The organism is Flavobacterium degerlachei (assembly GCF_900106645.1).
Lineage (GTDB): Bacteria > Bacteroidota > Bacteroidia > Flavobacteriales > Flavobacteriaceae > Flavobacterium > Flavobacterium degerlachei.
The window spans coordinates 57,672-140,466 of sequence record NZ_FNMV01000013.1 but is presented as its reverse complement, the minus strand read 5'-3'; the positions used below and the strand labels follow the sequence as shown (position 1 = coordinate 140,466).

Below are 82,795 nucleotides of genomic sequence, written 5' to 3'. Positions count from 1 at the left end.
CTTGGAAGATTGGCTAGATGGCATGAAAAAGTAAATCGATCAGGATTTAAGTCTTTCAATACAATCTCAAGATCGATAATGAATCATTATCAAACTATATTAAACTATTTTGACAATAGGAGTACAAACGCTTCAGCTGAATCTTTCAATGCTAAAATAAAAGCATTTAGATCTCAGTTTAGAGGTGTTAGAAATGTGGAATTCTTTCTTTTTAGACTAACTAATATTTATGCGTGATTTTTATCGCTCCACAGGTTTTGGACATGATCCCTTTTGAACTTGATCCATTTTTATCGCTCCACAGCATTTGGACTTGATCCCATGATCCGATATAAGCTTCAGAACAATTCAAGTCTCTATCCAAATTTTAACCCACAACAAAACATAAAAAAAGCTCCTTAAAAAGGAGCTTTTTTTATAGAATCAATAAAATGTAAATATTACAATTTAGAAACAAATTTCGTTAATTTAGATTTTAAATTAGATGCTTTGTTATCATGAATGATATTCTTTTTAGCTAACTTATCAATCATAGATATTACATTTGATAATTTAGATGTAGCATCTACTTTATCAGTTGCTATTCTTAACGCTTTAATTGCATTACGAGTAGTTTTATGTTGGTATCTATTTAATACTCTTCTCTTTTCGTTACTTCTAATTCTTTTTAGAGCTGATTTATGATTTGCCATTTTATTATATTTTTATCTTTTACTATTTTTTTTGTAGTCCGTAAGGGAATCGAACCCCTGTTACCAAGACGAAATCTTGGCGTCCTAACCCCTAGACGAACGGACCATTATCCCTCTAAGTTAGTTATCAATCTAAATCTTAGATTAATTTTGTAGCCCGTAGCGGAATCGAACCGCTCTTACATGGATGAAAACCATGCGTCCTAACCGATAGACGAACGGGCCATTTATCCCTCTGAGTTCAGGATGACTTTAACATGCAAAAAAAATAGTAGCCCGTAGCGGAATCGAACCGCTCTTACATGGATGAAAACCATGCGTCCTAACCGATAGACGAACGGGCCCTGCTTCTCTAATGCGGATGCAAAAATACAACTATTTTTGAAACGTACAATAGTAGATGCGAAAAAATTTATTTTTTTTTAATATGCCTTAGCAAACAACACCCTACCTTTAGACTCAGCCCCAGTAAACACACAGCTTCCAGCCTCTTCTAGCCTATCTAACGGAATACATCTAATAGTAGCTTTAGTCAAATCTTTTATCTTCTCTTCAGTTGCAGCTGTTCCGTCCCAATGTGCTGATACAAAACCTCCTTTGTCGTTTAAAACTTCTTTAAACTCTTCAAAACTGTTAACTTCAGTAATATGACTGTCTCTATAATTCAATGCCTTATTGAATAAATCTTCTTGAATTTGAACTAATAAATCGTTGATATAGGTTGAGATTCCTTCTTTAGACTGTACTTCTTTTGTTAAAGTATCCCTTCTAGCTACTTCAAAAGTTCCATTTTCCAAATCCTTCGGTCCAATAGCAATTCGGACAGGAACCCCTTTTAATTCCCATTCTGCAAATTTAAACCCTGGCTTTTGCGTTGTTCTATTATCATACTTAACAGAAACATTCAATTTTTTCAACTCAGCAATTAATACGTTTACTTCAACTGAAATTTCGTCTAATTGTTCATCCGTTTTGTAAATTGGCACAATCACCACTTGTATAGGAGCCAAATTTGGAGGTAAAACTAATCCTTTATCATCTGAATGAGTCATTACTAAAGCACCCATTAATCGTGTGGAAACACCCCAAGAGGTTCCCCAAACATATTCTTGTTTTCCTTCCTTATTAGCAAATTTCACATCGAATGCCTTTGCAAAATTCTGACCTAAAAAGTGCGAAGTACCTGCTTGAAGTGCCTTACCGTCTTGCATTAATGCCTCAATACAATAGGTTTCCTCAGCTCCTGCAAATCTTTCAGTTTCTGTTTTTAACCCTTTAACAACCGGAATTGCCATGAAATTCTCCGCAAATTCAGCATATACGTTCATCATTTTCTCTGATTCCTCGATAGCCTCATCCTTAGTCGCGTGCGCAGTATGCCCTTCTTGCCATAAAAACTCTGCTGTTCTCAAGAACAAACGCGTTCTCATTTCCCATCGAACCACATTAGCCCATTGATTAATCAATAAAGGCAAATCACGATAAGACTGAACCCAGCCTTTATAGGTAGACCATATAATTGCTTCACTTGTAGGACGAACAATAAGCTCTTCTTCAAGCTTTGCATTTGGATCAACCATTAACTTCCCCGGTTTGTCTGGATCATTTTTCAGTCTGTAATGCGTCACGATGGCACATTCTTTCGCAAATCCTTCCGCGTTCTTTTCTTCGGCTTCAAACATACTTTTAGGCACGAATAAAGGAAAATAGGCATTTTCATGTCCTGTTTCTTTAAACTTTCGGTCTAACTCCGCTTGCATTTTCTCCCAAATGGCATAACCGTATGGCTTAATAACCATACAGCCTCTAACTCCTGAATTTTCAGCTAAATCAGCTTTAACAACCAGTTCATTATACCATTTTGAATAATCTTCTGATCTTGTAGTAAGGTTCTTACTCATATTGAATAGTTTGGCACAAATTTTGCATTATTTTATTTACCTAAATAGTTCGACAAAACTAACTATTTTTGTAGTGTGCAACAATAAAAAACCTTACAGATATGAAAACTTATACTTTTTTATCCCAAAAAACCTCATTTATCCCTCTAATTGGATTTCTAAGCTTTTTGATGGTGTCCTGTGGATCCTATCAAAACAGTTCCTATTATGATAATGACGGGATCTACGGAAACTCAGACTCAAGAAAAGTAGAAAGTCAATCACAACCCAACCAAAACAACCACTACAAAGATTATTTTGGCTCATTACAAGACGATAACCAATCAACAGAAATTTTTACTAATGTTGATGAATACAGTGATTACGACGCTATAAATGATAGTTTGCAACAAACAAACTCCAGTTATGCTGATTGGGGTAATAATTATACTACAACTGACATTACTGTATATCCTCAAAATTGGGGACTTAATTTTGGATATGGCCTAGGTTACTCTTCTTTAGGATGGGGTTATTCTAGTTTTGGATGGGGCTTTCCTAACTATGGTTATGGCTATTCAAACTTTGGATGGGGCTACCCATATTACGGATACGGTTATTCAACCTTTGGATGGGGCTACCCTGCTTATGGCTGGAATTATCCATATTATGGCTATTCTAATTATGGTTACAATTATTACAACCGCAATTATTCTTACAATCCAAGCAGAAGAGGTTCTTCTTCCTCTTATTCAAATTCTGTAAATACAAACAGAAACTACAGCTCAAGAAACTATTCTCAAAATAGAACGAGTACTAATAGAAGCACGAACACCTTTAACAATAGAAGAAGCTCAACTAACAATAATACCTCAAGAACAAGCCCTACTTTTTCTCGAAGAAGCGGGTCACAAAATCAATCGTATAGTACTCCTACACGAAGAGCAAATACAAACACTAGTAGACAATCAAATTCAAATAGTAGTCGAAACGACAACTACACACCCTCAAGAACAAATAATAACAGTTATTCCCCTTCAAGATCGAGCAATTCTTCTGAAAGCGGTAGATCTTCATCAGGAGGTAATAGTAGATCATCATCAGGGGGAGGTAGAAGATAATTAAATCCTCGTTTATCACAACAAACATAAATTGTATTAAAATGAAAAAATATCTATTTTTATTACTAACGGGACTTACAGTTAGTGTTGCACAAGCACAAGAAATCAAGGATGCATTGCGTTATTCTCAGGACAACTTGAACGGTACTGCACGCTTCAAGGCTATGAGCGGTGCTTTTGGAGCACTTGGTGGTGACTTTTCCTCAATTGGGATAAATCCCGCGGGATCAGCTGTTTTTTCCAATAATCAATTTGGAATAACAATAACCAATAGCGACATAAAAAACAATTCCAATTATTTTGGTACAACTGCAAGCGAAAAAGATAATTCCTTTGATATAAATCAAGCAGGAGGAGTTTTTGTATTTCACAACAAAAATTTAAATAGTGATTGGAAAAAGTTTTCACTAGCAATAAACTATGAAAACACAAACAATTTCAATAACTCGACATTTTCAGCAGGGACTAATCCAAATAATTCGGTTGCCAATTATTTTTTAAGCTATGCAAATGGTGTTCCTTTAAATGTCCTTGAAGATTCCTATTATGAAAATCTAGATCACGGAACACAACAAGCTTTTTTAGGCTATCAAGGTTACGTTATAAATCCAGTAACTGCAGATTCTAATAACACGCAATACAACTCAAATGTTGCCGAAGGTGGAAACTACTATCAGGAAAACACTACTTATTCAGAGGGTTATAACGGAAAACTATCTTTTAATGCCGCAACCTCTTTTAAAGATAGATTATACATTGGAATAAATCTAAACTCTCATTTTACGGATTTCAGACAATCAACTGTATTTTACGAAGACAACAACAATGCATTAGACTCTGATTATAAAGTAACCAAATTGCAATTTAACAATGAATTATATACCTACGGAACTGGATTTTCATTTCAATTAGGAGCCATTGCAAAGGTGACTAATCAAGTTCGACTGGGCTTAGCATATGAATCTTCGACCTGGTATAATTTAAGCGATGAGTTTTCCCAAAAACTAATTGCAGTAAGCAGTAATGTTAATGGTGATTTACCACAGGATGTCGTTGATCCCAGAATCACTAATGTTTACGCAGCTTACAAACTACAAACACCTAGCAAAGCGACGGCAAGTTTTGCTTATGTTTTTGGAAGCTCAGGTTTAATCAGTATCGATTATGCCATAAAAAACTACAGCAAAACTAAATTCAAGCCTGAAAATGATTACTATTTTAATAGTCTGAATACCGATATGAGCAATACTTTAGACAGCTCGGGAGAACTAAGGATAGGTGGCGAGTATAAAATCAACAAACTAAGTTTAAGAGCAGGGTATCGTTACGAACAAAGTCCTTATAAAAACGGAATTACAATAGGAGACTTAACTGGATATTCAGCTGGTTTAGGTTACAACTTTGGCTCTACAAAGATTGACTTAGGTTATGCTTATGCAGAAAGAGATTCGCAACAAGGATTTTTTAGCCAAGGATTGACTGAAGGTGCTACAATAAATTCCATCAACAATAATGTTTCATTGACTTTGTTGTTTGAATTGTAAGAATCTTTGATTTGACAAAAGAATAAATAAAAAACAGCTTATTAACCGTCTTGCTTTTTTACAACAAGACGGTTTTTTTTAGCCCTGATGGAAGTGAAAATCCTCCCGATTTTTTTTCGGGAGATTGCAACGTACAGCAGGAATAGCTTCATAAAAAATAGGGAAAAGACAGGGAAAAAACTTCTGTTTGAATAAAAAAACGTAATTTTGCACTCCAATTTACAAATCTATGAGAACCAAGTCTTTAAAAAAGAATAAAATCAACGTAATCACTCTTGGATGTTCTAAAAACATCTACGATAGCGAAGTATTAATGGGGCAACTCCGTGCGAGCGGAAAAGATGTGGCACATGAAGCTCCTGCTGCAGAAGAGGGAAACATTATTGTCATCAACACCTGCGGATTTATTGATAATGCTAAAGCAGAATCAGTAAATATGATTTTAGAATATGCCGATAAGAAAGAAAAAGGATTGGTTGACAAAGTTTTTGTTACAGGATGTTTATCAGAACGTTACAGACCCGATTTAGAAAAAGAAATCCCTAATGTAGACCAATTTTTTGGAACAACAGAGTTGCCACAATTATTGAAAGCTCTGGGTGCCGATTATAAACATGAGTTATTAGGAGAACGTTTAACTACGACTCCAAAAAATTATGCTTACTTAAAAATTGCCGAAGGTTGCGATAGACCTTGCAGTTTTTGCGCTATTCCGTTAATGAGAGGAAAACACGTTTCTCAACCTATCGAGAAATTAGTAAAAGAAGCGGAAGGTTTAGCTAGAGACGGTGTAAAAGAATTAATTTTAATTGCACAGGATTTAACTTATTACGGACTTGATATATACAAAAAACGTAATCTTGCTGAATTATTAGAAGGATTAGCAAAAGTAGAAGGAATTGAATGGATTCGTTTACATTACGCCTTCCCTACTGGTTTTCCTATGGATGTCTTAGACCTAATGAAACGTGAGCCTAAGATTTGCAACTATATTGATATTCCGTTACAACATATTTCAGACTCGGTACTAAAATCGATGCGTCGCGGAACTACACAAGAGAAAACAACAAAATTATTGAAGGATTTCCGTGAAAGAGTTCCTGGAATGGCAATTCGTACTACTTTAATTGTAGGATATCCTGGAGAAACTCAGGAAGATTTCAACATTCTTAAAGACTGGGTTCAAGAAATGAAATTTGACAGAATGGGTTGTTTTGCTTACTCTCACGAGGAAAACACACATGCCTATTTATTAGAAGATGATGTTCCAGATGAAGTAAAACAAGACCGTGCTAACGAAATCATGGAATTACAATCACAAATTTCTTGGGATTTAAACCAAGAAAAAGTTGGACAAACTTTCAAATGTATCATAGACAGAAAAGAAGGTGGTCATTTCGTAGGAAGAACCGAATTTGATAGTCCAGATGTGGATAACGAAGTCCTTATTGATGCCTCAAAACATTATGTGAAAACAGGAGACTTTGCTATGATAAAAATCATCGAAGCAACTGAATTTGACTTATACGGAGAACCAGCTTAGTTTTAAGGAATTCGTCAATTGACAAACCATTTATAATAGCAAACATGAAAACAATTCACATTCTTTTAGTTTTTACAGTTACATTATTATGCAGTACAACCGTTTCTGCTCAATACGGAAACAATGGATACGGGAACAACGGCTACGGTAATAACAATGGTTATGGTAGAAATCAGATGAGCCAAATGGGGCAAAACAGAGAACCAGATAAACCAAAAGAAATTCCTGTTGAAGTAACCGTTGGTAAAATAATGGAAAAACTAAAAGAGGAACTTGTTTTAGATCAGCTACAGGAAATTGCCATTTCAAATGTTTTAATAGAGAGCATCAGGTCACAGGGAATTTTATTAAAAGCAGAGACCAGCCAAGAACAGAAAATAAAAGAGATTAAGGCACTATCTGAAGTTACAGACAGAAAGGTGAATGAATTTTTGAATGAAGATCAAAAGGCGAAATACAAAGCCCTTAACGAGCAAAGCAATAACCCTAAAAAGTCAAGAAAAAAAAGATAACTTTTTTGCACCATAAGAATACATCCTAATATATGAAAAAATATTTTTATTACTTGATTTTTGCTGTCGCCATCACTTCGTGCGCAACTAATCCTTATAAAGCCAGCGAGAAAGAATATGATACAAAACTCAAAACTTTTAAGGAAGTAATTTCAAGCAAAGAACCTGAACCATTGCCTGTTGTAACTAAAACCATAATTAGTATTGACAACGCCTACACTAGACAGTTATATACTTTCAAGGATACCATTTCAAAAATGGGATCAACGGCTTTGGACAATGGAATTCAAACAAAATGGATCAGTACAGTAAATTTTAATTTGAGAAAACCAAATTTCATTATTATTCACCATACCGCGCAAGATTCACTGCAACAAACCATAAAAACATTTACACTGACTAGAACTCAAGTAAGTGCACATTATGTGATTGCTGATGATGGAACTGTTGTTCAAATGCTTAATGATTATATGCGCGCTTGGCATGCAGGCAGAGGTTCTTGGGGAAAAGATACTGATCTTAACTCCTCGTCTATAGGAATCGAGTTAGATAATAACGGAACAGAACCATTCTCAGAAGCACAGGTTACTAGTTTAATGGCATTATTGAGCAAATTGAAAAAGGAGTACAATATACCAACACAAAATATCATAGGCCATTCAGATATTGCCCCGAGTCGCAAGAATGACCCAAGTGTATTATTCCCATGGAAAACATTGGCCGAAAATGGATTTGGCGTATGGGCAGATGAAACACTAGAACCTGCTCCTATCGCTTTTAATATCGAACAGGGGTTGAGGATTATTGGCTATGATACTAAAAACCTATCGTCTGCGATAATGGCTTTCAAAATACATTTTATCCAAACTGAGATAAATGACGTTTTAGATGAAAGGACAATCAATACTATTTATTCTATTTACAAGAAGCAATAAAAACAAATCAATAAATATCAAAAACCGTTCTTTAGCAAAACTAAAGAACGGTTTTTTTATGGGATATTTTCAAAATCCACACGCTCCTATCACATGGAGAACTATTTTATGTTACCCCAAAATATGCTCTATCTTCGCTAATTCATCTGCTGAAAAATCAAGATTCTGCAAACTATCAATGTTATTATTCAGTTGTCTTACAGAACTAGCTCCAATCAAAACTGAGGTGATACGATTATCCTTTAATAACCAAGCCAAAGCCATTTGAGCTAATGACTGTTTTCTTTGTTGCGCTATTTCATTCAAGCCGTTTATCTTTACGATTTTAGCTTCAGAGACTTCTTCTAATTGCAAATGACCATTTGGATTCGAAGCTCTCGAATTTTCTGGAATCCCTTTTAAATATTTATCAGTAAGAAGTCCTTGTGCCAAAGGTGAAAAAGCAATACAACCTATTCCTTTTTCTTCCAGAACATCTAGCAATCCGCTTTCAGGTTCCCTAACAAACATTGAATATTTTGCTTGGTGAATCAAACAAGGCGTTCCTAATCGTTTTAGAATTTCAGCAGCCTCTTTAGTTTGTTCCGCATTATAATTAGAAATTCCTGCATACAATGCTTTCCCGCTACGTACAGCATAATCTAAAGCCATCATTGTTTCTTCCAACGGAGTTTCTGGATCAAAACGATGCGAATAAAAAACATCAACATAATCCACATTCATACGCTTTAAACTCTGATCTAAACTCGACAAAAGATATTTACGAGATCCCCAATCTCCATAAGGACCTTCCCACATTGTATATCCAGCTTTGGTTGTAATCACAATTTCATCACGTAGGTTTCCCTGAAAATTTTTTTTCAAGATCTTACCGAAATTTGTCTCTGCAGAACCTGGAACTGGACCATAATTATTAGCTAAATCAAAATGAGTAATTCCTTTATTAAAAGCTTCTTTGACAATGTTTTCTCCATTTTCAAAATTATCTACTGACCCAAAATTATGCCATAATCCTAAGGAAATTTGAGGCAATAACAAACCACTTTTTCCGCATCTATTGTATTTCATGTATTTATTTATTTAAAAAAAAATCTATTTTAAGTAGGTTAAACAATAGCGAAAGGTAGTAAAATGTAAAATACTGTCAAATTTATTTACTGCAAAGCCTCTTAAGTTGCAATCAGTAAGTTACTAATCAAATAGTTACTTAAAGCCGGCTTTTTTCAGTAAACCTTCAATTGAACTAAAACTATATGTCAATTCTGAAATAATAATAATAATAATAATAATAAGGTTACGAATTGCAACAGCTATTTACTGTCTCAATTGTAGTAGATATTATTCATAAAAGTAGTGCTTGTTCAAAATTAAATTTATAATTTTAATAGTATTTCAAATCAAAGCATTGCTAATCAATGTTTTAATACACAATATTTATTATTAATCTACTAAAAATAAAAATCATGAAGCTACTTATCATTTACGGCACTACCGAGGGGCAAACACGCAAAATTGCTCATTATATGGAAGCCATTTTACAGAATGCGGGGCATCAAGTAACAATTGCTGACACTACTGCCGATCCACCAGAACCCAAAGGCTATGATGCAATTATCCTTGGTTCCTCAATACATATGCACAAATACCATTCGGCTATAAAGCATTATATCAAAAAACATCTTGAGCAGTTAAACAATATACCTGGAGCTTTTTTCTCAGTCTCACTTGCCGTAGCATCAGGTCTTGATGAGGAAAATCTTGAAGTACAAAAAATAACAAACGATTTCCTAGAACAAACTGGATGGAAACCTATGATGACTACTCAAATTGCAGGAGCATTAAAATACACCGACTATGATTATTTCAAACGCCTAATCATGAAAATGATTTCTAAAAAACAAGGTGGAGCAACAGATACGTCTCAAGATTATGAATACACAAATTGGGATGAAGTGACAAAATTCACAAACGACTTTGCTAAGACAGCCTCTCAAAAGCAATGATTTGCGTACCTTAGCTATTAAACTTTGATTGCGTACTAATAAATCACATTATGAGAAACAGTAGACTTCCTTATTTTTTAATTTTATTATTTACAATTACAGCAACTATTTGTTCTGCACAAAAAAATACAGCTAAAGAACCCGCTTACATATATATTCCTGACGATCTAGAATTATATAAAACCATCGTTGCTATGGACAGTACTTTTTTCCAAGCTTATAATACTTGTGATCTATACAAACAAGCTGCCATTTATTCTGACAACATAGAGTTTTACCATGATCAAGGCGGTTTAATGACTATAAAGCAAGAAATTTTAGATGGTACTGAAAAGTACATCTGTGGTAAAGTAACGAGAGAATTAGTAAAAGGAAGTATTGAGGTTTATCCTATCAAAGATTTTGGAGCTGTCGAAATAGGTCGTCATAAATTTCATAATAACACAGAAAAAGAAGGTACTGCCTCTCATGCCAGCAAGTTTATCATTTTTTGGAAAAACGACAATAATATCTGGACTATTACAAAAGTGGTTAGTTTGCATTAGTTTTCTATGAACCATGAAAAAAGACCATTCGCTGTGGCGAATGGTCTTTCCTATTCTTATAGAATATTTACAAAGGAATATTCCCGTGCTTTCTATTGGGAGTGACACACTCTTTATTTTCGAGCATACTGAATGCCTTTATCAATTTACGTCTAGTATCTTGCGGTAGAATAACTTCATCTATAAAACCACGTTGGGCTGCTGTATAAGGATTGGCAAATAAATCAGCATATTCAGCTTCTTTCTCCAATAGTTTGGCAGCTGGATCAGCTGCCTCATTAATTTCCTTTTTGAAAATTATTTCTGAAGCTCCTTTAGCTCCCATTACCGCAATTTCGGCAGTTGGCCAAGCAAAATTCATGTCGGCACCTATGTGTTTCGAGTTCATCACATCATACGCACCACCGTATGCTTTACGAGTAATAACCGTAATTCTTGGTACAGTTGCCTCGCTTAATGCATACAATAATTTTGCACCGTGCACGATAATTCCATGCCATTCTTGATCTGTTCCTGGTAAAAAACCTGGAACATCTACAAGTACCAATAAAGGAATATTAAAACAATCACAAAAGCGAGTAAAACGTGCCGCCTTCTTTGAACTGTTTACATCTAAAACTCCCGCCAGATATAATGGCTGGTTGGCAACAATTCCTATACTTCGACCGCCCAATCTTGCAAAACCAACGATGATATTTTCCGCATAGTTTTTATGCACCTCAAAAAAAGAATCTTCATCAATAATCCCAGCAATGACATTATGCATATCGTAGGGTTTATTTGGATTATCAGGAATAATAGTTGTTAATTGTTCCCTAATTTCATCATTGAATTCATAAGGCAATTTTGGTGTTGTTTCTTTATTGCTTTGTGGCATATAGCTTAACATTCGTTTTAGGTCTTCCAGACATTCCACATCATTTGTAGAAGTTATATGTGCCACACCTGATTTAGTAGAATGGGTACTTGCTCCACCTAATTCTTCTGAAGTTACGGTTTCATTAGTAACCGTTTTTACTACATTAGGTCCGGTAACAAACATATAACTGGTATCTTCGACCATCATGGTAAAGTCAGTCATTGCGGGAGAATATACCGCTCCACCGGCGCAGGGCCCCATAATCGCAGAGATTTGCGGAATTACACCACTTGCCTGTACATTTCTATAAAAGATATCAGCATAACCACCCAGTGAACGAACACCTTCTTGAATACGTGCACCACCAGAATCATTTAGGCCAATCATAGGCGCTCCCATTTTGACAGCCATATCCATCACTTTACAGATTTTTTCTGCATGTGTTTCAGATAATGCCCCACCAAAAACGGTAAAATCTTGGGCGAAAACATACGTTAATCTTCCGTTTATGGTTCCATATCCAGTTATAACTCCATCACCATAATACAGTTCGTTTTGCATTCCAAAATCAGTTGTGCGGTGCGTTACCAATACTCCAATTTCTTCAAAAGAACCTTCATCCATCAAATAATTCACACGCTCTCTGGCTGTCAATTTCTTCTTCTGATGTTGTTTTGCAATTCTATTTTTACCTCCACCCAAATGAGCAAGAGCAATCTTATCGTTTAATTCTTGTATTTTAGACTCCATAATTTATTGATTTGGTAATCGTACGATTTTTTGATCTTCAAAATACTGTTTCAAAGCTATTAATCCAGCAATTTTAGCTTCTTCAGCTAATTGGTCTTTCAATTCGGTCGCATTGTAATACTTCTTTACAAAGTGTGTATCGAAATTTCCAGAACGGAAGGCTTCATGTTCGCATACAAACGTCCCAAAAGGTAATGTTGTACTCACTCCTTCGACATGGTAATTAGCAATTGCTTTTATCATAATTTGAATGGCTTCCTCACGCGTTTCACCGTAAGTGATCAGCTTGGCTAACATCGGATCATAATAAATAGGAATATCCATACCTTGCTCAAAGCCATTATCTACACGAATTCCTTCTCCAACCGGCAATTGATAAACGTCTAAATGACCAACACTTGGTAGAAAATCATTCATTGGATCTTCGGCATAGACACGTAATTCTAAAGCATGTCCCTTTATTTCTAAGTCTTCCTGCTTGATCGTTAAAGCTTCTCCTCGAGCTACTTTAATTTGCATTTCAACTAAATCCGTACCTGTAATTAATTCCGTAACAGGATGCTCGACTTGCAAACGTGTATTCATTTCGAGGAAAAAGAAATTATTGTTTTCATCCAATAAAAATTCTACAGTCCCCGCTCCTAGATAATCGCAGGATTTAGCCACCAAAACGGCTGCTTCACCCATTTTTTTACGCAATTCCGGAGTTAATACCGAAGAAGGCGCTTCCTCAATCACTTTTTGATGGCGACGTTGAATACTACACTCTCTTTCGAATAAATATAAAATATTTCCATGACTGTCTGCCATGATTTGGATTTCGATATGTCTTGGCGATCCCACATATTTTTCAATAAAAACAGCGCCGTCACCAAAAGCATTTAGTGCTTCGCTAATTGCTCTGTTCATTTGGGATTCAAATTCTTCCGCATTTTCAACAACACGCATTCCTTTTCCACCACCACCAGCAGAAGCTTTAATCAATATAGGAAAACCTATTTCGCTAGCCACAACTTTAGCTTTTTCGATATCTGTAATGGCTTCATCTACTCCAGGAACCATAGGAATATTATAGGCCTTTACAGCTTCTTTTGCGGCCAATTTACTTCCCATAATATGTATGGCTTTCGATTTAGGTCCAATAAAGATGATATTGTTTTTCTCTGCTTTTTCAGCAAATTCAGCATTTTCACTTAAAAATCCGTAACCGGGATGTATGGCATCCACACCTAGAGATTTCGCTACTTCAATGATTTTATCGCCCAATAAATAGGATTGATTGGAAGGTGATTCCCCAATCCAAACCGCTTCATCAGCAAATTTTACATGAGGAGCATTTCTATCGACGGTTGAATAAACCGCCACCGTTTTTATGCCCATTTTCTGAGCCGTTTTCATAACCCTAATTGCGATTTCACCCCTATTGGCAACTAATATTTTTTTCATATTTAATAAGACTAAAAGAATAATGACCGTTTCAATGTTAGAACAAAGAGGCAAAAAATCCTTATTTATTTATCTATTTTCTATACACTATTATCTTCCTCTCTATTCGAATTCGATTAACAGCTGTCCTTTATCTACCGCGTCACCTAACAATACCGAAATTGACTTGATAGTACCATCACGCGGTGACAGAAAACTATTTTCCATTTTCATGGCTTCTAAAATTAATAGACTGTCGTTCTCTTTAACAACTTGACCAACAATCACGCTTATCTCAAGAATTAATCCTGGCATAGGCGCTTTAATGGCATTAACTTGTTTAGTTAAACCGACTTCAAAGCCCATTTCTTTTATCAGCAAGTCCAAGTCATTTGCAATAGCAACAGTATAACTGTTATTATTGACCTTGACAACATACTCTTTTTGATGAAAATTAGCAGAAAGAACCTCTGCTTTATAAGGCTTATTTTCGTGTAAAATATGGAAAGAATTCGAATCCAAATTCACAGCATCGAGTTGCGAAACTTGTTCCTTATCAAAGTCAAATTGAAAGGAATCATTTATATTTACTTTATAGCTATCACTCATTAGTGTAATTTTTATAGCCGTAAAAATAGGTAAAAGAAAACGTTTTCGTAAATGAAAAACAGAAGTTTTATGCTAAGTTAGTATAGTTCTATATGAAAAAGGCAGTTACAACACTAGCAAACCATATTCACGTAGGCTATTCACCGGTTTTGAATACCAAAACAATTCAAAATCTTCCAGTTGCTTTTCAAAATCATTCTTTATTTCCTGTAATGTATAGACTTTAGCATTGGCAACAGACACTTTTTGAAGAATCTCTGTCAACCATTCGCCTTCCGCTTTATTGGTTTGAATGGTGAAACTTTCTTTTTTGTCATGAAAAGTCAAACTCATCATTTGCCAAGAATTTCCTTTTTTTGATTTGGTAAACTCCTCAACAAAAGGCTTCCCTCCTAACCAAACGATTTTGGCTGTCGGTTTTATTTTAAAATCTTCGGGTTCTTGAAGTGCATTAAAAATAAAATCCTCTGTAATTTTTGTCTTTGGTATTTTAAAATCAAACCATTCCTGCAGGGTGTAATCAAAACAGATTCCGTGCATAAAGTTGAATAGAGATTTCTTTAATCCAAAGCTGAATTTTTCATGGTCAATTCCAGTCGAATCGGTATAATTAATATCGTTATTAGCAAAAGTCCCAATAACTTCGGTTTCTTTAACAACGCCAAACTTCTCCGGATACATTCCCACAGGACTGTGCGCTGTCATGGCAAATTGATGCCAAAACCCCGATTGCAATACGCCTACTTCAAACAATTGACGCACCATTTCAAGACTGTCCACTGTTTCCTGAACTGTTTGTGTTGGATAGCCATACATCAGATACGAGTGCACCATTATCCCCGCTTCTGTGAAGTTTCGGGTGACTTTGGCTACTTGTTCAACCGTTACCCCTTTGTCAATCAATTTCAATAATCGATCTGAAGCCACTTCGAGTCCACCAGAAACGGCAATACAACCCGACGCTTTCAGCAACAGACACAAATCTCTGGAGAAGCTTTTTTCGAATCGAATATTTGTCCACCAAGTGATAGACAATTTTCTTCGAAGAATTTCGAGAGCCAAGGCGCGCATTAAAGCTGGTGGTGCGGCTTCATCTACATAATGAAAACCATTTTCTCCTGTTTGCTCCATCATTTCTTCCATTCGATCGCAGAGTAAACTAGCAGCAACGGGTTCGTAGATTTTGATGTAATCCAATGAAATATCACAAAAAGTACATTTACCCCAATAACATCCATGCGCCATGGTCAATTTATTCCAACGACCATCAGACCACATTCGGTGCATAGGATTTACAATCTCGATAACCGAAATGTATTTGTCCAAAAGCAAATCAGAATAATCTGGCGTGCCCACTTGAGATTGCTTGTAATCTTGTTTTACCGAATTATTCTTGTAAACCACTTTCCCGTCATCAAGAAGAAAGGTTCTTTTGAAAGAGTTGTGATTTGGGTTTTCAATATTGGCAATTAATTCCTCAATAGGCAGTTCGCCATCATCCAAAGTAATGTAATCGAAAAACTCAAAAACACGAGCATCTGAAAGCGAACGCAATTCTGTATTAGGAAAACCACCTCCCGCTGAAATTTTAATTTCGGGATGGTATTTTTTAACCCATTGCGCTGATCGAAAAGAGCTATATAAATTCCCCGGAAAGGGAATAGAAATCAGGAATAATGTAGGCTGAATAGTTTCTATTCGTTCTTTTAGAATCGAAAGTAATACCTCATCAATATAAGTAGGTTCTTCTTGCAGAGCCTCATACAATTCATCAAAAGAATTAGCTGATCTACCCAAACGTTCCGCATAACGGCTGAAACCAAAATTATCGTCCACACATTCCACGATAAAATCAGAAATATCTTCGAGGTACAAAGTAGCCAGATGTTTCGCTTTGTCCTGTGTTCCCATCGTCCCAAAAGCCCAATCTAGTTCTTCTAATTGTGCAAAACGAGAGGCTTCTGGCAAATAATCTTCCTGACAAATCTGAAGCCCTAAGGTTGGATTTTTCCCTTGCAGAAAACGGATTACCGCATCAATCGTTTTGATATACTCGTCTTGTAATGCAAAAATTCGTTTTGAATTATCTGAAACAGCATCGTCTATAGTTGCAATTTTAAATAAATTCGACAATCCTACTTTCGAAAACAATTTCAAAATCACTTCAATCCCCAAATCTGCCTGAACGGAATCAATATTTTTGGTGTTCAGAAACCCCTTTATGTAAGCGGTTGCTGGATACGGAGTATTCAATTGTGTAAAAGGGGGCGTGATGAGAAATAATTTGGTTTTCAAAAGAAATAAGTTTTGTGCAAAAATAAGGGTTATTTGTATTCTTTCCACCAAAAGATGGTTTACAATTCGAATTGCACATTTAACTTCAAAAATGAAACACGATCTAAATCAAATATTTATCAAATTTGTAGATATTTAATTACATTTACTATTATTTAAATTATTTTATGACATCTTTTTTCAATAAAAAAAGTAACAAAATACCATTTTTGTTTTTGATTTTACTCTATTCATTTTTAGCTAATGGGCAGGATTTTCAATGGGCAAGACAAATAAAAGGGATAAGCAGTGATTATGCTGATTATGCAAACGGCCTGGCAGTAGATAGTTCTGAAAATAGTTACATAATTGGAAATACCGAATCTCTCTTATTTGATCTTGACCCAACTATTTCTGGAGTAAATATAATTGACAATACTAATATCAATCACACTTTTAGAGGTACATATCTAATCAAAGTTGACAGTAATGGTAATTATTTATGGGGGAAAACTTTCGGAAGTTACCAAGGGAGTGATAGTAGCTACGATGTGAAAATTGGAACTGATGGTAATATTTATGCCTTATTAACTTTACAAGAACTTAATAGCTCTTTGAGTATTATAGATTCATTTATTAAAATTATCAAATTTTCGCCAGACGGTACTATTCTATCAACAATAACTATCCCTCAAAATTATGGTTACAACAATAATCTTTATGTACATTCATTTGAATTAGACGATCAAAATAATATCTTCTTAAATGGCTATTTTATAGGAAATATAATACTTGACACAACCAATCCTTTAATGAACGTAAGTACAAATAGCCTTAGCAGCTATATTCTTAAGATAAACAATGGTGGTGATTTCGTTTGGGTAAAGCAGTTTGATAGCAATATGGGAAGTGAAATTGCTATTAGACCTGATGGAAACATAAATTTACTTTTAAATAATAGTATCGGTTATACATTGTACAATATAGATAGCATAGATAATACGATAATCTGGCAGAAAGATTTCATAAATCAAAGACAAAGAACGTTTCACGTTGCTACTAATGGTATCGTAATTCTTGGCGAAAAAAATTATTATGATACAATTGATGTTGACCCTTCCTCTACTGTATCAAATATTTCAGGAAATAATACCAGTTTTATAATTTTTTTAAATTTGAATGGTACTTTTATTGATTCAAAGCAATTTTATAAGCCTACAAATGGTGATGTAAAATTTACTACGGTCACCACTGATAGTGATGGAAATTACTTTTTTGGAGGAACTTTTAGTGATACGGTTGATATGAACCCGTCTAATAATACATTTAATCTTACATCTAATGGTTATAAAGGAGAAGCTTTTTACTTAAAACTTGATGTAAATAGGAATTTTGAAAGTGCAATTAAACTTGGTGATGAAAACCCAAAATTAAGTCCGTACAATAATTGCGAGTATTTTAGAATTAAAAAAATAAAAATAATAAACAACAACAATTATTTAGTGGGAGATTTTATGTGGATTTGTGATTTTGACCCTTCAACAACAAATCAATATACATTTAATACTGTAAATAGTTCTACAATAAATTTTGATGGATTTATTCTAAAACTAGGTTCTTGCGATAGTAGTAAACTTGTAGGAGATATTGACCAGACTTTTTGCTCGAATTCAAATCCAACAGTAAGCTCCATAAGTCCGAACTCTAGCTCTATACTATGGTATGATTCCGCAAATTCGTCTAGCCCGTTATCAAATACAACTACTCTATTAAATAATAAAAAATATTATGGTACACGAAAAAATGGAAACTGTCCTGAAAGCACGGACCGATTAGAAATTACCGCCCATATTACAACAAGCTCACCAGCTCCATTATCAGTAAGTTCTGAATTTTGCCTAAGTGAGAATGCTACACTTGCAAACATCAGTATTATGGGGCAAAATATAAAATGGTATGCAAACATAACTGATGCTACAACCACACCCACTACAACATTATTGCAAAATGATGTTACCTATTATGCATCACAAACAGTAAATGGATGTGAAAGCGAAAGAACACCTATTTTTGTAATAGTTCACGACATAAATACACCAACGGCTAGTTCTCCTCAAACCTTCTGTATCCAAGAAACTGCAACCGTAAACGAAATTGCAATAACTGGCCAAAACATAAAATGGTATGATGCCTTGACTAATGGAGCCCTTCTATCAAGCTCAGCTCAGTTGCAAAACGGAACTACCTATTATGCTTCACAAACCATCAACGGTTGCGAGAGCGACAGAATTCCTATTTTAATCAATATTCAAAACACAGCTGCGCCTACAGGAAATACTAATCAGAATTTTTGTTCGAGTCAGAATCCTACTTTAAATACTATTGTTATTTCTGGTACAGCTTTACAATGGTATAATTCTACTGGAAGCCTTTTACCTAATTCAACCACTTTGCAAGACGGTATTACTTATTATGCTTCGCAAATAGTAAATGGTTGTGAGAGCACAACTAAATTAGCTATTTCTATATCACTTATCAACACTTTACCAGCAAATAATTATTCCGAACTATTTTGCGATGATTTGAATGATGGTTCCGAAAAAGTGAATTTATCCGATTATCATTCAAAGATAATTTCCAATACTTCAGGATATACTTTTTCTTATTATCCAAACTATTCGGCTGCCGAAAATGAATTGGTAAAAAATCAAATTATTGATTTTTCTAATTTCAAATTAGCCTTGGGGGATAACAAAATCTACGTTCGCATCAATTCGAACACCCCTTGTTATGCTATTTCCGAATTAAAACTTACTCTTTTGTCGAAACCCCAAATAACAATTCCAGACGTTGTCCCTATTTGTGAAAACAATTCTATTACAATTGATGCTGGTTCTGGTTACGACAACTATTTATGGTCAACTGGAGCTACAACTGCTAAAATAAATATAGACAGTCCAGGCAACTATTCGGTTACTGTCACTAATAATTACAGTACTGTTTCTTGTTCAACAACCAAGAGTTTTGAAGTACGAAAATCAAACATCGCAACAATAAACTCAATTGACACTCAAGACTGGACAGATAATCAAAATACAATAACCGTTTATGCAACGGGCGCAGGGGATTTTGAATACTCCATTGACGGAATTCATTTTCAAGATGAAAGTCAATTTACAAATCTTATAAGTGGACAATATACTGTTCATGTGCGAGACAAAAACGGTTGTGGCACTGTTACTGATGAAGTTTATTTATTAATGTATCCCAAATTCTTTACGCCAAATGGCGATGGCTTTAATGACAGCTGGAAAATAAAATTTTCAGACCTAGAGACAACGCTAAGTATAAAAATATTTGACCGATACGGTAAATTGATAAAGGAATTAACGCTAAATAATTCTTGGGATGGAACATTCAATGGACAAGAACTTCCTGCTACTGATTATTGGTTTATAGTAACCCGAGCAAATGGAAATGAATACAAAGGTCATTTTAGCCTAAAACGATAAAGATAAAAAGCGCAAAATTAAATAAACTTTGCGCGCTTTTTTTAAAATTTTCGTGAATTTGTGTTTATCCAAATTTAAAACTTATGTTCCTTTTTACTAATCATCACCAACGAAAATAAAGAGATACAGGCCGCGGAAGTCAGATAAAAACCAACGTAGGTCAAACTATAATGTGTCGCAAGCCAAATCGCAATCATTGGTGCAAAAGCTGCACCAATGATTCCTGCCATATTAAATGCCAAAGAGGTACCCGAATAGCGAACGTTGGTAGGAAACAATTCAGATAAGAATGTCCCTAATGGACCATAAGTAAATCCCATCAAAGCCATTCCAACGCATAAAAACAAAGTCACCAAAATAGGATTTCCTGAATTCATGAAAAAAGAAAATGCAAAACCAAAAACAGCAATAGCCATTGTGGCATAAATAAGCATTTTTCTACGTCCAATACGATCTGCTATAAGAGCAGATACCGGAATAAAAAGTGCAAAAAACAATACTGAAAATAACTGCATTAATAAAAAATCTCTTTTGGAATACCCTAAATCGGAAGTAGCCCAACTAAGCGTAAATACAGTCATTAGATAAAACACTAAAAAGGTTGTTACGGCAGCAAATGTTCCAAAAATCAACTGATTTTTATAAAATTTAAGCAAAGTAAAAAATGGAATTTTCACTTCTTCCTGTTCTTTTTTGGAATTTTCGAAAGCGGGGGTTTCGGTAATTTTCAATCGGATATAGAAACCTACGACAACCAATAACGAACTTGCTAAAAAAGGAATTCTCCATCCATAGTCCAGAAAAGCTTCGGCACTCATAGTATCAGTTAAAATCAAGAAAGTTCCACCTGAAAGCAACAAACCAATTGGCGCTCCTAATTGTGGAAACATTCCGTACCAAGCACGCTTATTAGGCGGAGCATTTTCGATTGCCAATAATACAGCTCCACCCCATTCGCCACCTAAACCAACACCTTGACCAAAGCGGCACAACATTAATAATAAAGGCGCGGCGATTCCAATGCTGGCATAACTAGGCAAAAACCCAATACTCACCGTTGAAATCCCCATGGTTAACAAAGCAATTACTAAAGTGGTCTTACGACCTACTTTGTCTCCATAATGACCAAATACTGCTGAACCAAGAGGTCGCGAAAGAAATGCTATAGAAAACGTTGCCAAGGATAGTAAAACCGAATTAGTACTGTCTGCAGAAGGAAAAAATAATTGAGGAAAAACTAACACTGCGGCATTAGCATAAATATAGAAATCAAAAAATTCAATTGTTGTACCAATTAAGCTACCAAAAAGTACATGTTTTAATGAATTTTCATTCTTTGGATTTGCATTATCTTTCATAGGGAACGTAAAATATTTCTGTAAAATTGCCACTAATTTTTGGAAGTAACAAATGAATTTAGCCCTAAATATTAAAGCAATTTTACATAGAAAATTCTGTTATGTTGACAAACAAAATAAGATATAAAAACGCTGTATACCTTTCTCCTTTGACGAATCCTTACTGAATCGTAAAACTACATTGTTTATATTGCTACCTCTAAAAAAACAGATAGCAGTTAGTTACACATCATAGAGCATTATTGTTTTCTATTACACACAAAACAAGACACTTCCAAAGCTTTTTTTCATGGTACTACAACTCTATTTTTTGAAAACTAAATTGAATTGGATTTTCTATAAATTGAAAAAATATAATTTAATCCAACTAAATTACGAATTAACTATTTTTTATCCACTTAAAACATAAAGTCATTAAATTGAACATAATTTTAAGATATTAACTTGTAACTTTATATTTTAATGCGTAAAATTACATAAAATTAACAAAACCTTAATACCCCAAATAGCTATACCTACCTTGAATACAAAATCATTAAATACTACTTGCGCTGACGATTCTATACTTTGGAGTAGATTAAGAACAGGAGATGAAAAGGCTTTTTCAGTACTTTTCACAAAGTATTATGAACATTTAGTTCGTTATGGAAATTCATTTTCAAATCATTCTGAAAAGGTTCAAGATTGTATTCAAGATGTATTCGCAGATCTTTGGATATACAAACATTCTTTAAATGATAATGCCAATGTAAAGGCTTATCTTTTATCAAGTGTTCGCAAAAGAATTGCTAGGTTGCAGGAGCGCGACTATATTTTCACCAAAACTGCATCAACTGATTCCATTCAATTTTTATTTGATTTCTCCATTGAACACCAATTAATTCTTGATGAAAGTACTGCTGATAAGGTTAATCAACTCAATATACTCATCAATCTTTTACCTTCTAGACAAAAAGAAGCCTTATACCTTAGATACCACCAAGGTTTAAGTGTAGAGCAAATTGCTGATATGTTGGACGTCAATTACCAATCAGCTAATAATTTATTACACCGCGCTTTACTCAACTTGCGCAAGGAATGGAACACTAACATTCCTTTACTAATACTACTATCCTACAGCATATTATAATTTTATCTTAAATAAATTAAAATAAAATCTTAATTTAATGAGTATATAATACGAAAACTGTCCTTTATGTATTTGTAACCTTATTTTTAGATGCAAAAACGTAACAAATATACCGAAATCGAAGATTTTTTAGCTGATGAATCATTCTTATCATGGGTACGTACAAAGACGGACCTTGAAAACTGGGAAGAATGGACTTTAGAAAATTCTATCCGAGCTAAGTTAGTTGAAGAAGCTAGACTATGGGTTTTAGCTATGAAAGTTCCTGAAAATAATTTACACCCTTCAATAATTCAATCTGCATTAGTGGCTACTTGGAATAAAATTGAAAAAAATGAAATATCAACTAGTACAAAAAAAGAAATTAAACATTGGAATAATAATTGGCTAAGGTCTGTTGCGGCAGTTTTGGTTTTTGGTTTACTTGCTACTTGGACTTATAGCCATTTATTTATTCCTACTAATTCTACACAAGTCTACAATGAACTTATTGAAGACAATAATGATGAGGGACTCGTTGAGCAAACTAATAATTCTACGAAAGCTCAAATTATAACTTTATCTGACGGAAGTTCTGTTTTATTACAACCAAAAAGTAAACTGAGCTACCCGAAAATTTTTGTAGGAAACGAAAGAAGAGTCTATTTATCAGGTGAAGGTTTTTTTGAAATCAGTAAAAACCCTAAAAAACCATTTCTAGTCTTTGCTAATGAAATTGTTACCAAAGTAGTTGGAACTAGTTTTAGAATAAGTGCTTTTTCTAATGAACCAAATGTAGAAATTCTTGTACGAACAGGTAAAGTAAAAGTACAGTCTAATGAAATGGCATTAAGCTCTAATAAAAAAGAGGAAATCACATTACTCCCTAATGAGGCCTTGCGCTTTACTCGAAAAAATTCGACCTTCGATAAAATTACAGATATTACAAAAGATCAAACATTAATACACTCTGTTAGGACAATAGAGCAATTAAGTTTTGACTTCACTGACATTCCCGTTAGTCAAATTTTTAAAACAATTGAACAGGCTTATTTAGTAAACATTGAATTCCCAAAAGACAAATTAAAAGACTGTCATCTTACTACTTCACTAAACGACCAACCTTTACCAGAAAAGCTTAAAATTATCTGCAAAGCGCTGGCAAATAATACGAGTTATGAAATGAATGGAAACCAAATCATCATCAATTCTGATGGTTGTAATTATTGATAGAGTGCCTATGTAACAAAACCAAATAAAAAAAAAGCGCCGAAGATGCTGTAACATATTCGACGCTTAAGTGAAATCAAATTGCCTTCTGTAAAAAAGCAATCTGTGTTGTTCTATAATACCCGATAATAAGTACTAATTAAAACAAACCAAAATTATGAAAAAACCTGTTGTTAAACAACGATTACTCCTCCGAATCATGAAAATAACATTATTTCAATTTCTGTTGGCCTTTGTATTTTCCACTGTAACCATGGCAAATAGCGTTAAAGGACAAAAGAAATTAGACACTAAAGTTACTCTTAGTATTGAGAACTTAAGCTTGTCTAATGCTTTAGCTAAACTTGAGAAAACTGCGAATGTTAAATTTTCGTACAATTCAAGAATTAGCCAACTTAATCAAATAGTTAGTTACAAAGCAAATGATGAGTTACTATCATCTATACTTAGTAATATTTTAAAACCACTTAACATTACTTATTCTGAAGTAAGTAATCAAATTGTATTGCAAAATAAAACTTCGCTTACTAATGATCTAATAGGTATGATTACACCAACATCATTGGTACCTAATACTGTTTTAGCAACTATAGTTAAAGGTAGAGTTCTTGACGAACGCGGACTTCCTTTACCTGGAGCTACAGTTATGGTAAAAGGAACAAAAATAGCTGTACTGACAGATTTTGATGGTAATTTTACTATTGATGCTCCTGCAAATAGCACAAGACTTGTGGTTTCATATATAGGAATGGAAACTCAAGAAATAGCTATAAAATCAACTCCAATTACCATTATCTTAAGCGAGTTTGGACAAAAACTAAATGAAGTAGTGATTACTACAGGATATGAGAAAACATCAAAAAGAACTTTTACAGGAGCTATAAGCAAGATAACTGGGGCAGAGTTACTAGTTGAAGGTGTTGTAGATATCAGTAGAATGATTGAAGGTAAAGCAGCTGGGGTAACGGTTCAAAACGTTACTGGTACTTTTGGAACAGCTCCAAAAATTACAGTTCGTGGTTCATCTTCTATTTTTGGAGATACAAAACCACTTTGGGTAATTGATGGTATTGTTCAAGAAGATATCGTTAACCTTTCATTTGCTGATTTAGCCTCTGGAAATTCAGAGACTTTATTGAGTTCGTCAATTGCAGGATTAAATCCTAATGACGTTTTAAGTATTGAAATACTAAAAGATGCATCGGCAACTTCTATTTATGGTTCAAGATCATTGAATGGTGTTGTTGTTGTAACTACAAAACAAGGAAGACGTGAGTCTCCATTAAGCGTTACTTATTCGTTAGAACAAACAGCTAGAGTAGTTCCTAATTACAATCAATATGACATTTTAAATTCTCAAGAAACGATGGGAATATTAAAAGAAATGGAATCTAAAGGTTTTCTTGGCTTACCTGATACCGCTCAAGGGCGATACGGAGGAGTATATAACATCCTAGCAAATGCAATAAATACATACGACACAACTAACGGAACATTTGGTGTTAAAAATGATGAACCGAATAGAAATGCTTTTTTAAGAAAGTATGAATTAGCTAATACTAACTGGTTTAAAACATTATTCAGACCTTCAATAACACAAAATCACTCATTGAGTTTTTCTGGTGGAGGTAAAAATAATGCCTACTTTGCCTCTTTAGGATTTTATAGTGATCCAGGATGGACTGTAGCTGACAAAGTAAGCCAATTGACATCAAATATCAAGAATACGTTCTTTATAAACGATAAATTAAATCTTACATTATCAACTCAAGCATCTGTTAGAGATCAATCAGCTCCAGGTTCTTATGATAGTCTTCGAGATGGTGTGAGTGGAAGTACTACTAGAGATTTTGATATTAATCCATTTAATTATGTATTAAATACAAATAGAGCTTTAAGACCTTATGATGACAATGGCAACTACGAGTATTATAGAAACAACTGGGCTCCAATTAATATCGTTGAAGAATTGGAAAACAATTATATGGATATCAAAGTAAAAGACATACGTTTTCAAGCAGATTTAGCTTATAAGATAAGTCCAAAATTAACTTATAACTTTACTGCTAATGCTCGTTATGCTAATACTACTAGAGAGCACAACATCTTAGAAAATTCTAATATTATTGGTGCATATAATGCGACAGAAACAACTCTTGTAAGAGATGCAAATATCTTTTTATATCAAGATCCAGATGATTTGACTGCACCAAAAGTTTCAGTTTTACCAAATGGTGGAATGCTTAGAAAATTTTCTAATGACCTGACTTCTTACAACATTAGAAATAGTTTCAACTATAAAAATGTATTTAGTAACAAACATGAGCTAGAAGCCTTATTCGGACAAGAACTTAGATCTGTTGACAGAAACAGTAATAATTTTACTGCATACGGTTTACAGTATGATAGAGGATTAACTGCTTTTACTGATCCAAGAATCTTAGAAAAATTAATCAACGGAGGAGAGTCTTATTATTCATTCAATGAGGAAAGAGAAAGAACAGTTGGTTTCTTTGGTAAAGTAGGATATACTTACGACAGACGTTATACTGGATCGATTACAGGTCGTTATGATGGATCAAACAGACAAGGAAATAGTAATTCCTCAAGATGGTTGCCTACTTACACTTTTAGTGGAAAATGGAATGTTATGGAGGAAGACTTCATGAAAAATGTAAAAGCAATCAATACATTAAGTTTAAGAGGTTCTTACGGTCTAACTGCAACAGCGGGTCCAGCAACCAATTCTTTAGCAATTTATAAAAGTTTTATTACAGATCGTTTAATCTTAGGAGACAGAGAAACGGGGTTAAATATTGACGAGTTACAAAATGCAGATTTGACTTGGGAAAAACAATTTGAAACTAACATTGGTTTAGATTTAGGTTTGTTTGACAACAGAGTTCAATTTACAACAGATGTTTATAGTCGTAAAGCATTTGATTTAGTAGATTTTGTTACCACTTCTGGAATTGGAGGACAAAAATTAAAACAAGGTAATAATGCCGATATGGAAACAAAAGGTATTGAGTTTTCACTTTCTACAAAAAATTTAAATAACACAAGACTAAAATGGTCTACATCATTTAATTTTTCAATTTATGACCAAAAAATCACTAGTTTACAAAATAATCCATCAGTATTAGGGTTAGTAGATGGTACAGGTGGAAATACATTAGGACATCCAAGAAATGCATTATACTCTTATCAATTTACAGGCTTAAACAATCAAGGTTTACCTACCTTTATTATGGCCGATGGTGAAGAAGATAATATTGCTGGAGCAAATTTTCAAGACTCTGAAAATATTACTAAATACTTGAAATATGAAGGGTCGATTGAACCTAATAAGTCAGCAGGTATTTCAAATACTTTCACGTACGACAACTGGTCTTTAAATGTATTTATAGTTGCTGCTGGTGGAAATAAAGTACGTTTGAATCCAATCTATGCTTCACAGTATGACGATTTAACTGTATTCACAAAGGAATTTACAAACAGATGGATTAATCCAGGTGATGAAGCCTTCACTAACATTCCTGTTATCGCAGACCAAAGATTAATTGCAAATTACGATGCAGATTCTAAGGATTTAAAAAGAGCTTACAATGCTTATAATTACTCTGATGAAAGAGTAGCTGACGGTACATTTGTAAGATTGAAAAACGTGTCATTGAGCTATGAATTCCCTAAAGATTTGAAGAAAAAATTGGGACTTAATCTATTCTCTATGAAAGCGTCGACAGCTAACCCACTATTAATTTATTCAGATAAAAAGTTAAACGGACAAGATCCTGAGTTTTACAGAACTGGTGGAGTTTCTCAACCAATCACAAGCCAATACACATTCTCTCTTAACGTATCATTTTAATAAAAAAACATGAGAAAAATAAAAATAACTCTAACCCTCCTGGTAATATTAGGACTTAGCAGCAGTTGTGATGATTTTCTTTCTGAAATTCCTGACAACAGAACACAATTAGACACACCAGAAAAAATATCAGAGATATTAGTTAATGCTTATCCACAAGGAAACTATATGGAGTTTGCGGAAACAATGACTGACAATGTGTTTGACAGTGGAGATTTGACACTTACGACTATCAAAAATAGTCAAAATTACAATTGGGAAATGCAGGACGATATCAATAGAGATACCCCTGCAGATTACTGGGATGCATGTTATAGTGCGATTGCACATGCCAATCAAGCGCTTGATGCTATTGAAAAATTAGGCAATCCAGCAAATTTGAATCCACAAAAAGGAGAGGCCTTATTAGCAAGAGCCTATTCACACTTTATGTTAGTTACTATGTTTTCTCAACGATACAATCCTGCCACAGCAAAGACAGATTTGGGAATTCCTTATGTATTGACACCGGAAACAGAATTGATTAAAAAATACACAAGAAATTCTGTTGAAGAGGTGTATGCTTATCTAAAAGCAGATATCGAGGAAGGATTACCTTTAGTAACAAGTGATTACGAGCAGCCTAAATTCCACTTTAACAAGGGAGCAGCAAATGCTTTTGCAAGTCGCTTCTATGGAGTTACTGGTGAGTGGGACAAAGTAATTGCAGTATCAAATGATCTTGGAAACAAACCAGTTTCACAGTTAAGAAATTATCAGTCTTATTTAGACGTAGATTTTACTACAGGTCAAAGAAAATACTCCCTAGAAAGTGAAACGACAAATTTATTAATAGCTTCTGCATCTTCTATTTACTCAAGAAGCTTTTATTCAAACCGATTTCAATTAACTGGTGCAGATAGAGATCTCTTATTTGGCGCTTCAACAAACTTAGCAAATAAAACGTACTTATATAGACCATTATCGTATAATGGACAAATTACTATTTTCGTACCCAAATTTGTGGAGTATTTTAAATACACCAATGCGAATGCAGGAATTGGTTTACCTTACGATGCATTAGTTTTATTAAGCAATGATGAACTATTCTTAAATAGAATTGAAGCGCACATTATGACGAATCAGTTGGCTTTAGCTATTGAAGAGATGGATTACTTTTTATCTGTAAGAATTACTGGTTACAATGCTACGACTGATAAAGTTACAGAAGCTAAAATCATTGCTAAATATCCAGTAATTGAAAATGAATACACTCCTTTTTACACGATGACAGCTACTCAAACTTCATACATAAAAGCAGTTGCTGAAATGAGAAGAAGAGAGTTTATACATGAAGGTTTAAGATGGTTAGATATCTAACGTTTTGCTTTAAAAGTAACTCATAAAGCATACAACCAACCTGACAATGTTTTAACTAAAGACGATTTACGAAAAGCAATTCAACTTCCATTACACGTTACTAATACTGGAGTAGAGAAAAATCCACGTTAATACCTAAAACAAAATGAAAAAACTAAATTTTTATAAAAAAGTAATTGCACTCTCTTCAGTTTTATTACTTGGAGCATGTGCAAGTGATGAACCACTTACTGATAGTATTCTTGATGTATCAACCCCTTCAAAAACAGCTTTAGATACATGGATAGATACCAATATATTGACCCCATATAATATTAATGTACAATATAAATGGAATCAAAACGTAGTGGATAATAATCGTTTTTTAGCACCACCTTTACAAACTAAAGTACAACCTGCTTTAGAGATTGTGCAAAAGATATGGTTAGAAAGCTACAAAACTATTGGCGGACCTGATTTTGTAAAAAAAATCGCCCCAAGAGAATTTGTTCTTGTTGGTGGAATTAATTTGAACACAACAGGTACAATCACTTTAGGATTAGCTGAAGGGGGACAAAGAATTACATTATTTGAAGTAGATAACGTAAATAAAAAAGATCGTGCTAACGTAAAACGTTTTATTCATACAATACAGCATGAATACATTCACATATTGAATCAAACAAAACCGTTCGACGAAAAAACATTAGCTAAAATAACTCCAACTGGTTATACTTCAAACTGGTATGCTACATCTACTACTGTTGCTAGAGAAGAAGGTTTTATAACAGATTATGCCCGTTCAAATATAAATGAAGATTTTGCTGAAATGGCCTCAACAATGTTAGTGAATTCAAAAGCAGAGTATGATGCAATCTTAGCAGGAATTACAAATCAAACTGCAGTTGCCAATATTAGAGCTAAAGAGGCAGTAGTTGTGAAATATTTTAAAGATTCATTTAATATGGATTTCTACAAATTAAGAGACGAAGCAGAGAAAAACACAACAGCTGTAATAAACGGAAATTAGTATATTTAAAGAGCCTAATAAAAAGGGCTCTTTTAAAAAATCTATTTTATAACCCTATAAATTAATAGTATGAAACTAAAAACTATAATTAACTATCTATTCATCGCCGTTTTAGCGATGCAATTGGTTTCTTGCGACAATAAGGAAACCTTAGATTCTCCATTTAATGCTACTCCTACAGAGCGATTAAATGCACAACAAAAAGAACTAAATGATATGCTAGAATCATCAGAGTTTGGTTGGAAAGCGGTGTACTACACTGACACTACTCAATTAGGTGGTTTTACTCATGTATTCAAATTCAAAGACGGTAAAGTAGATATGGCATCTGATTTTGATGACGATACTGCTGTATATTCTAGCGAATATAGTATTGATTTAGGAAGTACTGTAAGTCTTGTTTTTACAACAAAAAACAGAATTCACTTATTATCTGATTCAAACAACTACCCTGTTGCTGCATTACGTGGAAAAGGATACAAAGGAGACTTTCAATTTCTATATTACGGACAAGAAAATGGCCAAATTATTTTCAAAACCAACAGAAGTTTTGAAGAATTGCGTTTTGTAAAAGCAACTGCTTCTGACTGGACAGATCTTGCTAAAAACAGACTTATGATTGCTAATGTAGTTGGCGCTACAACTAGACCCTTGTTTCGTTTATTAGAAACTAATGATGGAACTAAAACAAGTCAGTTTGATTTTAATTTCACCGCAGAAACGAGATATGCGGTGGCTAATTCGATTGAAACGGGTTCAAGTATGAGTTATAATATGGGTATTGCATATACTCCCACTGGTATTTTAGTTAGTCCTGCAGTAAAGGTTGGGAATCAGCAATTAGCTGCATTTACATACGATGCCGCAACAGGAAACTTTATCGCTACAGGAACTGCTGGAGTTACTGCTACAATTAAATATTCTAATAAACCATTAGTTTTAACTGATGATTATAAAGTGTTATTAGCTGGAAACCCTAGAACAATATATGCCTATATTGCTGCCTTTCTAGCTACGGCACCAAGTAACTCTTTACTGTGTAATTCCTTACTGAATACAATAAATGCAAGTTTACCATCAACACAAAAAGTCAATAGAGTTTCCTTCTATTTTAATGATGGAGCAAATGGAAGTTATATTTCATACTCTTTTACTGGCGGTAAATCAACGTTATACCATTTTGTAACTGTAACTGAAGACCCAGTTAACAAAACAATTATTCTTAAAGACGACGGATGGCTTGGCGGAAGTGAACCTACACTTTTAAAAGACTTGGACAAACAACTATTAGATCCAAAAGGACTATATGTTAAAAAAGAAAGTTTTAAAATCGCATATTCTAACACGATCTATACTTTAACTACCGCATCAAATAATTTTAGAATTACAACTTACGGATTGTAATAATTAGATTTAATAAAAACTAAAAAGGTTGCCTCACAAAGGCAACCTTTTTTTATTATATGGAAAATTTGATCATTTGATGAGCGTACAAATCCTACCTACAGAGTTCCTTTTATATATAATTATGATGTCCTTTTTTAAAAAATCAATTCTGCTCTTTCAATTCTTTAAATTTAATATAAGAATAGATAATCGGCACAAGCGTTATTATGGCAATAGTCCCTATAAAAACGTAAATGAAAATACTTTTAGCAATTGTCAAACTAGTTAATACGATTATCAATCCTCCAGCAATCCAAAGCTTTCCAGCGAGAGTATGTGTTAATTTCCAAACTTCGGTGCTCTCTAACGTCCATGGTGTTTTTATTCCAATAAAATAGTTTGGTTGAATTACTTTAAAATAATTACCTAGCGCAATAAACAAAACACCAATGGGAATGAAAATCAAATTCGGACTTGAAGTCGATTTATTTACTGATATATGCAAAATGATAAAAGCTAAAGTTGACATGAATAAAACCAAAATGAATTTCAATTGGTAATACTTCCCTCCCATCATTTCAATTTTCTTTTTCGGATCAATCTTTGGTATCACAAGCATCAAAATATAAGTTAATACCGGTAATAAAAACAACAGCATAATTAAGGAGTATTTATCTCCCCACTTGTCAGCTTCTCCTTTATAATTCCAATGTGTCGGTACTTTCGCTGGTAGCGTATTCCAAATTATGGCCAAATACACAAACGGAGCCAAGACAATTCCAATTAATGGCAATTCTTTTTTCAAAGTTAATTTCATGATTCTATTTTTTAAAAGTTAAGATCCATTGTAATACATCTTCCATCACGGTAGTATTAACTGAATAAATGATAAACTGTCCTTTTTTTTCGAAAGTGATTAAATCAGCCCGTTTTAATATATCAAGATGATGCGAAATACTTGGTTTCGAAATATTGAAATGAGTCGCAATTTCGCCTGCCGCTAAATCTTTCGACTTTAAAAGCTCTAGTATCTCTCGACGTGTGGGATCATTTAAAGCTTTAAATATATCATTCATTTTTTATTGCAGTTATATATTTAGACAAATATCTAAATATTAATTCAACCAGCAAAATTAAATTTGAATTTCTTACATTTACAAAAATAAAAAATTATGCCTACCGACTGTATCAGCTATAAAAATTCAGGATATTTTTCTCCTTTGATGAATGACTATTTAGCCGAAAAATCAAACTTACAATCCCTATATAATAGATTCCCAACACTTGAAAATTTCGAAGGACAAATCCTTGAAAAGCAAGCTAACTATAATAATGCCAACAGAGCTACATTGGTTTCTGTATTAGAAGAACAGTACTCCGGTATTGCCACCTCTCAGCTAACGCAGCAAAATATTGAAGCCTTAAAAGTATTCAATACATTTACGGTTACTACCGGACATCAACTGAATTTATTTAGTGGTCCTTTGTATTTTCTATACAAAATAATCTCAACCATAAACCTTACCAAGGAACTGAAGGCAAAATATCCAGCGTACAATTTTGTTCCCATTTATTGGATGGCGACTGAAGACCATGATTTTGCCGAAATCAATTATTTCAGTTTCAAAGGAAAAAAATTCAGATGGAACAAAGAAAGTAACGGTCCAGTTGGACGATTATCTACTGACGGTCTAGAAGAGGTGTTCGAAATTTACGCACAAGAACTAGGTTCAAGTACCAATGCCAATGCATTAAAAAAACTATTTTCTAAAGCTTATTTAAATCACGATAATTTAGCAGATGCAACACGCCATTTAGCAAATTCTCTTTTTGGATCACAAGGTTTAGTCATCCTAGATGCAGACAGTCAAGATTTAAAACGCAGTTTTATTCCTTATGCAAAAGAAGAATTACTGCAACAAACCTCTCATAAAGCAGTTCTTGAAACCACCGAAAAGTTAAAAGACTACAACATTCAGGTCAATCCTCGCGAAATCAATTTGTTTTATATAGAAGACCAGTTGCGCGAACGCATTGTACTTGAAGATGATGTTTACAAAATAAACAATACCAACAAGGAGTTTAACCAAGAAGAAATTCTAAAATTGCTAGATAAAAATCCTGAGATGTTTAGCCCTAACGTGATTATGCGTCCCTTATTCCAAGAAGTGATTTTGCCTAATTTATGTTACATTGGCGGAGGAGGAGAAATTGCATATTGGTTAGAGTTAAAAACCTTTTTCGATACGGTAAAAGTGACTTTCCCAATGCTTTTAGTTCGAAACTCAGTGCTTTTGGCTACCGAAAAACAAGTCAAAAAAGCAGATAAATTGGAATTAACATGGAGTGATTTATTTTCGAAACAAGCGGATCTAATAAATAATGTAACAAAAAAAGCCTCTGAATTCCCTATCGATTTAACAATTCAAAAAGAGCAATTGCGTAAACAATTTGAGAATTTGTTTGAATTGGCAAGACAAACTGACAAATCATTTGTTGGTGCAGTTAAAGCGCAGGAAGCAAAACAAATCAAAGGATTGGAGAATTTAGAAAAGCGCTTACTTAAAGCTCAAAAAAGAAAGTATACTGACACATTAGAACGTGCCACAGACTTGCAAAACGAATTGTTTCCGAACAAAAGCTTACAGGAGCGACAAGTTAATTTCTCTGAATATTATTTAGAGAATGGCGACAATTTGATTCCAAGTATTATTGACAAATTAAAACCATTGGAACAAAATTTTAATATCATTGTATTACCTTAAGTTAGAAATATAATAGCAACCATTAAATAAACCCCAACAAAAATCTATGGCAAAAGAACGCTTAATTTCACTGGATGTATTTAGAGGTCTTACTATTTTATTAATGACAATTGTAAATAATCCTGGAAGTTGGGGAGATATTTATCCACCGTTTAAGCATGCGGAATGGCACGGTTGCACCCCAACTGATTTGGTTTTCCCTTTCTTCATATTTATAATGGGAGTAGCTGTCCCATTTGCAATGCCTAGCAAAATATTGGACAGCACAACATTCAATAAAATAGCAATCCGTGCAATTCGCATCTTTTGCTTAGGGCTATTTCTTAATTTTTTCAGTAAAATAGAACTTTTTGGCCTCGAAGGAATTCCTTTATTACTAGGCCGCTTAGCAATTACAATCGCAGTCTGTTTTTCACTGATGGGTAACTTTAGTTTAAAAGTCAAAACTTACTTAACACTAATCGTTTTTACTGTCTTGCTCTTTTTAGCGTACAGCGGTATCGAAGCCTATCAAGAAGTTAGAATCCCGGGAGTACTGCAGCGAATAGGAATTGTTTATTTTTTTGTTTCTCTATTGTTTTTAAAAACCCGCCAAAGAACGCAAATACTGATTGCCGTAGTTCTTTTATTGCTTTATTGGGCCGCAATGGCATTACTAACAGTTCCAGGAATTGGAACTCCAAACTTTGAAAAAGGCACCAATTTTGCCTCTTGGCTAGACAGTGTTCTGCTTGAAGGACATATGTGGAGCTATTCAAAAACTTGGGACCCCGAAGGTGTTTTAAGCACCGTTCCTGCTATTGTCACCGGGATAACGGGATTACTTATTGGGCAATGGATTAATCGTCCGCTCCCAAAGTTAGAAATCGTTAAAAAAATGGCTTTATCAGCTGTACTACTTGTAATACTAGGTTTGCTATGGAATACCGCTTTCCCCATCAATAAGTCACTTTGGACTAGCTCTTACGTTTTATATACTGCTGGAATAGCAACAGTGTGTTTGAGTTTATTATATCATGTAATTGAAGTTGCCGACTATAAAAAAGGAACAAAACTATTTCTAATTTGGGGAGTTAATCCTATGATTGTTTTTTTCTTCTCTAGCATTATTCCACAATCCTTGAGAATGATCCAATTTCAGAATCCAGACATAGCGACAGAACAAATCAATCTTCAAAAATACTTATATAGTTTTTGGATTGCGACTTTTTTCGACAATCCCATGACTGCTTCCTTGGCTGGAGCTTTGATTTATGTGTGTATTTGGTGCTTCATTTTGTGGTTGTTTTACAAAATGAATCTAATTTTCAAAGTATAAGTCCATATAAACCGCACTTTCAACAAATAAAAGCACCTAAACTGTTGATTTGCCAATTGCAATTCAAAAAAAAGAGTATTTTTGCACAAAATTTAAAAAACACAAAAAATGGCTACTAATAGAACATTTACAATGATTAAGCCTGATGCTGTAGCAAACGGACACATCGGAAACATTCTTGCAATGATTACAAATGCAGGTTTCAAAATCGTTTCTTTGAAATTAACTCAACTTACTATCGCTGATGCTCAAGCATTTTATGCTGTACATGCTGCTAGACCTTTCTACGGAGAGTTAGTTGAATTCATGTCAAGAGGACCAATCGTTAGTGCTATTTTAGAAAAAGACAACGCTGTTGAAGATTTCAGAACTTTAATTGGAGCTACTAACCCAGCTGATGCAGCTGAAGGTACTATCCGTAAAGCTTATGCTACTTCAATTGGAGAAAACGCAGTTCACGGCTCTGATAGCGATGAAAATGCAGCTATCGAAGGTGCTTTCCATTTCGCAGGAAGAGAGCAGTTCTAGTACTCAGTGTACGGTTTTTAGTATTCAGTCTCAGATTGCTGTTAAAAACCTTCAAAATAAAAAATCCCATCCAGATTATAAATCGAGACGGGATTTTTTATTTTAAAATTTAAGAGCGTTAATCAACAATCTCAATTCATTACCTTAAAACAACTGCGGTTACTACATCACGACGCAATTCTTCGTTAATCATCTTTACTATTTTTGATTTCCCGTGACTCAATTCCTCACGTAATACTGACGAAGTCAACTCCACATACAAAGTACTTCCTTTCAAAACTACATTTTGAGTATAGCTGTTAACGCCATTTCCCATAAGGTTTTTCCAGGCATCCTTTACATCTATCTGATCCATACCAGGTTGTAATTTATTTACTTGGATAATTTTTTTCAAAACATCCCCTACCGTACTCTGATTATTTAATCTTTTCGCCATCTCCTGTCAAGTTTATTGGTCCTGTTTTTTTGTAATGATATTCATTTTTCTCCGTGTTTTTTAACACTAACTCCTTATCTGATATTGTGATTAGCTCTTCGCTCCATTTAGCATAAGGAGTCGAATAATCCAAGAATGCTTTATCATCCTCAAACCGAACTGTTACATTTTCGTACGAATCATTAGTCAAAAAACTACCGTCTAATTGCGGCATCACTTTCTTCCTAATTCCTTTATTCTCCTTACCTATTTCAAAATAGTCAAAACTCTCATTCATTTTATAATCCTTGTCTTTTCCCTCGTCAAAAACAACTTTTTCTATCTCCCAATATCCATTTATCTTGGCAATATCAGCCGGTTGAACCTTTTGCTGACAACCAACAAAAAACAGAGAAAGCAACAAAATTTTAAAAGTGTTTTTCATATAATTTATTTTTTTTAGGAGCTATTTCCTGCTGTCCGCTATATTCCCGATAATAAAAACTAAGGCTAAAAAAAGCCTTGTTTTTCTAAATCGGGAGATGCCGCTTCCATCAGGGCTATGGATTTTGGGGATACAATTACATTTTTTTCAACTCTACAAAGTTAACTTTAAAAAATTCAAACAAAAGAAAAATAGCAAAACACATTAGACTATTTTAACTATTTTTGATTCTATATAAAATACATCCTGCTATGACAACCAAAACAATTTATAGTGTACTCATCCTTATTTTATGTATTAGTTGCAGTCCTGATTCATCGAAAACAACACAAACTCCTACAGAAACAACCTATTTCCCACCATTAACAGGAACAACTTGGGAAACAAAATCAATAACAAGTTTGGGTTGGAAACAAGATGCCGTACAACCACTCTTAGATTATTTAACACTCAAAAACTCCAAGTCTTTTATCATCTTAGTCAATGGCCGAATTGTACTGGAAAATTATTTCAAAGGACATTCAGCAACCGCTAATTGGTATTGGGCAAGCGCCGGAAAAACATTAACTTCAACTCTTACCGGTATTGCAGAACAGGAAGGTATTTTAAATATCAATAACAAAGTATCTGATTACATTGGTACATCATGGACTAGTTTATCGTTAGCCAAAGAAAATTTGATTACTAATAAACATCTACTTACAATGACTTCTGGTCTAGAAGATATAGATAATGTAGACGCTGTAGATCCAGCTAGTCTAACCTATAAAGCCGATGCTGGAAGCCGCTGGGCGTACCATAACGTATATGTAAAACTGCAAGATGTAGTTGCTAACGCTTCAAATCAAAGTTGGACCAACTATTTCAACTCGAGACTAAGAGATAAAATCGGGATGGATGGCACTTGGTTTCAATCAGGAAACAATTCGGTATATGCTAGCACTACAAGAAGTATGGCACGTTTTGGGTTATTAATGGCCAATAAAGGGAAATGGGAAAACAGCACAATCTTAAACGAAAATTACTTCAACGCCGCTACAAATAGTTCACAAAACATAAATTTAAGCTATGGTTATTTGTGGTGGTTGAACGGAAAAAATAGTTTTCATTTACCGCAATCCCAATTGCAATTTTCTGGAAGTATAATTCCATCAGCACCAAATGATATGTTCATGGCACTTGGAAAAAATGATCAAAAAATTTACGTTATCCCTTCTAAAAATATGGTCGTCATCAGAATGGGCGATGCAGCTGATAATGTCAACTTGGCTTTATCCGATTTTGACAATGTATTATGGCAAAAAATCACTGCGTTATACCAGTAATTATTCAACACTAATTTTTAATGAGTAGAAATAAAACAACAGCTACAAAACCTATTTTATATTTTATCTTCGAGACAGTTATCAAAAAACAAAATAATATTCATCTTATAAAATCGATAAGCCGAAAAATGGCTCTCAATATCTTTTCTAAATTTTGCGTGATTATTCAGGTAAAATGTTTCGCACTGAACATCATCACATTCCTTTATCATATCTAACTTATTCACAAAATCTAATAATAGATCGCTATAGGATTCGTTTATTGCTCTAACGCTCGTCAGGTCATTGATTAAATCGTTCTTATTTTGCTGATTGAAATTCACGGTTTTAAATATTGACGAATTCAACATTCGCTTAAAAAAAAGAATTTCTATCCTAATAATAGAAACATCTTCTTTCCACAGTTCAATATCTTTATCCATAAACCTCATTTGCAAATCGTCTATCGTTTCATGCTGGTATATCAAATCTTTCATATTGTTACTTTTTTTAAATGGATTTCCTGTTGAGCTACACCTATTATCTTAATCTCATTGACACCTGAGGGAAATTGCCACATTATACTATCCCCATTCGCATAACCTAAAAGAGCCAAGCCCATAGGTGATAAAATTGAAATTCTATTCTGCTGTATGTTACTTTTCTCTGGAACTACTATTTGATAACATCGCTCAACATTAAAAGAAGTATATATCGTAACAAACGAATTAAAGCGAATGACATCTTTAGGCACATCATCATGATCTACCATTCTTGCCGACTTTAATTCAACTCTTAATTTATCCAATGACGATTTATATGTTTTATCTCCATTGTTAGTTGAAATGGAAATAGCTCTCATCAACGAATTGTATTCGTCTTTACATAGTATAAGATTACCGTATTTCATAATTATAAAAAAATGGTTAATAATAAGGCCTCTATAGCAGCCAAAAACTGCTATAAGGACCTTTAAAAATCATATTAAAAAGATTAACTATGGAAAAACTCCACGTTGCACATAGGCCATTTCAATCCTAGTTATAGCTAAAATATAAGCTGCGGTTCTCCAGTCAATTTTACCTTCAAGAACAACTCCTTCTACTTTCTTAAAGACATCGGAAAGTTTCTTTTCTAACTTATACATCACTTCTTCGAGCTCCCATAATTCACCATTTCTGTTTTGTAGCCATTCAAAATAACTCCCTATCACACCTCCTGAGTTACACAGAATATCAGGAATAATAGTGATCCCGTTTTCAAGAAGTATTTTTTCACCTTCAACATCAATAGGACCATTAGCTCCCTCTGCAATTATTTTTGCTTTCACCATAAAAGCATTCTCTTCAGTAATTTGATTCCCCAATGCTGCTGGAACAAGAATATCACATTCTAACCCAAAAAAGCTTTCTGGATCTATTTCTACAGCTCCCTCAAATCCACTTATAGAACCCTTCCTAGGCTTACAATGCTCAAATAAATCTTCAACTGCTATACCGTTCTCATTATATACGGTTGCATGTGCATCTTGAACAGCTATTAATATTGCCCCTTCCTTAATTAAAAAATGTGAAGTCCAGTACCCTACATTACCGTAGCCTTGTACAATAAACTTCTTTCCTTTAAGACTTTCTTTTCTGCTTTGATGCAACAACTTTATAGTCAAAAATACCCCAAAGCCTGTTGCTCTGTCTCTTCCTTGTAATCCACCGGACCCTATAGGTTTTCCTGTAACTACATTTAGGCTATTGGAACGCTCAGAAGGTGCTTTCGTCAACATATAGGTATCCGAAATCCAAGCCATTGTTTGTTCATTAGTATTTACATCCGGAGCAGGAATGTCATAATCTGGACCAATATTATCCCCCAACGCATAAGTAAAACGCCTCGTTAATCGCTCCAACTCTCCTATTGAATAATCTCTTGGATCAATTTGAATTCCTCCTTTAGCTCCTCCGTAAGGCAAACCTGCCAGCGAAGTTTTCCAAGTCATCCACATAGCTAAAGCCTTAGCATCCTCAACATCTACCGTAGGATGGTAACGTAGCCCCCCTTTGTACGGACCTAATGCATTATTATGCTGAACACGATAACCGGTAAAAATCTTTACTTCACCATTATCCATTTTTACAGGAAAATGAAGAATAATCTCATTGTTTGTTATTGATAAAATCTTCCTGATGTTAGGATTTAAATTTATTGCATCAGCAGTTTTATTAAATTGTTGCATGACATTTTCATACATACTTTTTTTCGTTGAATCTTTTATAGCTATCATACTTTTTATTGATAATGTTCACAAAATACTTTGTTGTTTTTTTGCCAGAAGCACTGATTTTTAAAATCACAATTCAAACATAACCCATCATGGACAGCATCCATTAAAATTAGAGAATCGATTTCGATCAACGAAAAATCAGACTTGACTTTTGTTTCTAAGGCAATAGAATTAATCTTAATTCCACCAAGATTAGAATTATTTGTTTGTTTGTTTACTATGTTCATCTCATGTAATTTTAATAGTGTTTAATTTAAAAAAAATATTAATTAACACACATTAGACAAACTGCATGCCATTAGACTTTTTAGAGATAAGCTAAAAACTAACACACTGTAAAACAAAACAATACAAAAAATCCATTTAAAAAATAATTAAATGTAGTGAGGAAAAAATACCCAGTAAGGGAATAAATACCCAGTAAAAAAAGAAGGGTTATTGAATTTTTTGACGCAAAGTTTTTCGGTCAATTTGAAGAATTTCAGCAGCTCGTGTTTTATTATTATCAACAGCTGACATCACTTTTAGGATATATGCTTTTTCAATTTCCTTTAGAGTTTTAAATTCGTCTTTTTCTAAAGGCATTGGGTATTTTAAATATTCGGGGATGTCATTAATATCTATAACATCTCCGCTCATTATAATCATTCTCTGAATTACATTTTCCAGCTCTCTGACATTTCCAGGCCAAGAATGCCTCATCAGCACTTTAATTGCTTTATCAGAAATTGTGATTTGAGGTTTATTATACTCAAATCCATATTTCTTTAAAAAAGTATTTACTAATAGAATTATATCACTTTTCCGATTCCTAAGAGGAGGAGTATCGATATTTACAACGTTTAACCTATAGTACAAATCCTCTCTGAAATTCCCTTTCTGCGACATCTCATAAAGATCACTATTTGTTGCAGCAATAATTCTTAATTCGATTTTTTGAGTTTTTTGTGAGCCTATCATACTCACTTCTTTTTCTTGCAAAACTCGTAACAATCTAGTTTGAACAGATAAAGGTGCAGTTCCTATTTCATCCAAAAAAATAGTACCGCCTGCCGCAGCCTGAAAGAAACCATTCCTAGTTTCGTTGGCTCCCGTAAAAGCCCCTTTAACATATCCAAATAATTCAGACTCCAGTAAGTTTTCAGGAATGGCTCCACAATTGACAGCTATAAATGGATTAGCTGCAAATTCACCTTTGTAATGAATCGCTCTTGCCACAAGCTCTTTACCTGTACCACTTTCCCCTTGAATTAAAATTGTTGCACGATTATTCTTAACACGTTCGATCAAATCAACTAAGTGTACAATCTCTTTAGACTTACCCACAATTCCCGCATATTCAAGAGAATTCTCATTAGATAAATCACCATTATTTTGTATCGTTAACTTTGAATTATCAGTAGTACTAATTAAATTTATAACTGATTTCTTTAACTCTTCATTTGTAAAGGGCTTCGCCAAATAATCTGAAGCACCTGACTTTACTGCGTCAATTGCGTTGTCAACAGAAGGAAATCCAGTAATTACAAGTTTTGGTATTGTTGGGAAATGCTCTTGAACATATTTAATTAATTCAATTCCATTAATACCCGGCATTTGAATATCCGTAATCAATAAATCAATTGAACTATATTTCAAAATATCGATAGCCTCTGTAACCGAAGAAGCTTTATAGGTATGAAAATTTAATATTTTCAAATTGCGTTGCAGCAATTCCAGCATATCGTAATTATCATCAACAATCAGAATATTCTCTTTCTTTAGTTTCATTAATTCATCGTTAAGGGTAATCGTATTTGAAAAGCTGTTCCTTTGGGCTGATTGTCAAAAGTGACGATATCTCCTTTGTGACTTTTGACAATCCCATGCACTACACTCAAACCCAATCCAGAACCATCACCAATAGGTTTTGTGGTGAAAAAAGGCTCAAATATTTTATTTTTGTATTCTTCTTTTATTCCTGGACCTTCATCAGAAATTTCGATAAAAAAATTAGCTTCATCATTATAAATCGAAACTTTTATCACCGATAATTTAGGAGAAACATAAATCGAATTAATTAAAATATTAAACAAGATCTGCGTAAACTGTATAGCATCTAATTGCGCTTCTAAGGATGCATTTTCAAAATTAAGTTTATAGGTTAATTCTGCTTTTTTAAAATTAGGAGCCAGCAAAGTGAGTGCTTCTACAACAATAGGTTTAATTTTCACAAACCTCATGTTTTGCGGCATCTCACAGGCAAAAAACATCAATTTCTTCACGACTTCGCGAGAATAAATAGCCGCTTTTATAATTTTAGAACTATCCTGCTTCGATTGTTTTTCTTCTGTTTTGTCATGAATAAATTCAGCAAAACCTAAAATATTACCTAATGGAGTGTTAAGTTCATGAGCAATTCCCGCAGTTATCTCGCCCAAAATCGATAACCTATCCACACGTTCAGCACTACGTTTCAATTGCTCTTCCTTTCCTTTATTTAGCTCTTTTTCATATAAAAAACCAACATCAGAACAAACCTTCTTTAATAACTTTTCTTCATCGTCTAAAAAATGCTTGTCGGTAAATTTATTAGTTGGATAGTGCACTTTAATATATCCAAAAGACTTATTAAATACATGAATTTCTGATTTTTGAAAAATTGACTTTTCAGGAATAGGATTAGTAACGATATAAAAATCGTCTAATTTTAACTCTACACAAGCGTCATCTGAAAACCGCCAAGCACGCTTTAGAACAATACAAATATTATTCAAGCTGACTTCCATAGAATCTGCATGTTGCACAATGACAGATGAAACATCATACAAGCAGCTTAATTCTTTGATTCGCTCCTTAAGTACTTCTTCTGGGGATATTATAAGGGAAGACATTTGGTTTATTGTGTTTTATATTAAAAAATCACTTGCTTAGATCCAGCATTACAAAAACCTATTGAGAATGTTTTTTATATACTTCAAACAAACTTAAGTCGCATTCTTGCCTAATTTCGTCAAACGAATTAGTGAATATAAGATTTATTACAGAGATACTTAATTCACTCAGAATAATTCACTGAACTTTAACACACTTGGAACGTACGTAGTTTAAAATATCATGTGTTTACGACATATGATTTGTTATAAAAAGATTGTTTGGTCAACCCTCATAAATACAAAATGTCACCAAAATATGAAAATCTAAGATTTTATAAATCTTATTTCCCAATTTTTAAAAACAACAAATAAACAATTACTTACTTTGTATTTCTCTTTTTAGTAATACCTATGATAAATAAACCTAACCCTAGTACAAGTAATACATAATAGATAATAATATTTTCGTCCCTAATAAGATTTGCCAATACAAAACAAAGGACGCTTAATAAATAAAGATAAATAGTCTTTAAATTTTTAATTGAAGAGAAAATCATTGTACTTTTTTATTTGAAAAAACTATCTACAAACTCATATTTATTAAAGACTTGTAAGTCTTCGATTCCTTCTCCAACACCAATATACTTTACTGGTATTTTAAATTGATCCGAAATTCCAATGACAACACCACCTTTGGCAGTTCCGTCTAATTTGGTTACGGCAAGAGAAGTAACCTCAGTTGCTGCTGTAAACTGCTTGGCTTGCTCAAAAGCGTTTTGCCCAGTTGAACCATCAAGAACTAATAAAACATCATGAGGAGCATCCGCTACTACTTTTTGCATAACACGCTTCACTTTGGTCAACTCATTCATTAAATTGACTTTGTTATGTAAACGACCTGCAGTATCAATAATTACAATATCAGCATCTTGAGCCACTGCTGATTGCAAGGTATCAAAAGCTACAGAAGCTGGATCACTTCCCATATTTTGTCTTACAATAGGAACTCCTACTCTATCTGCCCAGATTTGTAATTGGTCAATTGCTGCTGCACGAAACGTATCTCCTGCACCCAGAACCACTTTATACCCTTGTTTTTTGAATTGGTAAGCTAGTTTTCCAATAGTAGTTGTTTTCCCAACACCATTAACGCCAACAACCATTAAAACATAAGGCTTTTTATCTTTTGGAATTACAAATTCAGTGGCTTCACCAGTATTTGTTTCAGAAAGCAAAGCTGCTATTTCTTCTTGTAGAATTTGGTTTAGTTCTTCAATACCAAGATATTTGTCAGAAGCGACACGGTTTTCTATTCGGGTGATTATTTTCAGGGTAGTATTAACGCCTACGTCTGAGGAAACAAGTATTTCCTCTAAATTATCCAAAACGGAATCATCTACTTTAGATTTTCCCGCTACCGCTTTACTTAACTTCGAAAAGAAAGTGGATTTTGATTTTTCGAGACCTTTGTCTAATGTCTCTTTCTTTTCTGACGAAAATATTCTTTTGAAAAAACTCATTGTATTAACAGTATTAAGAATGGAGCATTAGACACAATGAACTAATACTTATTTCTAAGCGGTAAAGATATAAAATAAAAAAGCTACTTCCGAATGAAAGTAGCTTTTCTATATAGTGCTGTATTTGATTATTTCTTTTTCAAGAATTCTTCAACTGCTTCAGGAGCCATAATAGATTCTACGAATGTATATGCACCAGTTTTTGGAGATTTCACCATTTTGATGGCTTTTGATAATCTCTTAGAAGATGTTTGTAACGTTGCTACTGTTTTCTTTGCCATGATTCAAATGTTATTTAAATTTAAATAAAATCTCCAAATGTGAACATTTGAGATTTCTATTAAAATCTCTAATTATTACTTAATTTCTTTGTGAAGAGTTACACGTTTCAAGACTGGATTAAATTTCTTAATCTCTAATCTATCTGGAGTGTTTTTTTTGTTCTTCGTTGTAATGTATCTTGAAGTTCCCGCAACACCTGAAGTCTTGTGCTCAGTACATTCTAAAATTACCTGGATTCTATTACCTTTCTTTGCCATCTTGCTATTTTTTTATTTTGGAAAAAGATTATTTAATAAATCCTTGTAACTGTGCTTTTTTCAAAACAGCAGAAATTCCATTTTTGTTAATTGTTTTTACCGTAGATGCTGCTACTCTAAGAGTAATCCATCTATCTTCTTCTGGAAGATAAAAACGCTTTTTCACTAAGTTCACAGAAAATTTTCTCTTAGTTTTATTCATAGCGTGAGAAACGTTATTTCCTACCATCGCTCTTTTACCTGTAAGGTCACAAACTCTTGACATTATGCTTATCTTTTATCGTTATTCAAAATCAGGGTGCAAAGAAAAGAAAAATAAACCTATAAACCAACAAATTTATAGCACATTTTTAAAAAATTCTTCCTTTAACATTTCTAAACTTTTAATCACAGCTCTATCTATCACTTTTTCACGTGGTTGGCCAAAATTATATTCTTTTACAATTACTTCATTTGGAGTGGCAATTGCTATAAAAACAGTTCCAATTTCGGCATTTTCATCCCCTTTTGATGGTCCAGCATTTCCGGTTGTCGCAATTGCATAATCCGTTTTCATTATTTTTTTTACCCCCAAAGCCATCGCCGAAGCTACCTCAGCACTAACCACAGAAAATTCATTTATTAAGCTTTCAGGAAGCTCTAGAACATCCATTTTAACCTCTGTCGCGTAAGAAACAACACTTCCTTTGAAATAATTTGAAGCGCCAGCAACAGATGTTAGGCTAGCCGCAATTTTTCCTCCTGTACAACTCTCAGCAGTAGACAGCGTCTTACCTGTCTTTTTTAACATCTCACCAAGCTGAAACTCGATTGTTTCCTCTTCCTCGTAACCAACAATAATATCATTGATAATGGCGTCTAATGAAATTACATATTCCTCTAATGCCAGCTCCAAAATCTCCTTGCTCGTTCCTCTTGCCGAAATACGTAATCGCACACTTCCAGGACTCGGTAAGTAAGCTAATTTTAAAAATCCAGGAAGACTATTCTCCCATGCTTCAATTCGCTCTGAAACCAGACTTTCGCCTTGCCCATAAGTAAGAATAGTTTTATGGATAATATAAGGGCGCTTATATTCTCTTACAACCTTTGGAATAATTTCATTCTCAACCAAATACTTCATTTCATAAGGCACTCCCGGTAGCGAAATAAAAACAGTATTTTCTTTCTTCATCCACATTCCAGGCGCCGTTCCCACTTGATTATGAAGCACGGTACACTTAGATGGAACCAGAGCCTGATCTTTATTAATCTGCGTGATAGGGCGTTTATAAAAACCTTCTATCATTTCCGTGACATGTGCTAAAACTTCCTGATCCACAATTAGTTCATCCTCAAAATAGTCACAGAACGTTTTTTTAGTGACATCATCTTTTGTAGGCCCCAGACCACCTGTAACAATTACCAAATCTACGGTATTCTGAAGAGTTAAAAAAGTATTCAAAATGTGACTTTTGTCATCACTTATCGAAATCATTTCATTAATCTCTACTCCTATTTTATCCAAGGATTTGGCAATAAAAGAGGAGTTTGTATCTACAATCTGCCCTATTAAAATTTCGTCACCTATAGTAACTATGGTTGCTTTCATTATCGTTATGGATTTAGGGTTTGTATTATAAACAAAATCAACATCCATAAAAAAATGAATGTTGACATATATAATACATAAAAACTATAAATAAATTTAAAGATCGAAATCTTTCTTAATTTCTTTTACAGCGTCATTTATTTGATTCTTTATACTCTTAAAAGTATCTTCGATATCTTTCTTTTTTCCTTCGGTTTTTGTCCAAGCTTCCAATTGAAGAATCTCTTCAAAAGCGACATTTAATCCCAGAAGATCAAGAGTTGGTTTTATTTTATGTGCATAAGCATAAGCATGCTTATGATCTTTCTTTTTAATCCCTTCTTTGATTTGAGCCAAATCTTCAGGAACTTCGGTTACGAACAATGTTAGAATTTCATTTACAAATTCTGAATCGTTATCTGAAAGTGCGTACACTTTTGAAAGGTTGTAGTTTAAAGCCATTATTTTACTTGTATTCTAAATAGTTTATGTCCTTCTAAAAATCCCTCTAACACATCATCCGGTTGTACAGCAGCTACTCCTGCAGGAGTCCCGGTAAAAATAACATCTCCTATTTTTAACGTAAAGTACTGAGAGACATGAGAAATAAGCTCGTCAATATTCCATAACATTAAACTAGTGTCCCCTATTTGAACTGACTTTCCATTATTGGTTAATTCAAAAGTAATATTTTCTAACGAACTAAATTGTTCTTTTTGCAAAAAATCTCCTATTACTGCTGAGCCATCAAAAGCCTTAGCTTTTTCCCATGGCAAACCTTTAGCTTTTAATTTTGCTTGCAGATCACGAGCTGTAAAGTCTATTCCAACACTGATTTCGTCATAATACTTATGTGCAAACTTAGGCTCAATATACTTACCTACCTTATTGATTTTTACAACAATCTCGATTTCATGATGAATATCTTCCGAAAATTCAGGAATTACAAATGGATGTTGTTTCAATAAAATTGCCGAATCCGGCTTCATAAAAACAACAGGCTCCGCTGGCCGCTCATTTTGCAATTCTTCAATATGGTCGACGTAATTTCGTCCGATGCAAATGATTTTCATAAGTTCTTGTATTCAGAGTTAAAAAAAGTGATCAGTAGTTAGTCGCTATATTGCAAAACTGTATACTGAAAACTACTAACTTATTTAGTGTTTAATTTTCTAAGTTTGATTGCTATTAACACTTTCTTGGTGTACAAAGGAAAATCAGCATTTTGAATCCAACTAAAATAACCAGGTTCTTTTTCTAAAATGGTATCGACTTTCACTCCTTTGTGCTTTCCAAAAGAGAATATTTCATTGCCTTCCTTATCAAACGAAATCATTCCTGCAAAATCAGCAATTTTCTTTCTGGTTGAGAATTCCGACAATAACTTCATGTCGTTTTCCAAATCAGGATAACGCTCTAATTGTGCTTTTAGTATTTCGTAAGTCGCCATAGTATCCGCTTCTGCCGAATGCGCATTTTCTAAATCTTGCCCACAATAAAACTTCAATGCTGCACTTAACGTTCGCTCTTCTTTTTTATGAAAAATAGTCTGCACATCAACTGAAACACTGTTTTTCATATCAAAATCCACTCCAGCACGAAGCAATTCTTCCGCCAGAAGTGGAATATCAAAACGGTCTGAATTAAATCCACCTAAATCACAATCTTTTATCATGTTATGAACCTGAGAAGCCAATTCTTTAAAGGTTGGCTCGTTAGCTACTTTTTCATCTGTGATTCCATGAACAGCGGTCGTTTGCGCCGGAATTGGAATCGTAGGATTCACTAACCAGGTTTTACTTTCTTTGTTTCCGTTTGGGAATACTTTAAATATAGATATTTCTACGATTCTGTCTTTTCCGATATCAATTCCTGTAGTTTCAAGGTCGAAAAAGCAAATCGGTTTACTGAGTTTGAGTTCCATTTTTTATTTTTGAGTAAGTACAAATATATAAATTTGCCTTTAAGTTTGCCTGTCTAATACCATTTAAAGTTTATAAAAACAGTAAATTAAATTCCATTTTAAAGATATCAGCCAAAAAATTATAAAAAAAGAAAACCCAACAAATTTTTAAATCTGTTGGGTTTTTATAGCTGTATATTTTATTTTAAAAATCTCTATTTACATCAAATGCTTCTAGATATTCAGCAACACGTTTCACGAAACCTCCTCCAAGCGCTCCATCTACAACGCGGTGGTCATAGCTGTGCGATAAGAACATCTTTTGACGAATCCCTATGAAGTCTCCTTCAGGCGTTTCAATAACTGCTGGTACTTTTCTAATCGCTCCAAGAGCTAAAATACCTACCTGTGGTTGGTTTAAAATTGGAGTACCAAAAACACTTCCAAAAGTCCCTACATTAGTTACAGTATAAGTTCCTCCTTGTGTATCGTCTGGTTTTAGCTTTCCGGCTTTTGCACGACCTCCTAAGTCGTTTACCGCTTTTGCCATACCTACCAAGTTCAATTGATCAGCATTTTTAATTACTGGGACAATCAAATTACCGTTTGGTAAAGAAGCTGCCATTCCAAGGTTGATGTTTTTCCTTTTGATAATAAAATCACCATCAACAGAAATATTTAATCCTGGAAAATCTTTTAACGATTTTGCAACTGCTTCCATGAAAATTGGAGTGTAAGTCAACTTCTCTCCTTCTCTTTTCTCGAAAGCTGATTTGTTTTTCTCTCTCCATTTTACAATATTCGTCACATCAACTTCGATGAATGACTGTACGTGAGCCGAAGTTTGAACCGAAGCTACCATGTAACCCGCAATCAATTTGCGCATTCTGTCCATTTCAACAATTTCGTCTCCTCCATTTACAGAAACCGGAGCCGCTTTTTGCGCAACTGCAATCGAAGCCTGAACTGCTTTAGGAGCTTCAACTGTTTTTGCCTGAGCAACAACGGGTTCATCTCCTCTATTTTTTACGTATTCTAAAATATCGTTTTTAGTAACTCTTCCATCTTTTCCTGTTCCACTAATCATTTCTAATTCAGCGATAGAAACACCTTCAGCCGTGGCAATGTTTTTAACTAATGGAGAAAAGAATTTGTCTGAATCAGAAAAGTCTGCTGGTGTCGCAACACTTTCTTTGGCTGCATCAACAGTTTTCGTCACCTCAGCAACTGCTTCTGGAGCAGCTTCTTGTTTCACAACTGGGATAAGATCTCCGCCTTCAGTTTCTATTATTGCAATCGTTTGACCAACCTGAACTAAATCATCTTTTCCAAATAATTGTTCAACTAAAATACCTGAAACTTCACTAGGCACTTCACTATCAACTTTATCAGTCGCAATTTCAAGTACAGCTTCATCAGCTTCAATTTTGTCTCCAACCTCTTTTAACCAATTTGTAATGGTTGCTTCAGCGACACTTTCTCCCATTTTCGGAAGTTTTAATTCAAATCTTGCCATATTGTTAACCTAAAAGGTGATTTTTGTTTTCAGTTTGCGAAATTACTAAATTTTTTGAATATAAATTCCATTTAATGTAATTTTTCATTCAATTTTTACAACCACTCCCCTTTCATTAGAATTGTCACTTCCTATTAAAAAAGTAGTGTTTTTGGGTAAAATCTTAAAGGTTACCCCCTTGTTTTTAAACGATTCCATAAAATGAATGCATTCTTTGAAGGTAACAAAAAGATTGTCCAAAAGAATTTCAATTGACGCCTTATCTTTAACCCCTGACGAAATTACCATTTTTTCTGAGTTCAAATCGTGAAAGCGCACTTTTTTTTGTAAAACACCAGCTATTTTTTCAACTAAATCTACATTAGAAGAATAGAAAACAAACGATTCTGGCTTTTTCTTAGATATGGTTTTCCCTTCAAACATTTTTATAAATGAAAAAAATCCAATTCCTATTTTCATCCCTATCGAAAAAACGGCAGAAACCTTGAAATGTTTTTTATAGAAAAAATTCATGGCTTCCTGAAAACGTTTCATATAAACACCGTCCCTTATTGTACTTTCGCCTTTGTAATGTATAACGGTTGTTTCGTGAAAATAATAATTTGATTTCGCTTTCAGCAACGCCCGATACGACAAATCAATATCGTCTGAATACATAAAACAGTTCTCATCAAAGCCAGCTAATTCCAGATATAATTCTCTTTCCATAAACATAAAAGCTCCCACAAGAATATCAACTTTAGCCGTTTGATTTTCTTGTACATGTTGGGCGTAATACCTTCCAAATAATTCGAATTTAGGCCTGATTTTATACAAACCCATCATTTTTGTAAATGCGACGAAAGGAGTTGGCACTCCTCTTTTACTTTCAGGCAAAAAATTCCCCGTTCCGTCTATGAGCTTGACGCCAACAATTCCCAAATTAATTTGCCTATCGGCGAAAGCCATAACTTTAGTAAAAGTATCTTCGGCAACAACAGTATCGGGATTGAGAATACAAATATATTTTCCTTTGGCTTGGGCTACGCCAAGGTTATTTCCTTTTGGAAAACCTAGATTATCGTTATTCTGGATGAGTTTTATGCTTGGAAAACGCTGTTGCATCATGGCACAACTACCATCGGAAGAATTATTATCGACCACAATTATTTCGCTCTCAATACCATCTAAGGCATTCTGGACGCTTAAAACACAGAGTTCTAAAAAATAGCGGACGTTATAGTTGAGAATAACTACTGATAATTGCATGAAGCAAATATAAACATTAGAGCTTCCAAAATGCAAATATCAAATTACAATAGTTTCTGGAGTAGTTTTGGGTTTTTCTTATTGTTCCAAAAAAGAAGCAAATCAATTTGATTTGCATTTTCAATGATTTTATAAATGAGAGTTGTTTGCTTAGAAAGCACCAAAGAATATATTTCCTTTTTTGAGTTGAACTTTCCTATTTAAGGTTTGGATCTTATCCTAAAAAGTGAATCTTCAACTAATATTGAAAACTTCTCTGCTTCTTTTGGATTCCACTTCAATAAAATAAAATCTAATTCTTCATAGAAAGATTCGATTGCCAATGGTTGCCAAATTATCGAATACGTCACTAAGAAAAATTATACTTTTTCTTAATTTCTGACATAACTTGTTCATGAGGGATTCCCACACCCGCATCACTTTGCTCAATTGCCTTTTCAATTAGCTTTTGAACTATTGGAGGTATTTCATCCCAACCATCACCTTCATTCAATATATTTTCGATTTGATATAAAGTCGACTCTTCTTCTACTTTAAGTAGTTGCTCTATGATTTTATATTTTCTTTCTGATGAATTCATATTATAATGATTAGAATACCAAATTTACAAAATTATATTCATAATTTTCATAACTAAAAATCAACCCACTATTTTTCTTTTTACTGTTTCTCTCGAATGGATTTCCAACGCAGATTGTATACTTTTTTACATAAAATTAAAAACCATATTCCCACATTAGCCACGATGGAGCCGATATCCTTTGTGAGGAACGAGCAAAGGTAAAGGTGAGAGCGGGAACTATGCTAACAAATAAAGCCTATTGATTCGCTCCAAATTATTGGAATAATCATTGAGAAACGACTACTTTTGAATGATATGAAAATTGTACCAATACTCTTCTTGTTTTTTATAACGGCAAGCTACTCTCAAATTTCAGGCTGTACGGATCCGCTTTCGAAAAACTACAACCCACTAGCAACACAAAATGACGGAAGTTGCCGCTATTCCAGAACAAGAATAAAACCTGATTTTTCAGTTCAGTTAAGCCCCGTTTTGAAGGAAACTTCGAGTTTGCTCTTTTGGAATTCCCTGTTATGGACAGCTAACGACGATAGTGACACTAGCCTTTACGGAATAGACACAACCGGAGTAATTCAAAAAGAGATTTCGCTTCGCAAAATAAAAAACACCGACTGGGAAGAAATGGCGCAAGACAGTCTCTATTTCTATATTGGAGATTTTGGGAATAATGTTTCTGGAAACAGAAAAGACCTCCATATTTTAAGAATAAAAAAAGAGTCGCTTGCACAGAATGCCAAAAAAATAGACACAATTTCCTTTTCGTATTCGGATCAAACTGATTTTAGAAAAGCAAAATCCAATACAACTAATTTTGACTGTGAAGCATTTATTGTTACAAATGACAGTATTTATTTGTTTACGAAACAATGGAAACGAAAAAGAACCGCTGTCTATGCCTTGCCCAAAACTCCCGGGAACCATGTCGCGAATTTAAAAGAATCCTACAACGTAAAAGGACTCATTACTGGAGCCACTTATGTCCCTAACAAAAAAATTCTTGTCTTAAGCGGCTATAGCAAAACCGTATCCCCGTTTATTTATCTTTTATACGATTACAACAAAAGCGGTTTCTTTACAGCCAATAAAAGAAAAATTAAAATTGCGCTGCCGTTTCATCAAGTCGAAGGTATAACGACTCAAGATGGACTGAAATATTATCTTACAAATGAAAATTTTGTCAGAAAACCAATAATTAATACACCGCAACAGTTGCACCGCTTCGATCTAAGTCCATTTATAAGTCCATAACATCAGCGAAAATTCGCTCTAAAAACCTCAGAATCCGTTAAACAATTCGCTAATCGACTTTAATAGTTTACTTTTGCAAAAAATTTAGACTTGTGAATTACTTATCTGTTGAAAATATCTCCAAATCTTTTGGTGAAAGAACGCTTTTTGAAAACATTTCTTTTGGAATTAATAAAGACCAGAAAATCGCTTTTATTGCCAAAAATGGCTCTGGAAAAACGACTATTATGAGCATTATTAATGGACTAGACGAACCCGATACGGGACAGGTCGTTTTAAGAAAAGGCATAAAAATGGCTTTCCTTTCGCAAAACAATAATTTGCAGGACGAACTGACTATCGAAGAAAGCATTTTCGCCTCAGATAATGAGACATTGAAAGTGATAGAAGCCTATGAAAAAGCATTAGAGAATCCAGAAGACGAGGAAGCTTACCAAAAAGCTTTTGACGGAATGGATCAGCATAATGCTTGGGATTTTGAGACTCAATACAAGCAAATCTTGTTCAAACTGAAGTTGGAAGACTTCAAACTGAAAGTAAAAAACCTTTCTGGGGGACAGAAAAAACGTTTGTCACTAGCTATCATTCTAATCAACCGTCCTGATTTATTGATTCTGGATGAACCTACGAATCACTTGGATTTAGAGATGATCGAATGGTTAGAAACTTATTTTGCCAAAGAAAATATTACGTTGTTCATGGTAACGCACGACCGTTTCTTTTTAGAGCGTGTTTGTAACGAAATCATTGAATTAGACAACGGTAAACTATACCAATACAAAGGAAATTATTCTTATTATTTAGAGAAAAAAGAGGAACGGATAGCCTCTGAAAACTCTAGTGTAGATAAAGCACAAAACCTTTTCGTAAAAGAATTGGAATGGATGCGCCGTCAACCGAAAGCGAGAACGACTAAATCGAAATCGCGTCAGGATGACTTTTATGACATCAAGGAAAAAGCACAAAGTCGCCGTAAGGAGAACAAGGTGGAACTTGAAATTAATATGGAACGTATGGGAAGCAAGATTATCGAGCTTCACAAAATATCCAAAAAATTCAAGGACCATGTAATCATGGACAATTTCAGTTTTGATTTTCAACGTGGAGAACGAATTGGAATCATTGGAAAAAACGGAACTGGAAAATCTACTTTCTTGAATCTATTAACTGGAGCTCTTCCGCTTGATTCTGGAAAAGTAGTTATGGGTGAAACCATAAAAGTGGGTTATTATACGCAAAGCGGAATCAACCCAAAACCGGGACAGCGTGTTATCGATGTCATTAAGGAATACGGAGAATTCATTCCATTGATGAAAGGAAAATTGATTTCAGCTTCACAGTTGTTAGAACGTTTTCTTTTTGATTCTAAAAAACAATATGATTTTGTAGACAGATTGAGCGGTGGGGAATTGAAACGTTTGTACTTATGTACAGTTTTGATTCAGAACCCTAACTTTTTGATTCTGGATGAGCCAACGAATGATTTGGACATCGTAACTTTGAATGTATTGGAAAGCTTTCTACTAGACTACCCAGGTTGTCTGTTAGTAGTTTCTCACGACAGGTACTTCATGGATAAAATTGTAGATCACTTATTCATCTTTAGAGGTGATGGTGTGGTGGAAGATTTTCCTGGAAACTATTCTGACTTTAGAGCCTATGAAGATAGTGCTGATGTAGCGCAAAAAGAAGAAAATAAAGCAGAGAAAAAAGACTGGAAACAAAATAACCCAACGGGGAACTTGACTTTCAATGAGCAAAAAGAATATCAAAAAATCGAGAGAGAAATTAAAGATTTAGAAGTTCAAAAAATAGCTATCGAACAATTGTTTGCTGACGGAAAAGTCGAAGAAAGCAAAGTTTTAAGCAAAGCAAAAGAATTGGAAAACCTCATCAATAAGATGGAAAGTAAAGAAGAAAGATGGTTTGAACTATCAGCTAAGATGGAAGCCTAAGTTTCTTGGTCCACACTGACTTATAGAGAAAACACGTAAAGCCCCACTAAAAATAAAATTTTAGTGGGGCTTTTTCTTTTGGAGACTTTGGGCAATTCAAAATGAGATATTTGTTTCACAAAAGCTCGCACAGATAAAAAAAAACCTTGCGAGAGAATTGTCCCTATAATTGGAATTAACTTCTTGTATCTGTGTGTAATAACACATAAAATGGCTTTAATTCAATTGAATTAACTAAATACTACTTGACAATTAATTTGATAGCGTTATATTTTGAAAGTTTGCTACTTAATCTACAGAAATACAAACCAGGAGATAAATTCGATTTTGAAAGCGATAATTGATTTGCACCTGCTTCTGTCTCTAAATTGATACTTTTAACCACTTTCCCTAAAATATCAAAAATCTGGATGGTGATTTTTTCTTGCTCTACTGCATTAAAATGAAGTACTGATTCATCACTAATAGGGTTAGGAGTAACAAAAACACTATTCATATTATCTAATTCATTTTCAGAAACAGATAAACTTGTTTCTTTAGAAAACTGTATTGCTTGTAAATCCATTTTTTTCGTTGCTGACTTACCATCCAAAGCTGTCATTTTAAATACAATTGTTTTTATATCATCTAAAACCAATGGAGTTCCTTTACTAGAAGTAAATTCTGTGAACGGAATTGCAAAATCCTGTAAATTATTAGTCAATTCAATTGTCTTCTTATATTGCTCATCCCAGTTTTCTATACTGTTTTTTATGAAAACAATTTCCATAGTCCCAGTTCCTTTAGCTTTCAAACGGAAGCTCTTATAACTCGATAAATCTACAGCCTTAAACCTTGGAGTTAAAGCTCTATAAGCAGCTATATATTCACTGGTGGTAGCAGTTAGACTTAAATTTCTTTCTACTTTAAAATTGTTACTATCAAAAGAAACGTCATTTGGAGAAATAATATATTGATTTACAGAAGTGCTTGCAGCCGCATCATCAACTCCCCATGGTCCATCTGATAAAAACAAATCATCTGGTGTCGCAATACCATCCCCAATTCTAAATCCAATATCGAATAAGTTTCCTGTAGGAATAAGTAATTGAGTAATATAGTTTTTATCTAAATTAATAGGAGAAGAAATTTTTTCTTCAGCACTAGTTTCTGTTTGCCTCAAACCTGCGTCAAAAGTAACTAAACTGGTCGCATTTGTATTTATGACCTGTAATTCTAAACTTCCGTTATTGTATTTTCCTTTTCGAACAAAAACTGTTGGTGGAGTTGAAAGAGTATAACTTGCAATTGGCTTTTGAGCATTTATTAGTTGAACTACCTCTTCTCCTAATACAAATAAATCGTCTATAGAATTAGTCCAAATTTGGAAATTATAAAAACCAATATTTTTTTCATATTTATCCAAATTCCAATGGCTTTCCAATCCAAAATTAGCACCTCCATTAGTGATTTTTGCAGATAAACTCAAAACGTATTCAATCGAATTATCTGCATTCTTTATAATGGTTTTTATAAATGGTTGTTCTTGAATATCAATCGTAGATACTGAAATTATCTGTGCTCCTAATAAACGGTCACATATAAACTTTGTATGTTCATAAACTCCATCATCCGTTTTTAAAGCTAGAATAGAAGCTATTGTTTTACTGTTTTTTAAATAATCTACTGAATATACCTCAGAAGCATTAGTGATTGCCAACAAATCATTTGGAGTCGATTCGATTACCGAATCTTCATTAATCACTCCGAACGGAATAAAATCTCTTAACGTTATTGCAGTTGATTTATTAGCATATTTTGATGATTTAGTTACTTTTTTCGCTGTAGCGCTATTGAAAATATACCCTTTTTTTACACGATTAAAATTACGTTTATTGATTTGTTCTGAAAGTCTATTATTACTCTCTAAACCTCCATCATTACCTCCAGATATATTTGCGTCCAAAACTGGACAAGAAGAATAACCTGAACAAGATGGATCCTCGCAATCAATTAAACCATCTCCGTCATCATCAATACCGTTATCACATATTTCCTGAGGAACTGGTGCAGTGGGACAACGAGCTCCATCATTACTGGAACTTGATGGGCCATAAGCAAATAAATTAGATTCCATCGCGTTGGTTCCATTTAAATCTTTCACATCTCTAATTACATAGACAGTACCGGTTTGATTGGCAGAAATATAAAAGCTTCCTGATAAATCAAAATAAACTGCACCATATGTATACGTTTTACCTTTAATAATAGGCACCACACCTAAATCATCAACGATTCCCGTTTCGGGGTGAATTCGAAATAAAATATTACTTTTTTGCTCAACTGTATACAGATTACCATCTAAGGCATTAAAAGCCCAATCGTGAACATTTATACTTTGTGTCAATTCAAAAGCACCTAAATACTTTGTGTAAGTTGGAGAATCAGGGTCTAAGTCCACTTCATAATAAGAACTTCCCCCTGCTTTAAAATAATATATTCCATTAGAACTTACGTCTCCAACATATTTATTACCATCTGGTAATTCATCAATTGTAAAAATGGTAGTTGTAAAATTTTTACCTATTCGAACAATAGATTTAGAAGGTGAAGACAAATACCCCCAGATATAACCGTCTTTAGGGTTATATCCCGCTCCATTAATATTACCGGAAGTAATATCTGCTGCTACTAAAATAGAATTACCAGAAGCTAAGTCTATGGCGTAAACATCATTATACTGAAATAAGTAAGCATTAAAATCACAATTAAATGGAATTTCTTGCGCAATACCTTTAATACTGAAAAAAGTTAAAACACAAAAAAGTATTGTTTTTATCCTTAAGTGTAAAGTTCTTTTCATAATGTACTATTTTAAATTAACAATGGAATAAAATTACTACTTATTAATGCAACTTCATAACATCTTAGATCTACACAACAGAAATCAACGGTGAATAACCATTATGTATAGACGAAATCAAATACTCTACTTTTAATTAAAACACAACAAAATTAGTTCTGGAGTGGTTATTACCCTAAGAAACGAATTAAAACCACAATTAAATGTTTTAAATTAATAGTTATTTTGCTGGTTTTCAATATTTTATGCTTAAATTAGTAATACTAAAAAAAGATTACTAATCTGCTAGTTTTAGGAACATATGCAAAGCTAGATTGAAATTCTTTTTTAGGCTATTTTACAATTTAGCATAAAAAAAGGCAGCTATTATGGAAACAAAAAAGAAAATTTTAGTTTTAGGATGTAATTTTGCAGGACTTACAATATCCCGATATTTACATAAAGAGCTTGGACATGCGGCAGAAATTACGATTATAGACCGCAAGAATTACATCAATTTTATTCCAAATATACCTATTGAGGTTTTTAACAATCACAATCCGGCGAATACTATGGAATTTCAATTTCAAAAATTCTTAAAATCAGATGGTAGCGAATTCATACAAGCGGAAATAGAGCACATCGATGCCGATGAAAAGAAAGTTCTCTTCACTCCCAATGAACGAAGCGGTTCTAGTCAGGAATTTATCAATTATGATTATTTGGTAATAGCCGTTGGTTGTAAATTAGCTTTTGATAAAATCGAAGGCTTTGGGGAATTTGGTCACACTTTTTCAGATACTTTTTACGGAAATGAAGTTCGGAAATACCTTTACAACGATTATAAAGGAGGTCATATTGCCATAGGTTGTGATCGTTTTATTCAAGGACAAAGTCCAAAATCTCCTAAAATCCCCACAGCACTTGCTGCCTGCGAGGGACCACCCGTCGAGCTTGCTTTTTCATTAGCAGACTGGTTGGAAAAACATAAAAAGGGAAATGCCAAAAACATTACCCTGTTTACACCTGCAGAAGTGATTGCGGAAGATGCTGGAAAAACTATTTTAGATCAACTGCTTCCCATGGTGTCAGGAATGGGCTACGGTTATAAAAACAATACAGTAGGTATAAAAAGAATCTATAAAGACGGTATTGACTTTAAAGACGGAACAAGTTTAGAGGCCGAAATGAAAATTATTTTCCCTAACTGGGAACCGCATAGTTTCCTTAAAGGACTTCCCTTTGTAGATGATCAAGGATTTGTAATTACTGATTTATATATGAGAAATCCAGATTACCCAGAAATTTTTGCGGTGGGTGATGCTGCTGCTGTTACCGTTCCAAAGTTAGGCTCTCTGGGTCACATGGAATGTGAAATCGCATCAAAAGTACTTGCGAACGAAATTTTAGGAATTTCAGAAACAATAGATCCGTTGCATCCAATGGTCGTTTGTTTTGGAGATATGGGAAATTATAAAGGATTCTATATGCATACAGACGAATGGTGGGGTGGCGATATCAGTATTTTAAAAATGGGCTATACGCCTTATCTTTTAAAAATGGGATTTAAAACAATGTATCAAACCCTAGGCGGTAAAGTACCTAGTTGGGGGATGCCACTATCTGAATTAATTGGAGATCATACTATAATATAAAAGCTGCTGCAAACAAACATACTTATACTGTTTAACATAAAATTCATTACCATGGAAAATTTAAGTTTAAGACCCAAAGGAGATTATAGCTATACTGCTGAATACCAACAATTGTATGTCCTGACAGAACATTGGAAATCCGATTTAGAATTCTATAAAGATGACTTGCGATTTTTACATCACCTCATAGATAAATATTTCGTTTGGTTTGCTCATAAGGAACATCTTGACGAAATGAGAAATCTGGCAGCTCGATTGTCTGAAATTAGTAAAAAATGTGACGGACTACTTGAGAAAACATCCAAACATCTACACCATTTGGCAGAATTAATTGACGATCCTTTTAAGTATGATTCTCATAAATTCAGGACTGAGCACGAGGAATTAGAAAATGAAATGGCATCCTTTGTCAAAAAATTCCGTGAAATCAAAAAAGAAACCTTTTCCGCTTCAGAACAGGTTATCGAAAATGAAGTTAAAAGAATAACATCTTAGGCTACCCAAATTAGAACAACAAAAAAACCACAACAGAACTAGATTCCATTGTGGTTTTTAATTTTATTAGTATAAAGTGTTTAGGTCTAAATAATACTCTAATCTTACAAAACAAAACAAGAACTTCTATTTTTTTTAAATTCACAGTTTATTTTATTTCCAAAAACACAAGTAAACAGTAGCATGTATATTTCTTTGTCAATAGTTTGAATTATTAATCTCAATTTTATCTATTATTCTAAAAAATCTTCCCCGCTAAACAACACTTAATAATTTGGTAAAACAACAATACAAACAAGCAAAGCTAAATTTATGTTGAATAGATTTACTTAATTATTTTATTAAAAAAATAATTTTTAAATCTATAAAAATGTTAAAAAAATTTACATTGTCAGACAGATTGCTATTTATAGCAGCTTTCCTCTCTTTAATTTTCTCGGAAATTTTATATTTTCAAGGAAACAAAGAGCAAGCGATCTTTATTGGGATTTGGGTCCCTTCCATATTAGCATTCGGCATTTATTTAAAACTGATACAAAATAGTAAAGATGTCTGATTTAATCCCATATTTCGCAGCACTAATAACTATATTGTTTGGGATAGGATTTGCACTTGCACTTCAGTCACCTAAAAAAGACAAAAATAGTTAATATTTTTTAGTATACACTTTAGCTACCTCTTAATTAGTTAACCTAAAGTCGAATTTTACTCTTGTCAAAAGTTTAAAGTTGATACCGATACTAAAACAGCATTCAAGAAATTGGAGTTTTAGACATAAAAGCAGAAAAAAAACCACAACAGACTTAGTTCGAGTTGTGGTTTTTAATTTTACAAACTATATATTTCCTACCAAGGAATAGGATTGTAGTCTTTCAGGAATTTTCCGCACCAGTGTTTACCCGTATTGATTCCGTCAAACAAAGGATCCATAACCCTTGCAGCACCATCAACAATATCCAGTGGTGGCTGAAAATCTTCCAGTTCCTGTTTCTTTTTGGCTAGTTCAGCAGGATCTTCATCCGTTACCCAACCTGTGTCTACTGCATTCATGAAAATACCGGCTTTCGCCAATTCTCCTGCAGCAGTATGTGTAAGCATGTTTAAGGCCGCTTTTGCCATATTAGTGTGAGGATGGCGTGCCTCTTTAAAAAAGCGATGAAACTTCCCTTCCATTGCTGAAACGTTGATAATATGTTTTTGTCCCGTATTGTCTTTCTTCATCACTTCTGAAAGTCTGTTGCATAATACAAAAGGTGCAACCGAATTCACTAGCTGCACTTCGATCATTTCTGTAGTTTCTATTTGGCCCAACTTCAAACGCCAGCTGTTGGTTTTTCTCAAATCTACCTGCTGTAAGTCGGCATCGAGTTCTCCTTCAGGGAAAACTTCAGTCGCCACCAACGCATTGTCAAAGGAATACGGAATCTGTGATAATTTGGCGGAAGCCCGTAAACCTATTCCAGGTTCAGGACCGTGCCAAGTCACCGGCATATTTTGATTAGAAGAAGCTCCTGAGGTCAAAACTTTTAGTTCATCCAAACAATTGGCGTGATCTAGTAATAACTCTTGCGCTTGCTTGGGCAAAGAGCTAATTGCACGCTCTTCATTTTCCATCATGTGTGTATAAAACCCGGCAGGACGTCGTACTGTTTGCGCAGCATTATTGATTAAAATATCCAATCGCTCGTATTTTTGCTCAATAAAATTACAGAAAATCTCCACACTAGGAATGTGTCGCAAATCTAATCCGTGAATTTTCAGGCGATGTCCCCAATCCATGAAGTCAGCCTCTTGCCCAAAACGCAAAGCCGAATCTACCGGAAAGCGAGTAGTTGCAATAACTGTTGCTCCACCACGCAACAACATCAAAGTAATATGATAGCCAATTTTAAGACGCGAGCCTGTTATAACGGCTACCTGTCCTTTTACATCAGCAGTTTGAAAACGTTTAGCGTAATTAAAATCACCGCAATCCGTACACATAGTATCGTAAAAGTGGTGCATTTTAGAAAACTCGGTTTTGCAGACATAGCAATTTCTGGGAGTTTCCAGTTCTTGCTGCTCTTTTAGAGCCAAATCAGACATAGCCAAAAGTTTTGGCGCCATAAAAACACTGGCTTCACGCGCATGACGGATTCCGGTTTCCTTGCGGGCCGTTCTGTCACGCTTCTCCATTTTGCGTTTGGCGGCTACTTTACCGTCTTTCTTTCTGCGGGAAAGCTCATCGCGATCCGGTCTTGAAAATTGACCTGCCGCTTTGATTAACGCTGTTCTTTGTTCTTTTGGAATATCAAATATTTGATCTGTGTCTGTATTTAATTGCGAGAGAATTGCAATGCAACGGTTAATTTCTTCCGATGTGATTACTCCTTCATCTATTTGTTCTTCGTTCATCATCTTCTGAAATTGTATGGCTATTGATTTTAAGAGCGCAAAGATAGTTTTAAAATCTTTGTTGTCTTGTATTTTTGAATGCAAGCCGCTTAGAATTTATTTCGCAGAGACTCGCAAAGTTTTCTTTTACTCTCAAAGTGTCTAAAAATTGTTTCACAGAGATTCATTAAGTGTAATTTTTATTCTTAAACTAAAAAATACTCTTAATATCTTCGCGACTTCTTTGTGAAACTCTATGTAAACTCTGCTATTTCACACAGATTCATTAAGTGTAACTTTTATTCTTAAAATAAATAAAACTCTGAGTATCTTCGCGACTTCTTTGTGAAACTCTGTGTAATTATGCTATTCCAAATAAAATCGTACTTAAAATTCCTTTGGCATTCTAAAAATGAACACGCTGTCCATTCCCCTTTTGTATTCACTTTGATTACAAAATGTTTTTATGATAAAAAGCCAAAGCCAGAATATACCGTTTTAAACAATTATAGAAATTTACTTTTAGCAAGCAATAATACTATTGAAGTAACCGACTTTGGTGCCGGATCGAAAATTTTTAAATCGAATACAAGACAAATTGCACAAATAGCAAAGACGGCGGGAATTTCTCCTAAAAGAGCCGAATTATTATTTAGAATCACGAATTATTTTCAGCCAGAATCAATATTAGAAATTGGAACCTCATTAGGATTAGCCACTGCTGCCCTATCCTTGGGTAATCAAAAATCTAAAATCACAACATTAGAAGGCTGTCCTGAAACGGCAAAAATTGCCCAAAACCAATTTAAACAATTTGGTTTGACCAATATAAATTCTGTTGTAACCGAGTTTGAAAGTTATCTGAGTGACCTTAGAAAATCGACTTTGAACTTTGGACTTATTTACTTCGACGGCAATCATTCGAAAAAAGCCACCTTAGACTATTTTGAACAACTAATTCCGACTGTAACAAATGAAACAGTCTGGATTTTTGATGACATTCATTGGTCACCTGAAATGGAGCAAGCTTGGGAAATAATTAAAGCGCATCCAAAAGTTAAAGTTACTATAGATACCTTCCAGTGGGGATTAGTTTTTTTTAGATACGAACAGGAAAAAGAACATTTTATAATTCGAACATAAAAAAATGACCGCCATTGCTGACGGTCATTTCTAATTCAAACTATTTTATTCTTATTTTTTAGCTTCTTGCATTTCTTCTGTTTTAGCTCCCATTCTGTTCAATGTGTACATTGGAGCGAATTTCAATTTCAATGCAGCAATTGCTCTGTTGTCTTCAGAAGACAATCCTTCTTTTTCAACAGTGTTTTTTCTGCTATCCAATGCTTCATACATAGTTTTGATTTCATCCCAATCTTCACGAGAATATCTATCTTTATTATTTTCTACGGTATGTACAAATTGTTGGTAAACGTTATGGATATTACCAGCGTTAACCCAGTCAAAATTCATGTCTTCACCAATTTTTCCTTCACCAAACAATTCATTTCTCATTGCTTGTTTAGAGCTTGGTTGTGCAGCCGCCATTTCAGCTTCCATTGCCGCTTTTAATGCTGCATATTTCGCTTTACTAGCTTCTACTTTTTCTTTTGCTTTTTGGTCTTCTTTTAGATCTGATACTGCTGTTTCAGCTTGACTGCTTTTCAATTCATACGTAGCTTCAATTGATTGCCAGTTCGCTTTAGCGTCTTCAGCTGGAACATTACTTACAGAATCCACATAAACAGTATAAGTGTCTATTGTTTTTTCAGCTTCTTTTTCCTTTTCACCTTTACATGAAGTAAATCCTAAGGCAGTAACTGCCATTCCTAAAACAAAAATTCTATTTTTCATAATTATTGGTTTTATTATTATTCTTAAACAAATGTACCAATGATTATGTTTTCCTCAAAATAAATATGTGAATGTTGTAATAAATTAAATAAATTATGATATAATCACTTTTCATGTGTGAATTTTATAATAAACATGTAAAATCTTGTAACTACTGAATTTATAGTTTGATGTATAGAAAATAAGCAAAACGCCAAAAACCACAACATTTATAATATTAGTCATCCAATCCTATAATGGCAACAGTTATATCTTGATTATTATTGTAACAAAAATGTATTTTGGTCAACTTATCTTTAATTCAAAAGTCTTTTGTACTTTTAAAATTCAAAAACTATAATTCATCAATTGAAAATACCAATGTCAAACCCATTAATAAAAATTACCAATATCAAAAGAGATTTTGTTCTTGGAAACGAAATCGTTTATGTTCTAAAAGGAATTGACTTAGAAATAAATAAAGGCGAATACGTAGCCCTTATGGGACCTTCTGGCTCAGGAAAATCGACACTGATGAATCTTTTGGGTTGCCTAGACACTCCTACATCTGGGACCTATATACTTAATGGAAAAGACGTCAGCAAGATGAAAGATGATGAATTAGCTGAAATACGCAACAAAGAAATAGGCTTTGTTTTTCAAACTTTTAACCTGTTACCTCGAACCACAGCATTAGATAATGTGGCTTTACCGATGATATATGCCGGCTATTCTAAATCAGAAAGAAGTGCTCGCGCCGCCGAAGTACTTACTCAAGTAAATCTTGAGGATAGAATGGATCACCAGCCCAACCAGCTTTCTGGTGGACAAAGACAACGTGTGGCTATTGCAAGAGCCTTAGTCAATAAACCTTCTATTATCCTTGCTGATGAACCTACAGGAAATCTAGACACTAAGACTTCTGATGAAATCATGAAGCTTTTTAATGATATTCATGCTAATGGCAATACCGTTATATTAGTAACGCATGAGGAGGAAATTGCTGCTTATGCCCACAGAATTATCCGTTTGCGTGATGGTATGGTTGAAAGCGATATAAAAAAATAGCCTATTATTAGCTTACTCGATAGTATCTCATTCTTTTTTATTTCAAAAAAAAACACAGATTCTGCCGAATTTAATCTGCAAGACAAACCCTATTATCCTATTTCATAAATTATTCGAAAATGAAAATCGCCCTACTAACCTGCGAGAAGCTTCCTGAATTAACTCAATATGACCAACTGTTAATTCCAGAATTAGCCAAAGTTAACATTACAGCGACCGCAGTGATTTGGGATGACAAAAATGTAGATTGGAACGATTTTGATTATTTGGTTTTTCGTAATACCTGGGATTACTTTGAGAAGGAGGCCGAATTCAACCTTTGGCTTGAGCATATCGAAAAATCAGGAGTTAAGACGCTCAACTCTATTGATGCCATTAAAAACAACAAGCATAAATTTTATTTGCGTGAAATGGAAAAGCAAGGTGTCAAAATCCTTCCCACTGTTTTTATAGACAAAACGGATGAACTTGACCTCCATAAAATAATACCTTCTCATTGGAAAAAAGCAGTTATAAAACCAGCATTTTCCGCGGGTTCGTATCAAACAGAAGTCTTTGAATTAGCTGAAATAGAAAAAATCAATACCGAATACAAAAGCATAGCTTCCCAAAAAGAACTTTTACTACAAGAGTTCATGCCTGAAATTCAAACTTTGGGAGAAACCTCCTTTATCTTTTTCAATAAAAAATTCTCTCACGCAGTTAATAAGAAACCTGTTGCTGGCGATTTTAGAATTCAAGTGCAGTTTGGCGGCCAGTATACTTTAGTTCAACCCAATGCTGAGTTAATTGAAAAAGCACAACAAATTGTCGACACATTTAGTGGAGACCTACTATATACCAGAGTAGATGGAATCGTAATAGACAACGAACTTCACTTAATGGAAGTGGAATGCATTGAACCTGATTTGTATTTTAATCTTAGTGAGGGCTCCTTGCAACGATTTGTTAACGCTATAGTGGATTTAATAAAGTAATTTTGTATTACTTTATTAAATCCACAAATAAACAAATAAACATAAAATGAAAGTATATACTAAAACCGGAGATAAAGGAACCACAGCACTTTTTGGCGGCACTCGCGTTCCCAAAGACCATATTAGAATTGAGAGTTACGGAACAGTAGACGAATTGAATTCCTATATAGGACTTGTTCGTGATCAAGATATGAATACGCATTATAAAGACATTCTTGTAGAAATACAGGATCGCTTATTTACAATAGGAGCTATACTTGCCACGCCGCCAGAAAAAGAAGTGATGAAAAACGGCGAACTTCGTTTAAAAAAATTAGGTATTGTAGAAAGTGATATTGAATTGCTGGAAAATGAAATCGATAGTATGGAAAGTGAACTTCCGCCTATGACGCATTTTGTTTTACCTGGCGGACACACCACAGTGTCATATTGTCATATTTCTCGTTGTGTTTGCCGTCGTGCCGAACGATTGGCGGTACATTTAAGCCATAATGAACCCGTAGCTACAATCGCGATCAAGTACTTGAACCGACTATCTGACTATCTTTTTGTATTGGCACGAAAGTTGTCTCATGATTTGCAAGCCGAGGAAGTCCAATGGATTCCGAGGAAATAGTTGACAGGAATAAATACTCGTTTTTAGGTTAAAAACCTCAAACTTTAAACCTGAAACTTTACACTAAAAAAAACGTTCTTAACTTTTTTATAAAATAAATAGATTTTTACTTGTATTTTTCAGTAAAAAAATTATTTTTGCACAAAACTAAATCGACAAAAGATGTATTGGACATTAGAATTAGCATCCTATCTTAGTGATGCACCGTGGCCTGCTAACAAAGACGAACTTATTGATTACGCTATACGTGCCGGAGCTCCTTTAGAGGTAGTAGAAAACCTACAATCTATTGAAGACGAAGGCGAGATATACGAATCAATGGAAGAAATTTGGCCAGATTATCCTACAGACGAAGATTATCTTTGGAATGAGGATGAATATTAAAGAATAAGCAAAGAAAAAGTCTCAGAAGAGGCTTTTTTTTTGGTTAAATTTACATTTTAAAATAAATAGAAATACAAATATATTATGAGTTTCATAAATAGCATTCTTAAAGCCTTTGTCGGGGATAAATCCGAGAAAGATGTTAAGGCTTTACAGCCTTACTTAAACAAAATTAAAACTTTCGAAAGCAATTTAATTGCATTGTCACATGACGAATTAAGAGCACGTACTTTTTTCTTCAAAGACCAACTGCAAGTTGCCCGCGCAGGGATTGACGCTAAAATCGCCACTCTTAAGAAAGAAGTTGAAGGGATTGAAGATATTGATCAGCGTGAAGACATTTATGTATCGATCGATGCCTTAGAAAAAGAAGCATACGAACTATCTGAGAAAACATTACTTGAAATACTTCCTGAAGCTTTTGCAGTAGTAAAAGAAACAGCAAGACGATTCAAAGACAACTCAGAAATAAGAGTAACTGCAACTCCTAAAGACAGAGAATTTTCTGCAATCAAACCTTATGTTTCTCTTGAAGGAGACGATGCTATTTGGCAAAACAAATGGAATGCTGCTGGAAAAGAAATTACTTGGGACATGATTCACTATGACGTTCAATTGATTGGTGGAATGGTGTTGCATGAAGGAAAAATTGCAGAGATGCAAACGGGTGAAGGAAAAACATTAGTAGCAACCTTACCTCTATACCTGAATGCTTTAACTGGAAACGGTGTGCATTTAGTAACTGTGAATGACTATTTAGCTAAACGTGATAGTACTTGGAAAGCACCTTTATTTGAATTCCACGGAATGACTGTTGATTGTATTGACAATCACCAACCAAGTTCTGAGGGAAGAAAAGCGGCTTACAATGCGGATATCACTTATGGAACAAATAATGAATTTGGTTTTGATTATTTAAGAGATAACATGACCCATTCACCTAACGATTTAGTTCAAAGAAAACACAATTATGCAATTGTCGATGAGGTCGATTCTGTATTGATTGATGATGCAAGAACACCATTGATTATTTCTGGTCCAGTACCTCAAGGAGATCGTCATGAGTTTAATGAATTGAAACCAAAAATCGAAAACTTGGTTGCTCTTCAACGTCAGTTGGCAAATGGATTTTTATCTGAGGCTAAAAAATTGATCAAAGAAGGAAAAACTAAAGAAGGTGGTTTCTTGCTTTTAAGAGCCTATAGAAGTGCTCCAAAAAACAAAGCATTGATTAAGTTTTTGAGTGAAGAAGGAATCAGACAATTACTTCAAAAAACAGAAAATCAATACATGCAGGACAACAATCGTGAAATGCACAAGATTGACGAAGCCTTGTATTTTGTAATTGAAGAAAAAAACAATCAGGTTGAATTGACTGACAATGGAATCCAATTCCTCTCAGGAGATACTGATGCTGACTTTTTCGTACTTCCAGATATCGGAACTGAAATTGCGGCTATTGAGAAGAAAAAATTAGATAAAGACGCAGAAGCAGAAGAAAAAGAAAAATTATTCCAAGATTTCGGAATAAAAAGTGAGCGTATCCATACGTTAACACAACTTTTGAAAGCGTATAGCCTTTTCGAAAAAGATACTGAATATGTAATCATGGACAATAAAATCATGATTGTCGATGAGCAAACGGGACGTATCATGGATGGACGTCGTTATTCTGACGGATTACACCAGGCTATCGAGGCTAAAGAAAATGTAAAAATTGAAGCTGCAACGCAAACATTTGCAACGGTAACTTTACAGAACTATTTCAGAATGTACAACAAACTAGCTGGTATGACAGGAACTGCGGTTACTGAGGCTGGTGAGTTATGGCAAATATACAAATTGGATGTAGTAGAAATTCCTACTAACAGACCAATGGCAAGACAAGACAAAGAGGATTTTATTTATAAAACAACTCGTGAAAAATTCAATGCCGTAATTGAAGATGTAACTGTTCTTTCAAATGCAGGAAGACCAGTTCTTATTGGAACGACTTCAGTTGATATTTCGGAATTGTTAAGTCGAATGTTGAAAATGAGAGGTGTTGCGCACAATGTATTGAATGCAAAAATGCACAAACAAGAAGCTCAAATTGTTGAAGATGCAGGAAAACCAGGAGTAGTTACTATTGCTACCAATATGGCTGGTCGTGGAACGGATATTAAATTATCCAAAGAAGTAAAAGCAGCGGGTGGACTTGCAATTGTAGGTACGGAACGTCACGATTCACGTCGTGTAGACAGACAGTTGAGAGGTCGTGCTGGTCGTCAAGGTGACCCAGGAAGTTCTCAATTTTACGTTTCTCTTGAAGATAACCTAATGCGTTTATTTGGTTCTGAAAAAGTAGCCAAAGTAATGGACAGAATGGGACTTGAAGAAGGAGAAGTAATCCAACATTCAATGATGACTAAATCCATTGAACGTGCACAGAAAAAAGTAGAAGAAAACAACTTTGGTGTTCGTAAACGTTTATTAGAGTATGATGATGTAATGAATGCACAACGTGAAGTAGTTTACAAACGTCGTCGTCATGCCTTGTTTGGAGAACGTTTGAAACTGGACATTGCAAACATGTTGTATGATACTTGTGAACTAATTATACAAGACACAAAAGTAAACAATGACTTTAAAAACTTTGAATTTGACCTTATTCGTTATTTCTCTATCACTTCTCCAGTTTCGGAAAGCGATTTCTTGAAATTAACTGAAATTGAGTTGACAGGAAAAGTATATAAAGAAGCTTTGAAATATTACAACGAGAAAACGGAACGCAGCGCAAGAGAGGCTTTCCCTATCATCAAAAACATATACGAAGACAAAAACAACCAATTCGAACGTATCGTAGTTCCATTTACTGATGGTGTAAAATCATTGAGCGTGGTAACTGACTTGAAAAAAGCGTACGAAACTGAGGGTAAACAATTAATTGCTGATTTCGAGAAAAACATCACATTGTCAATTGTCGATGAAGCTTGGAAAAAGCATTTACGCAAAATGGATGAATTGAAACAATCAGTTCAACTGGCTGTTCACGAACAAAAAGACCCTTTGCTTATTTACAAATTTGAAGCTTTCAATTTATTTAACGCTATGTTAAATGGGGTAAATAAAGAAGTGATTTCATTCCTTTTCAAAGGGGATTTACCACAACAAAGTGCACCTGAAATTGAAGAAGCTAGAGAAGTAGTACAGAAGGAAGATTATAAAACTTCAAAAGACGAAATAGGATCTAGCGAAGCAGATAACCGTGAAGCAGGACAAACACAGCAACGTCAAGTTACTGAAAATGTGGTAAGAGAAATGCCAAAAATCAACCGTAATGACAATGTTACCATTCAAAATGTAGCTAACGGACAGACGCAAGAAATGAAATACAAAAAAGCCGAAAGCCTTATCGCTTCAGGTCAATGGGTTATTGTGAACTAATAAAGTCACATTTCTTAATAAAATTAAATTCCTCAATTACGAAAGTAGTTGGGGATTTTTTTTGAGCTATTCCCGCCATTCGCTACAAGCTATTTGGCTTCAAACCCTTTTTCTAAGCGCTGGCAGGAGCTTCCTTTGGTCGCTCAGCCTCCACTAGAAAAAAGCGGTTTCACGCCTGCATAGGCTTTCCACTGCTGTCAGGGCTAGGTGTTTTATGTAATAAATAACACTAATGAGGTTTCCCGTAAGGATTCAAAATAAAAAGGATTCATCTTTGACAACAACTTAATCACCAAATGACATTAGTCAGTATTTACGGTAATTAAGTTATATATTTGATAATCGATACTGTGTGACTCTAGTCAGACCTATCTACCCTAAATTGGGGTGATAGGTCTGATTTTATCAGTCCTATATACTAGTTATATGCAACTTGTACCGAAATGACGCTGTTGTAATTAATTAGAATATTTAAAGTTTAATTTTACGTAAATAATTATGGAACACCGAAAGTTGATTTTTGTTTATAGATTTATAACAGAAAAATGAAACGCTTTAGTTCTCCTGTTTCCTCTTGGAAAATTAGTTGTTTTATAATGCAAACTACAGTAGAAATGTTGAGCACAACATAGACGAACATCTAAAAATCAATCAAATTTCGTAGATTTGAAAAAAAATAAGACTGAATGTACAAAACATCTGAAATAGTAGCAAAATACGGGATAAAAGAAAGCCTACTAAAAGAATATATTATTGAGCAAAACATTCCTGTTGTCAATGAAGAGGAGATTTCAAAAAAATACTTTCAAACAATCTTATCATTTATAGAAAATACAGAAGATAGAATCGAGAAAAGATTAAAAAAACCCGAAGCTACTTTTAAATATAATTCCGACAAAAACAAAGTATCAATATATCAAGATGATGCTATTTCGTTTTTAAAAAAATTACCTTCTAATAGTGTAGATGTTATTGCTACTGACCCAGCTTATTCTGGTATGAATGACAAGCTTAAACTCGGTAAAGGAAGAATAGTTGGTAAATATGCTGACAAAGGAAAAGAGAATGGAAAATGGTTTGGAGAATTTGAAGATAGTGAAGAAAATTACAACGAATTTTTATCTGAATGTAAAAGAGTTTTAAAAAAGTCAACAGGGCATATATATATTATGTTTGACTCTTATTCGCTTTTAAGTTTAGGAAGTGTTGTTCGTAGTCATTTTGATGTAAAAAATCTAATTACTTGGGATAAAGTAAATATTGGAATGGGACATTATTTCAGACGAAGACACGAGTACATAATTTTTGCTACAAATGAAAATACTCGAAAAATAAAAAACAGAAAATTCCCTGATGTTTGGCGTTTTAAAAGGATTCATAGTTCAAAATATCCAACACAAAAACCAGTCGAAGTTTTTCAAGCTATGTTACACGCAAGCTCTGAAGATGGTTTTACTGTTTGTGACCCATTTTTAGGAAGTGCTTCATCAGCAATTGCAGCTATTAAAAATAACTGCAATTATATTGGTTGTGACATTTCAGACAAATCAATTGAAATTTCAACCTCAAGAATATCTGAATATTTAAAATCAGGTAAAGATAATTTACAAACAAAATCAATGGCAGTTGACGATAACATTTTCTGGGAATAAATTATGGCAAATTTAAGTAAAACGAAAGCATTATTTGCATTCACATCTCCAAGAACAATTGAAAAAATAATTCCCGAAATTAAGATATTAACGGAAAACTTTGAAGGGCAAAAGTGGTCTGGTAACGACCAAGTACAGATTGACTTTTTTCAAACTTTGTTTGACTCAGAATATTATGAAGGAGAAACTTTTCCTTCAAACCCAGCTTTAGCGGCAAGAGATAGAATAACTAGAGCTCCAAAAGCATTAGGTTTTGTTGATTTACAGCCAACTGTGAAACTTACAGAAGTAGGTAAACTGCTACTAGCTGAAAAAAGACTAGACGAAACATTTACTAGGCAACTCTTAAAATTTCAACTTCCTTCTCCTTATCATACACAATCTAAAACAGTTGATTTTAGCGTAAAGCCATATCTTGAATTATTAAGATTAATCAAAGAACTTGGAAGTATTTCGAAAACTGAAATTGCTCTATACTTTTCACAACTTACAAATTACAATGATTTTGAAAAAATAGTATCAAAAATCAAGGAATTTCAAAAGAATTCCAAATCATATAAAGGTAGTCGGAAGATGTATGTAGCTGAATGTTTTGAAAAAGAAATACTTGAAATTTTTCAACAAGAAGTTCAAGATAAAAATTTGAAAACAAGAGAAAGTTCAAATACTTCATTACAAAAATTTATAAAAACTAAAAGTTCAAATATGAAAGACTATGCTGACGCATTTGTTAGATATATTAGAGCAACTGAATTGGTTACTTTTCAAAAAAGAACTTTTAGATTAATTATTTCATCTCAAAAAACCGAAGAGGTAAATTATATTCTAAAACAAATAGATAGAAAACCTTTAGTTTTCAAAACCACTGCTGAATTCAAAAAATATTTATTTAATCCTTCTTCTATTAAACTTCTATCTGATGACAAAGAGCTTTTAGTAAAGCAAATAGAGAGTTTAGGTCTTTCTAAATTTGACAAAACTGTTTCAATCGAGGAACTTAAAGATATATTGGACGGTTTGAGAATTTCGGTGAAATCTAAAAACATAGAGGAAAAGAAACGTGAATTAAAAGACTATAAAGAGCTTCCGGATATTCTCGAGGTATTCAGACAAATAAAGAAAAAAGAAGTTCCCGATGCTCCTCTATTCCTCGAATGGAATGTTTGGAGAGCTTTAGTTATGCTTAATTATGCAAAAAGAGTTGATGGCAACTTTATTATGGATATTGATGGTATGCCTCTTAATTATGCTCCTGGACAAAAACCTGACATTGAATCTGAATATTCAGATTTTGGAATTATAACAGAAGTTACAATGTCTGGTGGACATACTCAATACAAAATGGAAAGCGAATCTGTACCGAGACATTACGGAAAGGCAAAAGAAATTCTAAACAAAGAAATGTATTGTCTATTTGTTGCGCCCAAAATAAGCGAAGGAACCTTAGCCCATTATTTTAATCTAAATAGATTTAATACCAAACTATATGGAGGAAAAACTAAAATTATTCCTCTATCAATTGACCAATTCATTGAATTTATAAAATCTGGAATAGAAAATAAATTTAACAATCCTGATAAACTAAAAAATTGGCTAGAAAAACAATGGTTAAATAATCAGGAAATGGAAGATGAAAATGTTTGGAGTGAGAATATTGAAAAAAGCATTCTTAAATGGGCTTCTTAAAAAAGTATTGTTCTAAACAACGGATATAAATAATTGGTCAGTTTTAAACCTAAAAACTAGATTCTAAAAAAAAAACATCTTGAAAGTTGATTTTTATCGAAAAAATTTAATTTCTATTTTTAGATTTCAACAGAGAAATTAGAAGTGAGACGTTAAAAATTGCGAACCGCAAAACAGAAATGGGAAAGTTGGATTTTACCAACAGCAACTTGAAAAAATTTGTGGTTTAAATCGTGATTTCGACCAAAAACAAGCAGCATATAACCGCCATTTAGCGAGATTGTGGGCTTAGTGGAATTACCGTTTTTAATGACGTTTACATTCAGCCTAAAGTACTCGTTTTCAAAAGTCCACAACCTCGCTAAGTGGCATAACGTTGGCGGATCCCGTAAAAAAAAAAGCAGAAATTTAAGACAAAACTATGCTTAAAATCGAAAAGATATTTGATAAATATAGCTTCCAAAAAAGAACTAAAAAGCCCAAAATAACTATTAAAGAAGTTGAAAGTAAAATAAATTTTTCGCTTCCTGAAGATTACAAATTTTACGCTGAAAATTTTGTAGAGAACGAAAGTTTTATCGGTAATGAATTTATTAGACTTTGGGATTTTAATGAAATATTAAAAATAAATAGTGAATATGAAATCCTTGAAAACCTAAAAAATACAATTGCAATTGGTGGAAATGGAAATTCTGAATTTATTGCAATCGAATTTCTGAAAAGTATGGAATATAGAATAATATTATCGCCTTTTATTGATTTAGACGAAACTTACCATATTGAAATTGGAAATTCATTCACTGACTTTTTCGAGCGTTTAGAAGACGGAAAAGCTTGGTTTGAAGAATAAATTGAAAAAAACCTAAACGAAGAAAATCAGAATGTAGAAACGGCACCCCTCTGGTGCTCGTCTGCGACGAGTACCTCCTTTAATTAGAATACAAATAGTAGCGTTTTTAACGCGGTTTCTTAAACCCACACCTTTCCCCTACTTTACTGAAATATTTGATGGAATTGCGTCCTTCCTCGCAATGAACTTTATGCCACTTTTTTGTAACTTTGATTTAAATAAAAACATCTTATGACAAGTACAAGCTATCACGATGAACGAATTGCAAAAATGACATTTGCTTCAGTATATCCTCATTATGTAACCAAAGTGGAGAAGAAAAACAGAACCAAAGAAGAATTACATCAAATTATAAGTTGGTTAACTGCTTATGATGACAAAAAGCTGCAGCAACTCATTGAGGAAAAAGTAACTTTTGAAAAATTCTTTAATGATGCCACATTAAACCCTAATGCGCATTTGATTACTGGTGTAATCTGTGGTTACAGGATAGAAGAAATCAAAAATAAATTAACACAACAAGTCCGGTTTCGAGATAAATTAGTAGATGAATTAGCCAAAGGACGCAAGATGGAAAAGATTTTGCGAGTTGCATAGAATGCTTCCTAAACGATTAGATTTTTTTTTAATAGCTGAAATACTGGATGAGATTGCGTCGTTCCTCGCAATGACCCTGTTAATACTTAAAACTAGTGTACAAGGAATTTAAACTACCTTGGATTTTCCTCAAAATACCTTGCTTCAATTCGTTTAATATCTTTTATCGAATTTTTGGCCCAAGCCAAGCGTTTTACTAAAATTTCTTCTTCAGATAAATGCCAATCAATATTAGAATTCCTTAGGCGATTCGTCAAGTTTTGAATGATTATTGCTGCCGAAACAGAAATATTCAAACTCTCTGTAAATCCCACCATTGGGATTTTAAGAAAACCATCGGCACGTTGTAAAATCTCTTCTGACAATCCGTCTCTCTCCGTCCCAAAGAACAAAGCACTTGGTTTACTAATATCAAAATCATCCATCAAGCAATCGGTATCATGCGGTGTGGTTGCAATTATTTGATAGCCTTTGTTTCTTAAAGTATCTACACAGTCGGTAATACTATCGTAGGTATTGATATCAACCCATTTTTGGGCGCCCATCGCAATTTCCTTATCGATACTTTTCCCGTAACGCTGTTCTATGACATTCAATTCTTGGATCCCAAAAACTTCACAACTGCGCATTACTGCACTGGTATTGTGCATCTGGAAAATATCTTCAACCGCAATAGTAAAATGATTGGTTCTGTTTTCTAATACTTTCAAGAATTTCTCTTTGCGGTTGTCGGTTAGGATGTTTTCAAGGAAATTAAGATAATCGATATCAATCATTGGGAACTTTTTTTGGCAAAAATAGTAAAAAAGAAAAATCTACCGCAAATTCGCAAATTTATTAGTTGAAGAAGAATAGCCACAGATTCACAGATTTATTTTTATATAGGATTAAAAATCTGCGACAATCCGTTTAAATCCGCGTCATCTGCGTCCATTTTATTTTTACAACTTCATTTAACGGCAGTTTGAAAACGGATTTATAGTAAATTTGTGTATTAGTGACAAAACAATAACATAATGATGAAAAAGAAATTAGTGGTTTTAACCGGAGCGGGCATCAGTGCCGAAAGTGGTATCAAAACTTTCAGAGACAGCGACGGACTTTGGGAAGGACATAATGTATTGGACGTCGCAACGCCTGAAGGCTGGCATAAAAACCCTGCTTTGGTAATGGATTTCTATAATCAAAGGAGAAAACAGCTCAAGGAAGTAAACCCAAACTTAGGACATCAGATTCTGGCCGAATTAGAGTCTTATTTTGAGGTACAGATCATAACTCAAAACGTAGATGATTTACATGAACGCGCCGGAAGTACTAATGTATTGCATTTGCATGGTGAACTATTGAAAGTCAGAAGTACGGTAAACCCACATTTCATTTTGGACTGGAAAGAAGATTTGAATTTTGGCGATTTTGATACTGATAAAAATCAATTGCGCCCACATATTGTTTGGTTTGGTGAAGAAGTACCAGCACTAGACGAAGCGATTTCGCTTACTGAAACTGCTGATTATTTTGCCGTTATTGGAACTTCTCTGCAAGTATATCCTGCAGCTGGATTGATTGATTTTACCAATTCAAAAACTCCTATTTATTATATTGATCCAAAGCCCATTAAAATTCCGAATCTGCGAAATCCTTTGCAGGTTTTTCCTCAAGTTGCTTCAGAAGGAATGAAACTATTAAAAAAGGAGCTTCTTCAGCTTATTTAAAAAACAATCCTTTTCGAAATTGCTTCTAAAGGTTTATATTTGTGCCTTTCGAACAAATAACACAACAATGACTACTTTAAACGAATTGAATGCTATTTCTCCAATTGACGGAAGATATAGAAACAAGACTCTTTCTTTGGCTCCTTTTTTCTCTGAAGAAGCGTTAATCAAATACCGCGTATTGGTTGAAATTGAATATTTCATTGCTTTGTGCGAGGTTCCTTTGCCACAACTTAAAGGTGTAAACCCGGATTTATTCGAAAGTTTACGTAACATTTACAAGAACTTCTCAACTGAAGATGCGCTTTGGATCAAAGAAACTGAGAAAGTAACCAATCACGATGTTAAAGCGGTTGAATACTTCATCAAGGATGCTTTTGAAAAATTAGGGCTATCACAATACAAAGAGTTCATCCATTTTGGATTGACTTCACAAGATATAAACAATACTGCGATTCCACTTTCAACAAAAGAGGCTTTCGAAAAAGTATACATGCCTTCTTTGATCACTTTAACTTCAAAATTGAAAGATTTAAGTGTCGAATGGAAGGATATTCCAATGTTAGCAAGAACACACGGACAACCTGCTTCCCCTACTCGTTTGGGTAAAGAAATTGGTGTTTTTGTAGAACGATTAGAAGAGCAAATGCGTTTGTTGTTCAATATCCCTTTTGCTGCTAAATTTGGTGGAGCAACAGGAAACTACAATGCACATCATGTGGCTTATCCACAAATTGACTGGAAAAAATTTGGTGGAAATTTTGTTGAGGATATTTTAGGTTTACACCACTCTTTCCCAACAACACAAATTGAACATTACGATCATTTTGCTGCATTTTTTGACGCATTGAAAAGAATCAATACGATTATCATTGATTTGGACAGAGATATTTGGACGTACGTTTCAATGGAATATTTCAAACAAAAAATCAAAGCGGGAGAAATAGGATCATCAGCAATGCCACATAAAGTAAACCCAATTGACTTTGAAAACTCAGAAGGAAACTTAGGTATAGCAAACGCTATTTTTGAACACCTTTCTGCAAAATTACCGTTGTCAAGATTACAACGTGATTTAACTGACAGTACTGTTTTGAGAAACGTAGGTGTGCCAATTGGACATACAATAATCGCTTTTGAGGCTACTTTAAAAGGATTGAACAAATTATTATTGAATGAGCCTAAGTTCCACGAAGATCTAGAGAAGAACTGGGCAGTTGTTGCTGAGGCGATTCAAACGATATTGAGACGTGAAGCATATCCAAACCCTTACGAGGCATTGAAAGGATTAACAAGAACCAATGAAGCAATTGATAAAAAAGCGATTCATGGTTTTATTGCTACTTTAGAAGTTTCAGAAGAAGTAAGAGCTGAGTTAATGCAAATCACTCCAAGTAATTTCTTGGGAATCTAGAACTGAAATTAAAAAATAGTAAATTCTACGTTACTCTTTTTTTGAAATTAGTAAAAGTGAATTCATCTGAACGCTTATCAATTGAAAATCTACAAAAAAAGCTATCTTTATCGATAGCTTTTTTTAAGTTCCTTAATTAGAGCCTCTTTTTGAAACAAAGTTTAAATATTTAAATAAATCTTACTAGCCCCGTTTTGCAATGCATAGCTGGAATAGCTACAACAATAAAATATGAGTGTCGCAGCAACAGTAGCAGAAACTACAACACATTTAGAACCCTTAATTAGTGATCTAGGATTAATTCTTATGACCGCAGGTATTGCCGTTTTGATATTTAAAAAACTAAAACAACCCTTAGTTTTAGGATATCTAATTGCGGGATTTCTGGCAGGTACCCATTTTGATTTTTTCCCATCAGTAAAAGATGTCAAAAGTGTAGAAGTTTGGGCTGAAATAGGTGTTATCATCTTGCTGTTCAGTTTGGGTCTCGAGTTCAGTTTTAAAAAATTGATGAAGGTTGGAGGTACCGCCTCCATCACTGCCGTCACCCAAATCATAACGATGGTATTAGTCGGTTTTCTGGCTGGTAAATGGATGGGCTGGGGTCAAATGGATTCTATTTTTCTTGGAGTTATTCTTTCTATTTCATCTACCACAATCATCCTAAAAACCTTTGATGAACTGGGTGTTAAGGCCAAGAAATTTGCGGGAATAGTTATAGGCTCACTTATAGTTCAAGATATTGTTGCCATTTTGATGATGGTATTGCTTTCTACTGTCGCAGTAAGTCAGCAATTTTCTGGAACAGAACTGTTGATGTCGATTTTGAAACTCGTTTTTTTCTTAACAGCTTGGTTCATGGGCGGTATCTTCTTTATACCTTCATTATTAAAAAAAGCAAAGCCTTTATTAACAGATGAAATGCTGTTGATTATCTCACTTGCGCTTTGTTTAATGATGGTTATTTTAGCTTCAGATGTAGGTTTCTCACCAGCTTTAGGTGCTTTTATTATGGGATCTATTATTGCTGAGACTACGCAAGCTGAACATATTGAGCATTTAGTAAAACCAGTTAAAGATTTATTTGGAGCAATTTTCTTTGTATCTGTAGGAATGCTTATCGATCCAGTTATGCTTTATGAACATGCGGTACCAGTACTTATTTTAACTTTTATTACCATTTTTGGCCAGTCGATCAGTTCGACTATTGGTGCGCTTATATCTGGACAACCTTTAAAACAGGCAGTACAAACAGGAATGAGTTTGTCTCAAATTGGAGAATTTTCTTTTATTATAGCGACTCTTGGAATGTCACTGCATGTGACTAGTGACTTTTTATACCCTATTGTTGTTGCAGTATCAGCCATTACTACTTTTACGACTCCTTTTATGGTGAAGATGGCTGTTCCATTTTCAGAATTATTAGAACGAAAACTACCTAAAAAATGGGTCAAAAAAATAGCCAGATATAGCACAAATGCTCAAGCAATTCGATCCGTGAGTACATGGCAAATTGCCATTCGTGCTTATTTAATACAGATTGTTTTAAACACCATAATCATTACCTCGATTATCCTGTTGTCTGCCAACTTTATATTACCACTAGTAGAGAACTCAAAATTTGGTAATGCTATCGCAGCTTTGATTACTATTATTGTTATTTCTCCTTTTTTATGGGCGCTATCCTTACGTCGTGTAGCAGTTGAACAAGTAGATGCTTTATATAAAGAACGTAAATATAGAGGTCCTATATTAATGATGATTTTCTTTCGGATGGGGCTTGCCTTATTTTATATAGGGTTTCTTTTGAATATTTTCTTCTCTCCTATAATTGCATTTTTTGCTTTAGTAGTTGCGATCACTACCTATTTCTTTTTTCCCAAAAAATTGCATGCGCAGTATCACAAAATTGAAAATCATTTCCTGAAGAACCTCAACAATAGAGAAACCAAGAAAGTAGATCGCCGCCATGCTAATTTAACACCTTGGGACGGACATATGTCTACTTTTGAAATTGCCAAAGAATCTAGCTTAGCGGGGAAAACACTTCGTGAACTGCAGGTTAGAGAAGACTTAGGAATTAATATTGCTTTTATAAAACGTGGAGAATTAACCATTCAAATACCCAATAAATTAGAGCGCTTGTTTCCTGGTGATGAAATTTGCGTTATTGGAACTGATGAACAAGTAGAACAATTTTCTAATTTTCTATCAACGCATGAAATTAAAGTTCCTAAAAAGACCAGCAACGACCTCGTATTAAAACAAATAGAACTTAACAATCCTGAATTTATTGGAGTAAGCGTAGGACAATCAAAATTGAGAGAACGTACAAATGGACTTCTGGTAGGTATTGAACGTAATGGGCAACGCATCCTGAATCCCGAATCTAGTATTATTCTTCAAAAAGATGATATTTTATGGATTGTAGGGAACAATAAATTAATGAATGAATTGTTCAAAGAATAAAAGCAAAAAAGGCAAAAGTGAAACACTTTTGCCTTCTTTTATTATGAGCTATTGTCTTAAAATTATCTTGAATAATTAGGAGACTCTTTAGTAATAGTTACATTATGTGGGTGACTTTCGTTTATTCCACTTGCGGTGATACGAATAAAACGTCCTGTTTCTTGTAAAGTAGGAATGTCTTTTGAACCACAGTATCCCATTCCGGCACGAAGACCACCAATGAATTGTAACATACTTTCGTTCAATTCTCCTTTGTAAGGAACACGACCTACAATTCCTTCAGGAACTAGTTTCTTAACATCATCTTCAACATCTTGAAAGTAACGGTCTTTAGAACCAGTTTCCATTGCTTCAACAGAACCCATTCCGCGGTATGATTTGAATTTTCTACCTTCAAAAATAATAGTCTCTCCAGGAGATTCTTTAGTTCCAGCAAGAAGTGACCCTAACATCACACAATCAGCACCTGCGGCAATTGCTTTAGGAATATCTCCTGTATAACGAATTCCACCATCAGCGATTACTGGAACACCAGTTCCTTTTAAAGCTGCGGCAACTTCTAATACTGCAGAAAACTGAGGAAAACCTACTCCTGCAACAATACGAGTTGTACAAATTGAACCAGGTCCGATTCCAACTTTTACACCATCAGCACCATTTTCTACTAAAAATTTAGCAGCTTCTGGTGTTGCAATGTTTCCTACGATAACATCGATTTGAGGAAATTTACCTTTTACTTGTTTTAGTGTGTTTACTACACCTTGAGTATGTCCGTGAGCTGTATCAATAATAATAGCATCAACTCCAGCGTTTACTAAAGCTTCTGCTCTTTCAAGAGCGTCACCTGTAACTCCAATTGCAGCTGCAACACGCAAACGACCGAAAACGTCTTTGTTAGCAATTGGTTTTTGAGTTAATTTAGTGATGTCTCTAAAAGTAATTAATCCAACTAATTTATTGTCTTTATTTACTACTGGAAGTTTCTCGATTTTATGTCCTTGCAAAACTACTTCAGCTTGTTCTAGAGAAGTTCCTTCGGCAACGGTAACTAAATTTTCTTTAGTCATTACCTCAATGATTGCTCTAGCATTGTTTTTTTCGAAACGTAAATCTCTATTGGTAACAATTCCTTTTAATTTTTGATTTTCATCAACGATTGGAATACCACCAATTCCGTATTCTTTCATCGCATTTTTTGCGTCTGCCACAGTAGAAGTTAGTGGCAATGTAACTGGATCGATAATCATTCCTG

General features: G+C 34.0%; 70 protein-coding genes and 3 tRNA genes (1 of these 73 running past the window's edge). 36 read left to right on the top strand and 37 right to left on the bottom strand.

Features of this window, described 5'->3' with window-relative positions:
• The coding region (locus BLV91_RS13550) for a transposase (protein WP_139262330.1) at positions 1–237 on the top strand (237 nt) is incomplete at its 5' end.
• Between the two features lie 203 nt (positions 238–440).
• Here the strand turns inward: BLV91_RS13550 and rpsT are convergent.
• The 5 genes from rpsT to proS form a co-directional block, all read right to left on the bottom strand.
• Positions 441–692, bottom strand: a complete 252-nt coding sequence (gene rpsT, locus BLV91_RS13545) for a 30S ribosomal protein S20 (protein WP_040473828.1) — start codon at positions 690–692, stop codon at positions 441–443.
• A gap of 34 nt (positions 693–726) precedes the next feature.
• A tRNA-Glu gene (locus BLV91_RS13540) sits at positions 727–798 on the bottom strand.
• Positions 799–845: 47 nt separating this feature from the next.
• Positions 846–917: transfer RNA gene (locus BLV91_RS13535), tRNA-Glu, on the bottom strand.
• A gap of 47 nt (positions 918–964) precedes the next feature.
• A tRNA-Glu gene (locus BLV91_RS13530) sits at positions 965–1,036 on the bottom strand.
• A 78-nt stretch (positions 1,037–1,114) separates the two neighbouring features.
• Entirely contained in the window at positions 1,115–2,593 is a 1,479-nt protein-coding gene (gene proS / locus BLV91_RS13525; protein WP_091434204.1) for a proline--tRNA ligase, read from the bottom strand.
• A gap of 101 nt (positions 2,594–2,694) precedes the next feature.
• Between proS and BLV91_RS13520 the strand changes: the two genes are divergently transcribed.
• The 5 genes from BLV91_RS13520 to BLV91_RS13500 all read left to right on the top strand — a co-directional run bounded on the left by BLV91_RS13520 (position 2,695) and on the right by BLV91_RS13500 (position 8,227).
• Positions 2,695–3,693 carry a hypothetical protein gene (locus BLV91_RS13520; protein ID WP_091434202.1) on the top strand — a complete coding sequence of 333 codons (999 nt, stop codon included), beginning with the start codon at positions 2,695–2,697 and terminating at the stop codon, positions 3,691–3,693.
• Between the two features lie 41 nt (positions 3,694–3,734).
• Positions 3,735–5,237, top strand: a complete 1,503-nt coding sequence (locus BLV91_RS13515; protein WP_091434200.1) for an OmpP1/FadL family transporter — start codon at positions 3,735–3,737, stop codon at positions 5,235–5,237.
• Between the two features lie 229 nt (positions 5,238–5,466).
• Positions 5,467–6,780: a 30S ribosomal protein S12 methylthiotransferase RimO gene (gene rimO, locus BLV91_RS13510; RefSeq protein ID WP_091434199.1), complete on the top strand. Its 1,314-nt coding sequence runs from the start codon at positions 5,467–5,469 to the stop codon at positions 6,778–6,780.
• 44 nt (positions 6,781–6,824) lie between these two features.
• On the top strand, positions 6,825–7,292 hold the full coding sequence (locus BLV91_RS13505; protein WP_091434197.1) for a hypothetical protein: 468 nt from the start codon (positions 6,825–6,827) through the stop codon (positions 7,290–7,292).
• A 32-nt stretch (positions 7,293–7,324) separates the two neighbouring features.
• Positions 7,325–8,227, top strand: a complete 903-nt coding sequence (locus tag BLV91_RS13500; RefSeq protein WP_091434195.1) for an N-acetylmuramoyl-L-alanine amidase — start codon at positions 7,325–7,327, stop codon at positions 8,225–8,227.
• A 111-nt stretch (positions 8,228–8,338) separates the two neighbouring features.
• Here the strand turns inward: BLV91_RS13500 and BLV91_RS13495 are convergent, their stop codons facing one another.
• Positions 8,339–9,295 (bottom strand): aldo/keto reductase, encoded by a 957-nt coding sequence (locus BLV91_RS13495; protein WP_091434193.1) that lies wholly within the window; start codon positions 9,293–9,295, stop codon positions 8,339–8,341.
• Between the two features lie 395 nt (positions 9,296–9,690).
• Between BLV91_RS13495 and hemG the strand changes: the two genes are divergently transcribed.
• Both hemG and BLV91_RS13485 read left to right on the top strand, forming a co-directional pair.
• On the top strand, positions 9,691–10,230 hold the full coding sequence (hemG, locus tag BLV91_RS13490) for a menaquinone-dependent protoporphyrinogen IX dehydrogenase (protein ID WP_091434191.1): 540 nt from the start codon (positions 9,691–9,693) through the stop codon (positions 10,228–10,230).
• 50 nt (positions 10,231–10,280) lie between these two features.
• Positions 10,281–10,775, top strand: coding sequence for a nuclear transport factor 2 family protein (locus tag BLV91_RS13485; protein ID WP_091434188.1), 495 nt, complete (start codon positions 10,281–10,283; stop codon positions 10,773–10,775).
• Positions 10,776–10,842: 67 nt separating this feature from the next.
• Here the strand turns inward: BLV91_RS13485 and BLV91_RS13480 are convergent, their stop codons facing one another.
• From BLV91_RS13480 to BLV91_RS13465, 4 genes are all read right to left on the bottom strand, one after another.
• Entirely contained in the window at positions 10,843–12,384 is a 1,542-nt protein-coding gene (locus BLV91_RS13480; protein ID WP_091434186.1) for an acyl-CoA carboxylase subunit beta, read from the bottom strand.
• Positions 12,385–12,387: 3 nt separating this feature from the next.
• On the bottom strand, positions 12,388–13,830 hold the full coding sequence (gene accC, locus BLV91_RS13475) for an acetyl-CoA carboxylase biotin carboxylase subunit (protein WP_091434185.1): 1,443 nt from the start codon (positions 13,828–13,830) through the stop codon (positions 12,388–12,390).
• A 102-nt stretch (positions 13,831–13,932) separates the two neighbouring features.
• Positions 13,933–14,418: an acyl-CoA carboxylase biotin carboxyl carrier protein subunit gene (locus BLV91_RS13470; protein ID WP_091434183.1), complete on the bottom strand. Its 486-nt coding sequence runs from the start codon at positions 14,416–14,418 to the stop codon at positions 13,933–13,935.
• Between the two features lie 105 nt (positions 14,419–14,523).
• Positions 14,524–16,713, bottom strand: coding sequence for a B12-binding domain-containing radical SAM protein (locus tag BLV91_RS13465; protein WP_091434222.1), 2,190 nt, complete (start codon positions 16,711–16,713; stop codon positions 14,524–14,526).
• Positions 16,714–16,928: 215 nt separating this feature from the next.
• Here BLV91_RS13465 and BLV91_RS13460 point away from each other — a divergent pair, with 215 nt between their 5' ends.
• Positions 16,929–20,204 carry a T9SS type B sorting domain-containing protein gene (locus BLV91_RS13460; protein ID WP_175514009.1) on the top strand — a complete coding sequence of 1,092 codons (3,276 nt, stop codon included), beginning with the start codon at positions 16,929–16,931 and terminating at the stop codon, positions 20,202–20,204.
• A 74-nt stretch (positions 20,205–20,278) separates the two neighbouring features.
• Here BLV91_RS13460 and BLV91_RS13455 read toward each other — a convergent pair whose 3' ends face one another.
• On the bottom strand, positions 20,279–21,562 hold the full coding sequence (locus BLV91_RS13455; protein ID WP_091434179.1) for an MFS transporter: 1,284 nt from the start codon (positions 21,560–21,562) through the stop codon (positions 20,279–20,281).
• A gap of 520 nt (positions 21,563–22,082) precedes the next feature.
• Here BLV91_RS13455 and BLV91_RS13450 point away from each other — a divergent pair.
• The 6 genes from BLV91_RS13450 (at position 22,083) to BLV91_RS13425 (ending at position 31,543) form a co-directional block, all read left to right on the top strand.
• The gene (locus BLV91_RS13450) at positions 22,083–22,691 is read left to right on the top strand and encodes an RNA polymerase sigma factor (protein ID WP_091434178.1); all 609 of its coding nucleotides are present in this window, start codon (positions 22,083–22,085) and stop codon (positions 22,689–22,691) included.
• A gap of 90 nt (positions 22,692–22,781) precedes the next feature.
• Positions 22,782–23,900 carry a FecR family protein gene (locus BLV91_RS13445; RefSeq protein ID WP_091434176.1) on the top strand — a complete coding sequence of 373 codons (1,119 nt, stop codon included), beginning with the start codon at positions 22,782–22,784 and terminating at the stop codon, positions 23,898–23,900.
• Positions 23,901–24,057: 157 nt separating this feature from the next.
• Positions 24,058–27,771 carry a SusC/RagA family TonB-linked outer membrane protein gene (locus BLV91_RS13440; protein WP_091434174.1) on the top strand — a complete coding sequence of 1,238 codons (3,714 nt, stop codon included), beginning with the start codon at positions 24,058–24,060 and terminating at the stop codon, positions 27,769–27,771.
• A 9-nt stretch (positions 27,772–27,780) separates the two neighbouring features.
• The gene (locus BLV91_RS13435) at positions 27,781–29,130 is read left to right on the top strand and encodes a RagB/SusD family nutrient uptake outer membrane protein (RefSeq protein ID WP_245709709.1); all 1,350 of its coding nucleotides are present in this window, start codon (positions 27,781–27,783) and stop codon (positions 29,128–29,130) included.
• A gap of 145 nt (positions 29,131–29,275) precedes the next feature.
• Positions 29,276–30,139, top strand: a complete 864-nt coding sequence (locus BLV91_RS13430) for a zinc-binding metallopeptidase (RefSeq protein ID WP_091434173.1) — start codon at positions 29,276–29,278, stop codon at positions 30,137–30,139.
• A gap of 69 nt (positions 30,140–30,208) precedes the next feature.
• Positions 30,209–31,543 carry a DUF4302 domain-containing protein gene (locus BLV91_RS13425; protein WP_091434171.1) on the top strand — a complete coding sequence of 445 codons (1,335 nt, stop codon included), beginning with the start codon at positions 30,209–30,211 and terminating at the stop codon, positions 31,541–31,543.
• Between the two features lie 145 nt (positions 31,544–31,688).
• On the opposite strand, the gene BLV91_RS13420 is transcribed toward BLV91_RS13425, so the two are convergent.
• Together BLV91_RS13420 and BLV91_RS13415 are read right to left on the bottom strand one after the other, a co-directional pair.
• Complete coding sequence (locus tag BLV91_RS13420; RefSeq protein ID WP_091434169.1) at positions 31,689–32,342, bottom strand: SdpI family protein; 654 nt, start codon at positions 32,340–32,342, stop codon at positions 31,689–31,691.
• A 4-nt stretch (positions 32,343–32,346) separates the two neighbouring features.
• Positions 32,347–32,601: an autorepressor SdpR family transcription factor gene (locus tag BLV91_RS13415; RefSeq protein WP_091434168.1), complete on the bottom strand. Its 255-nt coding sequence runs from the start codon at positions 32,599–32,601 to the stop codon at positions 32,347–32,349.
• 96 nt (positions 32,602–32,697) lie between these two features.
• Here BLV91_RS13415 and bshC point away from each other — a divergent pair, with 96 nt between their 5' ends.
• From bshC to BLV91_RS13400, 3 genes are all read left to right on the top strand, one after another.
• A complete protein-coding gene (gene bshC / locus BLV91_RS13410; protein ID WP_091434165.1) occupies positions 32,698–34,290 on the top strand; it encodes a bacillithiol biosynthesis cysteine-adding enzyme BshC in 1,593 nt (530 codons plus the stop codon).
• Between the two features lie 46 nt (positions 34,291–34,336).
• Positions 34,337–35,608 (top strand): acyltransferase family protein, encoded by a 1,272-nt coding sequence (locus BLV91_RS13405; RefSeq protein ID WP_091434163.1) that lies wholly within the window; start codon positions 34,337–34,339, stop codon positions 35,606–35,608.
• Between the two features lie 108 nt (positions 35,609–35,716).
• The gene (locus BLV91_RS13400; protein WP_007138111.1) at positions 35,717–36,136 is read left to right on the top strand and encodes a nucleoside-diphosphate kinase; all 420 of its coding nucleotides are present in this window, start codon (positions 35,717–35,719) and stop codon (positions 36,134–36,136) included.
• Positions 36,137–36,275: 139 nt separating this feature from the next.
• Here the strand turns inward: BLV91_RS13400 and BLV91_RS13395 are convergent, their stop codons facing one another.
• Together BLV91_RS13395 and BLV91_RS13390 are read right to left on the bottom strand one after the other, a co-directional pair.
• On the bottom strand, positions 36,276–36,572 hold the full coding sequence (locus tag BLV91_RS13395; protein WP_091434161.1) for a DciA family protein: 297 nt from the start codon (positions 36,570–36,572) through the stop codon (positions 36,276–36,278).
• Positions 36,553–36,996, bottom strand: coding sequence for a hypothetical protein (locus BLV91_RS13390; RefSeq protein WP_091434159.1), 444 nt, complete (start codon positions 36,994–36,996; stop codon positions 36,553–36,555). The genes BLV91_RS13395 and BLV91_RS13390 overlap by 20 nt, the downstream gene beginning before the upstream one ends.
• A gap of 251 nt (positions 36,997–37,247) precedes the next feature.
• Between BLV91_RS13390 and BLV91_RS13385 the strand changes: the two genes are divergently transcribed.
• Entirely contained in the window at positions 37,248–38,321 is a 1,074-nt protein-coding gene (locus BLV91_RS13385; protein ID WP_091434157.1) for a serine hydrolase domain-containing protein, read from the top strand.
• A gap of 56 nt (positions 38,322–38,377) precedes the next feature.
• Here BLV91_RS13385 and BLV91_RS13380 read toward each other — a convergent pair whose 3' ends face one another.
• The 17 genes from BLV91_RS13380 to BLV91_RS13300 all read right to left on the bottom strand — a co-directional run bounded on the left by BLV91_RS13380 (position 38,378) and on the right by BLV91_RS13300 (position 52,309).
• A complete protein-coding gene (locus BLV91_RS13380) occupies positions 38,378–38,797 on the bottom strand; it encodes a hypothetical protein (RefSeq protein ID WP_091434155.1) in 420 nt (139 codons plus the stop codon).
• Entirely contained in the window at positions 38,794–39,210 is a 417-nt protein-coding gene (locus BLV91_RS13375; RefSeq protein ID WP_245709708.1) for a GreA/GreB family elongation factor, read from the bottom strand. The genes BLV91_RS13380 and BLV91_RS13375 overlap by 4 nt, the downstream gene beginning before the upstream one ends.
• Before the next feature lie 87 nt (positions 39,211–39,297).
• Entirely contained in the window at positions 39,298–40,578 is a 1,281-nt protein-coding gene (locus BLV91_RS13370) for a Glu/Leu/Phe/Val family dehydrogenase (RefSeq protein WP_091434153.1), read from the bottom strand.
• Between the two features lie 5 nt (positions 40,579–40,583).
• On the bottom strand, positions 40,584–40,805 hold the full coding sequence (locus BLV91_RS13365) for a hypothetical protein (RefSeq protein WP_091434151.1): 222 nt from the start codon (positions 40,803–40,805) through the stop codon (positions 40,584–40,586).
• A gap of 208 nt (positions 40,806–41,013) precedes the next feature.
• Positions 41,014–42,348, bottom strand: coding sequence for a sigma-54-dependent transcriptional regulator (locus BLV91_RS13360; RefSeq protein ID WP_091434149.1), 1,335 nt, complete (start codon positions 42,346–42,348; stop codon positions 41,014–41,016).
• Positions 42,348–43,451 carry a sensor histidine kinase gene (locus BLV91_RS13355; protein ID WP_091434148.1) on the bottom strand — a complete coding sequence of 368 codons (1,104 nt, stop codon included), beginning with the start codon at positions 43,449–43,451 and terminating at the stop codon, positions 42,348–42,350. Before BLV91_RS13355 ends, BLV91_RS13360 begins: the two co-directional genes overlap by 1 nt.
• A gap of 548 nt (positions 43,452–43,999) precedes the next feature.
• The gene (ftsY, locus tag BLV91_RS13350) at positions 44,000–44,953 is read right to left on the bottom strand and encodes a signal recognition particle-docking protein FtsY (protein ID WP_091434146.1); all 954 of its coding nucleotides are present in this window, start codon (positions 44,951–44,953) and stop codon (positions 44,000–44,002) included.
• A 128-nt stretch (positions 44,954–45,081) separates the two neighbouring features.
• Positions 45,082–45,234 carry a DUF4295 domain-containing protein gene (locus tag BLV91_RS13345; protein ID WP_007138098.1) on the bottom strand — a complete coding sequence of 51 codons (153 nt, stop codon included), beginning with the start codon at positions 45,232–45,234 and terminating at the stop codon, positions 45,082–45,084.
• Positions 45,235–45,309: 75 nt separating this feature from the next.
• Entirely contained in the window at positions 45,310–45,492 is a 183-nt protein-coding gene (gene rpmG, locus BLV91_RS13340) for a 50S ribosomal protein L33 (RefSeq protein WP_007138097.1), read from the bottom strand.
• A gap of 28 nt (positions 45,493–45,520) precedes the next feature.
• The gene (gene rpmB / locus BLV91_RS13335) at positions 45,521–45,757 is read right to left on the bottom strand and encodes a 50S ribosomal protein L28 (protein WP_091434144.1); all 237 of its coding nucleotides are present in this window, start codon (positions 45,755–45,757) and stop codon (positions 45,521–45,523) included.
• Between the two features lie 72 nt (positions 45,758–45,829).
• Positions 45,830–47,083, bottom strand: a complete 1,254-nt coding sequence (locus BLV91_RS13330) for a CinA family nicotinamide mononucleotide deamidase-related protein (RefSeq protein ID WP_091434217.1) — start codon at positions 47,081–47,083, stop codon at positions 45,830–45,832.
• A 96-nt stretch (positions 47,084–47,179) separates the two neighbouring features.
• Positions 47,180–47,524 carry an Hpt domain-containing protein gene (locus BLV91_RS13325; RefSeq protein WP_007138094.1) on the bottom strand — a complete coding sequence of 115 codons (345 nt, stop codon included), beginning with the start codon at positions 47,522–47,524 and terminating at the stop codon, positions 47,180–47,182.
• Entirely contained in the window at positions 47,524–48,135 is a 612-nt protein-coding gene (locus tag BLV91_RS13320; protein WP_091434143.1) for a fumarylacetoacetate hydrolase family protein, read from the bottom strand. Before BLV91_RS13320 ends, BLV91_RS13325 begins: the two co-directional genes overlap by 1 nt.
• Positions 48,136–48,215: 80 nt before the next feature.
• Entirely contained in the window at positions 48,216–48,986 is a 771-nt protein-coding gene (locus BLV91_RS13315; RefSeq protein WP_091434141.1) for a 3'-5' exonuclease, read from the bottom strand.
• Positions 48,987–49,170: 184 nt separating this feature from the next.
• A complete protein-coding gene (locus tag BLV91_RS13310) occupies positions 49,171–50,481 on the bottom strand; it encodes a dihydrolipoamide acetyltransferase family protein (protein WP_091434140.1) in 1,311 nt (436 codons plus the stop codon).
• Between the two features lie 84 nt (positions 50,482–50,565).
• Positions 50,566–51,729, bottom strand: coding sequence for a glycosyltransferase family 2 protein (locus BLV91_RS13305; protein WP_091434138.1), 1,164 nt, complete (start codon positions 51,727–51,729; stop codon positions 50,566–50,568).
• A gap of 349 nt (positions 51,730–52,078) precedes the next feature.
• Positions 52,079–52,309, bottom strand: a complete 231-nt coding sequence (locus tag BLV91_RS13300) for a hypothetical protein (protein ID WP_091434136.1) — start codon at positions 52,307–52,309, stop codon at positions 52,079–52,081.
• Positions 52,310–52,606: 297 nt separating this feature from the next.
• On the opposite strand from BLV91_RS13300, the gene BLV91_RS13295 reads away from it, so the two are divergent.
• Together BLV91_RS13295 and BLV91_RS13290 are read left to right on the top strand one after the other, a co-directional pair.
• Positions 52,607–53,560, top strand: coding sequence for a hypothetical protein (locus tag BLV91_RS13295; RefSeq protein ID WP_091434133.1), 954 nt, complete (start codon positions 52,607–52,609; stop codon positions 53,558–53,560).
• 92 nt (positions 53,561–53,652) lie between these two features.
• On the top strand, positions 53,653–55,515 hold the full coding sequence (locus tag BLV91_RS13290) for an ABC-F family ATP-binding cassette domain-containing protein (RefSeq protein ID WP_091434132.1): 1,863 nt from the start codon (positions 53,653–53,655) through the stop codon (positions 55,513–55,515).
• A gap of 241 nt (positions 55,516–55,756) precedes the next feature.
• Here the strand turns inward: BLV91_RS13290 and BLV91_RS13285 are convergent, their stop codons facing one another.
• A complete protein-coding gene (locus BLV91_RS13285) occupies positions 55,757–58,357 on the bottom strand; it encodes a DUF6923 family protein (protein WP_091434130.1) in 2,601 nt (866 codons plus the stop codon).
• Positions 58,358–58,725: 368 nt separating this feature from the next.
• Here BLV91_RS13285 and BLV91_RS13280 point away from each other — a divergent pair, with 368 nt between their 5' ends.
• Together BLV91_RS13280 and BLV91_RS13275 are read left to right on the top strand one after the other, a co-directional pair.
• On the top strand, positions 58,726–59,991 hold the full coding sequence (locus tag BLV91_RS13280) for an NAD(P)/FAD-dependent oxidoreductase (RefSeq protein ID WP_091434128.1): 1,266 nt from the start codon (positions 58,726–58,728) through the stop codon (positions 59,989–59,991).
• 51 nt (positions 59,992–60,042) lie between these two features.
• Positions 60,043–60,486: a hypothetical protein gene (locus tag BLV91_RS13275; protein ID WP_091434126.1), complete on the top strand. Its 444-nt coding sequence runs from the start codon at positions 60,043–60,045 to the stop codon at positions 60,484–60,486.
• A gap of 846 nt (positions 60,487–61,332) precedes the next feature.
• On the opposite strand, the gene BLV91_RS13265 is transcribed toward BLV91_RS13275, so the two are convergent.
• The gene (locus tag BLV91_RS13265) at positions 61,333–62,880 is read right to left on the bottom strand and encodes an SDR family oxidoreductase (protein WP_091434215.1); all 1,548 of its coding nucleotides are present in this window, start codon (positions 62,878–62,880) and stop codon (positions 61,333–61,335) included.
• A gap of 342 nt (positions 62,881–63,222) precedes the next feature.
• Between BLV91_RS13265 and BLV91_RS13260 the strand changes: the two genes are divergently transcribed.
• Positions 63,223–64,002 (top strand): O-methyltransferase, encoded by a 780-nt coding sequence (locus BLV91_RS13260; RefSeq protein WP_091434124.1) that lies wholly within the window; start codon positions 63,223–63,225, stop codon positions 64,000–64,002.
• Between the two features lie 51 nt (positions 64,003–64,053).
• On the opposite strand, the gene BLV91_RS13255 is transcribed toward BLV91_RS13260, so the two are convergent.
• Positions 64,054–64,713, bottom strand: a complete 660-nt coding sequence (locus tag BLV91_RS13255) for a hypothetical protein (protein ID WP_091434122.1) — start codon at positions 64,711–64,713, stop codon at positions 64,054–64,056.
• 360 nt (positions 64,714–65,073) lie between these two features.
• On the opposite strand from BLV91_RS13255, the gene BLV91_RS13250 reads away from it, so the two are divergent.
• From BLV91_RS13250 to BLV91_RS13210, 9 genes are all read left to right on the top strand, one after another.
• On the top strand, positions 65,074–65,760 hold the full coding sequence (locus tag BLV91_RS13250; protein WP_091434214.1) for an ABC transporter ATP-binding protein: 687 nt from the start codon (positions 65,074–65,076) through the stop codon (positions 65,758–65,760).
• 119 nt (positions 65,761–65,879) lie between these two features.
• Positions 65,880–66,737: an ATP-grasp domain-containing protein gene (locus tag BLV91_RS13245; protein ID WP_091434120.1), complete on the top strand. Its 858-nt coding sequence runs from the start codon at positions 65,880–65,882 to the stop codon at positions 66,735–66,737.
• Positions 66,738–66,783: 46 nt separating this feature from the next.
• Positions 66,784–67,353 carry a cob(I)yrinic acid a,c-diamide adenosyltransferase gene (locus tag BLV91_RS13240; protein ID WP_091434118.1) on the top strand — a complete coding sequence of 190 codons (570 nt, stop codon included), beginning with the start codon at positions 66,784–66,786 and terminating at the stop codon, positions 67,351–67,353.
• Between the two features lie 162 nt (positions 67,354–67,515).
• Positions 67,516–67,737: a DUF2795 domain-containing protein gene (locus BLV91_RS13235; RefSeq protein WP_007138072.1), complete on the top strand. Its 222-nt coding sequence runs from the start codon at positions 67,516–67,518 to the stop codon at positions 67,735–67,737.
• 84 nt (positions 67,738–67,821) lie between these two features.
• Positions 67,822–71,163 (top strand): preprotein translocase subunit SecA, encoded by a 3,342-nt coding sequence (gene secA, locus BLV91_RS13230; protein WP_091434117.1) that lies wholly within the window; start codon positions 67,822–67,824, stop codon positions 71,161–71,163.
• Positions 71,164–71,849: 686 nt separating this feature from the next.
• The gene (locus BLV91_RS13225) at positions 71,850–72,815 is read left to right on the top strand and encodes a DNA-methyltransferase (protein ID WP_091434115.1); all 966 of its coding nucleotides are present in this window, start codon (positions 71,850–71,852) and stop codon (positions 72,813–72,815) included.
• A gap of 3 nt (positions 72,816–72,818) precedes the next feature.
• Positions 72,819–74,501, top strand: a complete 1,683-nt coding sequence (locus tag BLV91_RS13220) for an AlwI family type II restriction endonuclease (RefSeq protein WP_091434113.1) — start codon at positions 72,819–72,821, stop codon at positions 74,499–74,501.
• Between the two features lie 421 nt (positions 74,502–74,922).
• A complete protein-coding gene (locus BLV91_RS13215; protein WP_091434111.1) occupies positions 74,923–75,351 on the top strand; it encodes an SMI1/KNR4 family protein in 429 nt (142 codons plus the stop codon).
• Between the two features lie 231 nt (positions 75,352–75,582).
• Positions 75,583–75,948 carry a DUF2200 domain-containing protein gene (locus BLV91_RS13210; RefSeq protein WP_091434110.1) on the top strand — a complete coding sequence of 122 codons (366 nt, stop codon included), beginning with the start codon at positions 75,583–75,585 and terminating at the stop codon, positions 75,946–75,948.
• A gap of 113 nt (positions 75,949–76,061) precedes the next feature.
• On the opposite strand, the gene BLV91_RS13205 is transcribed toward BLV91_RS13210, so the two are convergent.
• On the bottom strand, positions 76,062–76,724 hold the full coding sequence (locus BLV91_RS13205; RefSeq protein ID WP_091434108.1) for a TrmH family RNA methyltransferase: 663 nt from the start codon (positions 76,722–76,724) through the stop codon (positions 76,062–76,064).
• 243 nt (positions 76,725–76,967) lie between these two features.
• On the opposite strand from BLV91_RS13205, the gene BLV91_RS13200 reads away from it, so the two are divergent.
• From BLV91_RS13200 to BLV91_RS13190, 3 genes are all read left to right on the top strand, one after another.
• Positions 76,968–77,660, top strand: a complete 693-nt coding sequence (locus tag BLV91_RS13200) for an SIR2 family NAD-dependent protein deacylase (RefSeq protein WP_091434212.1) — start codon at positions 76,968–76,970, stop codon at positions 77,658–77,660.
• A 67-nt stretch (positions 77,661–77,727) separates the two neighbouring features.
• The gene (purB, locus tag BLV91_RS13195; protein WP_091434107.1) at positions 77,728–79,074 is read left to right on the top strand and encodes an adenylosuccinate lyase; all 1,347 of its coding nucleotides are present in this window, start codon (positions 77,728–77,730) and stop codon (positions 79,072–79,074) included.
• 231 nt (positions 79,075–79,305) lie between these two features.
• Positions 79,306–81,543 (top strand): cation:proton antiporter domain-containing protein, encoded by a 2,238-nt coding sequence (locus BLV91_RS13190; protein ID WP_091434105.1) that lies wholly within the window; start codon positions 79,306–79,308, stop codon positions 81,541–81,543.
• A gap of 62 nt (positions 81,544–81,605) precedes the next feature.
• Here the strand turns inward: BLV91_RS13190 and guaB are convergent, their stop codons facing one another.
• A protein-coding gene (guaB, locus tag BLV91_RS13185; RefSeq protein WP_091434103.1) for an IMP dehydrogenase crosses the window boundary here: on the bottom strand, positions 81,606–82,795 show its 3' portion. It continues 283 nt past the right edge of the window; only the last 1,190 of its 1,473 coding nucleotides appear in the window; its start codon lies off the right edge, out of view — the gene reads right to left on this strand; the stop codon is at positions 81,606–81,608.

Bases quoted from the DNA above. Each gene is read 5' to 3' on its own strand.
- rpsT (WP_040473828.1), bottom strand. From the start codon at position 692: ATGGCAAATCATAAATCAGCTCTAAAAAGAATTAGAAGTAACGAAAAG.
- proS (WP_091434204.1), bottom strand. From the start codon at position 2,593: ATGAGTAAGAACCTTACTACAAGATCAGAAGATTATTCAAAATGGTAT.
- BLV91_RS13520 (WP_091434202.1), top strand. From the start codon at position 2,695: ATGAAAACTTATACTTTTTTATCCCAAAAAACCTCATTTATCCCTCTA.
- BLV91_RS13515 (WP_091434200.1), top strand. From the start codon at position 3,735: ATGAAAAAATATCTATTTTTATTACTAACGGGACTTACAGTTAGTGTT.
- rimO (WP_091434199.1), top strand. From the start codon at position 5,467: ATGAGAACCAAGTCTTTAAAAAAGAATAAAATCAACGTAATCACTCTT.
- BLV91_RS13505 (WP_091434197.1), top strand. From the start codon at position 6,825: ATGAAAACAATTCACATTCTTTTAGTTTTTACAGTTACATTATTATGC.
- BLV91_RS13500 (WP_091434195.1), top strand. From the start codon at position 7,325: ATGAAAAAATATTTTTATTACTTGATTTTTGCTGTCGCCATCACTTCG.
- BLV91_RS13495 (WP_091434193.1), bottom strand. From the start codon at position 9,295: ATGAAATACAATAGATGCGGAAAAAGTGGTTTGTTATTGCCTCAAATT.
- hemG (WP_091434191.1), top strand. From the start codon at position 9,691: ATGAAGCTACTTATCATTTACGGCACTACCGAGGGGCAAACACGCAAA.
- BLV91_RS13485 (WP_091434188.1), top strand. From the start codon at position 10,281: ATGAGAAACAGTAGACTTCCTTATTTTTTAATTTTATTATTTACAATT.
- BLV91_RS13480 (WP_091434186.1), bottom strand. From the start codon at position 12,384: ATGGAGTCTAAAATACAAGAATTAAACGATAAGATTGCTCTTGCTCAT.
- accC (WP_091434185.1), bottom strand. From the start codon at position 13,830: ATGAAAAAAATATTAGTTGCCAATAGGGGTGAAATCGCAATTAGGGTT.
- BLV91_RS13470 (WP_091434183.1), bottom strand. From the start codon at position 14,418: ATGAGTGATAGCTATAAAGTAAATATAAATGATTCCTTTCAATTTGAC.
- BLV91_RS13455 (WP_091434179.1), bottom strand. From the start codon at position 21,562: ATGAAAGATAATGCAAATCCAAAGAATGAAAATTCATTAAAACATGTA.
- BLV91_RS13445 (WP_091434176.1), top strand. From the start codon at position 22,782: ATGCAAAAACGTAACAAATATACCGAAATCGAAGATTTTTTAGCTGAT.
- BLV91_RS13440 (WP_091434174.1), top strand. From the start codon at position 24,058: ATGAAAAAACCTGTTGTTAAACAACGATTACTCCTCCGAATCATGAAA.
- BLV91_RS13435 (WP_245709709.1), top strand. From the start codon at position 27,781: ATGAGAAAAATAAAAATAACTCTAACCCTCCTGGTAATATTAGGACTT.
- BLV91_RS13430 (WP_091434173.1), top strand. From the start codon at position 29,276: ATGAAAAAACTAAATTTTTATAAAAAAGTAATTGCACTCTCTTCAGTT.
- BLV91_RS13425 (WP_091434171.1), top strand. From the start codon at position 30,209: ATGAAACTAAAAACTATAATTAACTATCTATTCATCGCCGTTTTAGCG.
- BLV91_RS13420 (WP_091434169.1), bottom strand. From the start codon at position 32,342: ATGAAATTAACTTTGAAAAAAGAATTGCCATTAATTGGAATTGTCTTG.
- BLV91_RS13415 (WP_091434168.1), bottom strand. From the start codon at position 32,601: ATGAATGATATATTTAAAGCTTTAAATGATCCCACACGTCGAGAGATA.
- bshC (WP_091434165.1), top strand. From the start codon at position 32,698: ATGCCTACCGACTGTATCAGCTATAAAAATTCAGGATATTTTTCTCCT.
- BLV91_RS13405 (WP_091434163.1), top strand. From the start codon at position 34,337: ATGGCAAAAGAACGCTTAATTTCACTGGATGTATTTAGAGGTCTTACT.
- BLV91_RS13400 (WP_007138111.1), top strand. From the start codon at position 35,717: ATGGCTACTAATAGAACATTTACAATGATTAAGCCTGATGCTGTAGCA.
- BLV91_RS13395 (WP_091434161.1), bottom strand. From the start codon at position 36,572: ATGGCGAAAAGATTAAATAATCAGAGTACGGTAGGGGATGTTTTGAAA.
- BLV91_RS13390 (WP_091434159.1), bottom strand. From the start codon at position 36,996: ATGAAAAACACTTTTAAAATTTTGTTGCTTTCTCTGTTTTTTGTTGGT.
- BLV91_RS13385 (WP_091434157.1), top strand. From the start codon at position 37,248: ATGACAACCAAAACAATTTATAGTGTACTCATCCTTATTTTATGTATT.
- BLV91_RS13380 (WP_091434155.1), bottom strand. From the start codon at position 38,797: ATGAAAGATTTGATATACCAGCATGAAACGATAGACGATTTGCAAATG.
- BLV91_RS13375 (WP_245709708.1), bottom strand. From the start codon at position 39,210: ATGAAATACGGTAATCTTATACTATGTAAAGACGAATACAATTCGTTG.
- BLV91_RS13370 (WP_091434153.1), bottom strand. From the start codon at position 40,578: ATGATAGCTATAAAAGATTCAACGAAAAAAAGTATGTATGAAAATGTC.
- BLV91_RS13365 (WP_091434151.1), bottom strand. From the start codon at position 40,805: ATGAACATAGTAAACAAACAAACAAATAATTCTAATCTTGGTGGAATT.
- BLV91_RS13360 (WP_091434149.1), bottom strand. From the start codon at position 42,348: ATGAAACTAAAGAAAGAGAATATTCTGATTGTTGATGATAATTACGAT.
- BLV91_RS13355 (WP_091434148.1), bottom strand. From the start codon at position 43,451: ATGTCTTCCCTTATAATATCCCCAGAAGAAGTACTTAAGGAGCGAATC.
- ftsY (WP_091434146.1), bottom strand. From the start codon at position 44,953: ATGAGTTTTTTCAAAAGAATATTTTCGTCAGAAAAGAAAGAGACATTA.
- BLV91_RS13345 (WP_007138098.1), bottom strand. From the start codon at position 45,234: ATGGCAAAGAAAACAGTAGCAACGTTACAAACATCTTCTAAGAGATTA.
- rpmG (WP_007138097.1), bottom strand. From the start codon at position 45,492: ATGGCAAAGAAAGGTAATAGAATCCAGGTAATTTTAGAATGTACTGAG.
- rpmB (WP_091434144.1), bottom strand. From the start codon at position 45,757: ATGTCAAGAGTTTGTGACCTTACAGGTAAAAGAGCGATGGTAGGAAAT.
- BLV91_RS13330 (WP_091434217.1), bottom strand. From the start codon at position 47,083: ATGAAAGCAACCATAGTTACTATAGGTGACGAAATTTTAATAGGGCAG.
- BLV91_RS13325 (WP_007138094.1), bottom strand. From the start codon at position 47,524: ATGGCTTTAAACTACAACCTTTCAAAAGTGTACGCACTTTCAGATAAC.
- BLV91_RS13320 (WP_091434143.1), bottom strand. From the start codon at position 48,135: ATGAAAATCATTTGCATCGGACGAAATTACGTCGACCATATTGAAGAA.
- BLV91_RS13315 (WP_091434141.1), bottom strand. From the start codon at position 48,986: ATGGAACTCAAACTCAGTAAACCGATTTGCTTTTTCGACCTTGAAACT.
- BLV91_RS13310 (WP_091434140.1), bottom strand. From the start codon at position 50,481: ATGGCAAGATTTGAATTAAAACTTCCGAAAATGGGAGAAAGTGTCGCT.
- BLV91_RS13305 (WP_091434138.1), bottom strand. From the start codon at position 51,729: ATGCAATTATCAGTAGTTATTCTCAACTATAACGTCCGCTATTTTTTA.
- BLV91_RS13300 (WP_091434136.1), bottom strand. From the start codon at position 52,309: ATGAATTCATCAGAAAGAAAATATAAAATCATAGAGCAACTACTTAAA.
- BLV91_RS13295 (WP_091434133.1), top strand. From the start codon at position 52,607: ATGAAAATTGTACCAATACTCTTCTTGTTTTTTATAACGGCAAGCTAC.
- BLV91_RS13285 (WP_091434130.1), bottom strand. From the start codon at position 58,357: ATGAAAAGAACTTTACACTTAAGGATAAAAACAATACTTTTTTGTGTT.
- BLV91_RS13280 (WP_091434128.1), top strand. From the start codon at position 58,726: ATGGAAACAAAAAAGAAAATTTTAGTTTTAGGATGTAATTTTGCAGGA.
- BLV91_RS13275 (WP_091434126.1), top strand. From the start codon at position 60,043: ATGGAAAATTTAAGTTTAAGACCCAAAGGAGATTATAGCTATACTGCT.
- BLV91_RS13265 (WP_091434215.1), bottom strand. From the start codon at position 62,880: ATGAACGAAGAACAAATAGATGAAGGAGTAATCACATCGGAAGAAATT.
- BLV91_RS13260 (WP_091434124.1), top strand. From the start codon at position 63,223: ATGCTATTCCAAATAAAATCGTACTTAAAATTCCTTTGGCATTCTAAA.
- BLV91_RS13255 (WP_091434122.1), bottom strand. From the start codon at position 64,713: ATGAAAAATAGAATTTTTGTTTTAGGAATGGCAGTTACTGCCTTAGGA.
- BLV91_RS13250 (WP_091434214.1), top strand. From the start codon at position 65,074: ATGTCAAACCCATTAATAAAAATTACCAATATCAAAAGAGATTTTGTT.
- BLV91_RS13245 (WP_091434120.1), top strand. From the start codon at position 65,880: ATGAAAATCGCCCTACTAACCTGCGAGAAGCTTCCTGAATTAACTCAA.
- BLV91_RS13240 (WP_091434118.1), top strand. From the start codon at position 66,784: ATGAAAGTATATACTAAAACCGGAGATAAAGGAACCACAGCACTTTTT.
- BLV91_RS13235 (WP_007138072.1), top strand. From the start codon at position 67,516: ATGTATTGGACATTAGAATTAGCATCCTATCTTAGTGATGCACCGTGG.
- secA (WP_091434117.1), top strand. From the start codon at position 67,822: ATGAGTTTCATAAATAGCATTCTTAAAGCCTTTGTCGGGGATAAATCC.
- BLV91_RS13225 (WP_091434115.1), top strand. From the start codon at position 71,850: ATGTACAAAACATCTGAAATAGTAGCAAAATACGGGATAAAAGAAAGC.
- BLV91_RS13220 (WP_091434113.1), top strand. From the start codon at position 72,819: ATGGCAAATTTAAGTAAAACGAAAGCATTATTTGCATTCACATCTCCA.
- BLV91_RS13215 (WP_091434111.1), top strand. From the start codon at position 74,923: ATGCTTAAAATCGAAAAGATATTTGATAAATATAGCTTCCAAAAAAGA.
- BLV91_RS13210 (WP_091434110.1), top strand. From the start codon at position 75,583: ATGACAAGTACAAGCTATCACGATGAACGAATTGCAAAAATGACATTT.
- BLV91_RS13205 (WP_091434108.1), bottom strand. From the start codon at position 76,724: ATGATTGATATCGATTATCTTAATTTCCTTGAAAACATCCTAACCGAC.
- BLV91_RS13200 (WP_091434212.1), top strand. From the start codon at position 76,968: ATGAAAAAGAAATTAGTGGTTTTAACCGGAGCGGGCATCAGTGCCGAA.
- purB (WP_091434107.1), top strand. From the start codon at position 77,728: ATGACTACTTTAAACGAATTGAATGCTATTTCTCCAATTGACGGAAGA.
- BLV91_RS13190 (WP_091434105.1), top strand. From the start codon at position 79,306: ATGAGTGTCGCAGCAACAGTAGCAGAAACTACAACACATTTAGAACCC.